This window comes from Halorubellus sp. JP-L1 (assembly GCF_011440375.1).
Lineage (GTDB): Archaea > Halobacteriota > Halobacteria > Halobacteriales > Natrialbaceae > Halorubellus.
This window is the reverse complement of the sequence record NZ_JAAOIR010000002.1, coordinates 1-113482: the sequence shown is the minus strand read 5'-3', so window position 1 is coordinate 113482 and position 113482 is coordinate 1. Positions and strand designations below refer to the sequence as shown.

104 protein-coding genes, 2 tRNA genes and 1 pseudogene (1 of these 107 cut by a window edge) are annotated in these 113482 nt (G+C 68.4%); 50 read left to right on the top strand and 57 right to left on the bottom strand.

Going from position 1 to position 113482, the window contains the following annotated elements:
- The 4 genes from G9C85_RS09210 to G9C85_RS09195 all read right to left on the bottom strand — a co-directional run.
- Positions 1 to 376 carry the 5' portion of a hypothetical protein gene (locus G9C85_RS09210; RefSeq protein WP_166039221.1) on the bottom strand. The gene continues 209 nt to the left of window position 1, outside the view, so only the first 376 of its 585 coding nucleotides appear in the window; the start codon lies at positions 374 to 376; its stop codon lies off the left edge, out of view.
- A gap of 27 nt (positions 377 to 403) precedes the next feature.
- A complete protein-coding gene (locus tag G9C85_RS09205; protein WP_166039219.1) occupies positions 404 to 931 on the bottom strand; it encodes a DUF1102 domain-containing protein in 528 nt (175 codons plus the stop codon).
- A gap of 512 nt (positions 932 to 1443) precedes the next feature.
- On the bottom strand, positions 1444 to 2043 hold the full coding sequence (locus G9C85_RS09200; RefSeq protein WP_166039022.1) for a hypothetical protein: 600 nt from the start codon (positions 2041 to 2043) through the stop codon (positions 1444 to 1446).
- A gap of 3 nt (positions 2044 to 2046) precedes the next feature.
- Complete coding sequence (locus G9C85_RS09195; RefSeq protein WP_166039217.1) at positions 2047 to 2640, bottom strand: hypothetical protein; 594 nt, start codon at positions 2638 to 2640, stop codon at positions 2047 to 2049.
- A gap of 468 nt (positions 2641 to 3108) precedes the next feature.
- On the opposite strand from G9C85_RS09195, the gene G9C85_RS09190 reads away from it, so the two are divergent.
- The gene (locus tag G9C85_RS09190) at positions 3109 to 3741 is read left to right on the top strand and encodes a helix-turn-helix transcriptional regulator (protein ID WP_166039215.1); all 633 of its coding nucleotides are present in this window, start codon (positions 3109 to 3111) and stop codon (positions 3739 to 3741) included.
- A gap of 127 nt (positions 3742 to 3868) precedes the next feature.
- On the opposite strand, the gene G9C85_RS09185 is transcribed toward G9C85_RS09190, so the two are convergent.
- Complete coding sequence (locus G9C85_RS09185) at positions 3869 to 5050, bottom strand: site-2 protease family protein (protein WP_166039213.1); 1182 nt, start codon at positions 5048 to 5050, stop codon at positions 3869 to 3871.
- 208 nt (positions 5051 to 5258) lie between these two features.
- Between G9C85_RS09185 and G9C85_RS09180 the strand changes: the two genes are divergently transcribed.
- Positions 5259 to 5657: a cupin domain-containing protein gene (locus G9C85_RS09180; protein ID WP_166039211.1), complete on the top strand. Its 399-nt coding sequence runs from the start codon at positions 5259 to 5261 to the stop codon at positions 5655 to 5657.
- 91 nt (positions 5658 to 5748) lie between these two features.
- On the opposite strand, the gene G9C85_RS09175 is transcribed toward G9C85_RS09180, so the two are convergent.
- On the bottom strand, positions 5749 to 6762 hold the full coding sequence (locus G9C85_RS09175) for a hypothetical protein (RefSeq protein ID WP_166039209.1): 1014 nt from the start codon (positions 6760 to 6762) through the stop codon (positions 5749 to 5751).
- A 145-nt stretch (positions 6763 to 6907) separates the two neighbouring features.
- Between G9C85_RS09175 and G9C85_RS09170 the strand changes: the two genes are divergently transcribed.
- From G9C85_RS09170 to G9C85_RS18670, 6 genes are all read left to right on the top strand, one after another.
- Positions 6908 to 8962, top strand: a complete 2055-nt coding sequence (locus tag G9C85_RS09170) for a DEAD/DEAH box helicase (RefSeq protein ID WP_166039207.1) — start codon at positions 6908 to 6910, stop codon at positions 8960 to 8962.
- Positions 8963 to 9099: 137 nt separating this feature from the next.
- Positions 9100 to 9840, top strand: coding sequence for a hypothetical protein (locus G9C85_RS09165; protein WP_166039205.1), 741 nt, complete (start codon positions 9100 to 9102; stop codon positions 9838 to 9840).
- A gap of 175 nt (positions 9841 to 10015) precedes the next feature.
- A complete protein-coding gene (locus tag G9C85_RS09160; RefSeq protein ID WP_166039203.1) occupies positions 10016 to 10723 on the top strand; it encodes a hypothetical protein in 708 nt (235 codons plus the stop codon).
- 126 nt (positions 10724 to 10849) lie between these two features.
- Positions 10850 to 12739 (top strand): SLC13 family permease, encoded by a 1890-nt coding sequence (locus G9C85_RS09155; RefSeq protein WP_166039201.1) that lies wholly within the window; start codon positions 10850 to 10852, stop codon positions 12737 to 12739.
- Positions 12740 to 12787: 48 nt separating this feature from the next.
- Positions 12788 to 12860 (top strand) — tRNA-Pro (locus tag G9C85_RS09150).
- A gap of 166 nt (positions 12861 to 13026) precedes the next feature.
- A complete protein-coding gene (locus G9C85_RS18670) occupies positions 13027 to 13164 on the top strand; it encodes a hypothetical protein (protein WP_205254338.1) in 138 nt (45 codons plus the stop codon).
- Between the two features lie 361 nt (positions 13165 to 13525).
- Here G9C85_RS18670 and G9C85_RS09145 read toward each other — a convergent pair whose 3' ends face one another.
- From G9C85_RS09145 to G9C85_RS09130, 4 genes and pseudogenes are all read right to left on the bottom strand, one after another.
- Positions 13526 to 15877 carry a PIN domain-containing protein gene (locus G9C85_RS09145; protein WP_166039199.1) on the bottom strand — a complete coding sequence of 784 codons (2352 nt, stop codon included), beginning with the start codon at positions 15875 to 15877 and terminating at the stop codon, positions 13526 to 13528.
- A gap of 181 nt (positions 15878 to 16058) precedes the next feature.
- Positions 16059 to 16558, bottom strand: a pseudogene (locus G9C85_RS09140) (IS6 family transposase).
- Between the two features lie 71 nt (positions 16559 to 16629).
- Complete coding sequence (locus tag G9C85_RS09135) at positions 16630 to 18021, bottom strand: PAS domain S-box protein (protein ID WP_166039197.1); 1392 nt, start codon at positions 18019 to 18021, stop codon at positions 16630 to 16632.
- Positions 18022 to 18119: 98 nt separating this feature from the next.
- A complete protein-coding gene (locus tag G9C85_RS09130) occupies positions 18120 to 18512 on the bottom strand; it encodes a hypothetical protein (RefSeq protein WP_166039195.1) in 393 nt (130 codons plus the stop codon).
- Positions 18513 to 18671: 159 nt separating this feature from the next.
- On the opposite strand from G9C85_RS09130, the gene G9C85_RS09125 reads away from it, so the two are divergent.
- From G9C85_RS09125 to G9C85_RS09095, 7 genes are all read left to right on the top strand, one after another.
- Entirely contained in the window at positions 18672 to 20435 is a 1764-nt protein-coding gene (locus G9C85_RS09125) for a VWA domain-containing protein (protein WP_166039193.1), read from the top strand.
- The gene (locus tag G9C85_RS09120) at positions 20435 to 24106 is read left to right on the top strand and encodes an LAGLIDADG family homing endonuclease (RefSeq protein ID WP_166039191.1); all 3672 of its coding nucleotides are present in this window, start codon (positions 20435 to 20437) and stop codon (positions 24104 to 24106) included. The genes G9C85_RS09125 and G9C85_RS09120 overlap by 1 nt, the downstream gene beginning before the upstream one ends.
- The gene (locus G9C85_RS09115) at positions 24107 to 24388 is read left to right on the top strand and encodes a hypothetical protein (protein WP_166039189.1); all 282 of its coding nucleotides are present in this window, start codon (positions 24107 to 24109) and stop codon (positions 24386 to 24388) included.
- Positions 24389 to 24422: 34 nt separating this feature from the next.
- Positions 24423 to 24761, top strand: coding sequence for a hypothetical protein (locus G9C85_RS09110; protein ID WP_166039185.1), 339 nt, complete (start codon positions 24423 to 24425; stop codon positions 24759 to 24761).
- On the top strand, positions 24758 to 25648 hold the full coding sequence (locus G9C85_RS09105) for a hypothetical protein (RefSeq protein ID WP_166039184.1): 891 nt from the start codon (positions 24758 to 24760) through the stop codon (positions 25646 to 25648). The genes G9C85_RS09110 and G9C85_RS09105 overlap by 4 nt, the downstream gene beginning before the upstream one ends.
- 90 nt (positions 25649 to 25738) lie before the next feature.
- Positions 25739 to 26191, top strand: a complete 453-nt coding sequence (locus G9C85_RS18870) for a hypothetical protein (protein WP_166039182.1) — start codon at positions 25739 to 25741, stop codon at positions 26189 to 26191.
- Complete coding sequence (locus G9C85_RS09095; protein WP_166039180.1) at positions 26188 to 26892, top strand: P-loop NTPase; 705 nt, start codon at positions 26188 to 26190, stop codon at positions 26890 to 26892. Before G9C85_RS18870 ends, G9C85_RS09095 begins: the two co-directional genes overlap by 4 nt.
- A gap of 102 nt (positions 26893 to 26994) precedes the next feature.
- Here the strand turns inward: G9C85_RS09095 and G9C85_RS09090 are convergent, their stop codons facing one another.
- Positions 26995 to 27864 (bottom strand): transcription initiation factor IIB family protein, encoded by an 870-nt coding sequence (locus G9C85_RS09090; protein ID WP_166039178.1) that lies wholly within the window; start codon positions 27862 to 27864, stop codon positions 26995 to 26997.
- Between the two features lie 170 nt (positions 27865 to 28034).
- Here G9C85_RS09090 and G9C85_RS09085 point away from each other — a divergent pair, with 170 nt between their 5' ends.
- A complete protein-coding gene (locus tag G9C85_RS09085; RefSeq protein ID WP_166039175.1) occupies positions 28035 to 28550 on the top strand; it encodes a hypothetical protein in 516 nt (171 codons plus the stop codon).
- Between the two features lie 31 nt (positions 28551 to 28581).
- Here G9C85_RS09085 and G9C85_RS09080 read toward each other — a convergent pair whose 3' ends face one another.
- The 3 genes from G9C85_RS09080 to G9C85_RS09070 form a co-directional block, all read right to left on the bottom strand.
- Entirely contained in the window at positions 28582 to 29298 is a 717-nt protein-coding gene (locus tag G9C85_RS09080) for a hypothetical protein (RefSeq protein WP_166039174.1), read from the bottom strand.
- A 39-nt stretch (positions 29299 to 29337) separates the two neighbouring features.
- Complete coding sequence (locus G9C85_RS09075) at positions 29338 to 30090, bottom strand: CpsD/CapB family tyrosine-protein kinase (protein WP_166039172.1); 753 nt, start codon at positions 30088 to 30090, stop codon at positions 29338 to 29340.
- 88 nt (positions 30091 to 30178) lie between these two features.
- Positions 30179 to 30607: an HIT family protein gene (locus G9C85_RS09070; RefSeq protein ID WP_166039170.1), complete on the bottom strand. Its 429-nt coding sequence runs from the start codon at positions 30605 to 30607 to the stop codon at positions 30179 to 30181.
- Positions 30608 to 30739: 132 nt separating this feature from the next.
- Between G9C85_RS09070 and G9C85_RS09065 the strand changes: the two genes are divergently transcribed.
- The 3 genes from G9C85_RS09065 (at position 30740) to G9C85_RS09055 (ending at position 36624) form a co-directional block, all read left to right on the top strand.
- Entirely contained in the window at positions 30740 to 30991 is a 252-nt protein-coding gene (locus G9C85_RS09065) for a hypothetical protein (RefSeq protein ID WP_166039168.1), read from the top strand.
- 136 nt (positions 30992 to 31127) lie between these two features.
- A complete protein-coding gene (gene ileS / locus G9C85_RS09060) occupies positions 31128 to 34310 on the top strand; it encodes an isoleucine--tRNA ligase (protein ID WP_166039166.1) in 3183 nt (1060 codons plus the stop codon).
- Between the two features lie 112 nt (positions 34311 to 34422).
- A complete protein-coding gene (locus tag G9C85_RS09055) occupies positions 34423 to 36624 on the top strand; it encodes a hypothetical protein (RefSeq protein ID WP_166039164.1) in 2202 nt (733 codons plus the stop codon).
- A gap of 11 nt (positions 36625 to 36635) precedes the next feature.
- Here G9C85_RS09055 and G9C85_RS09050 read toward each other — a convergent pair whose 3' ends face one another.
- The 3 genes from G9C85_RS09050 to G9C85_RS09040 form a co-directional block, all read right to left on the bottom strand.
- Entirely contained in the window at positions 36636 to 37172 is a 537-nt protein-coding gene (locus G9C85_RS09050) for a heme NO-binding domain-containing protein (RefSeq protein WP_166039162.1), read from the bottom strand.
- A gap of 161 nt (positions 37173 to 37333) precedes the next feature.
- Positions 37334 to 38182, bottom strand: a complete 849-nt coding sequence (gene prs / locus G9C85_RS09045; protein ID WP_166039160.1) for a ribose-phosphate diphosphokinase — start codon at positions 38180 to 38182, stop codon at positions 37334 to 37336.
- A 152-nt stretch (positions 38183 to 38334) separates the two neighbouring features.
- Positions 38335 to 39159, bottom strand: a complete 825-nt coding sequence (locus G9C85_RS09040; RefSeq protein ID WP_166039158.1) for a hypothetical protein — start codon at positions 39157 to 39159, stop codon at positions 38335 to 38337.
- 187 nt (positions 39160 to 39346) lie between these two features.
- Between G9C85_RS09040 and glmM the strand changes: the two genes are divergently transcribed.
- The gene (gene glmM / locus G9C85_RS09035) at positions 39347 to 40711 is read left to right on the top strand and encodes a phosphoglucosamine mutase (RefSeq protein WP_166039156.1); all 1365 of its coding nucleotides are present in this window, start codon (positions 39347 to 39349) and stop codon (positions 40709 to 40711) included.
- Between the two features lie 42 nt (positions 40712 to 40753).
- On the opposite strand, the gene G9C85_RS09030 is transcribed toward glmM, so the two are convergent.
- The 3 genes from G9C85_RS09030 to fer all read right to left on the bottom strand — a co-directional run bounded on the left by G9C85_RS09030 (position 40754) and on the right by fer (position 42757).
- Complete coding sequence (locus tag G9C85_RS09030) at positions 40754 to 41896, bottom strand: hypothetical protein (RefSeq protein ID WP_166039154.1); 1143 nt, start codon at positions 41894 to 41896, stop codon at positions 40754 to 40756.
- The gene (gene hisI / locus G9C85_RS09025) at positions 41889 to 42260 is read right to left on the bottom strand and encodes a phosphoribosyl-AMP cyclohydrolase (protein WP_166039151.1); all 372 of its coding nucleotides are present in this window, start codon (positions 42258 to 42260) and stop codon (positions 41889 to 41891) included. Before hisI ends, G9C85_RS09030 begins: the two co-directional genes overlap by 8 nt.
- Before the next feature lie 107 nt (positions 42261 to 42367).
- On the bottom strand, positions 42368 to 42757 hold the full coding sequence (gene fer, locus G9C85_RS09020; RefSeq protein ID WP_166039149.1) for a ferredoxin Fer: 390 nt from the start codon (positions 42755 to 42757) through the stop codon (positions 42368 to 42370).
- A gap of 218 nt (positions 42758 to 42975) precedes the next feature.
- Between fer and hisA the strand changes: the two genes are divergently transcribed.
- Complete coding sequence (hisA, locus tag G9C85_RS09015) at positions 42976 to 43719, top strand: 1-(5-phosphoribosyl)-5-[(5-phosphoribosylamino)methylideneamino]imidazole-4-carboxamide isomerase (RefSeq protein ID WP_166039147.1); 744 nt, start codon at positions 42976 to 42978, stop codon at positions 43717 to 43719.
- A 352-nt stretch (positions 43720 to 44071) separates the two neighbouring features.
- Here the strand turns inward: hisA and G9C85_RS09010 are convergent, their stop codons facing one another.
- Complete coding sequence (locus G9C85_RS09010) at positions 44072 to 44320, bottom strand: hypothetical protein (RefSeq protein WP_166039145.1); 249 nt, start codon at positions 44318 to 44320, stop codon at positions 44072 to 44074.
- A 397-nt stretch (positions 44321 to 44717) separates the two neighbouring features.
- Here G9C85_RS09010 and hisB point away from each other — a divergent pair, with 397 nt between their 5' ends.
- On the top strand, positions 44718 to 45305 hold the full coding sequence (gene hisB, locus G9C85_RS09005) for an imidazoleglycerol-phosphate dehydratase HisB (protein WP_166039143.1): 588 nt from the start codon (positions 44718 to 44720) through the stop codon (positions 45303 to 45305).
- Between the two features lie 13 nt (positions 45306 to 45318).
- Here hisB and G9C85_RS09000 read toward each other — a convergent pair whose 3' ends face one another.
- Positions 45319 to 46146 carry a hypothetical protein gene (locus tag G9C85_RS09000; protein WP_166039142.1) on the bottom strand — a complete coding sequence of 276 codons (828 nt, stop codon included), beginning with the start codon at positions 46144 to 46146 and terminating at the stop codon, positions 45319 to 45321.
- A 189-nt stretch (positions 46147 to 46335) separates the two neighbouring features.
- On the opposite strand from G9C85_RS09000, the gene G9C85_RS08995 reads away from it, so the two are divergent.
- From G9C85_RS08995 to G9C85_RS08980, 4 genes are all read left to right on the top strand, one after another.
- Positions 46336 to 46839: an amino acid-binding protein gene (locus G9C85_RS08995; protein WP_166039140.1), complete on the top strand. Its 504-nt coding sequence runs from the start codon at positions 46336 to 46338 to the stop codon at positions 46837 to 46839.
- A gap of 86 nt (positions 46840 to 46925) precedes the next feature.
- Entirely contained in the window at positions 46926 to 47456 is a 531-nt protein-coding gene (locus tag G9C85_RS08990) for a hypothetical protein (protein WP_166039138.1), read from the top strand.
- Positions 47453 to 48055, top strand: a complete 603-nt coding sequence (locus G9C85_RS08985) for a YigZ family protein (RefSeq protein WP_166039135.1) — start codon at positions 47453 to 47455, stop codon at positions 48053 to 48055. The genes G9C85_RS08990 and G9C85_RS08985 overlap by 4 nt, the downstream gene beginning before the upstream one ends.
- A 128-nt stretch (positions 48056 to 48183) precedes the next feature.
- A complete protein-coding gene (locus tag G9C85_RS08980; RefSeq protein WP_205254337.1) occupies positions 48184 to 50337 on the top strand; it encodes a S9 family peptidase in 2154 nt (717 codons plus the stop codon).
- A 138-nt stretch (positions 50338 to 50475) separates the two neighbouring features.
- Here the strand turns inward: G9C85_RS08980 and G9C85_RS08975 are convergent, their stop codons facing one another.
- Positions 50476 to 50883: a hypothetical protein gene (locus G9C85_RS08975; protein ID WP_166039020.1), complete on the bottom strand. Its 408-nt coding sequence runs from the start codon at positions 50881 to 50883 to the stop codon at positions 50476 to 50478.
- A 111-nt stretch (positions 50884 to 50994) separates the two neighbouring features.
- On the opposite strand from G9C85_RS08975, the gene G9C85_RS08970 reads away from it, so the two are divergent.
- The 4 genes from G9C85_RS08970 to G9C85_RS08955 all read left to right on the top strand — a co-directional run bounded on the left by G9C85_RS08970 (position 50995) and on the right by G9C85_RS08955 (position 54602).
- Positions 50995 to 51576, top strand: coding sequence for a magnesium transporter (locus G9C85_RS08970; protein WP_166040887.1), 582 nt, complete (start codon positions 50995 to 50997; stop codon positions 51574 to 51576).
- Positions 51577 to 52140, top strand: coding sequence for a magnesium transporter (locus G9C85_RS08965; protein WP_166039133.1), 564 nt, complete (start codon positions 51577 to 51579; stop codon positions 52138 to 52140).
- A 153-nt stretch (positions 52141 to 52293) separates the two neighbouring features.
- Positions 52294 to 53355: a hypothetical protein gene (locus G9C85_RS08960; RefSeq protein ID WP_166039018.1), complete on the top strand. Its 1062-nt coding sequence runs from the start codon at positions 52294 to 52296 to the stop codon at positions 53353 to 53355.
- Positions 53356 to 53519: 164 nt separating this feature from the next.
- On the top strand, positions 53520 to 54602 hold the full coding sequence (locus G9C85_RS08955; protein WP_240148852.1) for a nucleoside recognition protein: 1083 nt from the start codon (positions 53520 to 53522) through the stop codon (positions 54600 to 54602).
- Positions 54603 to 54641: 39 nt separating this feature from the next.
- Here the strand turns inward: G9C85_RS08955 and G9C85_RS08950 are convergent, their stop codons facing one another.
- Positions 54642 to 55553 carry a CBS domain-containing protein gene (locus G9C85_RS08950; RefSeq protein ID WP_166039131.1) on the bottom strand — a complete coding sequence of 304 codons (912 nt, stop codon included), beginning with the start codon at positions 55551 to 55553 and terminating at the stop codon, positions 54642 to 54644.
- A 118-nt stretch (positions 55554 to 55671) separates the two neighbouring features.
- Between G9C85_RS08950 and G9C85_RS08945 the strand changes: the two genes are divergently transcribed.
- Positions 55672 to 56745: a molybdopterin-dependent oxidoreductase gene (locus tag G9C85_RS08945; protein WP_166039129.1), complete on the top strand. Its 1074-nt coding sequence runs from the start codon at positions 55672 to 55674 to the stop codon at positions 56743 to 56745.
- A 45-nt stretch (positions 56746 to 56790) separates the two neighbouring features.
- On the opposite strand, the gene G9C85_RS08940 is transcribed toward G9C85_RS08945, so the two are convergent.
- From G9C85_RS08940 to G9C85_RS08925, 4 genes are all read right to left on the bottom strand, one after another.
- The gene (locus G9C85_RS08940; protein WP_166039127.1) at positions 56791 to 57465 is read right to left on the bottom strand and encodes an HAD family hydrolase; all 675 of its coding nucleotides are present in this window, start codon (positions 57463 to 57465) and stop codon (positions 56791 to 56793) included.
- Between the two features lie 68 nt (positions 57466 to 57533).
- On the bottom strand, positions 57534 to 57971 hold the full coding sequence (locus tag G9C85_RS08935) for a MaoC family dehydratase (protein ID WP_166039125.1): 438 nt from the start codon (positions 57969 to 57971) through the stop codon (positions 57534 to 57536).
- A 264-nt stretch (positions 57972 to 58235) separates the two neighbouring features.
- Positions 58236 to 58310 (bottom strand) — tRNA-Arg (locus tag G9C85_RS08930).
- A 61-nt stretch (positions 58311 to 58371) separates the two neighbouring features.
- Positions 58372 to 58749, bottom strand: a complete 378-nt coding sequence (locus G9C85_RS08925) for a YccF domain-containing protein (protein WP_166039123.1) — start codon at positions 58747 to 58749, stop codon at positions 58372 to 58374.
- An 88-nt stretch (positions 58750 to 58837) separates the two neighbouring features.
- Between G9C85_RS08925 and G9C85_RS08920 the strand changes: the two genes are divergently transcribed.
- From G9C85_RS08920 to G9C85_RS08910, 3 genes are all read left to right on the top strand, one after another.
- A complete protein-coding gene (locus G9C85_RS08920; RefSeq protein WP_166039121.1) occupies positions 58838 to 59416 on the top strand; it encodes an AAA family ATPase in 579 nt (192 codons plus the stop codon).
- Positions 59413 to 59847, top strand: a complete 435-nt coding sequence (locus tag G9C85_RS08915; protein WP_166039119.1) for an RNA-binding domain-containing protein — start codon at positions 59413 to 59415, stop codon at positions 59845 to 59847. The genes G9C85_RS08920 and G9C85_RS08915 overlap by 4 nt, the downstream gene beginning before the upstream one ends.
- A 209-nt stretch (positions 59848 to 60056) precedes the next feature.
- The gene (locus G9C85_RS08910) at positions 60057 to 62507 is read left to right on the top strand and encodes a PQQ-binding-like beta-propeller repeat protein (RefSeq protein ID WP_166039117.1); all 2451 of its coding nucleotides are present in this window, start codon (positions 60057 to 60059) and stop codon (positions 62505 to 62507) included.
- 15 nt (positions 62508 to 62522) lie between these two features.
- Here the strand turns inward: G9C85_RS08910 and G9C85_RS08905 are convergent, their stop codons facing one another.
- Complete coding sequence (locus G9C85_RS08905) at positions 62523 to 63626, bottom strand: aminopeptidase (RefSeq protein WP_166039115.1); 1104 nt, start codon at positions 63624 to 63626, stop codon at positions 62523 to 62525.
- 188 nt (positions 63627 to 63814) lie between these two features.
- Between G9C85_RS08905 and G9C85_RS08900 the strand changes: the two genes are divergently transcribed.
- Positions 63815 to 64975, top strand: a complete 1161-nt coding sequence (locus G9C85_RS08900; RefSeq protein ID WP_166039114.1) for a pyridoxal phosphate-dependent aminotransferase — start codon at positions 63815 to 63817, stop codon at positions 64973 to 64975.
- A 94-nt stretch (positions 64976 to 65069) separates the two neighbouring features.
- Here the strand turns inward: G9C85_RS08900 and G9C85_RS08895 are convergent, their stop codons facing one another.
- From G9C85_RS08895 to G9C85_RS08880, 4 genes are all read right to left on the bottom strand, one after another.
- Complete coding sequence (locus G9C85_RS08895; RefSeq protein ID WP_166039112.1) at positions 65070 to 66281, bottom strand: hypothetical protein; 1212 nt, start codon at positions 66279 to 66281, stop codon at positions 65070 to 65072.
- 332 nt (positions 66282 to 66613) lie between these two features.
- Positions 66614 to 68593, bottom strand: a complete 1980-nt coding sequence (locus G9C85_RS08890) for a phenylalanine--tRNA ligase beta subunit-related protein (protein ID WP_166039110.1) — start codon at positions 68591 to 68593, stop codon at positions 66614 to 66616.
- A complete protein-coding gene (locus G9C85_RS08885) occupies positions 68593 to 70095 on the bottom strand; it encodes a phenylalanine--tRNA ligase subunit alpha (protein WP_166039108.1) in 1503 nt (500 codons plus the stop codon). Before G9C85_RS08885 ends, G9C85_RS08890 begins: the two co-directional genes overlap by 1 nt.
- Before the next feature lie 347 nt (positions 70096 to 70442).
- Positions 70443 to 70949 carry a hypothetical protein gene (locus G9C85_RS08880; protein WP_166039105.1) on the bottom strand — a complete coding sequence of 169 codons (507 nt, stop codon included), beginning with the start codon at positions 70947 to 70949 and terminating at the stop codon, positions 70443 to 70445.
- 164 nt (positions 70950 to 71113) lie between these two features.
- Between G9C85_RS08880 and G9C85_RS08875 the strand changes: the two genes are divergently transcribed.
- Positions 71114 to 71785: a trans-aconitate 2-methyltransferase gene (locus G9C85_RS08875; RefSeq protein WP_166039103.1), complete on the top strand. Its 672-nt coding sequence runs from the start codon at positions 71114 to 71116 to the stop codon at positions 71783 to 71785.
- A gap of 81 nt (positions 71786 to 71866) precedes the next feature.
- Here G9C85_RS08875 and G9C85_RS08870 read toward each other — a convergent pair whose 3' ends face one another.
- The 3 genes from G9C85_RS08870 to G9C85_RS08860 all read right to left on the bottom strand — a co-directional run bounded on the left by G9C85_RS08870 (position 71867) and on the right by G9C85_RS08860 (position 75683).
- The gene (locus G9C85_RS08870) at positions 71867 to 73474 is read right to left on the bottom strand and encodes a tryptophan--tRNA ligase (protein ID WP_166039101.1); all 1608 of its coding nucleotides are present in this window, start codon (positions 73472 to 73474) and stop codon (positions 71867 to 71869) included.
- Between the two features lie 105 nt (positions 73475 to 73579).
- Positions 73580 to 74695 carry a tRNA-intron lyase gene (locus G9C85_RS08865; RefSeq protein WP_166039099.1) on the bottom strand — a complete coding sequence of 372 codons (1116 nt, stop codon included), beginning with the start codon at positions 74693 to 74695 and terminating at the stop codon, positions 73580 to 73582.
- A 247-nt stretch (positions 74696 to 74942) separates the two neighbouring features.
- A complete protein-coding gene (locus tag G9C85_RS08860) occupies positions 74943 to 75683 on the bottom strand; it encodes an endonuclease NucS domain-containing protein (RefSeq protein ID WP_166039097.1) in 741 nt (246 codons plus the stop codon).
- A 154-nt stretch (positions 75684 to 75837) separates the two neighbouring features.
- On the opposite strand from G9C85_RS08860, the gene G9C85_RS08855 reads away from it, so the two are divergent.
- Positions 75838 to 76854: a low specificity L-threonine aldolase gene (locus G9C85_RS08855; protein WP_166039095.1), complete on the top strand. Its 1017-nt coding sequence runs from the start codon at positions 75838 to 75840 to the stop codon at positions 76852 to 76854.
- A gap of 94 nt (positions 76855 to 76948) precedes the next feature.
- On the opposite strand, the gene G9C85_RS08850 is transcribed toward G9C85_RS08855, so the two are convergent.
- Entirely contained in the window at positions 76949 to 77092 is a 144-nt protein-coding gene (locus G9C85_RS08850; RefSeq protein ID WP_166039093.1) for a hypothetical protein, read from the bottom strand.
- Between the two features lie 340 nt (positions 77093 to 77432).
- On the opposite strand from G9C85_RS08850, the gene G9C85_RS08845 reads away from it, so the two are divergent.
- Positions 77433 to 78113 carry a helix-turn-helix domain-containing protein gene (locus G9C85_RS08845; RefSeq protein ID WP_166039091.1) on the top strand — a complete coding sequence of 227 codons (681 nt, stop codon included), beginning with the start codon at positions 77433 to 77435 and terminating at the stop codon, positions 78111 to 78113.
- Between the two features lie 427 nt (positions 78114 to 78540).
- Here the strand turns inward: G9C85_RS08845 and G9C85_RS08840 are convergent, their stop codons facing one another.
- Positions 78541 to 79077 (bottom strand): metallophosphoesterase, encoded by a 537-nt coding sequence (locus G9C85_RS08840; protein ID WP_166039089.1) that lies wholly within the window; start codon positions 79075 to 79077, stop codon positions 78541 to 78543.
- Positions 79078 to 79260: 183 nt separating this feature from the next.
- On the opposite strand from G9C85_RS08840, the gene G9C85_RS08835 reads away from it, so the two are divergent.
- Positions 79261 to 79914 (top strand): hypothetical protein, encoded by a 654-nt coding sequence (locus tag G9C85_RS08835; RefSeq protein WP_166039088.1) that lies wholly within the window; start codon positions 79261 to 79263, stop codon positions 79912 to 79914.
- Between the two features lie 148 nt (positions 79915 to 80062).
- Entirely contained in the window at positions 80063 to 81043 is a 981-nt protein-coding gene (locus tag G9C85_RS08830) for a cation diffusion facilitator family transporter (protein ID WP_166039086.1), read from the top strand.
- Positions 81044 to 81110: 67 nt separating this feature from the next.
- Here G9C85_RS08830 and G9C85_RS08825 read toward each other — a convergent pair whose 3' ends face one another.
- From G9C85_RS08825 to G9C85_RS08815, 3 genes are all read right to left on the bottom strand, one after another.
- On the bottom strand, positions 81111 to 81296 hold the full coding sequence (locus G9C85_RS08825) for a hypothetical protein (RefSeq protein WP_166039083.1): 186 nt from the start codon (positions 81294 to 81296) through the stop codon (positions 81111 to 81113).
- 144 nt (positions 81297 to 81440) lie between these two features.
- Positions 81441 to 82652, bottom strand: a complete 1212-nt coding sequence (locus G9C85_RS08820) for an ABC transporter permease (RefSeq protein WP_166039082.1) — start codon at positions 82650 to 82652, stop codon at positions 81441 to 81443.
- 67 nt (positions 82653 to 82719) lie between these two features.
- Positions 82720 to 83403: an ABC transporter ATP-binding protein gene (locus G9C85_RS08815; protein WP_369680818.1), complete on the bottom strand. Its 684-nt coding sequence runs from the start codon at positions 83401 to 83403 to the stop codon at positions 82720 to 82722.
- A gap of 241 nt (positions 83404 to 83644) precedes the next feature.
- Between G9C85_RS08815 and rpiA the strand changes: the two genes are divergently transcribed.
- A complete protein-coding gene (gene rpiA / locus G9C85_RS08810; protein WP_166039078.1) occupies positions 83645 to 84406 on the top strand; it encodes a ribose 5-phosphate isomerase A in 762 nt (253 codons plus the stop codon).
- Between the two features lie 153 nt (positions 84407 to 84559).
- Here rpiA and G9C85_RS08805 read toward each other — a convergent pair whose 3' ends face one another.
- Positions 84560 to 84727, bottom strand: a complete 168-nt coding sequence (locus G9C85_RS08805; RefSeq protein ID WP_166039076.1) for a DUF1931 family protein — start codon at positions 84725 to 84727, stop codon at positions 84560 to 84562.
- Between the two features lie 267 nt (positions 84728 to 84994).
- On the opposite strand from G9C85_RS08805, the gene larB reads away from it, so the two are divergent.
- The 4 genes from larB to G9C85_RS08785 all read left to right on the top strand — a co-directional run bounded on the left by larB (position 84995) and on the right by G9C85_RS08785 (position 88887).
- Positions 84995 to 85786, top strand: coding sequence for a nickel pincer cofactor biosynthesis protein LarB (gene larB / locus G9C85_RS08800; protein WP_166039074.1), 792 nt, complete (start codon positions 84995 to 84997; stop codon positions 85784 to 85786).
- A 397-nt stretch (positions 85787 to 86183) separates the two neighbouring features.
- Positions 86184 to 86462 (top strand): GIY-YIG nuclease family protein, encoded by a 279-nt coding sequence (locus tag G9C85_RS08795; protein WP_166039072.1) that lies wholly within the window; start codon positions 86184 to 86186, stop codon positions 86460 to 86462.
- Between the two features lie 89 nt (positions 86463 to 86551).
- A complete protein-coding gene (locus G9C85_RS08790) occupies positions 86552 to 86797 on the top strand; it encodes a ferredoxin (protein WP_166039070.1) in 246 nt (81 codons plus the stop codon).
- A 116-nt stretch (positions 86798 to 86913) separates the two neighbouring features.
- Positions 86914 to 88887, top strand: coding sequence for a bacterio-opsin activator domain-containing protein (locus G9C85_RS08785; RefSeq protein ID WP_166039068.1), 1974 nt, complete (start codon positions 86914 to 86916; stop codon positions 88885 to 88887).
- A 363-nt stretch (positions 88888 to 89250) separates the two neighbouring features.
- Here the strand turns inward: G9C85_RS08785 and mdh are convergent, their stop codons facing one another.
- A complete protein-coding gene (mdh, locus tag G9C85_RS08780) occupies positions 89251 to 90165 on the bottom strand; it encodes a malate dehydrogenase (RefSeq protein WP_166039066.1) in 915 nt (304 codons plus the stop codon).
- A gap of 192 nt (positions 90166 to 90357) precedes the next feature.
- Between mdh and G9C85_RS08775 the strand changes: the two genes are divergently transcribed.
- Positions 90358 to 91017: an Sjogren's syndrome/scleroderma autoantigen 1 family protein gene (locus tag G9C85_RS08775; protein WP_166039064.1), complete on the top strand. Its 660-nt coding sequence runs from the start codon at positions 90358 to 90360 to the stop codon at positions 91015 to 91017.
- Positions 91018 to 91043: 26 nt separating this feature from the next.
- On the opposite strand, the gene G9C85_RS08770 is transcribed toward G9C85_RS08775, so the two are convergent.
- The 11 genes from G9C85_RS08770 to G9C85_RS08720 all read right to left on the bottom strand — a co-directional run bounded on the left by G9C85_RS08770 (position 91044) and on the right by G9C85_RS08720 (position 106098).
- On the bottom strand, positions 91044 to 93629 hold the full coding sequence (locus tag G9C85_RS08770; protein WP_166039062.1) for a DEAD/DEAH box helicase: 2586 nt from the start codon (positions 93627 to 93629) through the stop codon (positions 91044 to 91046).
- 90 nt (positions 93630 to 93719) lie between these two features.
- Positions 93720 to 94346: a dolichol kinase gene (locus tag G9C85_RS08765; protein ID WP_369680787.1), complete on the bottom strand. Its 627-nt coding sequence runs from the start codon at positions 94344 to 94346 to the stop codon at positions 93720 to 93722.
- Positions 94343 to 96076 carry a glycine--tRNA ligase gene (gene glyS / locus G9C85_RS08760; protein WP_166039059.1) on the bottom strand — a complete coding sequence of 578 codons (1734 nt, stop codon included), beginning with the start codon at positions 96074 to 96076 and terminating at the stop codon, positions 94343 to 94345. The genes G9C85_RS08765 and glyS overlap by 4 nt, the downstream gene beginning before the upstream one ends.
- A complete protein-coding gene (locus G9C85_RS08755; protein ID WP_166039057.1) occupies positions 96069 to 96920 on the bottom strand; it encodes a CBS domain-containing protein in 852 nt (283 codons plus the stop codon). Before G9C85_RS08755 ends, glyS begins: the two co-directional genes overlap by 8 nt.
- Positions 96921 to 96996: 76 nt before the next feature.
- On the bottom strand, positions 96997 to 97629 hold the full coding sequence (locus G9C85_RS08750; protein WP_193570684.1) for a hypothetical protein: 633 nt from the start codon (positions 97627 to 97629) through the stop codon (positions 96997 to 96999).
- Positions 97630 to 97720: 91 nt separating this feature from the next.
- Positions 97721 to 98173, bottom strand: a complete 453-nt coding sequence (locus G9C85_RS08745) for a hypothetical protein (RefSeq protein ID WP_166039055.1) — start codon at positions 98171 to 98173, stop codon at positions 97721 to 97723.
- 7 nt (positions 98174 to 98180) lie between these two features.
- Complete coding sequence (locus tag G9C85_RS08740; RefSeq protein ID WP_394352739.1) at positions 98181 to 99821, bottom strand: oligopeptide/dipeptide ABC transporter ATP-binding protein; 1641 nt, start codon at positions 99819 to 99821, stop codon at positions 98181 to 98183.
- Positions 99822 to 99832: 11 nt separating this feature from the next.
- Positions 99833 to 101224, bottom strand: coding sequence for an ABC transporter ATP-binding protein (locus tag G9C85_RS08735; RefSeq protein WP_166039053.1), 1392 nt, complete (start codon positions 101222 to 101224; stop codon positions 99833 to 99835).
- Positions 101224 to 102963 (bottom strand): ABC transporter permease, encoded by a 1740-nt coding sequence (locus tag G9C85_RS08730; protein WP_166039051.1) that lies wholly within the window; start codon positions 102961 to 102963, stop codon positions 101224 to 101226. The genes G9C85_RS08735 and G9C85_RS08730 overlap by 1 nt, the downstream gene beginning before the upstream one ends.
- Positions 102960 to 104030 carry an ABC transporter permease gene (locus tag G9C85_RS08725; RefSeq protein WP_166039049.1) on the bottom strand — a complete coding sequence of 357 codons (1071 nt, stop codon included), beginning with the start codon at positions 104028 to 104030 and terminating at the stop codon, positions 102960 to 102962. Before G9C85_RS08725 ends, G9C85_RS08730 begins: the two co-directional genes overlap by 4 nt.
- 157 nt (positions 104031 to 104187) lie before the next feature.
- Positions 104188 to 106098 (bottom strand): ABC transporter substrate-binding protein, encoded by a 1911-nt coding sequence (locus G9C85_RS08720; RefSeq protein ID WP_166039047.1) that lies wholly within the window; start codon positions 106096 to 106098, stop codon positions 104188 to 104190.
- A gap of 443 nt (positions 106099 to 106541) precedes the next feature.
- Between G9C85_RS08720 and G9C85_RS08715 the strand changes: the two genes are divergently transcribed.
- The 3 genes from G9C85_RS08715 to G9C85_RS08705 all read left to right on the top strand — a co-directional run bounded on the left by G9C85_RS08715 (position 106542) and on the right by G9C85_RS08705 (position 111002).
- Positions 106542 to 106712, top strand: coding sequence for a hypothetical protein (locus G9C85_RS08715; protein ID WP_166039045.1), 171 nt, complete (start codon positions 106542 to 106544; stop codon positions 106710 to 106712).
- 156 nt (positions 106713 to 106868) lie between these two features.
- Positions 106869 to 107288 (top strand): PPC domain-containing DNA-binding protein, encoded by a 420-nt coding sequence (locus tag G9C85_RS08710; protein ID WP_166039043.1) that lies wholly within the window; start codon positions 106869 to 106871, stop codon positions 107286 to 107288.
- A complete protein-coding gene (locus G9C85_RS08705) occupies positions 107289 to 111002 on the top strand; it encodes a DNA polymerase II large subunit (protein WP_166039040.1) in 3714 nt (1237 codons plus the stop codon).
- A 52-nt stretch (positions 111003 to 111054) separates the two neighbouring features.
- On the opposite strand, the gene G9C85_RS08700 is transcribed toward G9C85_RS08705, so the two are convergent.
- Together G9C85_RS08700 and G9C85_RS08695 are read right to left on the bottom strand one after the other, a co-directional pair.
- On the bottom strand, positions 111055 to 111300 hold the full coding sequence (locus tag G9C85_RS08700) for a hypothetical protein (RefSeq protein WP_166039038.1): 246 nt from the start codon (positions 111298 to 111300) through the stop codon (positions 111055 to 111057).
- 79 nt (positions 111301 to 111379) lie between these two features.
- Positions 111380 to 112567 carry a hypothetical protein gene (locus tag G9C85_RS08695; RefSeq protein ID WP_166039036.1) on the bottom strand — a complete coding sequence of 396 codons (1188 nt, stop codon included), beginning with the start codon at positions 112565 to 112567 and terminating at the stop codon, positions 111380 to 111382.
- A gap of 435 nt (positions 112568 to 113002) precedes the next feature.
- On the opposite strand from G9C85_RS08695, the gene G9C85_RS08690 reads away from it, so the two are divergent.
- Positions 113003 to 113305, top strand: a complete 303-nt coding sequence (locus G9C85_RS08690; protein ID WP_166039034.1) for a hypothetical protein — start codon at positions 113003 to 113005, stop codon at positions 113303 to 113305.
- Here G9C85_RS08690 and G9C85_RS18660 read toward each other — a convergent pair.
- Positions 113287 to 113482, bottom strand: a 196-nt coding sequence (locus tag G9C85_RS18660; RefSeq protein WP_205254336.1) for a hypothetical protein, incomplete at its 5' end; no start/stop codon positions are given. The two genes, G9C85_RS08690 and G9C85_RS18660, sit on opposite strands and share 19 nt — an antisense overlap.

Here is a 113482-nt window from a genome sequence, read left to right as displayed (position 1 = left end):
GAGTGCTGTACACCTCGACGGGGTCGGTCCCCTGGTTGGTGACGCCGAACAGTCCGGTCTCGTCGTGGCCAGCGTCCTCGCCGAACCGGTAGATCGAGTCCTCGCCGAGGCCCTCGGGGTCGGTCGGGTTGCCGGACGGGTACTCGTCTTCGTCCTCGCCGGGGATGGCGAAGTCGATCGTGTCAGGGACGCCGTCGACGTCCGAGCGTTCGCCGCTCCCGCGCTGGGTGAGCTTCAGGAACGCGTTGCGGTCGTCCGCCACCGCGACGGAGACGCTCCGCTCGACGTTCGCGAAGTTGAACGCCCCGGAGCCGATCGCGAGGCTACTCGCGCCGGCAAGCGAGCCGAGAGCAGTTACGAAGCGACGCCGTCTCATTGTTGGAAGTGGTGGATGGTCCCGCGATCAGTTCCCTGCGGAGGCGTCGGCCACGACGTTGATCGTGTCCGGCAGGTCCGAGTAGTCGTTGTTCCGCAGGAGGATGACGACGTTGACGTAGACGGTCTCGCCGGGATCGATCGCGTACGCGTTCCCGGATCCTTCGATGGACGTGCTGAAGTCCGTATTGTTGCTGCTGCCAGCACCGTAGAACTCGACGGCGTCGCTCGAGTCGTTGTCGTTGATCCAGACGCCGACGGACTGCGAACCACGGTTCCGAATCCCGAAGACGCCGGTGAACGAGTAGTCCGAGTTCTCGTTGACACCCGTGCCGCCCACGCCCGCGTCGTCGTCGAACGTGAGCCCCAGCTGGTTCCCGGAGCCATCCGCGTAGGGGCTCGTGTCTTGAAGCGAGAGGAACGCGCTGCCGTCGTCCGTGACGTCGACGCTCATTCCGCGCTCGACGTTCGCGAAGTTGAACGCACCGGTTCCCATTGCAGCCGCAGAGCCTGCGGCGAGCGATCCGACACCGATCATGAACTTGCGTCGTTCCATGGTTGTGTCACCTGGTCGTCGCGCGTCGCCGACGTCCCCCCGGGTCCCCCGAGCGTCGAGTCGGTGACGCGCTTGCTATACCCCGGGACCCGTACCCACGTTTACATGAACCGACTGAGGGGTCCGCTGGGGGAGCCAGTGGACGTGCAGGGGGCGCATTTGGTCGCGGAATGGCGTCATTCGATGGCGTAGGCAGTATCTTCCGGCTGATTCTCGTAGACCGGTAGAGGCGTCGCGGGATTGGTCGAGGTGTGAACTGCGCGTCGACAGCGCGGTTGCCGATCGGTCGCTGTCCGCGCGTCCGGAGCGACGGGTCGCGGTGGGTGCAGCGACCGCGAACGGTGCAGCGAACGCTGCCGGTGCAGCGACCGCGGACGGTTCGGCGACCGCGGACGGTGCGACGAGAGTCGGTGCTGCGACTGACGAAGCCCGGTCGATGCGGGATCCAGACGTCCCGGGACCGACGGCGAGAACGAGTGTGGCAAGCGGGCGTGACCCTCGTACGCTGGACGCTACGGTACGCTCGATCGGGTGGCGTTCGTCGCCGTTGCGTTCCCCGAGGCCGTCGCGTTCCCCGAAGCAGTCGCGTTCCCCGAAGCAGTCGCGTTCCCCGAGGCGCTGGCGTCGCTCGGCTGGCCGGCGCAGACGACGCTCGCAGTGTAGTCGACGGTGCCGGCGACCGCGCCGTCCGCTGAGACCACGGTCAGTTCGAGCGGGACGGTGACGCGGCCCCGGACGCCGTTGCAGTCGACGGCAGTGGTGACGTCAACGACCGCTCCCGGTCGAACGTCGGCGACGCCCCCGCTGACGTCGACGGCGCTACCCGCGCGGTCGGTCAGGCGAACGTCGAGCGTGTGGTCGGGGAAGCGGTTCTGTACGACGAGGACGGTCACGTCGTCGTCCGCGGACCGGACGGGTTTCTCGCCGGGGTTCCGCGGCGGTTCCGCCGAGGGACCGCCGGGGTCCCAGATGGCGACGACGGCGTCCTCGTGGTCGGCGACCGAGATCGCGACCCCGCGGTCCATCGACGTCGAACTGAATCCGCCGGTCGGGACGAGAAGCGCCGACACCGAGACGGCGAGTAGCGCCGTCACGAGAATTCGGCGGTGCATCGATCACTCACCCCGCAGTTCCGGCGGTTTCTCCCGCTCGCCGAGGCGGTTCGCGCCCTGATAGTAGTAGTTCGCGCACGCGGACACGAGCATAGCGACCGCGAGGAACGCGGCCGCGCCGACGTCCGGAATCGCCGCGAACGGCCCGACGTTCAGCGCGGTGACGGCCGTGACGGCCGCGCCGAGCGCGCCCACGCCGAGGTAGTACTCGCTCCAGGGGATGTCCCGGCCGTCGACGAGCTCGAGGTAGACGTCGAGGTCCGCGGCGCGCTCGGTGAGTTCGACCTCGCGGCGCTCGGTCTCGACGAGGCCGGTGTCGTCCAGCTCGGGGACGTGCGTCTGCTGGAGTGCGTTGTACACGCGGCGGCGTTGCTTGGACGTGACGGCCTCCGTCGGGACGTCGTTCTCCCAGGCCGCGACCTGCGTCGCGAGGTCGCCGACGTCGACTGGCTCGTTCGCGCGCTTGAGGTGGTGGATCGCGTACCGACGGCGGCGGTTCCGGAGGACGTGGAACAGTTCGTCGCGTGTCGGCGCGTCGGCGTCGCTCGCGCCGAGCGGCGTCTGCGTCGTGGTGGTGCTGTCCTGTGTCGTGCTCATGCGTCGAGGTGGATGCGTTCGTCGTGGTCGTGGTCGTGGTCGTGGTCGTCGCGGTCGGCCGACCGCGTTCCCCGGCGCCGATCGGTCGGTGTCGTCGACACCCTCGATAGGTGGGGGTTCACGATCGACTACGGGTTCGTTCCACGTTGTTATGCACTGCAATCGGATGCGGGCGCGTCGACGGTCGCGACCGCAATGACGGCTCTCGAAACCACAGGCACCTCCTTCCAATCCGACGAGAGTGCACGTTGCGGGAAGCGCCGTGCGCCGCGAGTGCGTGGCGGTTCCGGTCGTTCACCGGAACGAGGACCGGTTTCGAAGTCGGGAATCGGACCAAAATCGTCGTTTACGCGTCGTCAAGCGACTGTATCTGAGTAGTATGCGAGTCATGACATATGCAACTTGCATGATAAAGTAGCACAACTAAGGGCGTGGGTCGTGGTTTCTATACTCGTCCGGGGGGACACGATGAGTAAAGCACAACCGAAGACGGGGGGAGTCGACTCCACCACGGCGTCTGACGCACGGCAGACGGACGTGGACGGAACCGAAGACGAGACACCCGAGGGACCGAGCGACGACGAACTGTTCGAGCTGCTCGCGAACCAGCGACGGCGCTTCGTCCTGCACCACCTCGCCCAGCAGCCCGGAGAGCCCGTGTCGCTGTCGACGCTCTCCGAGCACGTCGCGGGCTGGGAGCACGGCGTCGCGCCGACGGAACTGGACTACCGGGAGCGAAAGAGCGTCCGGAACTCCCTGCACCAGTTCCATCTGCCGAAGCTCGACGACGCAGGGATCGTCGCGTACGACGACCGCGGCGGCGAAGTGTCGCTCCGCGACGACGCCGTCGTGGACGCGTACCACGCGATCTCGCGCGAGGACGACGCGGCGCCGTGGGCGGCGTACGCCATCGGGGGCGTGGCCGGCGCGGTCGCGACCGCGGGTCTCGTCGCCGTCGGCCTGCTACCCGACACCGGCGTGGCGACGCTCGCGATAACGGTTCTCGCGGCGGCACTCGCCGCAGTCGCGCACTTCTCCGTCGACCGGTTCGGTGACGGAGACGCCGACCTCGAGGTGCCGCCGCCGGAGTGCGAGCGCTGACGACGCGACCCCGGCAATCGGCGCGCGTTCGACGGTCGAACGGACGCGTCGCCCGGCGGCCGGTGACGGCCGGAGCGCCTCGACAATCGACGCGCTCGGACGACGCCGCGCTCGGACGAGGCCTCGCTTAGACGAGGCCTCGCTCGGGGTCGTTCGCCGGTTCGGTACTGCCGCTCGCGAGCCGCCCGCTCTCCTGGATGACGTTGAACGCGGTGACGAGGTCGGTCCGCGAGACGAGTCCGACGAGGTCGTCGCCGTCGACGACGAGGAGCCGGCCGACGTCGTCGCCCTGGATCTGCTGGAGGGCGTCCATCGCGGCGGCCCTGGATTCGATCGTTTTCAGGTCGGTCGACATGACGTCCGCGACGGTGTACGCGTCGCGTTCGACGGGCTGGACGTCCTTCGCGTCGGCGAGCGTGACGATCCCGGCGAGGTGGCCGTCGTCGAGGACCGGGTAGCCCGTGTGTCGCTCCCGGAACATGCGTTCGACGAGGTCGGCGACGCTCGTCTCGGGCGTGACGGTGTGCAGGCGGTCGCGGGGCGTCATGACGTCCGCGACGGTGACGCCGTCGAACACCTCCTTCATGACGACCTGCTGGCTCTCGCCGCTCGCGCCGACGTAGATGAAGAACGCGATCCCGATCATGAGCCACTGCGTCGTGAGGAGGCCGAACAGGCCGAGCAGGACCGCGAACCCCTTGCCGACGGTCGCGGCGATCTGGGTGGCCTTCGCGTACGGCCGGGTGCGGGCGAGAAGTGCGCGGAGGACGCGCCCGCCGTCCATCGGGAACCCCGGCAGCATGTTGAACACCGCGAGGGCGACGTTCATGACGGCGAGGTACGCGACGACGAACGCGACCGCAGCGAGCGACTGCGGGACGACGAACGCGACGGCGACGTACGCGAGCGCGCCGAGCCCGAGCGAGACGATGGGGCCGGCGATGGCGACCGCGAGCTCTTGCTTCCAGTCCTCGGGCATCTCCGAGAGCGCTGCGATACCGCCGAAGATCCAGAGCGTGATCGAGTCGATCGTGTACCCGAACCGCATCGCGGTCAGCGAGTGCCCGAGTTCGTGGAGGACGACGCTCGCGAACAGGCCGACGGCTGCCGCCGTTCCGACGATCCAGCGGACGTTCTGGGTCTCGAGCGCGCCTGGGTCGATGGCGACCCGCGGGAGCTGGTTGACGAGTCCCACGGTCTCCCCGACCTGGCCCGCGATGAGGTACGCGAACAGCGGGAGGACGAGGAGGAAGGTCACGTCCAACTGTATCGGGATACCGAACAGCGACCCGATGCGGTAACTGCGCATACGAGGACGTAGCGGTGGAATCGCCTTAAATCGGTGGTCGAAGCGGTGGAATCGTCTCGAATCGGTGGTCGACGGTGCGTCCGACGGCGGGACGCCGTCTCGGGCGTTCGGACGCCGTCCCGAGCGTTCGGACGCCGTCCCGAGCGTTCGGTCGTCGCGCGTGCACGCGCCGGGCGGTTTGAAGTGCGGTCGCGGCGTACCGTCTCGCATGACCGAAGACGCAGCAGCGGCGGAGCCGACGGCGGCGACGCCGGTAGTTCGACGCGCCGAGGACGTGACCTACGAGCCCGTGGACGCGGCCGACGGCCTGGAGAAGGGCGTGCTCGTGGACGACTCGGACGGAGCACCGAACTTCGCGATGCGGCGGTTCACGCTCGCGCCCGGCAGCGAGGTCCCCAGGCACACGAACGCGGTCGAGCACGAGCAGTACGTGCTCGAGGGCGAGTACGTGGTCGGCATCGGGAGCGAAGAGTACGCGGTGTCGGCTGGGGATTCGCTCCTGATTCCGGCGGGCACCGAGCACTGGTATCGGAACGCGAGCGACGAGCAGGGGGCGTTCGTCTGCGTGGTCCCGAACGGCGACGACACCATCGAACTCGTCGACTAGCGCGCTCGCGGAGTCCGGGCGCGGTGGCGGACGACCGTGCGCAGTCGTGGTCGTCGTTCGCCGCGCTCGCGCAGGTCGCGCCAGTCTCGACTCAGGGGTCGACGTAGAGGTTGAACAGGTACCAGTCGCCGTCGTAGGACGCGACGGCGAACCGGAAGTCGACGCGCTCCTCGTACGCCTCGAACGGGCGGAGGTCGTCGCCGATGCCGAGTGCGTCGACGACCGTCGAGAGCCCCTCGGAGAGCGGCGGCTCCTCCTCGTACCGCTGGTGCTCCTCGTCGTCGACGGCCGCGTCGAGCACCTCGCGCGCGGCGTCGGACGGGTCCTCGAATCGCGCGTCGGGGACGGTGTCGTGGACGTACGATTCGAGTTCGTCGCGCGTCGACGCGACGCGCTCGACGGCGAACGTGCGCTCGGGGACCGTCACCGTCCGCTGCTCGGTGACGACGCGGTAGGTGTCCTCCGAGTACTCGACGTACTCGAACGGCGGCTCGGGGACGAGGTCGCTCTCCTCGACGGACACGTCCCGGTGGTACTCGACCGGGCGGAGCCCGTCGATGTCGGGTTCGCCGAGGAACCCGTCGTTGCCGGCGTAGACGGCGTCGAGTGCGGCCTGGAGCACCTCGCGGTCGCGGTCGGACAGCGAATCGAAGGGGTCGCGGCCGACGGTGGCGTCGCTCGGCGGGTCCTCGTCGGTGCGCTCGACCGCGAACAGCCAGCGGTCGCGCTCGACGTCGCGCGTCGACTCCGTGGTCACCTCGTGGTACGCGTCGTCGCGATGGAGGTAGGTTGGTCGTGGCCGGACGTCGTCGCCCCACGCGTCCGGTTCGACGAGCGGCCACTGGACCGCGGTGACGCTCCCGGTCTCGAACAGCTCCCCGACCCACTCGCGCTTCGTCTCGGTATCGTAGTCGATGCGCGTCTCCGCGCGGACCGCCGTCGGGTCGTCGACGAGGAACGGACTGGCGAGTCCGCCGTCGACGTCGTCGGTGTGGAGGACGAACCCCCTGGACGAACCGAACGTCAGGCAGCCGGCGCTGGCGGTCGCGGTACCGACAGCGAGGGCGCCCGTGGCGCGGAGGAGCGCTCTTCTGGAGGGCGGCATCGTTCGTACGCCATCGTTCCAACAAGTTCGGTAAACGTCTTGTGTTCCGCTACCCGGTTGCAGTGACCGGTCGAGGGAGCGCGGTCGTGGCGGGCGCTAGCGCGACTCCGAGAGCCTGAAATACCCCGGTCCAGTACACTCGGGCGTGTCAAAGCAGGTCCAGCGGGTCGACACGCTGTTCCTCCACGAGCGCGGCGACCGGTACGACGTCGTCGTCCAGTCCGGTGGAGAGCGCGCGCTCCGCGGGAAGCTCGACCCGAAGGAGACCAACGCCGGGCCGCGGCCCGGGAAGTTCCGGGTCGTCGACGGGTCCAGCGAGGAGCCGCGGTCGCCCGACGAGTTCGTGGACCTGGCGCGTCGCGCCGACCGCATCCGCATCAGCGAGCAGACCAGTCAGCGAGCGCGCGACGAGCTCCGCGAGCTCCTGGACGGCTACCAGCTCTCCGCGAAGGTCGTCCGGACGTGCCGGTACTGCGCGACCGACGGCCGGTACTCGCCGATCACGAGCGACACCGCGATCAAGGCCGGGCGGGACGAGATCTGTCCGGACTGCGCTCGCGCGGAACTCGAGCAGGAGCTGGCGTTCCACGGCGAGTTCACGCGCGACGCGAAGGACCGCCTCGAGGACCTCATGGTCGACGTCCGGGACCTCGGGCGCATCAAGAACCTCCTGGAGGGCGAGCTCGACCCGGACCTGACGAAGTTCGACGAGATATCCGCGACGACCGACGACATCGACCTCGTCGGCGTCGACACCCTCGACCTCCACCCGGGCATCCAGAACCACCTCGAGGGGCGGTTCGACACGCTCCTGCCCGTGCAGAGCCTCGCGGTCGAGAGCGGACTGTTCGAGGGGACGGACCAGCTCGTCGTGAGTGCGACCGCGACCGGGAAGACGCTCGTCGGCGAACTGACGGGACTGGACCGGGCGCTGAACGGGAAGGGGAAGATGCTGTTCCTCGTGCCGCTGGTCGCGCTCGCGAACCAGAAGCACGAGGACTTCGAGGACCGCTACGGTGACATGGTGGACGTCTCCATCCGCGTCGGCGCGAGCCGGATCAACGACGACGGGAACCGATTCGATCCGGGCGCGGACGTCATCGTCGGCACGTACGAGGGCATCGACCACGCACTACGGACGGGGAAGGACCTCGGGGACATCGGGACGGTCGTCATCGACGAGGTCCACACCCTCAAGGAGGAGGAGCGCGGGCATCGCCTCGACGGCCTCATCTCGCGGCTGAAGTACTACTGCGAGAACCGCGCTCGGGAGCGGTCGTCGTACGGGGGCGCGCAGTGGGTGTACCTGTCCGCGACCGTCGGGAACCCCCGCGAGCTCGCGACGGGGCTGCGCGCGAACCTCGTCGAGTTCGAGGAGCGACCGGTCCCGATCGAGCGCCACGTGACGTTCGCGAGCGGGAAGGAGAAGCCGCGGATCGAGAACCGGCTCGTAAAGCGCGAGTTCGACCGCGAGTCCTCGAAGGGCTATCGCGGGCAGACGATCATCTTCACGAACTCGCGGCGGCGCTGTCACGAGATCAGCCGGAAACTCGAGTACTCGTCGGCGCCCTATCACGCCGGGCTGGACTACGGGCGACGGAAGACCGTCGAGCGGAAGTTCGGGAACCAGGACCTCGCGGCGGTCGTGACGACCGCGGCGCTCGCGGCGGGCGTGGACTTCCCCGCGAACCAGGTGATCTTCGACACGCTCGCGATGGGGATCGAGTGGCTGTCGGTGCAGGAGTTCGAGCAGATGCTCGGGCGCGCGGGCCGACCGGACTACCACGACCGCGGGAAGGTGTACGTGCTCGTGGAGCCGGATACATCGTACCACAACTCGATGGAGATGACGGAGGACGAGGTCGCGTTCAAGCTCCTCAAGGGCGAGATGGAGGACGTCCTGACGACGTACGACGAGGACGGCGCGATCGAGGAGACGCTCGCGAACGTCACCGTCGGCGGCCGGGACGCGAAGAAGCTGAACGACCGCATGCTCGGGGACATCCCGACGAAGCACGCGCTCGGGAAGCTGCTGGAGTACGAGTTCGTCGAGGGGTTCTCGCCGACGGCGATCGGGCGCGTGATCTGCACGCACTTCCTGTCGCCGGGGGACGCGTTCACGATCCTCGACGGCGTCCGGAAGGACGCACACCCCTACGAGATCGTCGCGGACATCGAACTCGCCGACGCCGAACTCTGAAACCCCCAGCGGACATTGGGAACTGAACGGACCGTCGGTTCGAGCTTCGGGAATCTTCGTCGAGACGTGTTACTGGCCAGTAGTATCAAGTCAGCGCATCTCGATTCTCGTATCAACGCAGTCTGGGGGGCCGCATCATGAACGAAATCGAGATCGACGACGACAGTTGCAACGTGCTCGTCACGACGGACGACGCACGGACGTGCACGGGCTGCCTGGACCGCGGCGATCCGGGCCGGCGTGCGGAGCTGACGGTGTCCTATCCCGACGCGTCCGCCGAGCAACGCGGGTTCGGCGACCACGGCCGCACCCAGCCCGCGACGAAGGGCCTGATCTCCGTGGACGACACGATGCGGTCGGGGGCCGCCCCAGCGAGTAGCGGCCCGGAGTTCACGGGTGCGGTCGCGCAGGACGCCATCGCGGACCCGACGAACCTCCAGCGGCTCGGGACGAGCGTCAGCGAGTTCTGCCAGCGCTGGGACGGCGAAGATTACGACATCGTCGTCTGCTTCGACTCCCTCACCGCGCTGCTCGAGTACACCTCGCCCGAGGTCGTCTTTCAGTTCTGTCACGTTCTCACGAAGCGACTGGAGTCCGTGGACGCGGTCGCGCACTTCCACCTGGATCCGAGCGAGCACGACGACCAGACGGTCGCGACTTTCCAGTCGATCTTCGACGAGACCGTCGGCCGGGAGACGCAGGCGGAGACGATGGACGTCGACTACGTTGAGGCGACCGACGACGACATCGCCGCGCTCGCCGAGGGCTGGAGCGAGGAGGCGTCGTACTCGATCGTCGGCGGCACGTACGATCGCCCGGACGACGTCACGGAGGCGACCGACGACGACATCGAGCAGACTCTCGCCGACCGCCTCTAGGCGAACTCGACGCGACCCGACTCGATCCGCGGTCGCTATCGCCGACCGGCCGGATTCACGAACCCTCGAACACGCCGATAACCAACGGAAATTGCCGCATAGGGTTGCTCGAGGCCGGAAGGCCTTTACTTTCCTCGCACGTGTATCGATACCAACCGGTCACCCAGGGGCCACCATGACAGAACGTACCGTACCCGAGAAGGCCGTCCTGCTCGTCGACGAGACCCACGACGACGAGGACGGCGAACACTGCGACGGCCTCATGAACGTCGCCCCAGCGAGCGACCGCGCCGAACTGTTCGTCACGTTCCCCGCCGACCCCACCGAGCGCGTCGGCTTCACCGCCCTCGGCATGGGCCGCCAGCCCGCGAAACGCGGCGTCGTCGTCGTCGGCAACACCGTCGGCGCCCACGCCGGCGACCCCGACTACACCGACCCGCTCGCCGAAGCCCACGTCACCAGCACCGCCGACCTCCGCGGACTCGGCCAGCGCATCAGCGAGTTCTGTCAAGCCTGGCACGACCAGGGCCACCAGATCGGCGTCTGCATCGACGGCCTCGGCGACCTCCTCGCCGCCAACGACGACGAAGACGTCTTCCAGTTCTTCCACGTCCTCACGAACCGCCTCGCGGCCGTCGGCGCGACCACGCACGTCCACGTCGACCCCGACCGCGTCCCCCAACGCACCCGCCTCACGTTCGAACAACTGTTCGACGAGACCACGCACGAAGAGGTCGAACTCGACGCGCTCGTCCCCAGCGGGAGCGACCGCGCGAGCGACGCCGACGTCGCCGACGCCGTCGGCGACGACGGCACCGGTCACGAGCGCGAGGCCACGAGCGAAGCCAGTGACGACGACATCGCCGACGCCCTCCCCGACTGAGATCGATCCGAGCGACATCGCTTCTCGCCCGAAAGCCACCCGAGCGACGTCCCGCACCCGGTCGAATCCGCTCTCGTCCCCGTCGGCGTCCCTAGGTTTTAGGCGTCGACACCCCTCGAGACGCTCGTGGTCGCCCTCACGCCCGAGATCGCCGTCGTCTCCCTCGTCATCGCGGCGGCGCTCGTCCTCTTCGCGACCGAAGTCGTCCCCGTCGACGTCACCGCCCTCGGCGTCCTCGTCGCCCTCCTCGTCGTCTCCGAAGGCAGCCAGTACCTCGCGACCCTCGGCCTCCTCGCCGACCCCGTCGTCCTCGTCACGCCACAGGAAGGCATCAGCGGATTCGCGAGCACCGCCACGATCACCGTCCTCGCGATGTTCATCCTCTCCGACGGCGTCCAACGCACCGGGATCGTCGCCATCCTCGGGCGGAAGATGGCCGCGTTCACGCGCGACGACGAGAACCGCCAGCTCGGGGTCACCATGGGCGTCGTCGCCCCCATCAGCGGCTTCATCAACAACACCGCCGCCGTCGCCATCCTCCTCCCGATGGTCACCGACCTCGCACACAAGGGCAATACCTCCCCGAGCAAACTCCTCATCCCCCTCAGTTACGCGTCCATGTTCGGCGGCACCCTCACACTCATCGGGACCAGCACGAACATCCTCGCCAGCGAGATCGCCGCCACCCTCTACGTCCCCGACGACCCCGTGTTCGCCGGGCTCGAAGGCGGCTTCTCGATGTTCGAGTTCACCGCCCTCGGCGCGATCGTCACCGTCGTCGGCTTCGCGTACTTCTACACCGTCGGCACTCGCCTCCTCCCCGAACGCATCCCACCGAAAGCCGACCTCACCGAAGAGTTCCAGCTCGCGGACTACCTCACCGAAGTCGAGGTCCGCGAGGACTCCCCGATCGTCGGCCAGACCGTCCACGACGCCCTCGTCGAGACGGACTTCGACGTCGACCTCGTCCAACTCATCCGGAACGGCGAGACGTTCCTCGAACCCCTCGGCCCGAAGACCATCCAGGCGGGCGACGTGTTCGCCGTCCGCACCGACCGCGACACCCTCGTCGAACTCGTGGACGCCGACGGCCTCGACCTCGTCCCCGACGTCGTCGTCGACGACGACGAACTCGAGATCGCGAACGAACGCGAGAACCTCGTCGAGGTCGTCATCGCGCCCGGGAGCGCGCTCGTCAACGAATCACTCGCCTCCATCCGCTTCCGGCAGCGGTACGACGCCACCGTCCTCGCCTTGCGCCGCGGCGACGAACTCTTCCGGAACCGCATGGACCACGTCCGCCTCCGCGTCGGCGACACCCTCCTCGTCCAGGGCACGCCCGAGACCATCGAACGGATGGACGCCAACCGCGACTTCATCGTCGCCCAGGAGATCGAACGCAAGGACTGGCGGACCGCTCGGATCCCGGTCGCGCTCGCCATCGTCGCCGGCGTCGTCGGGTTCGCCGCCGCCGGCGTCCTCCCCATCGTCGTCAGCGCCCTCGCCGGCGCACTCGCCATGATCCTCACAGGTTGCCTCGAACCCGGCGAAGTCTACGACGCCGTCCAGTGGGACGTCATCGTCCTCCTCGCCGGCGTCATCCCCCTCGGCATCGCCATGGAATCCAGCGGGAGCGCCGCCCTCGTCGCCGACACCCTCGTCCAATCCGCCACCCTCATCCCACCCATCGCGCTCCTCGGCGCGTTCTACGTCGTCACCGCAGCCCTCACCAACGTCATCTCCAACAACGCCAGCGTCGTCCTCATGATCCCCGTCGCCGCCGAAACCGCCATCGCCCTCGACGCCTGGGCGTTCCCGTTCATCCTCGCCGTCACGTTCGCCGCCTCCACCGCGTTCATGACGCCCGTCGGCTACCAGACCAACCTCTTCGTGTACGGCCCCGGCGGCTACAAATTCACCGACTACCTCCGCGTCGGCACCCCACTCCAAGCCATCTTCGCCGTTGTGACGACACTCGGCATCTACCACCTCTGGGGCCTCACCCCACCCGCGTGAACCCACGAACGAAACCCTTACCACCAAACCCACCCAACCACAGAGCGAGGGCTGGTGGGTTAGCCTGGTATACTTCGGGCCCTGGGAGCCTGTGACGCCAGTTCAAATCTGGCCCAGCCCACTTCTTCCGGAATGAGTAATTGGATACTGTGACGTCCATTTTCGTGATATTGGAGGTCATCGCTGAGAAGGACACTACGGGCGAGTACCACAGCGGGAAACACCGCGAGACGTAGCTCCCACGCGAGCTGAAGGCACTGGTGAGCCGCTACTGCCAACAGCACAACGTGGACGATGACCCACTTGTCGACAAGGACAAGCAAATCGTCCAGTACTGGATCGAACAGGCCGCCGAGGGCGCGGTCAGCGAGACCGGCAACAAGGACTACCGACGAGTGAGTACGCATGATTTCCGCCGCTGCTGAGCGAACTACCTCCTCATCCAGAAGAACCTCAGTCCACGGATCGTCATGGCACTCGGCGGATGGAGCGCCAACAATGCGATTGAGCCATATTTAGCTGCACCAAGTGAGGAGAACATAAGTGACTCGATGTCAGAAGCAAAAATGCAGAAATCCCAGCTCATTCCAGCAAGAATTTTTAGAATCATCGTTCAATCCTATCGATTATCGATTTTGGTTGTGAGCCAAGGGATTTATGAAATACGCGACTATAATCACAGATATGGAAGCAAAAAGTCGGAGCAATCCAGAGCTCGACCCCCTCCCACCAGATTTTGAAGAAAGGGAATGGAACTTCACCAATAAAAACGGTAGCTGAGATTCTTTAATTATCGTATTCGCAAACGTTTACATTCAGTAGGCCACCAACTCGCTGAAGAGTATGGTCTAAACCGGTACATAGAACCGGGTATTCTTTTTCTCTTGCAACGAGAACTGCGTCGTGTATTTCTTCATCTCTCGTAGTGCTGTCTTCTACCTCAACTGTAGTATAGCTAGCATTTTCTAAGTTCCCCAATCTATAGAATTGTCGAGCTTCAGTACTAAGTCCACCCATACTAGTCGATTGAAACGCAATTACGTAAGATAAAGGAGCGTGAAAATTTAGATGCGCTAAGTCATAATTGGTGTCTCCGACTTTCTTAACAATCGAATGGATAATTTTCTCTGGCAGGTATTTATCACCACCCTCGTTTACGATATTATCGCTAATCTGTTTCGCTGCACTGGGCGTGACCACTACATCTACCTCGCCACATTGTTTATAAGTTAGTTCATCATTCGAAGCAGGGACTGGGAGGAGTTCTTTCTTATCTAGTAGTCTCGTGAGGTAGGCTTCTGGGTCTTCAAGTTGTTCATCTTTTACAGAGATTGTTGATTGCTGATCCTTAGATTGGATTGCTGACTCTACGATAGAGAGAATTTCTTGCTTGGTTGAACCGTGTTCCCCCAATTCAGAGAAAACACTATCCGAGATCTCCTCCATTTTGTCTGGAACTTGCGAAGCAGCAGAGTGGTTTTCAATCTCTAAGATACGCACTCCTGCCAGTTCAGCCAGTTTCCTAAGCCGTTTATCACCACTCACAAGAGTACCATCACACTCTTGAACAAATTGTAAGATATGCATATCCGCAACATCTGATTCTTTTATTTGGCTATCTATAGAGTTTGGTATATTTTCTACTTCAAATTCAAGAAATCCATGTTCCTGTAATAGTGAGAGCGTCTCCAGATTAACGAGACCTTGATCTTGAACTGTAGACGATGGGCCACCCGAGTCCTTATGCTTATTAATTTCATAAATTACCGTCCACGGGATTCTTACAGTCTGTCCAAAAAAGAAAGGATTGGGGAGGATAGTGTTGAGCAGATTACTAGATGGGATCTCACCCATATTATGGTAGATAGAATTAGTGTCAAAGACCCAATCACCATGAATACTCCGGGGTTCGATTTCTAATTGTGTCGTGTCCACTTCGGTTAAGTCGAATTCTTGATTGATGTCTTCAAATATTCCCTCCTTCAAATCAGCGCCCATCTGGGTATCTGGGTAATTGATGAAAACCCCATTTTCCCCCAGAGAAATATCAACAGTCACAGGTGCTAAATGGAGATTAATTTGTTCTGCAGAGTCATGTTTAGTCACATATGCGGTATATTCTTCACCCGTGGATTCTGAAATAGCTGTAAATCCATCCAAAACCTCATACAGTTCTTCAATGGAAATGTTTTCCTGTGATTTTGCTATTGTAGTTTTTACCGTTAAGAATTCAATCTCATCGGGATCGACCTCTATTAGATGGGAATCCGTCGAAGTTACTGCCGTTAATTCGACGCCTGTTTGGTATCCCAGATGATATCTTCTACCATGAGCGAAGTACTGAGTATTAGATATTTGTTCTTTTATTTCATCAATTTCGTTGCCTCTATGATTCGTTAGAGAACGACACATCGTGGCATACATTTCCGAGTCCGATTCAATCGAACCATCATATGAAGAAAGTTCACGGATCCAGAATGAATCAGCAGACAGAAACTCTTCTGCAGTATTCGACGACAGCAAGTATCGTTCAGTGTTGATGCTTTCACCATCAACCGATAAGTCAAAAACATGTTCAGCGATCTCAGCTCCGAGAATAGCATCTGCTTTTTCCAGTCTCGAGAGATACTCTTCACGAATATCTTCGAGATACTGTTCAAAATGTTCCTTATCAAATGCTGATTTATTCTTGTCAGCAGAAAAATAGGCCTGGAGGCTATTAGTACCAATTTCATAACCGTCTACACTGCCGAGCTGCGCAAACACAGAAGCAAGTTCCCTAAGCTCAGTTTCGGCTTCAAAGTCGGACTTCATTAAAGTCTTCGCGTAGTGTATAGCTGATTCAGTACCACCATTTTCCATTTGGAATTCTGTGACTTGAGTCTCTTCAAGATTGAGTTCTAGATCTTCAGACAAATCCTCGCTTATGAATAGTTTGTTTGGGTGATGTAGAGACAATCCAATTCGGTTGGGACCAATAGAATCAGCCTCTTCAATTAAGTCTTGATACTTGTTTTGGATATCGTAAACATATGAGATAGAACAATCGGCTTTATCAGCAATTCTGCTAGCTTCAAATTCCGGATTAGAATCGCTGATACTTACAATTTGACGTTGGAGCGTACTGCCGAATTCCATCGGTGAAATACAAAAAGAGCCGATAGAATCAAAAACTTGTTGCTCTACAAGGTTAGTCAGGAGCCTTCAAGAAGAGCGAAAAGTATTAGTCTTACAGTAGATAAATAGGATAGTATTAGGGGTACTATATAGTTCACACCTCGGCTGGCGTGTTGCCGTCGAGCGCTTGATTTGGGCGATGCTAGTTGTAATAGCGTTTGAACTGCTGGCACCATTCGGCGACGGCCGGCAGACTGCCAACCCAACTCGTGTGGAAGCAGGCAGTCCGCATTTTGAACGTGTGAAACCATTGTTTTTGCAGAAACCCGCTTCTGGATCGGTGCCGTGACGACTGAATACATCGACATCCAGCAGATACAGCGAATCAAGGTCGATCGCCGCAGACAGCTAGTACCATTCGGTGCCGATTTGGATAGCGGTCTCGTCGACGGTGACACGCGACGGCGTCGCCGTCGGCGGCTGTGGCTCGCTGTCGGCCAGCCGGTGTACCTACTGCCAGACCGCGTCATGAGAGCGTTGGACCTCCAGTAATTCCAGGATGGCAACCGTCTCCCTGATCGACAGCCCTGGCCCATGGAGACGCACCCCGAACCGCCGGACGGGAGTCGGCGTGCGCTCGTTCTCCCAAACGTCTTATTGGCTCTCGTCCAACGTTTCGCTGAGGAGGTCTGCGAGTTGCATGTATACCTCTCGCTATCACTTCCTCGCTTCTCAAAATCGCTCAACTAGACAGTGCCTTTCACGTCAAAGGTTTACTTGCTGACTTGATCGAACGTAACCTGAATACGATTCCCAGTCTCTCCTGAGTCGACAGTGATGCTCCCGTTCGATAGCTCGACGAGCCAGTAGACGAGCCAGAGGCCGAGGCCGCTGGAGTGGTAGACGTCGGTCATGTCGTGGTGGCCGGTGAGGACGTTCGCTTCGACGTCGGGGATGGGGGTGGCGTCGTCGGTGACGGTGACGGTGACGTCGTCAGCGCGCTCGGTGACGGCGACGTCGACGACTGGGTGGGGGTCGTCGTTGTGCTGGATGGCGTTCTCGAGGAGTTCGGTGACGGCGACGTCGATGCCGTCGATACAGCGCGCGGTGGCGGTCCCGGGGGCGTCGAAGTGGACGGTTGCGTCGGGGTGGCGGTCGGCGACGTCGGCAGCGCAACGCTCGACGAGCGCGGCGACGTCCACGGGGTGCTTGGTGGTGTCGGCGTCCATGCGTTCGACGATCCGCCGACCCTTCTCGGCGCTCTCGAGGAGGTCATTCGCGGTCGCTCGGATGACGTCGGTGCGGTCGGTCGCGGCGGGGTGCTCGCTCGCGATGCGGTCGGCTTCGCCGAGGACGACGGTGAGGTCGTTCCGGAGGTTGTGCCGGAGGAGCGTATCCATGACGTACAGTTGGCGTTCGCGCCGCCGGCGGTCGGTGACGTCGCGCGAGAAGCCCGTGATGCGGACGACGTCGCCGTCCTCGAGGATGGGTTCGGCCTGCACCCACACCCAGACGGTGTACGACTCGTGCTCGTTCACGCGGTACTCCATGTTCATGGATTCGCCGGCGGAGAGACGCGTCATCGCGTCCTCGACGCGCGGGACGTCCTCGGGGTGGATGGTGTCGAGGAACGACCCGGGGTTCGCGCGGAGCTCGTCGACGTCGCCGCCGTAGACGTCCTCGTACGCGGGATTGACGAAGAGGAGTTCGCTCCAGTCGGCGTTGAACATCCAGAGGACGTCGCTCGTGGTGGCGGCGAGCTCCTGGAGGCGCGCGCTGGTCTCGCGCTGGTCGCGTTCCGCGGCGATGCGGTCGGTGACGTCCCGCGAGCTCACGACGTACCCGTCGAGGTCGCCGTCGCGGCAGTTCGACATCCGGGATTCGAGCGCGACCCACGAGCCGTCCGCGGCCGCGAACCGGTACGTCGCCGTGGTCTCGGCGGGGTCGTCCGCGTCGACGAGCCGCCGGAACCCCTCGCGGACCTCGTCGACGTCCTCCGGGTGCATGTAGTCGAACGCGTTCGTCCCGACGACGTCCTCGGGTTCGTAGCCGAGGATGCGTCTGACCGCGTCGTTGGCGTACGTGACGACGCCGTCCTCGTCGACCAGCACGATCTTGTCCTGCGCGTGGTCGAGGAGGACGTCGAGCGACCCGGTCGGGGCCATCGACTAGAACCAATGCGGACGGAGTCGTAAAGGTTCGGTGGCAGGGGACGGTCGGAGGACCGTCGGGGCGGACCGGTCGGGCGTCGGAGCGGCTTTGGTCAGTCGTCCGCGACGTCGACGTCGCCGTCACGGTCCTCGCCGTCGTCTGCGTCGTCGTACGGTTCGACGTAGAGGTTGACGCCGAGGATGGTGATCTCCTGGTCGCTCGCGGGGTCGTCGGCGGGGAACTCGGGCGTGACGTACTGGTAGGAGCGTTCGCGGACGACGTAGGCCTGGTCGTCGACGTCGAGGTCGCCGCGTGCTTCGGCGTCGCCGTCGGAGCGGTCGATGGGGAGGCTCCCGAACTCGACGACTTCGCCGACCTCGGGGACGGGGAGCTGGCTGGCGAAGCGCGTCTGGAGGAGTTCTTCGGTGTCGTCGTCGCGGAAGTAGTGGTAGGTCTGGTTGGGCGCGTGCGGACCGGCGTCGACTTCGATGCTGGGGTCGGTCATGGGGTAGCGTTCTCCGGTTCGAGAGATAAGGGTTGGGTCGCTCGCGGGTGGAGAGTCCCCGCCGCGGCGGTCCTGTCCTCGCTCGAAGGTCGCGTTCGGTGAAAGAGTCGTTTCACTCATCCGACTGCTTAATGCTGTGCCAACGGTTACCATGGTCGTATGCGTCGAATCGCTCTCGCAACGACCCTCGCCGCCCTCGTCGTCCTCGCCGGCTGCATCGGTGGAAGCTCCAGCGAATCCATGGGGCTCGCCGCCGGCGGCGCCCAGGACGTCAACGACTTCCGGAACAACGTCGACGAAGGCTACGTCCCCCAGCCATCGAGCCTGACCGCCGAAGGCCTCTACCACGACCACTACTTCGACACCGGTCAGAACCGGCCGTGCAACGCCACGTTCTGTCCGTCCTACAGTCGCGCCGTCACGCGCGACCCGCTCTCGGGCGAACGCGAACGCTACGTGACCGTCGGCCTGAACTCCGGGATCGACGCCGACGAGTTCGAACGCAAGGCCCTGAACCTCGTCGTCGTCGTCGACACCTCCGGGTCGATGAGCGACGGCTTCGGCTCGTACTACTACGACGATGACGGCACGCGGAAGACGGTCGAGGACGACGACCGCTCGAAGATGGCGGCCGCCCGCGACGCCGTCGGGACGCTCACCACGCACCTCACCGACGACGACCGGATCGGCGTCGTCGGCTACGACGACGAGGCCCGGACCGTCGTCGAGATGGGTCGCGTCGGCGACCGCGACATGGGCGCCGTCCGGGAGCGGATCGACGGCCTGCGCGCCGGCGGGAGCACGAACCTCGACGACGCCATGCGCAGCGCCGAGTCCATGGTGGAGCCCTACCGGAACCCCGACCGGACCGAGCACGAGACCCGCGTCGTGTACGTCACCGACGCGATGCCGAACACGGGAACGACCGACGGCCAGACGCTCGGCGAACGCCTCTCGTCGAACGCCGACGCCGGCGTGTACTCGACGTTCGTCGGCGTCGGCGTCGACTTCAACGCGCGGTTCGTCGAGACCGTCAACGGCGTCGAGGGCGCGAACCACTACGTCGTCCGCTCGCCCGACCAGTTCGCCGAGCGCATGAACGAGGGCTTCGAGCACATGGTGACGCCACTCGTCTTCGACCTCTCCGTCGAACTGGAGTCGGACGCGTACCGGATCGAGCGCGTGTACGGCTCCCCGAACGCGAACGCCTCCAGCGGCGACCTCCTGCACGTGAACACGCTGTTCCCCTCGCGGACCGAGGACGGGAAGACCGAGGGCGGCGTCGTGCTCGTCGAACTGGAACGCGTCGAGAACGCGACCGCGAGCGACGACGGCCCGGCACTGACGGCGCGCTACGAGACCCGCGACGGAACGCGCCACGAGACCACGCGAACCGTCGAATTCGCGTCCAGAGACGCGCCGTACTACGAGAGCACGGGCGTCCGCAAGGCCGTACTCCTCGGCCAGTACGTCGACCTCCTCCGGAACTGGATGGCACACGAGCGCGCTCGCGCCACCGACGGCGAGGTCGACGCACCAGCAGCCGGCATCGAGCACCGCACCCTTGGCGAGTGGGAGCAGACCTCGATACCGCTCCGGGTGTCCGCGACGTACCGCGACCGTATCCGCGAGTTCCGCGCGCACTTCGTCGCCGAATCCGCAGCGCTCGGCGACGAGCGCCTCCAGCGCGAACGCGACGTCCTCGATACGCTCGCCACCCACGGCACGAACGAGACGAACGCGACCGCTACTGACGACATCCCCTCCACTGACGCGAACGCGACGACCGCCGCCGACGCGAATGCAACGACCAGTTCGGCCACGGCCGCACTCGGGACCCCCGGGTCCCCGATCGCGACTCCCGATCACTTCCACCCGGCTTTGCGAACCTTCTTGAAGCATCCCGTACCTAGGAGCGTGTAATGGCTGCAGGGGACAACTCCGAACTCGTCGACGCGTTCCTCGACTTCTACAGGACGTACTACCGCGACGAAATCGGGAAGCTCGCGCAGAACTACCCCACCGACCAGCGCTCGCTGTACATCGACTACGACGACCTCTACCGCTTCGACCCCGATCTCGCCGACGACTACGAGAACCAACCGGAGCAACTCCAGAAGTACGCCGAAGAAGCCCTCCGCCTCTACGACCTCCCCGTCGACGTCAAGCTCGGCCAGGCGCACGTCCGCATGGACCCCCTCCCGGACTCCACGGACATCCGGGAGATCCGCGCCCGCCACGTCAACACTCTCGTCACGGTCCGCGGCACCGTCAACAAGGCGACGGACGTCCGCCCGAAGATGCAGGAAGCGGCGTTCGAGTGCCAGCGCTGCGGTACCCTCACCCGCATCCCCCAGTCCGGCGGCGACTTCCAGGAACCCCACGAGTGCCAGGGCTGCGAACGCCAGGGTCCCTTCGGCCTCAACTACGACCAGTCCGAGTTCGTCGACTCCCAGAAACTCCGCGTTCAGGAATCCCCCGAAGGCCTCCGGGGCGGCGAGACACCGCAGGCGATCGACGTCCAGATCGAGGACGACATCACCGGGAACGTCACCCCCGGCGACCACGTCGCCGCCACCGGCATCCTCCGCCTCGAACAACAGGGCAGCGAACAGGACAAGTCCGCGGTGTTCGACGTCTACATGGACGGCGTCAGCGTCGTCATCGACGAAGAGGACTTCGAGGACATGGAGATCACGGACGCCGACAAGGAAGCCATCTACGAGCTCTCCAACAACCCAGACATCTACGACAAGATGGTCGCCTCCGTCGCCCCCAGCATCTACGGCTACGACGAGGAGAAACTCTCCATGATCCTCCAGCTCTTCTCCGGCGTCACCAAACACCTCCCCGACGGCTCCCGCATCCGCGGCGACCTCCACATGCTCCTCATCGGCGACCCGGGTACTGGTAAGTCGCAGCTCTTATCATACATCAAGAACGTCGCACCACGGTCCGTCTATACGTCCGGTAAAGGTTCCAGCTCTGCGGGTCTTTGCGTCACTGGAGACACAAGAATACAGACATCTTCCGGGCTGCAACGGGTTCGAGACCTCGCGATTGACGAGCACCCTAAGCCAGTCGACGAAGACACGAGCGCACCGAAGTCGGTGCCACTCCAGACGTTCGACTACACCACGACGGAGATGGTCGAGAGAGAGTCGTCGCACGTCTGGCGGATGCCCGAGAAGCCGTGTCGACGCGTCGAGACGGCGCACGGGAAGTCCCTAGAGGCCTCGGTGAACACGCCCGTTCTGACGTGCGGCCGCGATGGACTGGAGTGGACGCAGGTCTCCGATATCGAGGCAGGAGAGTACGTCGCCGTCCCGCGGTACGACGACCTCGACAGGAACGAGGTCCCAGTCCGAGCGTTCCTCGAACTGACCTCGGAGAAGGTGAAGCTCGCGGACGAATCCGTCGAGCGACTGCGGAGTGCACTCGCCGACGAGTTCGGTCACCTCCGCGCGGCAGCGGCCGAACTCGGACTCAGCGAGGACTTCGTCTACGACTCGGTCAGGAACCGTCATGTTCCGCTCGAGAAGCTCGAGACGATGCTCGACGCGGTCGAGATGGCGCGCGAGGACGTCGCGTTCGACCGACTCATGATCCGTCACGGCGACAGCGTCACCGTCCCGGCGACGTTCGACGAGGACCTCATGTACCTCCTCGGACTCGTGTTCGGCGACGGCGACATCTCGCTGGACCGTCGGGACGGGAACCGAGGGATGGTCCGCATCTCCAACAGCGACGAGGACCTATTGGAGCGTGCTGCAGACATCTTCGACGAGAAGTTCGACAAGCGCCCGGAGATCGAACGTCAAGACGACCGCGTTCCCTGCATCCGCGTGTGCAGTGCGACGATAGCGCGCCTCTTCGCGAACGCAGGGATGGAGACGCCGAAGGTCGACCTCGAACTCGCACCCGAGTTGACGACCGCGGCCCACGCCGACGCGTTCCTCCGCGGACTCATGGACGCCGACGGCTCGGTATCGGCTCGCGACGACGGCGGATCGAGCGTCCTCCTCTCCACCATCAGCAAGGCCCTCGCGGAACAGGTCCAGTTGATGCTAGAAACGTACGGCGTTCGCGCGCGACGCCGCGAACGCGACCGTCGCGGCACGTACGAACTCGCGGACGGGCAGACGATCGGGTCGAAGCACGTACAGCACTTCGTCGAACTGTATGGTTCGGACATCGAGCGCTACGCTGACGCCATCGGGTTCACCATCTCGGAGAAGAAGGCGGCGCTCGACGAGATCGTCGACGACGCGACGCGTCGGGGCGAAAAGATGCCGCTCGGTGACGTGCTCGTCGCTGCCGACGGCGGTTCGGTCGCGGGAGACTACCACATGAACGTCGAGCGCGGCGACAACCCGAGTCGAGAACGAGCGCGAGCGATGCTCGAAGACATCGACGTCGGCGACGCAGAGCGCGCAACCCGCGAAGCTGTCGAAGCCGACCTCCGGTGGGACCGCATCACGGACGTCGAGGACGTCGGCGAGAAGGAAGTGTTCGACCTCACCGTCCCCGACACGCACAACTTCGTCGGGAACGGCATCGTCACGCACAACACGGCCGCCGCCGTCCGCGACGATTTCGGGGACGGCCAGCAGTGGTCGCTGGAGGCCGGTGCACTCGTATTAGCTGACCGAGGGATTGCGGCGGTGGACGAGCTGGACAAGATGGCGCCGGACGACCGGTCGGCGATGCACCAGGCCTTAGAGCAGCAGGAGATCTCGGTGTCGAAGGCGGGGATCAACGCGACCCTCAAGTCGCGGTGTTCGCTGCTTGGTGCGGCGAACCCGAAGTACGGGCGGTTCGACCAGTACGAGCCGATCGGCGAGCAGATCGACCTCGAGCCCGCGCTGATTTCGCGCTTCGACCTGATCTTCACCGTGACGGACCAGCCGGACGAGGAGGAGGACCGGAACCTCGCCCAGCACATCCTGAACACGAACTACGCGGGCGAGCTGGAGACTCAGCGGACGGAGATGACGAACGTGGACGTGACGAGCGAGGAGATCGACGACGTGACGGCGGACGTCGACCCGGACATCGATCCGGAGCTGATGCGGAAGTATATCGCGTACGCGAAGCAGAACTGTCATCCGCGGATGACCGACGAGGCGCGGCAGGCGATCGAGGACTTCTACGTGGACTTGCGGTCGAAGGGACAGGACGAGGATTCGCCGGTGCCGGTGACGGCGCGCCAGCTGGAGGCGATCGTGCGGTTGGCGGAGGCGAGTGCGCGGGTGCGGTTGTCGGATACGGTCGACGAGGCGGACTCGGAGCGCGTGATCGACATCGTGCGGTCGTGCCTGCAGGACATCGGCGTGGACCCCGAGACCGGGGAGTTCGACGCGGACGTGGTGGAGACGGGGCAGTCGAAGACCCAGCGCGACCGCATCAAGAACCTCAAGCAGTTGATCGGCGACATCGAGGAGGAGTACGACGACGGGGCGCCCGTGGACGTGGTGATGGATCGGGCGGACGAGATCGGGATGGACGAGAGCAAGGCCGAGCACGAGATAGAGAAGTTGAAGCAGAAGGGCGAGCTGTACGAACCCAAGAAACAGCACTTGCGGACGACGTAGATGGATCGGATTTCGGCGCTCCGGAACGTGGAGACTGCGCTCCGGGAGTTCGAGGACGGCGAGTGTTCGTTCGCGGAGCTCGAGGGGCGCGTCGAGGGCGTGCTGCGGACGTACGTGTCGTCGTTCGAGGGCGAGGGTGTGGCGCCGTATCGGGTGGTCGACGGGCCGGAGACGGCGGTCGGGGTGGTCGTAGTGGCCGAGAATGCGGTGGTGGCGCGCGAGCGCGTTCGGGAACTCGTGGACGTCACCGGCGGGCAGTTGGACGTCGAGCGCGTGACGTAGGTCTTTTGTTCGGTCGGTTTTCTAGTGAATGGTAGTGATACTGGTCGTGACGTTCTCGCGTGCGGCGCGGCAGGCGTTGCGGAACGCGTGCCGGACGCACGAGGACGCGGTGGTGCGTCGGTTCGGGCGAGCGGCGCTGTTCGAGGCGACCGGGTTCGGTGCGTTCCTCGGGTTGCGGTTGCGGGAGCGCCACGGCGGTGACGTGCAGGTCGAGCGGACGCAGCCGTTGAACGAGTTCTCCGACGCGGTCGCGTCGGCTCGCGCGGCGGCGGAAGCCTACGAGCGTCGGAAGTCGGCGTCGACGCCGTACGCGAAGTTCGCGGCGGGTCGGGACCTGCCGTCGAAGGAGCGGTTGCGAGAGCAAAACGTGTGAGGGCGACGTTCGGGACCGGGGCCGTCGTCGAGGGGCGGGCGGTCGACTGTCGAGAGCGCGAGGTCTCGCCGGGGGCGCTGGCAGCGGCGATCCGGCGGTCGGACGCGGCCGGACTCGCGGGCAGTAACCGCGAGAACAACTGCGACAGTGACGGTGCCGTCAGCGTGTACTGCGAGGACCCACGTCCGGTGCACGAGCACGTCGGCCTTGTGGGGCCGTCGACGTCGGTGGACGTTCGGCCCGCGCTCGCGGCGGCAGCGCGGTCGCGGGACGTCTCGGTCGCGGCGGCGTCGTCGCTCGCAGCGGCGCGCGCGGACCTGGCGGCGGTCGAGGTGCCGGACGTCGACCTCGCTGCAGCGCGCGAGCGCGTGGCGGCGGCGCGCGAGGCGGCGGAGGCGGTGCAGGCTGACGTGGCGGCGGCGCGCGGCGCGGTGCAGGCCCGCGAGGACGTGGACGCGGACGTGGCGGTGGGGCGCGAGCGGTTGCGGGCGGCGGTGGCGACGGCGAGCGAGCGGGAGACGGAGCTGGTGGCGGCCGAGCAGGCTCTGGAGCGCGAGCGCGAGCGCGCTCGTCGAGCGCGGGACGCACGGAGTCGTCGCCTGGAGCTGGAGGATCGCGTCGGGCGCCTGGAGCGGACCGTCCGCGAGTCGCTCGTGCGATCGATGTGGGCGACGTTCGCGGACGCGGTCGCGACGGTCCCGGGCGGCGACCCGTCCGTGGTCGGCGCGGAGCCGGGGTCGTTCGCTGGCGGGGACGCGACGGCGGCGCTCGCGATAGCGCGCGTGGCGTCGATGCGTGCACCGGTCGTCGTGAGCGTGGACCGATTCGCGTCCGCGGAGCACGCCGCTGACGTGCTCGACGCGCCAGTGCTCCTCGCGTCGCCGTGAGGGCGACTCGACGCACGCAGCCGGTTCGTCGCTCCGTGAAACGACTCGACGCACGCGGCATTTATCCAGGAGGGAGCGGCGAAGGCGGGCATGGTGAACGCAACGCAGTGCTCGACGCGCCGCGGTGGCGTGACGTTCGTGCACGTGGTCGTCGAGAACGAGTCGACGGAGCGACGACGGGTTCGACTGGACGTCGACTGCGACGGTGCGGTGTGGCCGCCGCGGCGCCGGGGCGTCCCCGAGGCGGGCTGGGACGCCGACGGCGTCACCGTGACCGTCGCCGGCGGCAGGACTCGCGGGCTCGGGTTCGCGACCCCGGCGGCGACGGCGTCCGTCGCGCTCGTCGACGTCGAGGGGCGTGGTGGCATCGCCGAGAGCGACCCGCTCGTGGAATCAGCGGGGACCGATTCGGTCGACGTCGACGGCGTGGTCAGGGCGCTCGGGTCGTTCGCGCCGCCGCTCGCGGCGACGCCGCGCGAGAAAGGGGACGAATCGCGACTCGACTCGAACTCGGGCGACGGCGGGGGGAGGCGGGTGGAGTGATCCTCGCGGTCGCGGGCGGGAAGGGCGGCGTCGGCAAGTCGACGGTCGCGCTGAACGTCGCGGACGCGCTGTCGGCGGTGGTGGTGGACGCGGACCTGGCGATGGCGGACCTCCCCGGCGGCCGCGGCCCGGACCTCCACGACGTGCTCGCGGACCGGGCGAGCCCGCTCGAGGCGGTCCGCGACGTCGACGGCGTGCGCGTGCTGGCGTGCGGGCGAACGCTCGCCGGTGCGCGAGCGAGCGACGTCCGTGCGCTCGCGCCCGCCCTTGGGGTCGTCGAGCGCGAGTTCGGGCGCGTCGTCGTAGACTGTCCGGCGGGGATGGCGGCGGACGCCGGCGTGGCACTCGCGGTCGCCGACCGCGTCGGCCTCGTCGTCGAACCGTCCGCGTTCGCGCTCCCGGCAGCGGTCCGGACGCGTGCGCTCGCCCGGGAACTCTCCGCCGGCCTCGCGGGCGTCGTCGTCAACCGCGCACCGGCGGGGATGGACGCGAGCCGGTTCGCTCGCGCGCTCGGCGCCCCGGCGGTGACGGTGCCGGCGTCGGACGCGGTCGCGAACGCGCAGGCCCGCGGTCGCCCGGCCGCACGAGAGCACCCCGAAGCCGACGCAGTCGCAGCGTTCGCGAGAGCGGCTAGGGTGCTCGCCGCCGGCGCGAAAGACGGTGCGGCAGCCGAACCCGCGGCTCGTCGATCGAATCAGTAGGAACCAACCCGGTCGAGCTCGCGGGAAGTCAGTCGTCGAACGCGCAGGCGGTCAGTCGTTCGGCTCGCAGTATTTCGTCCCTTCTCGCAGTTAGCGTCTCGATCAGTTCGTCTCCGCGTCGAGCGCCTGGTAGGTGTGCCGGACCGTGACCGCGGAGACGTCGGCCGCCTCGGCCGCCTCGGCCTGCGTGCAGGGTGCGCCGGCTTCGCTCGCGGCGAGGTAGAGGCAGCCGGCGGCGACGCCGCTGGGGTTCCGGCCGGTCGCGTGCCCGGAGTCGACCGCGGCCGTCGCCAGGTCGTGCGCGCGACCCTCGATCGATTGGTCGAGGTCGAGTTCGTTCGCGTACCGCGGCAGGTACTCGCGCGGATCGACGGGACCCGTGGGGAGGCCGAGGTCGCGGTTCAGGGCGTCGTAGGCGACGCGAAGCTCGCGCTCGTCGGCGCGAGCGACGTCGACGAGCGCCTCGACGGTCCGCGAGAGCGACCGGACGCGACACGTCGCGTACACCGCGGCGGCCGCGAACCCCTCCAGGGTGCGGCCCTGGAGGAGGTCCTCCTCCTGAGCGGACTCGAAGATCGTGCACGCCTGATCGCGGATGGAGTCCGGGAGCGAGAGCGCGCCGACGAGCCGCCGGATCTCCGTGAATGCGTACACCTGATTCCGGTCGCGCTTCGTGGAGATGCGCGCCCTGGCGTGCTCGCGACGCATCCGCGCGACGCGGCGGCGCTTCCGACCCGTGAGTCGCGTCTCCGACCCGTGACCGATCGTCGTCGACAGACCGCGGTCGTGACGCGACCGCGTCAGCGGCGCGCCCGTCCGTTTGCCGTCGGCGGGGCCGTCGTCGAAGCTCCGCCAGTCGGGGCCGCGGTCGACGTGGTCGGTGTCGACGACGAGGCCGCAGTCCGTACAGACGGATTCGTCGCAGTCCGGTCGAACGGTGCCATCGCACTCGGGGCAGGCGGTCGTTGCCATACCTGAACGTTCGCCGCGAACCCTTACTTAACTACAGGAGGTATCGGTGTGAAACGCAGTACGGCGGTGCGTGGAACGTACCGGTCACCGGTACGTTCCCTCGCGGCGCGCATGTTTCATTCGAACCACCATCCCATGATTTAAACACCAGTGGGCGCGTAGGTCAGGTCATGGGACTGGCGGAGATCGCGGCGGGAGTGTCGACGACGACCGAGCAGGACGAGCGGGGCGTGGCGAGCGTCGACGCTACCGGTCGCGACCTCGCGGCGCGCCTCGAGGCGTTCGCGGACGACCTCCCCTGCGAGCCCGCCACCGCGGCCGCGGTCGCGGACGCGTACGTCGGCGGGGCCGCCGTCGACGCTGCCGGACACGCCGCCGACGTCGCGCCCGTCACGGCCGCGAAGGCACTCCACCGGCTCGGCTTCGAGGGACTGTCGCCCGTGACTGCGACCGGCGAACGCGTGCTCGAGGACTATCTCTCGGGTCGCGTGTCGCGAGCGGACGCCCGCGGGCTGCTCGGCGTCAGCGACGCGGCGTTCGCGCTCGCGACGTACCTCGCGACGCACGACCCCATCGACGGTGCCCGCGGCGTCGTTGAGGGCGCGCTGGAGAACGAGCGGACGGCGAGCGTCGCGAAGCGCGACGCGCTCGACGCGACGATGCCGGACGCCGACGAGTGGGCGTGACCGCCGCCACGGCCGGCGACCGCGGTCGGTTCTAGAACTCGGTCTCGGTCTCGAACTCGTCGGTCGCGTCCGCCCCGGGGTCGTCCACGAGGGGGTCGGCGAAGCTCCGGTACATCACCGTGTTCGCGGCGACGCCGAGCGCGCCGACCGTCGCCGCCTGCAGTGCCACGATCGCGAACAGCGGCGGGGAGGCGACCGCGAGCGGCTCCTGTGAGAACGCGAGCAGTGCATCGGTCGACTCCCAGGGCACGAAGACGTACGCGGTGGGGGCGAGGAGCACGGTGGAGAGGCCGAAGAGGACGAGGCCGACGAGGAAGATGGTGCCGAGGTGGCCGCTGGTCCGCGCCCAGCTCTCCGAGAGCGCCTCGATGGGGCCCATGTCGTCGAGCCAGACCGCGGGAATGGCGAGCGAGAACTTGAGGGAGAGGAAGATGCCGGGAATGACGAACAGCAGGAACCCGAAGAAGAGGGCGATGAAGAGGACGATACCGGTGAGGAACGCCATGATCGCTCTGACCGCGAGCGAGCTCTCGGGGTCGGGGTTGCCGAGCGTCTCGTCGGCGTACTGGATGGCGAGTCCGCTGACGACGAGCTGGAGGAGGCTGCCGAGGATGGGTATCATCGAGACGATCGCGCCCACGAGCTGGAGCGCGCTGATCCGGAGGTCGTCGGTGACGAGCGAGACGCCTGTCGAGAGGACGGCGCCGACGCCCATGTCGGGGTCGACGGTCGGGTCGCTTGCTGCCATGGTAGAGAAGGCTTGCGCACCGAGCCTTTAAATTACTGACTAGACGTCGCGGAATCGGGCGACGACGCCCGTCGGTTCCAGGTCGAGGTCGAGGTCGACGGTGAACGCGACTTCGGCGAGGTCGCGGACGGCGGCGGGGAACGCACCCGTCGCGGTGCCGTCGCAGACCGGGGCGTCGGCGACGGCGGTCGCGTCGCTCGCGGGGACGTCCACGTCGGCGTCGACGGGGTGTGCGTCGGGCGCTTGGTTCGCGACGACGAGGTCGCCGCCGGTGGCGGCGTCGACGTCCGCGAGGCGGTCGCGGAGTCGTGGGAGGGCGTCCGCGCCGCGCTGGGTGGCGGGCGCGACGAGCGCGGTCCGGTCGGCGGCGGCGACGGCGGCGACGCTCGGGTTGTCGGCGACGGGCGGGGTGTCGACGATGACGTGGTCGAACGCGCTCGCGCTCTCCCGGAGGACGTCCGCGAACCGCTCGGCGGCGGCGGGCGTCTTCGCCGCGGCGAGCGCGGCGAACGGTGCGCGAGCAGGGCAGGCGGCGACCCGGCCGTCGGCGTCGACGGGCAGGTCGACGAACCCGTCGCTCGGCGCGACGGCGTCGTCGGCGAGCAGTGCGGTGGCGTCGACGTCGACGCGACCGGGGACGTACTGGGCGAGCCCTTGCGTCCCGAACGCGGCGTCGAACACGGCGACGTCGCGACCGGCCCGGGCGAGCACGGCGGCGGTCTCGACGGCGAGCCGGGTCGTTCCCGCACCGCCGGTGACGCCGGCGACGGCGACGGCCTGTGGCGTGGACATACCCGACCCTCGTTCGTTTTCGCGGATAAATGACGTGGAACGAACCCGTGGCGACGCGGGTTCGGTCAGTCGACAGCGTCTACAGGAGTCAGTCGGCGGCGTTCGCGATGCGGTCGGCGATGGCGTCGAGTTCGTCGTCGTCGAGGTCCGGGCGAGCGCCAGCGACGGCGTGGACGGGGCCGCCGCCGTCGCCGTCGAAGCGCGGGATGATGTGCCCGTGGACGTGCCCGACCTCCTGGCCGGCGGCTTCGCCGTTGTTGAACGCGACCGTCGATGCGTCCGCGTCCACGGCGTCCTCGACGACGGGCGTCAGCCGGTGGAGGGCGGCGAACACCGCCGCACCGGCGTCCTCGGGGAGATCGGCGAGCGTCTCGTGGTGTTCTTTCGGGACGACGAGCGTGTGCCCGGGCGCCATCGGGTTCGCGTCGAGGAACGCGAACGCGTCGTCGTCCTCGTAGACGCTGCGACTCGGGATGTCTCCGGCGACGATCTGACAGAAGATGCAGTCCTCGCTCATGTTCGAGACGTCGCCCGGCGTCCGTATGAAGATTACCCGTGGCTGGGCGTTCGAGGGGGCGTCCGCGCGCTGGCCTTTGGTATTCAGCCAGAAGCCTTCTAACGGTGCCCCGAATCGTGTCGGTCAGCGGGAATGGGTTCGAGCATCTTCGCCGACGAGTCGGGGGACGCGTCGGCCGACGAACGGAGGACAGCCAGCGGCGAGCACAGCGTGTTCCGGCGACCCGAGGACGGCGATGAAGACGGGTCGGGCGCGGCCACGACGGCCGGTTCGGACGACGCGGAGGCCGACGGGAGCGAGGAGGCCGGCGGGAGCGAGCGGTCGACGATGACGGTGTTCAGTGACGGCACGCGCTACGAGTTCGCCGTCGAGGACGTGGACTGAGTCGCGTCGGCGTTCGCCGAACGGCCAGCGGCCGCGGCTCGTCGCCGAAATCGACGGACGCGAGCGCCGCCACCGGCTACTGCGGGCGTCTGCAGGACCGAACCCCCTTTAGTGACGGAGGGAGTTAGGACCGGATATGGAACGGTTCGAGGAGGTCGCGGACCAGTACGACCCCGACGCGGTCGAGGACCGCGTGTTCGAGCACTGGGACGCGGTCGACGCCTACGAGCAGACCCGACGGCACCGCGAGGGCGAGGAGACGTTCTTCTTCGTCGACGGCCCGCCGTACACGTCGGGTGCGGCGCACATGGGGACGACGTGGAACAAGACCCTGAAGGACGCGTTCATCCGGTACTATCGGATGCAGGGGTTCGACGTCACGGACCGCCCGGGCTACGACATGCACGGGCTCCCCATCGAGACGCGCGTCGAGGAGAACCTCGGGTTCGAGAACAAGAAGGACATCGAGGAGTTCGGCGTCGAGAACTTCATCGAGGAGTGCAAGGACTTCGCGGACGACCAGCTCGAGGGGCTCCAGTCGGACTTCCAGAGCTTCGGCGTCTGGATGGACTGGGAGAATCCCTACAAGACGGTGAATCCGGAGTACATGGAGGCGGCGTGGTTCGGGTTCGAGAAGGCTCACCAGCGCGGGCTCGTCGAGCAAGGACAGCGCTCCATCAACCAGTGTCCGCGCTGCGAGACCGCGATCGCGAACAACGAGGTCGAGCGGCACGACGTCCACAAGCCCGCGATCTACGTGCAGTTCCCGCTCGTGGGCGAGGAGGGGAGTCTCGTCATCTGGACGACGACGCCGTGGACGATCCCCGCGAACACGTTCGTCGCCGTGGAGGACGGCGCCGAGTACGCGAAGGTCCGCGCCGAGAAAGACGGGGAGAGCGACGTGCTCTGGGTGTCCGCGAGCCAGGTCGAGGAGGTCCTGAAGGCCGGGCGCTACGACGACTACGAGGTCCTGGAGACGGTCGAGAGCGACGACCTCGTCGGCAAGACCTACGAGTACCCGCTCCCCGAGGAGGTCCCCGAGCACGCCCAGGGCGAGGGCGCGGGCGAGGTGTACACCGCAGAGTACGCGGACGCCAGCGACAAGTCCGGGATGGTGCACTCCGCGCCCGGGCACGGCGAGGAGGACTTCGAGCGCGGCCGCGAACTCGACCTGGAGATCTTCTGTCCGGTCGAGAGCGACGGTCGTTTCGGCGACTCGGGCGGGAAGTACGCCGGCCAGTTCGTGCGGGACGCGAACGAGAACGTCATCACGGACCTCGACGCGAAGGGCCTCCTGCTCGCGCACGACGAGAACTACCTCGTCGAGGGCGAAGGGCAGTGCTGGCGCTGTGACACCGACATCGTCCGACTCGTCACCGACCAGTGGTTCATCACGGTCAGCGACATCAAGGACGAGCTCCTCGCGAACATCGAAGATTCGGAGTGGCATCCGAGCGACGCCCGGGACAACCGGTTCCGGGACTTCGTCGAGGGGTCGCCGGACTGGAACGTCTCCCGGCAGCGCTACTGGGGCATCCCCATCCCCATCTGGACGTGCGACAGCGACGACTGCGACCACCTGAACGTCGTCGACACGCGCGAGACGCTCGCCGACCGCGTCCACCAGGACGTCGACCCCGATTCGGTCGACCTCCACAAGCCGACCGTCGACGACCTGACGATGGACTGCGAGGGCTGCGGCGCGGAAGCGACCCGAGTGCCGGACGTGTTCGACGTCTGGCTGGACTCCTCGGTCGCCTCCTGGGGGACGCTCGACTACCCCGAGGACGACTCGCGGTTCGACGAACTCTGGCCCGCGGACCTCATCATGGAGGCCCACGACCAGACACGGGGCTGGTTCTGGAGCCAGCTCGGGATGGGGACCGCGGCGTTCGGCGAGATCCCCTACGAGGAGGTTCTCATGCACGGGTGGGCGCTTATGCCCGACGGCCGCACGATGAGCAAGTCCAAGGGCATCCTCGTCGACCCGCAGGAGGTCATCGACGAGTACGGCGTCGACCCCATGCGCGGGTTCCTCCTCTCCCAGAACCCGCAGGGGAGCGACATGAAGTTCTCGTGGGACGGCATGGACGAGATGCAGCGGGACCTCAACATCCTCTGGAACGTCTTCCGGTTCCCGCTGCCGTACATGGAGATGGACGGGTTCGTGCCGGGCGACGACGACCTCGTGAACCTCGACACGCGCCTCGTCGACGAGTGGGTGCTCGCGCGCCTCCAGTCCGTCGAACGGGAGATGACCGAGCACTGGGAGGACCGCCGTCCCGACAAGGCCCTGGACGCGCTCCTCTCCTTCGTCGTCGAGGACGTGTCGCGGTTCTACGTGCAGGCGATCCGCGAGCGCGTCTGGGAGGAGGACGCCTCCGAGAGCAAGCTGGCGGCGTACGCGACCGTCTACGAGGTCCTCCACGACGTCGTCGCGCTGCTGGCGCCGTTCGCGCCGTTCGTCGCGGACGAGATGTACGCGACGCTCACGGGCGACACCGGGTTCGATACCGTCCACATGCGGGACTGGCCCGCGGTCGACGAGACGTGGGTCGACGAGGAACTGGAGGCGGACGTCGAGTTGCTGCGCGCCATCGAGGAATCCGGGTCGAACGCGCGCCAGCAGGCCGACCGGAAGCTCCGCTGGCCGGTCGCGAGGGTCGTGGTCGCACCGAACGACGAGCGGACGTACGACGCCGTCGACCGCCACCGGAACCTCCTCGCCGAGCGCTTGAACGCGCGCGAGATCGAGCTCGTGGAGCCCGAGGAGCAGTGGGGCGAGCTCGCGTACTCGGCGCGCGCGGACATGAGCGAACTCGGGCCGGCGTTCGGCGACCGCGCCGGCGAGGTCATGGAGGCACTGAACGAGGTGCGCGTCGGGGAGACGGACCTCGACGCGCTCCGGGACGCCGTCGGCGAACCCGACGTCGCCGAGTCGATGGTCGAATTCGAGACGGAGACGCCCGATGGCGTCGCCGGGTCGACGTTCGACGTCGCTGGCGACACGAAGGGCGTCGTCTACGTCGACACGACGCTCACCGAGGACATCGAGAGCGAAGGCTACGCCAGAGAGGTCATCCGGCGCGTTCAGGAGATGCGCAAGGACCTCGAACTCGACGTCGACGAGCACGTCCACCTCTCCGTGGACGTCGCCGACGACCGCATCGCCGGTCTCGTCGACGAGCACCGCGATCTCGTCGCCGAGGAGACGCGCGGGACGTTCGCCGACGACGTCGACGGCCACACCCGCGAGTGGGACGTCGAGGGCGTCGCGGTGACCATCTCGGTCGAACCGGTCGCCGAAGCCGAAGCCTGAATCGAACCACTCGGTCCGTCGTCGCGTCGCGGTGACCAGGTGGTCGCTCGTTCCCGACGACGAGTGACCGGGTCGGGACAAGAGTCTTTTCGGGACCAGCCCAACTGGTGGTGTGCTTCGCCGGGTCACGCTCGTCCTGCTGGTCGTCGTGTCGCTCCCCGCGGTCGCGTCCGCGGGCGCACCCGTCCCGTCCGCGACCGCGTCGAGTCCAGCCGCCAGCGCCGGGAGTGCGGACGAGACCATCGAGCGGACCATCGAACTCCACCTGACGCCCGAGGAACCGGGGACGATCCGGGCGGTCGTGACCTACCGCATCCCGGAGTCGGTATCGCGCCTGGAGACCTCGATCGGGCCCCGGTCGACGGTGACGGCGACCGACGGGTTCGAGCGCGCTGGGACGAAAGCGTACGCGTGGACGGAGTCGACGGACGCGCCGTCGCTGACGCTTCGCGTGGACGCGAACGAGACCGCGAGCGGCCGTCGGAGCGTCGACGCCACCGCGGCGCCGTCGGGCATGGGGGCGTCATCGGACGCGCTGACGCCGCCGGACGCGCTGACGCCGCCGGACGCGCTGACGCCGCCGGACGCGCTGACGCCGCCGGACGCGCTGACGCCGCCGGACGCGCTGACGCCGCCGGACGCGCTGACGCCGTCGGCGTCGGCCGACGAGGGGTACGTGTTCCTCGATCCGGGGCCGTGGGCGCTCACGCGAGTCCCGCAGGTCGGGACGCGCTGGGAGTGGACGGGCGCGGGCGACGTGACCCTCTCGAAGGAGACGACGGTCGCCGGGGAGGGCGCGACCGGCGGCGAGATGGCGTACTTCGGGCCGGTCACGCGCCACGAGGCGACCGGGCGCGGCGAGCGCTTCGAGCTCGTCGTCCCCGACCGCGCGTCGCTCTCCGCGACGCCATCTAGCATCCTCGGGTCGCTCGTCGCCGCCAGCGAACGGGTGCGCGTCGGCGAGCGCAGCGAAGTCGTAACCGTCATCGCCGCACCCGCGTCCGCGGACTGGGGCGTCGGCGGTCTCCAGTTCGGCAACGACGACGCGTGGGTGGCCGCCGACGCACCCGTGAACTCGCCGGAGAACGTCTGGCTCCACGAGTACGTGCACACCAGACAGGGCTTCGAGACGACCGACAGCGGCCGATGGGTGACGGAGGCGAGCGCCGACTACTACGCCGCACTCCTCACCTACGTGCAGCGGAACGTCACCTACGAGCGGTTCCGCGACCACCTCGCGCGCGGCGAGCGCGACCGCTACGGCGACGACGTGCTCGCGTTCCCGGAGACGTGGAGCGGTGGCGCGAACTACCTGAAGGGCGCGCTCGCCGTCGGCGGGATCGACCGCCGCATGCGGGAGACGACCGACCGGACGGCGACGTTCCAGTCGGTGTTCCGAACGCTGAACGAGCACGACGGGTCGGTATCGAACGACGTCGTGCTCGCCGCGGTCGGGAACGCCGCCGGGGCGGATGCCCGCGACTACGCGGCGTCGCTCACGCGAACCGACCGGACGGCGGAGACGTGGATCGAGTCCACGCACGCGCGATCGTTCGGCGACCTCCCAGCGGTGTTCGAGTACCGGATCGACGAGGGCGGCGTGACGGCGTCGGGCGTCTACGGCGACCGCACGCTCGGCAACGAGACCGTGACGGTGGCCGCCGGCGAGACGCTCGCGGTCGACCTCCGGGTCGCGAACGTCGGCTGGGAGCGCGGCGACTACCGGACGTCACTCGCCGTCGACGGCGCGGTCGTCGAGGAGCGGAGCGGGACGCTCGACGCGGACGCGTCGACGACCGAGACGTTCGAGCGAACGTTCGCGGACCCGGGGTCGTACGAGGTCGTCGTCGGCGACCGCACGCTCGCCGTCGACGTCATCGAGCGGCCGACGCCGACGGTCGCGTCCGTCGACGCTCCCGAGACGGCCACGGTCGACGAAGGCGTCGAGTTCACGGTCTCGGTGCGAAACGACGCCAGCGTGCCGGGTCGCGTGACGCTCCCGATCGCGGTCGACGGCGAGGTGCTGTCGAACGAGACGGTCCTCGTCCCCGCCGAGTCGAGCGCGACGCGAACGTATTCGACGTCGTTCGCGGACGCCGGCGAGCACACCATCAGCGTCGGCGGCACGACGGTCACGGTTACGGTCACGGGCGGGGACGCGAGCGACGGCGACGCGACTGACGGTGGCGAAGCGACTGGCGACGGCGGGACGGGGACGGAGCCGCTCCCCGTTCCCGGGTTCGGTGCGGCACTCGCCCTCGGCGTGCTCGCGGTCGTCTTCGTCGTCGCCGCCGGTCGACGCGGACTGCAGTGAGAGTCGACGCCTCAGACCCGTTCGACGTGGAACTCGCAGTGCGCGTCGCCCTCGCGCACGCACGTCTCTTGCGTGACCTCGCAGGGGTCCTCGAGCACCTCGCCGACGCCGACGACGACGCCCTCGCCGAGCGTACAGAGGTCCCGCTCGGAGCGGAACTCGAGCACCATCTCGTCCGCGCCCAGGCGGTTCGTGGCGACGTCCGGCGTGTTCGTCTCCTCGTTCTGCGCCTCGATCTGGGCGTAGATGGTGGGGAGCGACTCGAGGAGGTCGAACGTCGACCAGTCGTCGCGGACGTGCGCCTTGAACGTCGACAGGAGGTCGTCCGCGAGGAACGACCCGAAGTCCCGCTCGACGGCGGGCTCGTCGTGCCCGCTCATCGCCGCGATCACCGACAGCGCGTCGGTCAGGTCCGAGTCCGGGTAGTGCGACACCGGCAGGTACAGCTTCGGGTCGATCTCCGCGCGGTCGAGGACGTCGTCCCAGACGTCCTCGCCCATGTTCTCGGCGACGTACGACTTGAGTGACTTGTGGAGGATTCCGTGCATGTTGCGTGCTCTACTGGTTGACTGTCGATACCGTACGGCGATGGCCTCATAAATCGTTGGGCCGCGTGACCGAATTGCACGTACCCAAACGCGCTCACAGGTGGCTCGCGGTCCCCGAAGCGACCCGCATCACAGGCGAATCGCGATCGCGGGCGTCCACCTCACAGGTGATTCGAAATGGCGGGCGCGACGCTGACGACGCTCTGGGGGCGCTCGAGGGTGTCAGTGCCGACGATGCGTTCGACACCGGCGCGCTCGAGTTTCGTGACGGCGTTCCTCGCGAACAGCGGGTGGACGGTCGCGACCGACACGGACGCCGCCGACCGCTCGCCCAGTACCGCGATCGACTCGCTCATCGTCGTGCCGGTGGCGACGATGTCGTCGACGACGACGACGTCCCGCCCCGCGACCGCGGCGTCGCTCGGCGTCACCTCCACGTCGTCGCCGCTAAAGCGCTGCTTCACGAAGTGGTCGACGGCGCCGCGACCGTACGCGTCCCGCACCGTCCCCGCGAGCCCGCGCGCGCCCTCGTCCGGCGCGAGGAAGAGTGGGTCAGCGAGGTCGTCGGGCAGTGGTTCGGCGAGCACGGCGGCGGCGTCGACCGCGGTCGCCGTCGGCTCGAAGAACTCGCAGACCGCCGTCTCGTGTGGGTTCACGGTCAGCACGCGGTCCGCGCCCGTCGAGATCGCGCGCGCCATCGCTCGCGCCGACACGGGGTCGCCGACCGCGAACGCCTCGTCCTGGCGCGCGTACCCCATGTACGGCAGGACCGTCACGACCTCGCTCGCGCCCGCCTCCCGGACCGCGTCCTGGAGCTGGAGGCACCGAACGTGCGCGTCGCTGTCGACCGTCGACCCCACGACGATCGCCCGCTCGGGGTCGACGTCGCCGACGTTCGTCTTCAACTCGCCGTCAGGGAACCGCTCGTAGTCGACGAGCGCCAGCTCGTCGTCGAGTTCGCTCGCCAACGCCGCCGCGAGCGACTGGGAGTTCGCCCCACCGAAGATCATGTTCGAGGGGTGACCGCGGGTGCGTAAATCCGTTTTCGTTACGCCCGGCGTCGCGATTCGAGAAGTCGCGACGCCCCGTCACTCGCTCGTCGTGCGGGCGGTCGCTGCAGCGGCCTCACTCGCTCGTGGTTCGTGCAGTCGCTGCGGCGGCCTCACTCGCTCGTGGTTCGTGCAGTCGCTGCGGCGACGTCCGTGACGCCGAGTTCCTGATGGCGCCAGCCGTCCGGTGCCTCCGCGGCGAACCGGCCGTCAGCCGAGACCGCGTACACCGTGTCGCCGTACGCGACGTCGACGATCGGTCGCTCCAGGTCCGTCGCGGCCGTCCACTCGCCGTGGTGGTGCGCGTACAGGACGTCCGCGGTCCCGGCGTGCGCTCGCCCGAGCGTCCCCGCCGACGCCCCCGGGTCGGACGCGACGAACGCGAACGCGCCCGACTGGACCTCGATCCAGCCGTTCCCGAGCTGGGAGAGCGCTTCGTCGGTCGCCGCCAGCGGCACGCCCGACGCGGCGACGTCGACCGCCGACGCCAGCCCCGAGTGCCGGAGCGAATCGTCGAGCGCGCGGTAGACGCCGTCGTCGGTCGCGAGCAAGTCGCCGTCCATGCCGTTGACCGCCGAGACCGCGCCAAGGTCCCGCCAGTCGCCGTCGACGCGTCGCGCGACCGACCCGTCCGGGGCCGCCGCGAGGACGTCCTCGCCGTGGACGGACACCGCCGACGCAGCCCCGAACCCAGTCGGCTCGAACCCGGCGCCGGCGTCGAGCAAGACCGCCTCCTCGGTCGCCGCCGCGACCCCCGCCGGGCCGCTCGCGACGTCCACCGCCGTCCCCTTCGCCGCGAGCTCGAACCCGCCGACGCGCTCCGCGACGACCGACACCGCGACCACGCCGGTCGACGCGGCGACGTACACGGTCGTCTCGCGCTCGTCGCCGTCGTACACGCGCTTCTCGTCGATCCCGATGTCCTTCTCCGCGCTCATCGTCGGGGCCTTGGCTCCGTCGCCGTATCAAACCCCGACCCCGTTCACGCCACCGCAGGGTCGCCGCGGACGGCGTGGCTCGCGACGCTCGTACGTGGTCGCCCGAACCCGTCTCCGCGTGCGAGTCGTTCACGGCCGCGTACAGTAACGGAATCCCTTAGTCGACCCCCGACGAGAGCGTACACGAATGAAGGTATTCGGTTCGAGCGGGACGCGAGGCGTCGCCAACGAGGAGCTGACGCCCGAGTTCGTCCTGCGCGTCGCGAAGGCCGCGGGCACGGCCGGGCGCGCGGACCGCGTCGCCATCGCGCGGGACACGCGAGCGACCGGTCGCATGCTCGCCGACGCCGCCGCCAGCGGCCTGGCGAGCGTCGGCGTCGACGTCGACCGCCTCGGCGTCGTCCCGACACCGGCCGCACAGGCGTACAGCGAACGCGAGGGCGTCCCCGTCGTCGTCGTCACCGCGAGCCACAACCCGCCGGAGTACAACGGCGTGAAGCTCGTCGGCGCCGACGGCGTCGAACTCGCGGTCGAGGACCTAGAGCGCGTCGAGGACGTCCTCATCGGGGAGTCGTTCGCGGACGCCACCTGGGACGAGGTCGGGGACGTCACGCGGGTCGCCGACGCCGGCGACCGGTACGTCGACGAGCTGCTCGCGGCCGTCGACCGCCAGCGAATCGCCGACGCCGACCTCACCGTCGCGCTCGACCCCGGGCACGGCGCGGGTGCGCTCACGAGCCCCGAGTTCTTCCGGGAACTGGGCTGCAGGGTCGTCACCGTCAACGCCCAGCCGGACGGGCACTTCCCCGGCCGGAACCCCGAGCCCGTCCCGGAGAACCTCGAGGACCTCGGGCGGCTCGTGCGGGCGACGGACGCCGACGTCGGCATCGCGCACGACGGCGACGCCGACCGCGCCATCTTCTACGACGAATCCGGAACCTACGTCGAGGGCGACGCCACGCTCGCCGCGCTCGCCGCCGCGACGCTCGACGCCGGCGACACCACCGTATCGGCCGTGAACGTCAGTCAGCGCCTCGTCGACGTCGCCGCCGAGACCGGCGCGACCCTCGAGCTGACGCCGATCGGGTCGACGAACATCATCACGCGCATCGAGGAGCTCATCGCGGACGGCGAGCACGTGCCCGTCGCCGGCGAGGGCAACGGCGGGATCTTCTTCCCCGACTACCGGCTGGCTCGCGACGGCGCGTACGTCGCCGCGCGCTTCCTCGAACTCGTCGCCGACCGCCCAGTCAGCGAGATCGTCGCGCCGTACGGCGACTACCACAACGTCCGCCGGAACCTCGAGTACGACACCGAGGACGAACGGAACGCGATGCTCGACGCCGCCGAAGCCGTCGCCGACGACGCCGACGCCGAACTGACGACGATCGACGGCTACCGACTCGACTACGGCGACGCGTGGGTGCTCGCGCGTCCCTCGGGCACGGAACCACTCGTGCGCGTCTACGCCGAAGCGCACAGCGCCGAGCGCGCGAACGAGCTCGTGGAGTTCGTCGTCTCCGCGCTCGCCGGCGCCCGCGACGACACCTGAGACCACGCAGACACCGCCCGCGACGAAGCCGCGACGCCTTCCTCACGCGAACTCGTCGGTGTCGTCGAGCGCCGCCCGGAGGTCCTCGCGTTCCTCGCGGAGCGCGTCGAGTTCGTCCTCGACGGCACCCGAGGCGAGTCGGTCGCGCTCCTCTGGGCCGAGTTCGTCGAGCGCCACCGCTGCGGTCCGCAGGCGCTCGTAGTCCTCGCGCCACGCGAGTTCGCGGACCGCCCGCAGGCGCTCGGCGACGGTCTCGTCCGCGAACGCCGTGACGACCGAGAGCAGTTCGCGAGTGACGTGCTTGAGCGTCTCCGCCGCCGGCGGCGGCCACCCGACCGCGAACCCCGAGCCGTCGAGGCGGTCGAGGTACGTCCGGCGCGTCCCGACCGCCGTCGCGAGCGCGCTCGGGTCGTCGACGTAGTGCTCGAGCTTCGACCGCGAGTAGTCCGCGTACTCCAGGAGTTCCGGAAGGGTGTGCTCGCCGGCGTCGCGCTCGCGGACGTACGACAGCAGTTCGCTCGGCGGCGAGCGCACGTCGACGAGCGGGTACTCCGACGCCGTCGCCAGTGCGTCCAGGACCTCGCGCGCCGGCCGCTCCCGCCGGTACCGCGCGAACGCGTCCGTCACCGCGTCGTCGTACGCCTCCACTGGCTGCCGGAGTTCGTCGACGGGCGCGTCCAGGTCCGCGTCGCCGAGCTCCAGGAGTCGCTCGCGCGCCGCGATGCCGTCCTCGACCGCGCTCAAGCGGTCGGTCGCCCGACGCCGCGCGTCCTCGAACGCCTCGCGCGCCTCCCGGAGCCGGTCGCGGATCGACGACAGCTCGCGTGCCGGCGACAACGCGTCTCTCGCCGCGTCGAAGTCCGATTCGCTCAACCGGCGCTTCTCCGTACACTCCAGGGCCGCCTCGAACGCCTCGCGCTCGGGCAGGTCGTCGTCGAGGCCCTCGACGAGCGTCGCGAACGCCTCCTGGAACTCCACGTACGCCTCGAAGTCGCCCGTGCCCGTCGCGCGGTCCTCGTACCCATCGAGCTTCCGTTCGGCCGCCCGCACCGCCTCCGCGACCGCCGCCAGCTGCCCGCGACCGCCGTGGTCCGCGACCGCAGCCTCGGCCGCCTCCAGGTCGCTCGCCGCCGCCCGCAGGGCCGCCGCCGCACCCGCGTCCGCGGGGTCCGCGCCGTCACTCATCGTACACGTCCTCGGGGTCGAACGCACGGTCGCCCACGACCTCACCCTCGAGCGTCCGATGGAAACAAGACTCGTAGCCCGTGTGACACGCCCCGCCCTCCTGCTCGACGAGGTAGAGCAGCGCGTCCGCGTCGCAGTCCACGCGCACGTCCGCGACGCGCTGAACGTGCCCGCTACTCCCGCCCTTCTGCCAGAGCTCGTCGCGCGACCGCGAATGATAGTGCGCCAGCCCCGTCTCGCGAGTCGCATCCAGCGCCTCCCGGTCGACGTACGCCAGCATCAGGACCTCGCCCGACTCCGCATCCTGCGCAACCGCCGGCACGAGACCATCCTCCCCGAAGTCGACATCGACGGCGTCGGTCATGGACGAACCTGACCGCGGACGCGCCATGGGTCTTTCCCTCGACCCCGCCACGCGATCGCGAAGTCGTTGCTGACGGCGCGCGAGAAGACGCAAAGAAGGGGCTGCCTTCAGATGACGCGGTTCTGGAGGTAGTCGAGGTGCTTGGCGTTGTAGACGATCTGGACCTCGTCTGTGGCCGGCGACCCGATGCAGGTCAGGCGAACCATCTTCTCTTCGACCTCTTCGTCGCTGAGGATCTGCTGCATGTCCATGTCGATCTCGCCCTCCGTGACGATGGCTGCGCAGTTCGCGCAGGCACCGGCGCGGCACGAGAACGGCCAGTCGTAGCCCTGGGCCTCGGCGGCCTCGAGGATGTACTCGCCCTGGTTGACTTCGAGGGAGCCGTAGTCCTCGTCGTCGAGTCCGGCCTCCTCGGCCTTCGCGAAGAGGTCGTCGTCGTCCATGTCCCAGCCCTGGTCGTCGAGAGTTTCGTAGTTGAGGTATTCTACCGTGGGCATCAACGCGAGGGTTCGCGTTCGGGGCCCTAAGACCTTGCTGTTTGCAAAGTCACGCGCGACGACGCGAATTCGCCGGTTCGAGGGTCGAGGACGCCGTCCGGTGGCGGTTCGCGACGTAGACGCGCGACTCGAGTGGGATCGACGAACACGGGCGTGCTCCCGGGTGCGATGGCGCGGATTCCGGTGGGTTCTTGCGCGACGCTCCCGGCCTGGAACGTATGCGACCGTTCAGCGAGTTCGAGGTGGTGCCGGCAGTCGACGTCCAGGACGGCGAGGTCGTCCAGCTCGTCCAGGGCGAGCGCGGCACGGAGACGACGTACGGCGACCCCGTCGACGCGGCTCGACGGTGGGTTGACGCGGGCGCGGAGACCCTCCATCTCGTCGACCTCGACGGCGCGTTCGAGGGCGAGCGCGCGAACGCGGACGCGGTCGAGCGCGTCGTCGACGCCGTGGACGTCCCCGTCCAGCTCGGCGGCGGCATCCGGACGGCGGCGGACGCGCGCGACCTCCTCGACCGCGGCGTCGACCGCGTCATCCTCGGGACGGCGGCCGTCCAGGACCCCGAGATAGTGGGCGAGATCAGCGAGACGCATCCCGAGTCGGTCGTGGTGAGTCTGGACGCGAAGGACGGCGAGGTCGTCGTCGAGGGCTGGACGGAGTCGACGGGCCTCGACCCGGCCGAGGCGGCGACGCGGTACGCCGACCTCGGCGCGTGCGCGATCCTCTTCACCGACGTCGACGTCGAGGGACGCCTGGAGGGCGTGGCGACGGAGCCGGTCCGCGAGCTCGCGGCCGCGGTCGACCTGCCGGTGATCGCGAGCGGCGGCGTGGCGTCCGTCGAGGACGTGCTCGCGCTCCGCGACGCTGGTGCGGCGGCGACGGTCGTCGGGAGCGCGCTCTACGAGGGCCGGTTCTCGCTCGCCGACGCCCGCGACGCACTCGCGACCGACCGCGAGGACTGACCGGACGGCTGACCGACGGCGTCGTCGGCGAAGAAGCGACGTTCGAAGGGACCGATGTTCGAACGGACGAGAGCGGCGTCCACGGTCACGTCCCGCCGAAGTGGGACTGGCGACGTTGGAGCGGTCGGCGGAAGGTACGAGACACGCGGCGCGAAGTTCTGGAGAATGAGCCGTCGGGGATCTGGGTGTGGGAGTACGGCGGGGGTGTAGGAATCTGGGGTGTGGGAGTACGGCGGGGGTGTAGGAATCTGGGGTGTGGGAGTACGGCGGGGGTGCAGGGATCTGGGGTGTGGGACTTCCGCCGGGTGGGAATCTGGGGTGTGAGAGTTCGGTGGGGGTGAGGGTTGGAGGGCTACTCGCCGGGTTGGTGTCCGTGTCCGAGCGCGAGTGCGAGGACGTGGAGACCGAGCAGGAGGAAGAAGTTGCCGGTCTGGGAGACCGTTTCCAGTCCGGACACGAGCAGAGGCACGTACGCGAGGGGGAGCGCGAGTGCCGCGTAGAAGCAGGTGGCGCGGACTGGTGCGGCGAGCGTTTCGAGGCCAACGCGGGAGCGAAGGCCGGTGTGGGACGCGTCGGGAGTGGAGGGGGTTGACGTGGACATGTTGGACACCTCGTCGGCAATCACTCGTTAAACCTGTACCATAATAAACCGGGTCGAGGGTTGGGTTGTTTTCGATACGTTTCACCCAGTATTCGCCGTTTTACCGGTTTCTTTTAGAGCTCTTAGATATCTTTAGACGTTTTAGAACCGCCCCAAAATCCGTTATCGAGTATTTTCTGATTGCTTCAGTAACTGATTTGTATTCTGGTACTTCGGGGGTAAGCCGAGGTTTCCGGAGGGGCTCTGGCGGCCGGCGCGTCGTTGCGCGCGCCGGACTACCTCTCGCCGCAGCCACCACACACCCGACCCCGCGTCCGACACGACGACCCCGATGCGGACGCGACCGGACCTCGCCGCTCCCGTCAGCGCTATGGGTCCGCCCCGTCAACGGCGAGGTATGACCGACCGAACCGCCGCCGTCGCCCGCGAGACCGCGGAGACGGACGTCGAAGTGACCGTCGCCGTCGACGGCGACGGCGACAGCGAGGTCGATACCGGCATCGCCTTCCTCGACCACATGCTCGCGTCGTTCGCCAAGCACGGCCTGTTCGACGTGACCGTGCGCTGCGACGGCGACCTCGAGGTCGACGATCACCACACCGTCGAGGACGTCGCAATCACCCTCGGGTCGGCGTTCGCGGACGCGCTCGACGACAAGCGCGGCATCCGCCGGTTCGCCGACCGCAAGGTCCCGCTCGACGAGGCCGTCGCCGGCGTCGTCGTCGACGTCTCCGGCCGACCGCTGTTCGAGTTCGACGGCGCGTTCAGCCAGGAGCGCGTCGGCGGCCTCACCAGTCACATGGCCGAGCACTTCCTGCGGTCGTTCGCAATGAACGCCGACCTCACGCTCCACGCCGACGTCGACGGCGAGAACGCGCACCACGAGATCGAGGCGCTGTTCAAGGCGCTCGCGCGGACGCTCGACGACGCCACCAGAATCGACGACCGCCGCAGCGACACGCCGAGCACGAAGGGCGAACTCTGAACCTCGACGCAACTCACGCCGAGCGAAGTCGTCGAATTCCGTACTCGACGCCGCCCGGGAGGAGGGCGATACCGAGGAAGACGAACCACGCGGCCAGGTAGAGGGCGTGCGGGTCGCCAGGCCCGCCGTACTGCTGGGAGTGGACGCTGTTGACGAAGAAGAGAGCGGCGACGACCGTCGGCGTCGCGAGGTCACGTCGAACCAGGAGGTACGCTGGCACGCCGAGCAGCAGGACGGCACCGACGCCCATCCAGAGCCACAACGGGAGGGACGCGTTGAGGCCCTGAACGAACCCGAACCCGAGCGAGGCGGCAGCGTGGACCGCCCCGGCCGCGCCGGCGACGAGGAGCGCGCTCCTGGTCGTCGCGGGCGGGTTCCACGCGCGCGCTGGCGCCTTCAGCCACGCGACCCGACTCCGGACGATCGACTCCCAGCCACCGACGAGCGCGGCACCCGCGGTCCAGACGTACCACGCGCTCAGGTACTTGACGAGGTGGAGGCCGTTCTCGACGACGGTGATCCCCGTCGGCTCGTCGATGCTCGGCTCCAGTTCCGCGACGTCCCGGAACACGGGCGCGGGCGGCGTGAGTTCGGCGTGGAGCGCGATGCCGGCGAGCGCGCCGACGAGCACGACGGGCGTGACGAGACGTGCGTCGAGCGCGAGCCACGCCGCGAACGTGCCGAGCGCGACGAGGCCGCCGTACCGCCAGAGGACGCCCGCGACGGGGTAGGCGGCGGGACCGACGTCGTAGCCGTACTCGAGCGCGACGCCGAGGACGACCGCGGCGTGAGCGATGCCGACGAGGAGGGCGACGACTGCACTGAGAACGGGGCGGCGCATGCGCGAGCATCGGCCAGAGACGTGTTAGAGGTTTGGTCTATCGGCGGCCGGCGTGGTCAGTCGGTGCTTGGACTGGCGGTAGAACACGGCTGTCGGTCGTCGAACGGCGAGAGACGAGCGCCACAGCAACAGCTCTGGTGGGGGCGTGAGACCCCAAGAGGGAAGCGGTCCGCCTGCGATGACTTCCGCATGTTCGACGAGATCATGGAGAAGTTCGAGGGAAGCCCGTCCCAGCAGGCCGTCATCCGCCTGCTCCTCGAGCGCGGGTTCTCCGTGAACGACGACGGGCGAGTGGTCTCGGGCGGCATCGAGATCCCGAACACGGGGATCGCACGCGAGATCGGCGTCGACCGCCGAGTCGTGGACTCGACGACCGGCGCCATCCTGGAGGACGAGGAGCTTCGCCGCATCTTCCAGAACATCTCGCAGGTCCCGAGTCTCATGGACCTCGCGCCCGTGCTCGACCTCACGGTACTCTCCATCGCGGTGCACGACGCCGACGACGTCGGCATCGTCGCCGAAGTCACCGGGTTGCTCGCCGAGCACGACGTCTCCATCCGCCAGACCATCAGCGAGGACCCCGAGTTCACGGACGAACCGAAACTCCACATCGTCACCGATCACGACCTCCCCGGGAGTCTCATCAACGAGCTCCGCGACCTCTCGTTCGTCCGCAAGCTCGAGTTCCAGTAATCGCCCGGCGGCGTTGGCGTGACCCGCTTCCGCCGCTCGATTACGGAACCGACGCGTTGAGGTAGCGCGAACGCCGACGTGGTCGTATGGACGAGAATGTGGACGCGGCGCTGCGGTTCGCCGCGCTCCAGCTGGCGCTCGTCACCGCGGCGATCCACCTCTGGATCGGCTGGCAGCGACTGTTCGTCTACCTGCAGGCGGGGACGCCGTTCATCGACCCGCTCCAGGTCCTGTTCGTGCTGTCGTCGCTCGCGGTGCTCGCGGGCGTCGGACTGGCGGCGTGGGGCGTGCGGCGCGAGTACGTGTACGCGCTCGGCATCGTCCTCATGCTCACCTACCTCCTCGGGTGGGTGTTCATGGGCGGGCATCGCACCGGCGGCGGCCTGATCGCGCCGGCGTGGGAGACCGCCGGACACGCGCACGGGTCGGCGCTCGCGACGCTGTTCGCGCACCTGTTCGAGGACTGGCGGCTCGTCGTGACGAAGGTCGTCGAGGCGACGGCGCTCGTCGTCCTCGTCGCGCTCCTGTACGGCGAACGGACGACCGAGGACGCAGCGTCGACTGACGGTGCCGACGCCGCGTCGGCGGAGGAGAGCGACGCGAGCCTGGAGTCGTGACCGACGACGCCTACGAGACGATAGCGGGCCGCGGCCGCGCGGCGTTCGAGGTGCAGGGCTCGGAGTTCGTCGGGCACGCGAAACCCGTCGAGAGCGTCGATGCCGCGGAGGCGTTCGTGGACGCGATCCGCGAGGAGTACGCGGACGCGACGCACAACGTTCCCGCGTATCGCGTGCGCGCGGACCCGCTCCGGGAGTACGCGAGCGACGACGGCGAACCGACGGGGAGCGCGGGGAAGCCGATGCTGAACGTCCTCGCCCAGCGCGACCTGGAGAACGTCGCGGTGGTCGTCACGCGCTATTACGGCGGGACGAACCTCGGCGTCGGCGGACTCGCGCGCTCGTACTCGAAGGCCGTGAAGGACGCCGTCGACGACGCCGGCGTGATCGAAGAACGCCCCCACGAGCGCGTGCGGGCGGTCGTCGACTACGACGACTCCGGGACGGTTCGGGGGATAATCGAGAGCGAGGGCGTCGAGTTCGACGCCGAGTACGGCGAGCGGGTTCGGATCGACGCGCGCGTCCCGGTCGCGGACGCCGACGCGCTCAGGGACCGACTGCGGAGCGCGACGAGCGGCCGCGTCGAGTTCGAGGACTGAATCGACTGCGCCAGATCGAGGACTGAATCGACTGCTCGAATTCGAGGACGGAAGCGACTGCGCCGGGTCGGTAGCTGTCGGTGTCGCGAGTCCGAACCGCCTTGTGGGTGCCGGGCGTTCGCCCGGGCATGCACACTGTCGAGGCCGAGGACTACCTGGCGCTGGCGACGCCGAGCGAACCGCGGGTGTCACCAGACGGCAACGCGGTCGCGTTCGTTCGGACGACGCCGCGCGCCGACGGGAGCGGGGGGAGTGGAGAGCACGAGATCGCATTCGCGGAGGACGAGGGAGAGGACGACACGACGGCGGTCGAGGACGTCGAGGCGTCGGTGTTCGTCGTGCCGCTCGGCGGCGAGGAACCGAGACGGTTCACGGCGGCGGGCGTGGACGCGTGCCCGCGCTGGTCGCCGAGCGGCGACCGGCTGGCGTTCGTCAGCGACCGCGGCGACGACGGCGCGCCGGACGTGTGGGTGCTCCCGACCGACGGCGGGGAGGCGCGGCGCGTGACGCGCGTCCCCGGCGGCGTATCCGCGCTCGCGTGGGGGCCCGGGGGCGACCGGATCGCGTTCCTGCAGTCGACGACCGGAGGCGAGCGCGAGCGCGGCGACGACCGCGGCGTCGGCGACGGGTACGAGCGCGAGTCGCCGGATCCGCGCGTGATCGATCGGACGGTCTACCGGGCCGCGCAGTCGTACCACGACGGCGCGCGCTCGCACGTCTACGTCGTCGACCTCGACGACGACCGGGCGAGCGACGGCGAGGGGGCCGTCGAGCGCGTCACCGACGGCGACGTCGACCACACCGCGCCGGCGTGGGGCGACGACGGCGCGCTCTACTACGGCGCTCGCGACCCTGAGGATCCCGACGCGGACCCGGACGACACCGTCGAATTCGCGCTCCGGCGACGCGCTCCCGACGGCGACGCGAGGACGCTCGTCCGCGACGACGCGTGGGCGCCGCGTATCGCGGTTGCGGCGGACGGCCGCGTCGCGTACGTCGCCTCGCCGGACGGCGGGAATACGCTCCGGCAGGCCGAGGTGCACGTCTACGACCCCGAGACCGACGCCGTCCGGGTGCCGACCGCCGGTCTCGACCGGACCGTCGACGCCGAGAGCCCGCTCCAGTTCGGGCCGAACGACGACTCGGTGTACGTGCTGACGCCGGAGACGGGGAGCGTCGTCGTCCGGCGCGTCCCGGTCGCACCCGCGGGCAGCGATTCGTCGCCGGACGCGGCACCGTCGGTGGTCGTCGGTACGGACGCGCACTGCAGCGGCTTCCACGTCGGCCGGGATGCGCTCGCGTACGCGGCCAGCGAGTGGGACCACCCCGGGGACGTCTTCGCCGCGACCCCGAGAGGCGCGGAGACCACGCGGCTCTCGACGCTGAACCACGGGTACCTCGACGAGCGCGCGGTCGTCCAGCCCGAACCCGTCGCCGTCCCCGCCGGCGACGAACGCGAGTTGCGCCTCGAACCCGAGGCAGACCGCGGCCGCGCACCGGCCGGCGACGCGACGATCGAGGGCTGGCTGTTCACGCCGCCCGAACTCGGCCCCGACGAGTCCGCGCCGCTGGTCGTCGAGGTCCACGGCGGCCCGCACGTCACGTGGACGCCGTCGGGAACGATGTGGCACGAGTTCCAGACGCTCGCCGCCGCCGGGTTCTGCGTGTTCGCGTGCAACCCGCGCGGCGCGACCGGCTACGGCCAGTCATTCCAGGCCGCGATCGAGCGCGACTGGGGGCCGGTGACGGCCGCGGACGTCCTCGCGGGCGTCGACGCCGTCCAGGAGCGGAGCGCGGTCGACGAGACGGAGACGTTCGTCGCCGGCGGTTCCTTCGGCGGATACATGACGGCGTGGTTGCTCGCGCACACCGACCGGTTCGACGCGGGCGTCCCGCAGCGCGGCGTCTACGACCTCGTGTCGTTCTACGGGTCGACGGACGCCGCGTACATGCTCGTCGAGGGCGACTACGGCACCACGCCGTTCGACGACCCCGAACTACTCTACCGGCACTCGCCGGCGCTCGCCGCCGACGACATAACGGCGCCGACGCTCGTCGTCCACAGCGACGACGACTACCGCGTCCCGACCGCGGGCGCGGAACTCCTCCACCGCGGCCTCCAAAAGGCCGGCACGCCCACGCGGTTCGTCCGCTATCCCCGCGAGGGCCACGAACTCTCGCGGTCGGGCGAACCCGGGCACGTCGTCGACCGCATCCAGCGCATCCGCGACTGGTTCCAGGGGTACTCCGCGGCGTTCGAGGACGTGGACGAACCAATGTAGGACACCGCCGCTATCGGAAGAAGTCGAGATACTGCGACCGCGCTATCGGAAGAAGTCGAGATACTGCGACCGCGCTATCGGAAGAAGTCGAGATACTGCGACCGCGCTATCGGAAGAAGTCGAGATACTGCGACCGCGCTATCGGAAGAAGTCGAGTACGACGAGGTTCGCGCCGGCGACGGCGACGACGATCCCGATCGTCGCACCGGTGAGGACGCCGCCGACGACGACCGAGCCGAAGCCGGCGACGACGCCGAAGCCGACGGCGAGTATCACGTGCCCGATCGCCCGGAGGTCGAGGCTGCGGTGTCGAGCCTTGCCGGCGGCGGCGAGCGCGCCGAGCGCGAGGAACAACGTGCCCGCATCGAACGACGACAGCGACCCGCCGGGGACCGCGACCGCCTGAGACCCGTCGAGCCAGAGCGCGAACGCGACCGTCGCCGTCACGACCGACGCCACCTCCACCGCGACCCACGCACCGTCGACACTATCGGCCGAACCAGTCGCCTCGTCCTCGCCGGTCGACTCGGTCGCCGTGTCAGTCATCGACGCCAACTCGGGGCGCGTGCTCGGAATACCTGTCGCTTCCGGGTCGCGATGACGAAGCGAATTGCGGCCTGGGGAAGCGTCAAGGGGCGCGGGCGTGTGCCGTCGCCTATGACAGTCCGCGAGGTCGCCGCGAGCGCGTACCGACAGGCGCTTCCGGCGATGTCCGCGAGCGTCGTCGGCGGCCTCTTCGCGGGCGCGGTGCTGGGCGGGATGCGGAGCGACCTCGCTGACGTTTCCGGCCTGCTCGTGCTCGTTCCCGCGCTCCTCGCGACGCGCGGGAACGTCTACGGGAGCCTCGGTGCGCGGCTCGCGACCGGGCTCCACCAGGGCCTGCTCGAACCGCGGTTCGACCTCGACGACGACCGGCTCCGGGGCGCCATCGCCGCGGCGCTCGCGAACGGCGTCCTCGTCTCCGTGCTCGCCGCCACCGCGACGTACGCGGCCCTCCGCCTGCTCGGGGACGATCCCGCGTCCCTGCTGGGGCTCGTCGCGATCGCGTTCGTCGCCGGCGTGCTCTCCGGGCTCGCGCTCACGTTCGCGGTCGTCTCCGTCGTCGTCGTCGGATTCCGGCGCGGCCTCGACCCCGACACGTTCGTCGGCCCGGTCGTCACCACCACCGGCGACTTCGTCGGCCTCGCCTTCCTCCTGATCGCCGTGCGAGTAGTCGAGTTCGTGCTCGGGGGCGTGTAGATGCCGGAGGACTGGACGGTGCGAGCGATCACGCGCGCCACCCTCCCGCTCCTGGTCGTGCTCTCGCTCGTCGAACTCGGGAGCGGCCTCGTCCTCGGGAGCGTCGAGGAGACCCTGCTCGCGTCACCGTCGCTGCTCGTGCTCGTCCCCGTCACCATCGGGACCGCCGGGAACCTCGGGAGCGTGCTCGCCGCCCGCCTCTCCACCGCCGTCCACCTCGGCACCGTCTCGTTCGAACCCGACGACGACGCGCTCGTCGGGAACGCGCTCGCGACGTTCGCGCTCGCCGCGACCGTGTTCCCCGCCGTCGGCCTCGGCGCGTGGGCGACCGCCGAACTCGTCGCCGGCACCACGCGACTCGGGCCGCTCCGCGTCGTCCTCGTCGCGACCGTCGCCGGCCTCGCGCTCGCCGTCCTCGCCGTCGCCGTGACGCTCGTCGCGACCTACGTCGCGTACGTTCGCGGTCTCGACCCGGACGACGTCGTCATCCCGGTCGTCACGAACACCTGCGACGTCCTCGGCGTCCTCGTCCTCGTCGCCGTCGCCGACGTCCTCGCCACCTGACCGCGACCCGGGTGCGACCACCGACCATCGGCGCACTCGCTCTTCGGTCGCCACCGGAAATTCCGGCGGCGTGAACGCTCTGAACGGTCCTGAATAGTGCGAACCTACTGGAACCGCCAACGCGTTCAAGGGGGCGTAGCTGCAGGTGGCCGTATGGAACGACGAGAACTACTCGGTACCGTCGCGACCGTCGGCGCCGCGGTCGTCGCGGGCTGCTCGAACGCGCCGTCGCCCGGCGGCGGTGGCGACGGCGGCGCAAACGACGGCGGTGACGGTGGCGGCGACGGTGACGGCGGCGAGAACACGAGCGACGGGGGCGACGGCGGTGGCGAGGAGTCCACGACCGACGGCGAGAACGACGCGGACCTGTACGTCGCGCAGGCGGTGAGTACGCTGAACGCCGTCGCGCTCCGCCTGAACAAGGTCCAGGACGAGCTCGACGCGCCCGAGGAGGTCGAACTCGACCAGGAGAAGCTCCTGTCCGGCATCGAGGAGGCTCGCGGGAACCTCGACGCGGCGAGCGAGACCGCGACCGACGAGCAGGCCGCGCAGATCGAGACGCTCCGGCACCTCGCGACGGTCCTCGAGGAACTGACGCGCGTCGTCGGCATCCTGCTCGCGGTCGACCCGGACGCGGTCGCCGAGAACGCGAAGACCGCGGTGGACGCGGAGAACTACGACGAGGCGCTGTCGGTCGTCCGGGACGCGAATTCGAAGGCGACGACGGCCCAGGAGCGGACGACGACCGCCGAGGACGCGCTCACTGGGGTCGACCCGGACCGGCTCGCGGCCGTCGACGGCGTCGAGTACGCGAAGGTCGAGAGCGCGGTGACGGAGACGGCGACGCTCGTCGACGGGTTCGAGACGCTCACCGGCGGGTACGAGGCGAGCATCCTCGGCGCGCAGGACCTCGAGTCCGGCCGGAGCCACAGCGAGGCCGAGGAGTTCGACGCGGCGAAGGCGGACTTCGAGAACGCCAGGGCGCACTTCGAGACCGCGAACGAGACGTTCGCGACCGCGGACGCGGACGCCGACGGCGACCTGTCGGCGCGCATCGACGTCGCGTCGTGCCAGACCACGCACCTCGAGCAGGCCGCGATCGCGTTCGAGGAGGGTGCCACGGACGCGAGCGACGGGAATCTCGTCGAGGCGCGACAGCACCGCGAGAACGGCGAGGAGCAGATGGAGCAGGTCGACGCCTGCGGCGGAAAGTGACTCGGCAAGCATCCGGCGGCCTCCAGGCCGCCGGTTCGGTCGGTTCCTGACGCGTCGAGCGCGTCCCTACCGACGCATCGAGCTTTCGGCGACCACCGGCTCGCTGGTCCTGTGCCCGTTTGCGTATCGAGACGACTTTACTGACGGCAGTCCGAGGCAGGGGTGTGAGCGACGCGTCCATCGTCGACGTCGTGCTCGGGCAGGTGCTCCCGCGGGTTGCGACCGTCACCGTCCTCATCGCGGTCGGCGTGACGCTCGCGAACCTCGCCGTCGCGTTCGGCGTCGTCGACCGCGTCCGCGGGCTCGCCGAACCCCTGACAGCTCGCGCGAACCTCCCCGCGGAGGCCGGCGTCGCCGTCGTCACCACCGCCGCCTCGCCGACGGCGGGCTACGGGATGCTCGCGACGCTCAGGGATTCGGGGACGCTCGACGACCGCGCGACGCTCGTCGCCGTCACGATCAACACGTTCTTCGGGTTCGTCCAGCACATCTTCACGTTCTACGTCCCCGTCCTCGTCCCGATCCTCGGCCTCGAGGTCGGCCTCCTGTACGTCGGCGCGCGCGCAGCCATCTCGCTCGCCATCACGCTCGTCGGCGTCGCCGGCGGCGCCGTCCTGCTCGGCCCCGAGAACGTGAACCCGGGCGCGACCCCCGACGACCTCGGCGGCGGCGCCGAGCGCGCGACCGACGGCGGCCGCGAGGACGCCGCCACCGGAACGGCCGATAGCGACGGCGACGCCAGCGGCGAGGACGCCACCGCTGGCGACGACGGAGCGGAGAGCGACGCGACGGCCCGCGACCGCGGGCGCGAGGCGCTCGCGTCGACGCGGTCGACGCTCCGCCGGGTCGTCCCGCGACTCCTGGTCGTGTACTCGCTCGTGCTCGTCGTCGTCGAGCGCTACCCCGCCGCGTTCGACGCCATCACGGGACTCGCCGACCCGCTTACGGGCCTCCTCGGCCTCCCGGGTGCGGCCGCCGGCGTCGTCGGCGTGTTCGCCGTCGACACCACGAGCGGCGCGTTCTTCGTCGCGCCACTCGTCGGCCCCGACGGTCCCTTCACCCCGCGGACCGCGGTCGCGACGATGCTCGTCGGCGGCATCGTCTCCTTCGCCGTCTCCACGTTCAAGCGCTCCATCCCCTTCCAGTACGGGATCTGGGGCGCCAGCTTCGGCTCGAAGGTCGTCGCACTCAACACCGCGCTCAAGGTCGTCTTCATCTCGATCGCGCTCGCCGTCCTCCTCGTCTGAGCGCACGCCGTCCTGCTCGTCCGAAGGCGTCGCGGCGGGCTACTCGGGGATGTCGTCGACGAGTATCGTGGAGCCGCCCGAGAGAACGTCCTCACCGTCCTCGTCCTGTACGGCGACGTCGAGGCGGTACTTGTCGTCGCCGAGGTCGTCGACGACCTCGCACGTCGCCATGCAGCGCTCGCCGACGTCGACCGGGCCGAGGTACGAACAGTCCTGACTGAGGTAGATGATGGCGCCGGGCATCCGCGCGAGCGCCGCGGAGACGAGCCCGAGCGAGAGGACGCCGTGGGCGATCCGGCGCCCGAAGCGCGTCCCCGCCGCGAACTCGTCGTCGAGGTGCAGGCGGTTCGTGTCCCCGGTCGCGTGCGCGAACTCCTCGACGTCGGCCTCCGTGACGTGCTTCGAGAACCGGGCGACGTTCCCGACGGCGATGCCGTCGCCGCCGTCCCACTCGAACGCCCAGTCGCCCTCCTCGTAGGCCGTGTCGACGCGACCGGGTTCTCGGACGTGCCCGTGCCGGTCGCGGTCGCCGGCGCGCTTCGGGTCGCCGGCGCCCGCCACGCCGTGGCGGTGCGCGAGCGCCGGGACGTAGTCGACGACGGTCGTCGCCGACAGCACGCCGACGACCGCGTCCGCGTCGTCGACGACGACCACCTGCCCGACGTCAGCCTCCCCGAGGACCACCGCCGCGTCCCCGAGGTCGTCGTCGACGTGCACCGAGTGCACCGGCGTCGACATCGCGCGCTCGACGGTGGCGTCCGTCCGACCGGCCGCGAGCGCCGCGACGAGGTCGGTCTTCGTGACGATGCCGACGGCGTCGCCGTCCTCCGTGACGACGAGCGAGCCGACGCCCTCGGCGAGTCGCGTCGCCGCCGTCTCCAGGGTCGCGTCGGGCGAAATCGTCTCGACGGGCGCGGTCATGACCGCCTCGACGGAGAGGTCCACGAGCATACCTCGCCCTGCGACCGGCACGTCCAAAACCGTCCGGGTGGCGACCGCCGTGGTGCGAGCGCGGCGAGCACCGCCGCCGCGACCGCCGTGTCGCGAACGCGGGCCGGTACCAGCACTCATGCCCGTCGAGCGCGTATTCGGGGGCGTGTCTCGGCTCTCGTCGTGGCTGCCCGGCCGGCTCGTCGACGCCCTCCTGCTCGCGGGCGTCGTCGTCGCGACCGCGACCGGGGTCGCGAGCATCCTCGCGGGCACGCCGAGCGACGCGTGGGTGCTCTGGCTGCACGGCGTCGCCGGCGTCGTCCTCGTCGGCGCACTCGCCGCGAAGCTCGCGCGCGTCGGCCACCGCCTCCGTGGGTCCTGGAACCGGACCGTCTGGGTGTCGGTCGCGCTCACCGCCATCGCGGTCCTCGCGCTCGCGTCCGGGCTCGCGTGGACGCTCGGCCTCCTCGAGCAAGTCGGGCCGTTCACGGGCCTCGTCCTGCACGCGTACGTCGGCCTCGCGCTCCTCCCCGTCCTCGTCGTCCACCTGTACTCGCGGTTCCGGACGCCCACGCGCCGGGACGCGAGCCGCCGGAACGCGCTCAAGCTCTCCGCGACGCTCGTCGCCGGCGCCGTCGCGTGGCGCGCGACGAAGCTCCTCGGTCCCGCGCGCCGATTCACGGGGTCGACCGAACGCGGGAGCGACGACGGGAACCGCTTCCCCGTCACGTCCTGGGTCGCCGACGACCCCGACCCCGTCGACCCCGCAGCGTGGACGCTCGCCGTCCACGGACTCGTCGACCGCCCGCTCGACCTCGACGAATCGGCGGTGCTCGGCGACGCCGCCGTCCCCGCGAGCAACCAGCGCTCGCTCCTCGACTGCACGAGCGGCTGGTACAGCGAGCACGACTGGCGGGGCGTCCGCGTCCGCGACCTGCTGGACGCCGCCGACGCCGACCCCGACGCCGACTGGGTTCGATTCACGTCGATCACGGGGTACCGGTGGAGCCTCCCGCGCACGGCGGCCGCGGACGCGCTGCTCGCGACGCACGTCGACGGCGACCGGCTCGCGCACGGCCACGGCTACCCGCTCCGACTCGTCGCGCCCGGCCGCAGGGGCTTCCAGTGGGTGAAGTGGGTCGAGTCGGTCGAGGTACGGGACAGCCCCGACCCCGCGCAGTGGCTCGTCACCCTGATATCGGGGTTCGACTGAGCGAGCGCGAGGCGCCCGCCGGTCATCCACCGGGACGCTCGCCGCTCAGTCGAAGCGGTCGAGCCGTTCGAGGAGGTCGTCGAACGACTCGAGCGGGTCGCTCGCCGGCGAGTCGCCGTCGGGCGCGTAGTGCACGCCCCGCCACCCCATCGCGCGAGCGCCCTCGACGTCCGCCCCGTAGGAGTCTCCGACCATCACGTACTCGTCGGCGGGCAGGCGCTCCGCGGCGAGCGCGAACGGGCGTTCGTCGGGCTTGTGCGCGCCCGCCTCGTAGGACACCACCGACGCGTCCACGTACGCGTCGAGGCCGTGCCCGCGGAGCTTCGCGAGCTGGAACTCCGGCACGCCGTTCGTGAGCACGCCCACGCCGACGTCGCGCTCGTCGAGCGCGTCCAGCACGCGCTCGATGCCGGGGGACGGCGCGACGCCGGCGACCTCGCGCTCGCGGAGCGTCTCCACGAGCCCGTCCACCGACACCGCGGGGTCGTCCGCGTAATCGTGCTCGTCGAGCGCGTGCTCGAACGCCCGCCGGTACGGCTCGTCGACGTGGTCGCCGAGGAGCTCCAGGAACCGGTCGCTGTACGTCACCTCGAACGCCTCGTCCCCCGCACCGAGGTGACGCTCGGTCACCTCGCGCAACACGTCCGCGTACTCCGTCTCGAAGGCGAGGAGCGTGTGGTCCAGATCGAAGAACACCGCACGCCGGAACGTCTCCGTCATGTCGTCGACGTCGACGGCACCCACCGAAAACGTTCCGCCATCGCGTCACCACACCCCACACCGACGGATCAGTCGCGCTTCTGGTAGAGGACGAGCCCGACGAACGAGCACACCTCGCTGTCGTCCTGGTTGAACGTCCGCGTCTGCGACCGCACCAGCCCGACGCCCGGCTGCCAGTCCTCCTTCGCGAGCACCGTCGTCTCCACGCGCAGCGAGTCACCCGGGAACACCGGCTGCTTCCACCGCAACTCGTCCACGCCGATCGCGCCCATCGCCTTCGTGTCCGCGAGCTCGTTCTCCACCAGCAACCGCATCGTCATCGCGCACGTATGCCAGCCCGACGCCACCAGGTCCCCGAACATCGACTCCTGAGCCGCCTCCGGGTCCGTGTGGAACACCTGCGGGTCGTACTGCTCGCCGAACTCCAGGATCTCCGCCTCGCCGACCTCGTACTCGCCGAACGCGTGCTCCTCGCCGACCTCGACGTCCTCGAAGTACTTCGACATACCCGACCGTTCGAGCACGCACGGCAAAACGACTCGGGTCGACCCGACCCAATCCCTCAGAGACTCGAACCAACACCTGCCACCGTGGCGCGCGCTGCGACGACGCGGCGAGCGACGGCGAGCCGCGTCGGCTCGACACCGCGCGAGGGACGCCGAACGAGCATCGCGAGCGAGGCGTCGGCTGGGGAGGACGAGGACGACTGCCTCCCCGCCATCGAACACAAAACGATGGAAGTCCCACAAGCGACGACCAGCCGATGAAAACGAGCACGAGGGGATTCGAACCCCTGACCGTCGGATTAGAAGTCCGACGCTCTATCCTGGCTGAGCTACGTGCCCTCGGTCGTGTTCTCGTCGGTCCGTGCAAAAAAGCGGTCCGGATTCGGTGTCGCGCTCAAGGTCAGGCGTCGAGGCGGTGGAGGCTGGTGACGTAGGGGAGGCGGTCGAACATCCAGACGCCGATGGGGATGCCGATGACGGTGACACAGAACGCCCACGCGACGTGCGCCCAGACGAGGCTCGCCCACCAGCCGACGAGCACGAAGTAGACCGCTCGCTTGAGGAACCCGGCCTGGGCGGTGCCGTCGCTGCGGACGTCGGCGTCGCGGCGTCTGAGCGTGAGGAGGTACGGGACGCGATTGATGATCGTGACGCCGATGGGGATGCCGACGACGGTGACGTTCAGGAGCCACGCGACCTCGATCGCGAACAGCGTGAGCCACCAGCCGACGAGGAGGAAGTACGCCGCGCGAACCGGGAGGGAGTGCTGGTCGGCCATACGAGAACTGTGGACGGCTGGCGGTATGGGTCTTCCCGTGGCCGCGAGAGCGGTGGGGTTAAGCCGCCGACTCGAGTAGTCGTCTCCAATGACTGTCATCGGTACCGTCGGCTTGCCCGGGAGCGGGAAAGGGGAAGCTGCGGCGGTCGCGCGCGACGCCGGAATCCCGGTGGTGACGATGGGAGACGTCATCCGCGAGGAGTGCCGAGACCGCGGACTCGACCCAGCGACCCACCACGGCGAGATCGCGCAAGCGCTCCGCGAGGAGAACGGCCCGGACGCGATCGCCGCGCGCTCGCTCCCCATCATCCGCGAGTACCTCGCGACCGACGACGTGGACACCGTTCTCGTCGACGGCCTGCGGTCGGGCGTCGAAGCGGACCGGTTCGAGGACGCGTTCGGCGACGACTGGCTGCTCGTGAGCATCGACGCGCCGTTCGAGGTCCGGAAGGACCGCATCACGGACCGCGGCCGGGACGAGACCGACGGCGACGTCGGCGAGACCCTGCGGGAGCGCGACGAGCGGGAGCGCGGGTTCGGGATGGACGACGCGATGGCGCGCGCCGACGTCCGAATCGAGAACACGGCCTCGCTCGAGGCGTTCCGCGAACGCATCCAGGCGCTGCTCGAGGACGGCCCGGACGCCGTCACGGAGGAGTCGATATGATCTACTCGGTAGACGTCGAGATCACGGCACCCGTGAACGATACGGAGGTGACGGACCGCGTGGTGGACGCGGTGACGAACCTGTTCCCGGAGGCCGACGTGAGCGAACAGCCGGGCGAGGTATTGGCGACCACGCACCAACTGGAGCACTTCTCGGAGCGCCTGCACGCCCAAGAGATCCTCGACACCGCCAGGGGCCAGTTCGAGGCCGGACGGGACGGGGACGCGTTCGCGTTCGCGCTGAAGAAGCAGGCGGCGTTCCAGGGCGTCGTGAACTTCGCGGTCGGGAACCCGGACGAACTCGGCGACCTCCACGTTCGCGTTCGCGTCGCGGATCCGAGCGTCGACGAGTTCGTGGACTACCTCGCGCCGCCGACCGAGGACGGCCGGCCCGTCACCAGTGACGCCGAGGATCGCGGCCCAGGGAACTGACGGGTTCGACGGTCGCGTTCGCGCCGCTCTGGCATCCGTATCGCGCCGGGTGCGTCGCAGTCGTCGGGTTCGCTGGTGGGCGTGTTCGACCGAAACTACCGTTTGGTAGTCTGTAACATGCCTATCGCTTCGAGTAGGTTCGTGGACACGACGCCGGAAGGCCGGAACTATCTGGTGTACCTATGTTCGCAGTCGTGGTGATGGTTGGCATGACCAGCGAAGGTTCTGGTTCGGGGAGCATCGAACGGCGGCTCCTCCTTCGGACGCTGGGCGCAGGTGCACTCGCCGCAGTCGGCGGCCACGCCGCCGCTGGCAGCGAGCGAGGAAAGTACGAGAACGACCAACGCCGGCGAGACGACGCACGGGCGCGCTGCGTCGTCGACGACTTCCAGGACGGCGACCTCTCGGAGTACGTCGCCAGGGACGGCCCGAAGGCCAACTGGCGGGTCGCGTCGTTCCGCAACGGCCGCGTCCTCCAGTTCCAGGGCGGCGACGGCGCCGACCTCCAGTCATACAGCGGTCTCGGAACGTATCCGCGCCGCGGCGACCGGTTCTCGTTCAACTTCTACCCGGTCGGCGGCTGGGAGGCCTACGCGATGTTCAGCTTCGGCATCGCCGACCCAGAGAACTTCCAGCGTCGCTACGAGCTCGAGTTCGAACCAGCCGCCAACGAGGTCCGCCTCCAGTACAGCCGCGCCCCCGGCGACGAGGAGACGATCGCCCGAGCGTCCCACGAATTCGAGCGCGGCGAACTGCAGGACGTCGAGGTGGACTGGGCGGCCTCGAGCGACGACCTCGTCGTCTCGGTCACCGACCAGAGCAACGGTCGGACGACGCTCCGCGCTCCCGAACCCGGCGGCGCGCCGACCGGTGGCGGCATCGGGTTCTACGGAACCGGCGACGCCGCGTGGGTGTTCGACTACGTGACGATACTCGATTGCGACGACCGCGGCGACGGCGGCGGCGGAAACGGCGGCAACGGTGGTAACGGCGATGAGGGGGTCGTCGACGACTTCGAGGACGGCGACCTCACCGAGTACGTCGCCAGAGACGGCCCAAAGGCCAACTGGGCGGCTGATGCGCAGGAGCTCCAGTTCCAGGGCGGCGACGGCGCGGACCTCCAGTCCCACGGTGGCCTCCCCAGGTACCCGCGCCGCGGCGACCGCTTCCGGCTCGAATTCGGAACGATGGGGAACTGGGACGGCTACGCGATGTTCAGCTTCGGCATCGCCGACCCAGAGGACTTCCAGCGTCGCTACGAACTCGAGTTCGAACCCGCCGACGACGAGGTCCGCCTCCAGTACAGCCGCAGTCCCGACGACGAGGAGACGATCGCGAGAACGAACGTGGACCTCAACCGCGACTGGTACTACGTGATGACCGTCGACTGGGCCGCGACCGGCGACGAGATCGTCGTCACCGTCGGCACACAGAACCCGTGGGTCGAACTCAGCGCGCCCGAACCAGACGGTGCGCCGACCGACGGCGGGATCGGCTTCTACGGCGCCGGCGACGCCGCCTGGGTGTTCGACGACGTCCGCATCCTCGACCGCACCGGAGGCGATGACGACCGCGACGGCACCGACGACGGCGACGGCGACTGGCCGACCGTCCAGTACGACTTCGCGAACTCGAGCTGGGCGCGAACCGAGACCGGGCCGGACGGAGGCGTGACCGAGGCGTGGTCGACAGGGGTGAGTTTCGAGGAGGCGAATGAACCCGCCGTCGTCGACGGGTCCGTGTACGCGACCGGGAACGGGAACGGTCACGGCCTGTACTCGCTGAACGCGTCGGATGGAACCGTCGAGTGGGTGTACCGCATCGACGACGGCTCCCAGTCCTCGCCCACCGTCGTCGACGGCACCGTCTACGTCGGCGGGAACGACCAGCACGCTCACGCCGTCGATGCCAATGACGGCACGCGCGTCTGGCGAACGGAACTGATCGACTCGTGCTGGGTCGCGCCCGCGGTGGCCCGCGGGGCCGCGTTCTTCGGGAACCTCTACGGTGAGGTTGCGATGCTCGACGCGTCGACGGGCGACGAACTCGGGAACGCGAGCGTCGGGATGATAGTTACGGTCGACCCAGCGGTCGTCGACGGCGTCCTCTACGCCGCGTCAGCCGCCGGTGTTCTCGGCGCGTACGACGTCGCCCCCGCGTACGACGTCGCCGTCGGCGCGAGCAACTGGACTCGGTTCGGCGACGTCGAGGGCGGCATCACCGCGCCGACGGTCGACGACGACACCGTCTACGTCGCGTTCTCCAACGGCGACGCCGCCAGCAGTCAACTGTACGCGCTCGACCGAACGGACGGGAGCGAACGGTGGCGGTTCGACGTCGACCTCCAGGCTTCGCCGGCGGTCACCGACGACAGCGTGTACCTGATGGCCGACGACGGTGTCGTGTACGCACTCGACCGGTCCGACGGGTCAGAGCGATGGAGGAGGACCACGAGCGAAACGACCAACGCCGCACCCACCGTCGCCGACGGCGTCGTATACCTCGGCGCCGACAGCCTCCACGCGTTCGACGCCGACACCGGCAGTGAGCTGTGGACGCACGACACCGACTACGCGGTGGTGGGGGCACCCACGGTCGTCGACGACGTCATCTACGTCGGCTGCACCGACCACATCGTCCGCGCGCTCGTCGCCGACTGAATCGACGGCGACGCCTCAGGCCTCGTCCTCGAACCCGTCTTCGAAACGGAACGTGCCGTTGCGCTGGACGACCTCGCCGTCGACCTCGATGCGCGAGTCCTCGCTCATGTCGACGATCATGTCGACGTGCACGGCGGAGTCGTTCTGTTCGTTCTCGTCGCCGACGGTGGCGTCGTACGCGCGCCCGACCGCCATGTGGACGGTGTCGCCCATCTTCTCGTCGAACAGCATGTTGTACGTGAACTCGGTGATGTCGCGGTTCATCCCGATGCCGAGTTCGCCGAGGTAGCGCGCGCCCTCGTCCGTGTTCAGGACGCCAGTGAGGACGGCCTCGTTCTTCGCCGCCTCGTGCTCGACCACTTGCCCGCCCTCGAAGACGAGGCGGACGTCCGTGATCTCGCGGCCCTGGTGGTAGAGCGGCTTGTCGAACAGTACCTCGCCCTCGACGGAGTCCTTGACCGGTGCGGTGAACACCTCGCCGCCGGGGAGGTTGCGTTCCGCGGTGTCGTTCAGGGTCTCGTTCCCCGCGACGCTCATCGTCACGTCGGTGCTGTCGCCGGAGACGATGCGGACCTCCTCGCCCGCGTCGAGTATCTCCACCATCTGCTGCTGGAACGCACCCTGCTCGTCCCAGTCCTTGTTCACGGCGTCCCAGACGAAGTTCTCGTAGCCCTCCGTGCTCATCTCCGCGAGCTGCGCGAACGAGTCAGTCGGGTACTGCGTGAGCACCCACGTCTTCCCCAGGCGCTCCTCCAGCAGCGGCCGACGCGCCTTGTCGTACGCCATCTGGACGTCGCTGTCGACGTCGCTCGTCTGCGTGACGTTCCCACCCGAGCGGATCGCGACGTAGACGTCCATCTCCTCGAACAGCGCCATCTCGTGACTCGGCAACTCGAAGTCCTCCGGGTCGGCGTTCCGAAGGTACGCGCGCCGGAACCGGTCGCCCATCCGCTGGGATATCGCGAGCGGATTCGCGCCGACGTCCGCGCACGCCTCGAACAGCGCCGTCACGAGGTCGCCCGCGGAGCCGTGCGCGTCGACGACGACGTTGTCCCCGGCTTCGATGCCAGCGGAGTGATTGGCGACGATCTGTGCGTGCTCGCGAACTCGCGGGTCCATGCCTCGGAATCCGAGAGCGTGCCGCAAACACCTTTCCATTCCCGGAACCCCCATCGCGACCGCGTCGAGGACGCCCGGACGAGGAGACAGCTCGCCGACGTACTTCACGAAAAATCACTATACTCCGGCGGGGTCGCTGCCGAACCAGGCCGGGGAACTATTACCCCATCCGCGTCAATTGCTACCGCATGACTACCGATCGACTGCAGGACGTCCCAGGCTTCGACATCGACGAGGTCGCCAACGCTGCGGGCGACGACCCGGAGGTACTGCGCCTCGAGAACCTCGACGTGAACCTCATGTCCGAGCTACTCCCCGAGGAGGTGAAGGAAGCCACGCGCGACGCCGTCGGCACGTTCGACGCGAACAGCTACCTCCCCTTCATCGGGAAGGAGGACCTCCGCGAGGCGGTCGCCGGCCAGACGAACGACCGCTCCGGTCAGGACTACGGGAAGGAGAACGTCGTCATCACCTGTAGCACGGGCGAGAGCGTGCTCGACTCGTTGCTCGCGATGATCGACCCCGGCGACGAGGTCGTCCTCACCGACCCCATCTACGCGGGGATGATAAACCGCACCCGGCTCGCCGGCGGCGAACCGTCGTTCGTCCCCTACGAGAACGCCGGCGACGAGTGGCGGCTCGACGTCGACGCGCTCGAGGAGACGGTGACGGACGACACCGAGGTCCTCCTCCTCGTCAACCCGTCGATGCCGTCCGGCGCGGTCCTGAACCGCGAGGAGTGGGAAACCATCAGCGACCTCTGCCAGAAGCACGACGTCTGGCTGCTGTACAACGCCATCTGGGAGTCCGTCCTCTTCGACGACCTCCCCCTCATCCACCCCGCCTCCCTCGACGGGATGGCCGAACGAACCGTCATCGCGGGCTCCGTCACGAAGTCCTACGGCATGATCGGCTGGCGCGTCGGCTGGATCGTCGGCCCCGAGGAGTTCATGAACGACGCCGCGCGAACCCACATCTACAACACGACGACGCCCGGCGGCATCGGGCAGGCGGGCGCGCTCGCCGCCATCGAGTCCGACTTCGAACCGAACGAGTACGTCCCCGAACTCCAGCGACGGCGCGACACCGTCACCGAACAGCTCCGGGACGTCGGCGTCACCACCGTCCCCTCGAAGGGCGGCTGGATGCAGCTCATGAACGTCGAAGAACTCGGGTACGACTCCTCGACTGCCTCCGACCGCCTGCTCGAGGAGAGCAAGGTCGCGGCCACCCCGATGCGCCACTGGGGCGACGAGAACAGCGACCAGTACGTCCGCATCGTCTTCAGCAACGAACCCGTCGAGAGACTCGAAGAGCTCGGCGAGCGAATCGAGAACGCGCTCCTCTGACCGTCGCGCATCCGCTACCGAGCGACCCCGACGCGGCGCGCTCGTCGTCCCGGGTCCGCCGGACGGACGGCCGACTTCAGTGGTGGCCCGGCCGTTACAGCGGGAGCATCGCTTCGACGTCGTCCGCTTCGACGTCGTCCACTTCGTCGTCGATCGTCTCCAGGTGCGGGCGGAGGAGCTGGGTGATCATCGTGACGAGCGTGTCGTGCTCGCCCTCGCCGACGATCGCCTGCTCCTCGTGGACGCCGTCGGTCTCCTCCTCCAGGAGCGTCCCGAGCATGACGGCTTCGCGGTCGGCCAGCACCAGTCGACCGACGCGGTCGCCGGCGACCGGGATGTTCAACCAGTCCGTGTTGGGCTCCCAGAGCACGACCTCGGGCGCGTTCTCGCGGACGTACGCCCTGATGTCGGGGTCGCGCGTCCCGAGGTAGACGTCGACGCCGCGGTCGGCGGCGTCCCTGATCCGCGTGAGACACCCCGCCTCGAGCAAGTCCGTGTCCGTGAACATGCAGAACAGCTCGTCGTCGGCGCGCTCGCACAGGGACTGCCCGAACGAGACGACCCCCTGGCGTCCCTCGATCTCGCCGATGCCGCTTGGCTCGACCTCGCCCGTGATCGACCCGCGGAACGCCGGTTCGAGGACGGAGTGCATCCACGGCACGGACAGCTCGGGGTGGCCCCGGTACTCGACCGTCCCCGCGTCGGCGTCGTACGCCACCAGTCCCGCGTCGGAGAGCGCCGGGAGGTCGACGTGATGGAGGCCTCCGAGCGCCTGCTCGACGGCCGCGCCAGGGACCTCGGACTCGCTCGTCTCCGCGTCGGCCAGGAGCTCGCGCGCGAGCGTCTCCACGTGAATCCGGCCGAACTGATGGCTGAGCACGTCGAGGACCGCTCGACGACGCGCGTCAGAGATCGCCGCGAGGAAGGTATCGAGCGACTCGGGACTGTCCTCGACGTCGCCCTCGACGACGCCGACGATTCTCGAGTCCTCGAACGCGGGATGATCCGCGAGCGCGAACGCGCCCGCGTCGGCGTCGTGCTCGAGCAGGCCGGCCGCGGATAGCTTCGGGAGGTGCGCGTGACGGAGCGCAGTCTTCGCCTCCCGCTCCGCCGACGCCGTCGCGTCGTCGTCGTCCGCCCGGGCAGCGAGCACGCTAACCGCCTCCTCGACGCCCACCGCGTCGGGCGCCCGATCGAGCGCGAGTTCGAGGACCCGACGGCGCTCGCCGCTCCCCAGGCAGGCGAAGACGTCGTCCAGCAACTCGCGGCGTCCGCCACCATCGTCAGCCTCAGTCAGTTCGTCCATACTGGGAGGAAGCCAGACCGAGGAAAGGGGGTGACGCCTAATCGTTACAACTGGAACGAACCCGTCCCTTCCCAGACGGAACCTGGTAAGCGAAGCGAAGGACTGCCGAGAACGAGGAACGTGTCAGGAGTCGACCGCCGATAGCGGCGGCTTACGGGGGACCGAAGAGAAATCCCCTCCCTTCAGGGCGGGGAGGATGTCAATCGAGCGCCCCGAGGTCGAACTCGAACCCGACCGCCGGTACCTCCAGATCGTACTACGACCATCTTTTACCGGGTCCCTCGCTCCGCTCGGGACCCGCAAAACATGGGTGAAAAAACGCCCCTTCAGGCTTACTCGAGCGCTCCGAGGTCGAACTCGAACCCGACCGCCGGCACCTCCAGATCGTGCTCGACGAGCACGCTCGGGTGGAGTTCGCCGACGACGCCAGCCTCCTCGCCGTCGAGGACGACGCTCGCGGTCCGGCCGTCGATGAACGACGGGTGTGCCGTCGGCGGCGTCTCCAGGTCCGCGTCGAAGTTCCGCGCGAGCGCCTGCAGGCGGCTCTTGGCGTCCTCGTAGGAGGCGTCGGCGCGAGCGAGCACCGCGGCGACGTGGCGTTCCTCGCGGACGCCCGTGGGTTCGTCTGGGTCGACGTGCGCGACCAGGCCGATCTCCGCGAGGTCCTGGGGGTACGCGCGGTGCGTGTTGTTCTCCAGGACCAGCGCGAGACTCGGGAGCGCCCACGACCGCAACTGCTCGTAGTCCTCGCTGTACGGCTCCGTGATCGTCACCGGCGGCGCCGCGCCGAGCGCGTCCGCGTCGGCGGCGCTGTCGGCGGCAGTCAGGTTCATGCGGTCGTAGTTCTCCTCGCTCGCGACCATGTGGAAGTTCAGCAAGTCCTGGAACCCGAGGCCGACGAGCTGGCTACGGACCGCGCGTTCCAGGCGCGAGCGCTCGTGCCGGCCGCCGTTCGTCGACACGTCCGGCGCCTTCGGGTCGAGTTCGTTGAAGCCGTACGCGCGACCGACGTCGTCCACGACGTCCAGCGCGTGGAGGACGTCCACGCGGTACGGCGGCACGTCGACGTCGTAGACGAGGTCGCCCTCGACGGTCGACCCCGCGGGTTCGGCGTCCCCACTCCCGCCGGCTCGGTCCGCGCTCGCCGTCGTCGCCCCCGACCCCTCGATTTCCCCCCGCGGGTCGTCGGGCAGGTCGCTTCCGGTCCCCGCGGCCGCTTCGGGATGCGCCCCGGTCGCCGTATCGACCGGTGCGGCGTCGAGCCCGGCGCGCTCCGCGAGGTCCGCGACCTCGCTCGCGTCCAGCGGGACGCCGAGCACGCGCTCGATGCGGTCGTGCGCGACCCGCTTCTCGTCGAGGGTCAGGTCCGGGCGGACGAGCGTCGCCCCCGGATTCGCGCGGTCGTCCGCGGCGTACACGCCGCTGTCCGGGTACTCGACCTGGACGTCCTCGATCGTCGCCCCACGTGCTTCGAGCGCATAACAGACGACGTTCAGCATCTTGTCGATCGTCCACTGGTCCGTGCCCGTCATCTCCACGAGGAGGTTCCGCGAGTCCGTCGACACCTCCGTCCGGCGACCGTTGATGACCGGCGGGAACGAGAACAGCCCGAGGTCGTCGTAGATCGCCGGATACCGCTCGTACTCGGCGACGAGGTCCGCGTACTCCCGGCCCGTCGCGTGCGATTCGAGGACCTCGGCGGGCGTCAGCTCGCTATCGGAGTCCAGCGGCACGAACGCGTCCTCGTCCGGCTCGACGCCGACGTACGAGATGGACTTGTTCGTCTCCACGACCCGCACGTCGTCGCCGACGTCACCGACGTCCTCCCCGTCGCCGGTCGCATCATCGTCCCGCTCGACTTGCGCTCCCTTCAGCATCGTCAGGTCGTGGATGCCGATGGCGCCCTTCGCGCGCTTGCGACCCATCGTCGCGTGCAGCTTCTCCTGGAGCTGGATGAGCGAATCCAGCGCGTCCTCATCGAGGTCCACGTCCCGAACGACGGCGCCCGTGACGTACGGGCGCTCGTCGGGCACGCTGTCGTCCACCTGGATCGTCCAGTCCGCGTCGTTCGTGTTCGGAACGTAGACGCCGCGGTCGTCGCCGTAGTGGTACCGGAGGCTCCGCGCGACGCCCTCGACGCTGAGACGGTCGAGGCGATCCGGCGCGAACTCGAGTTCGAACGCGCCGTCCTCGGTCTCGCCCTCGAACTCGAGGCCGAGCCCGAACAGGTCGTCCTTGAGCTCCTCGTCCGATTTCTCTTCGTGACCCGTCAGCTCCCGTAGCTCGTCGGGATGCACGTCGACGACGGGCATCAGTACACCACCTCCTCGTCGCGGAGGAACTCGAGGTCGACGAGCGTCCCGTGCACGTCACGGATGTCCTCGAACCCGTGCGTGAGCATCAGCAGGCGCTCCAGCGCGAGCCCCCACGCCATCACGTCACAGTCCACGCCCAGCGGCGACAGGACCTCCTCGCGGAACAGCCCCGAGTTCCCGATCTCGACGACCTCGCCGGTCTCCGGGTGCTCGCCGAACAGCTCGAAGCTCGGCTCCGTGTAGGGATTGTAGTGGGGCTTGAACTCGATGTCCGTGATGCCGAACTGCGCGTAGAACTCCTCGAACGTCCCCATGAGGTCGCGCACGCTGAGGTCTTCGGCCATCACCCAGCCCTCGATCTGGAAGAACTCCAGGAGGTGCGTCGCGTCCAGGGTATCGTTCCGGTACACCTTCTCCACGGAGAAGTACCGCTGGGGCGGTTCCAGGTCGCCGACCGCGTGCCCGGAGAGGTATCGCATGGACAGCGATGTGGTGTGCCCGCGCAGGTCGACGCCGCGCGCCATCTCCTCGCCCCACGGCGAGTGATAGCCGTCGCCGTCCTCGCCGACGCCGTTCCGGTGCGCGTCCTCGACGCGCGCCATGAGCTCTTCGGGGAGGTCCTGCATCGGCGGCACGTCGAGCGCGAACTGGTCCCAGTGCGTGCGAGCGGGATGGTCCTGGGGCATGAACAGGCAGTCGTTGATCCAGAACTCCGCGTCCGCGTGCGGGCCGTCCATCTCCTCGAAACCCATCCCGACGAGGACGTCCTTCACGCGCTCGGCGGTCTGGCGAAGCACGTGCTCCTTCCCGCCGTACTCGACGTCCGCGTCCGCCTCGACGTCGTACTCGGCGAACTCCGCTTCGCGCCACTCGCCCGAGGACAGCAGCTCCGGCGTCACCTGACCGACGGCGTCGGTCGCCTCCACGCCCTCCATGAGCGCGGTGACGCCGTCCTCGGTCAGTTCCACGAACCGGAGCGTGCGCTCTGTCACCTCGACGAGGTTCCGGCGCTCGAGGTTCTCGCGGACGTCGTCGTCGACGGCCTCGCCAGCAGCGACCGCGTCGAGCGCCGCCGCCTCCGGGTCCGCGTCCGGGGCCGCGTCCGCGTCGGCAGTGATCTCGCCGCTCTCGACGACGCCGTACCCCTTCCGGGCGTAGTTCGCGAGCGCGATGTCCACGGCGTCGCCGAGGTCGCTCGCGCCGATGACCTCGCCCATCGGCACCGCCTCGTCGCCGGTCGCACCGGCCGCCTTCGCCGCTCGGTACAATCGGACCTCCGGGAGGCCCGCGTCACGATACCTCTCGCCTTCCGCGGTCAGGGCCACCGACTCCTCGACGCGCTCGGTCACGTCGACGAGCCCGCGCTCGGCCAGGTCGAACGCCGCGCCGACGACGGACTCCGGCGGTTCCCCGGACTCGTCGGCGATCGCGTCGACCGACCGCGGCTCGGTCGCGTCCGCGGTCTCCAGGACCGCGACGTGTGTCGCTTTCAGTTCCATCGATCTTGTGTGCGTATCCGCTACTCGGTCAGTTATCAGTTCCTACTCGCGACGAGAGCGGTTTCGAGCCCGAAGACGACCGCAGGCGCGGTTCCCCGCGATGCGGTCGCACTCGAACGTCCACCGCGCTCACGCCGCTGCGAAGAAGAAGCCGACTCCCGGAGTCGTGGCGTGCTCGTCGACGCTCCCACCGGAGCCGGATGCGGCTACCATACGTCACCGTAGGCACCTGCCACAGATTAAACGTTCCGCTGAAACCCACGCGTTCCGATTCTCGTCCACGTCCACGTCCACGTCCGCTCTCACCGCTCGCTGCACCCGCCGCGTCGCGCTCGAACCGAACGTCGCTACCAGTCGACGTCGAGGTCCCAGTCCGGCGTCGGGTCCTCGGCCTCGGTCTCGAACGCGACCCACTCGAAGCGCGTGTTCGCCGGCGGAACCGCGTACAGCGTGTTCGCGAGGAACGCCGCCGCGTTCTCGTAGGGGATCGAGTCGACCTCCGTGTTCTCGGCGACCACGTCGAAGTCCGCGCGCTCGCGCGTCAACCCGCCCCGGTCGCTCGAGTCGCCCCGGTCGCTCGAGTCGCCCCGCTCGCCCGAGTCCGCCGTCGAACCGGCGTCGTCCCCGTCGTCGTCGGTTCCGGGGTCGTCGGCCGATGCGCCGACGGCCGCCGCGAGCTCCTCGAGCGCGGCGTCGAGCCCCGGGAGCACCGCGTCGTCGTCGTGCTCGCCCGCGACCCCGTCGTTCGATGCCTCGACGTCGACGTCCTCGAGCGCGGCGAGAACCGCGTCGACGTCCCCGGCCGGCGTGTACGATCCCTCCCTGTCGTCGTCTGCAACGGACGTGGTAGCCATTGAATCTACACTTGGCATCCATTCATTTAATGCTTCCAATCGTTTCGCGTGGTAGCCGTCGCCGAATATCCCGTATAGGCGGCAGACGCCGCCGTAGGGTCGGATTACGGCCAATTCCGCGACGGTTCACAAGCACTAAGCCGCGGCCCCTTCCTCCACCCGACATGGGGTTCTCCTGGGAATCGCACTACGAGGACGGCGACTGGGACCGCGGCGCGTACGTCGGCGGCGACGACATGGCCGACCACCTCGACGGGTTCCTCGACCACGCCGCACGCGGCGAGCGCGACCCAGTCGAGTCGCTCGCGAGCGTCGGCTGCGGCCCCGCCGCCGCCGAGTTCGCGGTCGCCGAACGCCGCCCGGACGTCGACGTCCACTGCTACGACGCCGCGCCCGCGGTCGTCGACGCGAACCGCGTGAAAGCCGACGAAGAGGGCCTCGAGAACGTCTCGTTCGACGTCGCTGCCCTCCCCGACACCGGGATCGACCGGACGTTCGACGTCGTCTACTGCATGGCCGTCCTCTACTTCGTCCGCGACGCCACGGCCACGCTCCGCGAACTCTGGCGACTCACCGCCCCCGGCGGCCACCTCGTCCTCACGTACCCGAACCGCAACATGCAATCGTGGGCCCAGGGGCTCGACGAGACCGACCACGACAAGCGCGACGCGTTCTCGCTCGTCGCCGCCGGCGAGAATCTCCTCTCCTACGACCGCATCCACGACGTCCTCGGCGCACACCCGCGGAACTACTGGACCGCCGTCGACGCCGACCCCGACGCCGAGTACGTCCAGCGAACCGGCTCGCCAGCCGTCTACCTCCGCAAGCCAGAGTGACGCTCCGCGAACGGATCGACGGCCGCCCACGGCGCTGGCGACGGGGCGTCCTCGCGCTCGAATCCCGAGTCGAGCGTGCGGCTAGCGCTGCCGGTCCGAATCCAGGTCGATATCGAGGTCCTCGAGGAGCGCCTCGGCCTCCTCGCGCTTCTCCTGGTGCTCCTCGAGGAACTCCTCCATGAGGACCGCGGCCTGCTCCTTGCAGTCCCCGCAGAGACGTTCGCCGCCGACGCACTCCTCGTACACCTCCGTCGCGAACTCGTCGTCGTCGCCCGCGAGCAAGTACGCGTAGAGCTCGTACACCGGGCACTCGTCGGCTCGCCCACCCTTCTCGCGCTGCTCCTCGGCGGTCTCGCGACCGCCGGTCGTCGCGGACTTCACCTTGTCGTAGCCCTCGGCGGGGTCGTCGAGCAGACTGATGTGACTCGCCGGCACCGACGACGACATCTTCCCACCGGTCAGCCCAGTCATGAACCGATGGTAGACCGACGACGGCGGTACGAACCCGTACCCGCCGTGGTCGAGCTCCACCTGGCGCGCGAGCTCCTCCGCCTCGGCGCGATCCAGCTCGAACGAGTCGACGTGGCCCTCGTACACGCGCTTCTCGCCGTCGACGGCCTCGACGAGCGCCTCGAACGCGTCGTCGGTCGCCTGCCGGTCGAAGAACCTGGTCCGGGGTCGCACCGGCTCCATCCCCGCCTCTTCGAGCTTCGCGACCACCGACTCTCGGGCGTCGACCGGCTCCGGTGCGTGCTCGCGCAACCAGTCAGCGGCGTCCTCGCAACGCACCGACTCGTCGCCGTTCCCGCCCTCCTCCACGTCGTCCGCGAGCGCCGCGTACGCCGCCGCGACCAGCTCGCGTTCCGCGTCGTCGCACTCGAAGCTCGCGTACGCCGCCGTGACCTTGAAGTAGCGCATCCGCGTCGCGAGGTCCCGCGCCAGCCTGACGTGCGGGTCCTGATCGGGCCCGACCGGGATCACGGTCGGCTTCGGCTCCTCTAACTGTGGGTAGAGGATGTCCGCCATCTGCGTGACGACGCTCTGCATGTGACTCACGTCCGTCTCGCCGTCGAACCCGTAGATCGCCTGGAACTCAGAGAAGTTCGCCTCCGCACCCAGCTCGAACGCGAGATCCTGGAGCTCGCGGTTGTCGCTCTGCCGGTAGAGCTCACCGTCCTCGGGGTCGAACCCGAGCGCGAGCAGGCTGAGGAGGTAGTCCCGCGAATGCTCGTCGATCTCCGCCCACGTCAACCCCCGGGCGGCGTGCGCCTCGAGGTCCGCGATGAGGCCGTACGCGTCCCCGCCCTGCTCCTGGTGCCAGATGATCTCGTCGAACACGAGCTTGTGCCCGATGTGGGGGTCGCCCGTCGGCATGAACCCAGAGAGCGCCGCGAACGGCTCGCCCTCGCGCATCGCCTCCGCGACCGGCCGATAGTCGCGATGACCGAAGATGACGCCGCGACGCATCAGGTAGTGCGGGTTCGGCACCGACTCGAGGAGCTCGTCGAACTCCTCGATGCCGAACTCCTCGAACAGTTTTCGATAGTCCGCGACCGTCGAGGACCCCCACGGGTCGAGCGCCACGTCGTCCGCACCCGCCGCGGCGGCGTCACCGCCGTCGGTTCGGACCGCTTCCTCCTCGTCCACGCCCGCAGCGGCGTCGGCCGTGGCGTCGGCGTCGTCTGTCATACCCCGCACTCGCCGCGGAACGCGCAAAAAGCGTTCGCTCTCGACACCCGCACTTCGCGGCACGACCGATCCCATGGATCGACGGCCCGCCGAGGCTCCGGACGGTCAGGGCGTGAGTCGCGAGATCGCGAGCCACTCGACGGTCGCACCGTCGTCGCCGGTCGCTGTCTCGTCGCCAGTCGCGGGGCCGTCGCCGGTCGCGTCGACGAGCGCGAACGTCATCGTCTTCTTCACGCCGTTGGCGAGGCGAACGTCGAGCGCGAGGTCCCGCGGCGCGAATGCGTGCTCGCTCGGGAGAACGCGGACGAGGCGTTCGCTGTGCCCGACGTCGTCCGGGCTCTCGAAGTCGGCGTACGTCCGGAAGTCCGCGCCGAACTTGAACCCGGTCTTGGGTGCGACGCCGGCCGCGCGGAGGTCGCGGTACGCCGCCAGGCGACGGTCGTATCGCTCGCCCTCGACGTCGCGGCCGCGGGCGACGACGACGTCCGCTGGCACGTCGAGCGCATCGTTCGCGGCGAGGTGCGCGGCCTCGACGAGCGACACCACGATCGCGCCCGTCCCCGTGTCCCGCCCGGAGAGCGGCGTCCCGTAGAACCCTCGCTCGTAGAGTGCGTCGCCCGCCGGCCCCCAGACGGTTACGCGGTCCGCGAGCAGGTCCGCGGACGCAGACTCGGGGAGCGACGGCGTCACCGTCCCCGAGACCTCGGGCGTCCGCGTCTCCAGGTACGTGATCTCGGACTCCTCGTCGACGACCGCGAGCACGCAGTCGCCGAGCGCGCGCGCCGGCACCGACGTCCGTTCGCCCGACACGCGGACGCGGTACGCGATCTCGCCGTCGCCCGGTCCGCTCCCGCGCGGGAAGACGACGAAGTCGTCGCCCCGCCGACCGCCAGCATCGTCCGCAGTGCCGTCAGTACGTGCGAACGCCGTCCAGTCGGGGTGGGCGGGCGCACAGTAGAACCCGCGCTCGCGGAGGTCCGCGTACACGAGGTACCGGACGGGCAGCGTCGGGTCGTCGCTCGCGCGGACGAACGCGCGGAAGTCCATGCCGTCGACGCTCGCGAGGTCGCCCCTGGCGAGCAAGTGCGCTGCCTCCACGGGCGCGAGCGCGACGTCGTTCCCCTCCAGTGGGTAGCCGTAGCCGCGAGAGTCGTGGAACCGCTGGCGGGCGTCGTGGCCGACGTGCACGACGTCGCCGTCGACGTGCCCCTCGATGTTCATGTTCGGAGGGAGTCGGTGACAGCCGAAAGCGGTGTCGATTGAACTGCCTGCCCAGCATACGGCGACCGCCAGGTCGCCGTTTCCCACGAACTGCCTGCCCAGCATACGGCGACCGCCAGGTCGCCGTTTCCCACGAACTGCCTGCCCAGCATACGGCGACCGCCAGGTCGCCGTTTCCCACGAACTGCCTGCCCAGCATACGCCTCGAGAGTCGGATTCCGCGGTCGGCGATGCCGGCCGCGTCGCGCTACGTTGCGTCGCAGGTGGCGTCCAGGCAGCGGCGGCCGTTCGCGACCGAGAACGCGGGGAGGCCGCAGTCGCAGGTGCCGTCGTGGACGCCGCTCGGGACGTAGAACGCGGTGTCGCAGTCGGGGCGGTGCTCGCACGCGAGGAAGAGCCCGCGTTCGCACTGGACGACGAGGTCGCCGTCGCAGTCCGGGCAGTCGAACGCACGCTCTACGTGTTCGCGGACGCGGTCGTCGAGGCGTTCGCAGTCGCGGTCGACGCAGCAGTCGATGGCCGCGCCGCGCTCGACGCGCATCCGCGGGAGGCCGCAGTCGCAGGTCGCGCCGTAGAGGGTGGCGTCGTCGGGGTAACCGTGGACGGCGTCGCAGTGCACGCACGCGACCGCGCCGCCGGTGTCGACGAGCGCGCCGTCGCACTCCGGACAGTCCCCGACCGGGTCGCCCGCGACCGACACCGGGTACCGGCCGGAGAGTCGCGCGTCGTGGCCGGTGACGCGCAGCCAGTCGTCCGCGCGCTCGTCGTGCGCCGTCACCCTGACCGCGTCCTCGTCGTCGGTCACCGTCACCGCGTCCGCTCGCGTCAGCCACGCGACCGGCTGGTAGCCGTCCTGATCGTGCACGAGCACCGTCCCGTCCGGTTTCGCGAGCACGACCACGCGCCCGCGGAACTCGCGGCGGTCGGTCGCGTCCTCGACGACGGTCGCGTCGCCGGCGTACAGCGTCGCAGTCTCCGTGTTCGCCATACCGCCGCTGGCCGCGGTCTCCTACTTGAACCCTCGCCACCCCTGACTGTGTCGTCCAGTCCAACCGGGCGGCGTCGCGCCGACCGCGACGCCTCGACGACGGAATCGGTCGGATTGGGGCAGGCTTTTGCGCGCACCGCGGGTACGTCCGGGCATGATAGACCTCCGGAGCGACACCGTCACGAAGCCGAGCGAGGAGATGCGGGCGGCGATGGCCGACGCCGATGTCGGCGACGACGTCTACGAGGAGGACCCGACGCTCGCCGAACTCGAATCCAGGGCCGCCGAGATGCTGGGGATGGACGCGGCGCTGTTCGTGCCGAGCGGAACGATGGGGAACCAGATCGCGGCGCGCGTCCACACGGAGCGCGGCCAGGAGGCCGTCGTCGACGTGCAGTCGCACGTCTACAAGTGGGAGCTCGCCGGGTTCGCCCAACACTCCGAGCTCCAGGTGCGGACGTTCGACGCCGAGCGCGGCGTGCCCACTCCCGAGCAAGTGGCGGACGCGCTCGTCGACGAGGACCTCCATCGCGCCGGCACGGGCCTGCTCTGTCTGGAGAACACGCACAACTCGCGGGGCGGACTCGCGATCGCGCCCGAGGAACTGGGCGCGGCCGCCGACGTCGCCCACGACCACGGCGTGCCCGTCCACCTCGACGGCGCGCGCCTGTTCAACGCCGCCGTCGCGCTCGACGAGCCCGCGAGCGCGTTCGCCGACGTTGTCGACTCCGTGATGTTCTGCCTCTCGAAGGGCCTGGGCGCGCCCGTCGGGTCGATGCTCGTCGGCGACGAGGAATTCGTTGCGGACGCGCGCCGCGTCCGCAAGCTCCTCGGTGGCGGGATGCGGCAGGCGGGCGTCCTCGGTGCCGCCGGCCTGCACGCCCTGGAGAACGTCGAGCGGCTTGCGACCGACCACGAACGCGCTCGGCTGCTCGCCGCCGGCCTCGACGACGTCGACGGCATCGCGGTCCAGGAGCCGGAGACGAACATCGTCGTCGCGGACGTCACCGGCACCGGGATGACCGAGGACGCGTTCGCGAGCGCGTGCGAGGACGCCGGCGTTCGCTGCTCCGGGTTCGGTGGCGGTCGCGTCCGCCTCTGCACGCACCTCGACGTCTCGCGGAACGACGTGGACGAAGCGATCGCCCGTATCGGGGACGTCGTCGCGTAACGACAGCGGTCACCCGTATCGGGGACGTCGTCGCCTGAAGGAAGCGACTGCTCGAATCACCGGCGTCGTCGGTCGGGGGACGCCGTCGGTCGCGTCAGTTGCCGCCCTTGCGCATGCCCTCGCTGAACTCCGTGACGGTCTTCCGGAGCATGAGGTACACGAAGAAGATGAGCGCGAGGACGAGGACGACGAAGACGAGCGCGACGGGATCCTCGGGGATGAAGCCTAACCACGCCATTGTTGGCTGCACGTTCCGGTAGCGCCATCATAGGCCTTTCGCAGGGCGCTCGGACGGCGGCGGTCGTCGCCGGGTCAGGTCGCGCGCCGTGGCGGCAGCGATTGCTCGCGATCGGCGGACCCGGGATCGTTGAAAGGTAACACGACCCACGCTACTTGATGCCAATACCAACGGTTATCTCCGAACCCACCACCCAAGTATTGCCGGTTCTGAAACCTCGACGGGCTGAATATTCAGATTCCGACATCGAACCGGGCGTCCAGTTCCGCGGTTCCCTCCCGTGGATTTCCGCGACGAAAATATACAAACATTCATGGGAATCGATGACTAGCGGTTCCACATGGCTGACTTGCTGCCCTCCACCCCCGACACGTCGGCCGTCGAGGACGCGGAACCCCGCGTCATCGGGCTCGACAGCGAGGACGCCGACGACCTCATCGGGGCGCTCTCCTCGGGCACTGCCAGGGAACTGCTGACGGCACTCCACGAGGACCCGGGGACACCGTCGAAGCTGGCCGACCGCGTCGACACGTCCCTCCAGAACACCCAGTACCACCTCGAGAAGCTGGAGGACGCGGACGTCATCGAAGTGATCGACACCGCGTACTCCGCGAAAGGCCGCGAGATGAATGTGTACGCGCCCGCGAACCAACCACTCGTCGTCTTCGCAGGCGGCGAGGAGAAGTCGACGGGGCTGAAGGCCGCACTCACGCGCCTCCTCGGTGCGTTCGCGGTGCTCGCCGGGCTCTCCGTGCTCGTGCAGGCACTCGCCGGCGACCTCGGCGGCCTGTTCGGCGGCGACCCCGCCATCGGCCGACCCGCACCCGGCCCGGGCGAACAGCCGGTCGCGGGGAACCCGAACAATACGACGACCGTCGAGACGACGACCGCGGCGACCGACGCGGCGACCGGCACCGTCGACGCCGCCGCCGCAGGCATCCCGCCCGGCGCGGCGTTCTTCGTCGGCGGCGCGCTCGTCCTCGCAGCCGGGTTCGCGTACTGGTACGCACGACACAACTGATTTCTTTCAAGTCCGTGACCGGCGAAATCCGAGCGTTCGCCCGCGAGCACTCTAGGTAAAACTCCGCTTTGAGTCTCCGGTATCCCTTTTGATACATACGCTGTACGTACAGGTGCGTCCAAGGTGCCCATCCCCGCCGCTCCCGCTGACGCCACCTGCCCTCCCCCAACGCCACCCCCACCCCCACGCAGTTCCCCTCCCCTGCCCCCACCCCCACGCAGTTCCCTTCCCCCATCGCCGGCCCTCACGCGGTTCCCCTCCCCGAACGCCGACGCCCCCTGCCACCGAGGCCGTTGCCCTCCACCGCGACGCCTCCACCCCCTACCCTTCCGCGACGATCCCTCGACACAGTCCACTCTCCATCCGCGACGATCCCCGCGACACAGCCTGGCGCGCAGCAGCGGTGGCGTTCTTCGAGTGCCAGCGGTCAGGAGTCGTCGACGTCGCCGATGTCGGCGGCTGGGACGTGGAACGTCTCCGCGACGGTGCCGTCGGGCGACACCAGACGGCCGTCGAGGCCGTCCGCGACTCGCTCCAGTTCCGCGTGCCCGCGGCGGTTCCCGCGCGGGTCCGCGTGACTCCCCGGGTTCAGGAGCGTCAGCGTCTCCGTCCGCGTGACGCGGGGGCGATGCGTGTGCCCGGAGACGACGACGTCCGCGTCCCGCTCGCGCCCGAACAGCTCCAGGCCCATCGCACCGCCCTGCTGGCGATGCGTCATCGCGACGGTCGCGCCCTCGTATACGAACGAGCGTGCCGTCGGCAGACGCTCGCGGACCGCGGGCCGGTCAGCGTTCCCGCAGACGGCGTACAGTCGCGACGCGGCGTCCTGGAACGCGTCCAGGGCGTCGGCGGTAACGAAGTCGCCGGCGTGAGCGACCACGTTCGCTTCCCTGACCGCGGCGAGCGTCCGTCCGTCCAGTCCGGTACCGGTCTCGCGATGCGAGTCCGAGACGACGACGAGCATACCCCGTCTTCGCGTCGCCGCCGGTCGAGTCTTTCGACGTGACGACGCAGCGACCCGACGACGCGGCGACGCGGCGATCCGACGACGCAGCGACCAGACGACAAGGCGACGCGACACCGTGTCACCGGCGGTGTCGGGCGAGCGTGGGAAAGGACCTTGGGGCCGGCCCGCCAAGTCCGGCGCATGTCCCAGGAGCGCGAACGAGACGAGGCGCCGGCCGTCGTCGACGGCGGCGACGCCGCCGGTGACGATGCCGACGCCACCGACGCCGACGCTACCGACGCCGACAGCGGCGGCGGCCGGCCAGCGGTCGTCGACCGCGACGCGGTCGCGGGGACGTTCGTCGACGCGGCCCCGCGAACGCTCCGGGAGGTCGTCGCCGAGACCGGACTCGAGCGCGAGCGCGCGGTCGACGCGCTCGACGCGCTCGTCGCCGACGGCGACCTCGCCGAGAAGACGCTTGCGTCCGAGAGCGCGTCCGTGCACGCGTGGTACCTGCCGGCGACCGCGCACGTCGAACGGCTCGCGTCCGGGTCGCCGGACGCCGACCGCACGGACGCCGTCGCGGACGCCATCGCCGAACTCGACGTTCCCGGCGTGAGCGAGATGATGCAGGACTGGCGGCGCGACGCCATCCGGAGCGCGTGGGAGTACCTCGTCGAGCAGGGCGCGGCGACCGACGCCGCCATCGTCGACGCGGTCTACCCCGGCCACAGCGCGGGCTACGACGACCGGGAGAACTGGTGGGAGTGCGTTCGACCGCGCCTTCGCACGCTCCCGGGCGTGGACGCGCCCGTCGACGGCGGCGACGGCGTCTGGACGTACGCGCCCGCCTGAGCGACTCTGCGGCGCGATCTGTACCTGGCGACCGGCGCTTGGCGAACGGCGCATGGCGACCGACGACTGGCGACCAGCGGTCCCGGGCGCGAGGTGAGCCGATACGGAAACAGCTTTTGTCGACGCGGGCCCGTGACAGAACGAATAGATGGCCTCCAGTACCAGCGTCGTCCTCGCGGCACTCGTCGCGAACGGCTCCATCGCGATCATGAAGTTCGTCGGCTACCTGCTGACGGGCAGTCCCGCGATGCTCTCGGAAGTGTATCACTCCATCTCGGACACCGGGAACCAGGTGTTCCTCCTCGTCGGAATCAAGTACGGTGGACGAGAAGCCTCCCGGAGTCACCCATTCGGGTACGGGAAGGCGCAGTTCTTCTACGCGCTCCTCGTGTCCGTGATGCTGTTCGGGATCGCGGGCTGGGAGTCCGCGAACCACGGCCTGCACGCACTCCAGCACCCCGAGCCCGTCTCCACGGGGACGGTGACGCTCCCGGTCGTCGCGGCGGAGATCCCGAACGTGTGGGTGAACTACACGGTCCTGATCGGCGCGATCGTCTTCGAGGCGTGGGCGTTCGCGAAGGCGTACAAGGCCATCAAGATACAGATGGACCGGAACGGCTGGACGTCCATCTGGGAGGCGTTCCGGAAGTCGAGCGACATCACGACGCTCACGGCGCTCACGGAGGACACGATCGCGGGGGCCGGCGCCGGCATCGCGCTCGCCGGCGTGTACGCCTCGCGCGTGACGGAGAACCCGGTCTACGACGCGGCGTCGGCGTTCGTCATCGGCCTGCTCCTGATGGGGTTCGCGATCTTGCTCGCGTGGGAGAACAAGCGCCTCATCCTCGGCGAGAGCCTCCCCGAGGACGCGGAGACGCCGCTCCGCGACGCCGTCGCGAACTGGGACGGCGTGGAGAACGTCGCTGACTTCCGGACGGTGTTCTTCGGGCCGCAGAAGCTCGTCGTCACCGCCGACGTCGCGTTCGACCCGAGCATGGACACCGAGGAGATCGACGACGCCATCACCGCGATCGAGTCGAAGCTGAAGACGATGGAGTCGTCCGTGAAGACGGTGTACATCGAACCGCGCGTCCTCGGCGGCGAGGAAGGCATGGCCGCGGGCGAGTAGCGACCCTCACGGCCGCAAACTCGTCCCGGGACTCCCGCGACCGCAGGGCGGCGCGTTCGGCGCGCGGTCAGTTCGATTCTTTCGGGGCGGTGACGCGGTCGATGTCCTCGTCGTCGAGGACGTCGAGTAGACTCTCGCCGGACTCGAGGCGAGCGCGGTCCTCGTCGTCGAGGACGTCGTCGAGTTTCTGTTCGTCGATGCGTTCGCGGAGGTTCTCGTCGAGGTCGTCGAGATCGTAGCCTGGAATGACCATGGTAGAGAATAGCACCCGAACCGTCTTATCTTTGGCCCAAGCGGTACGGGCGTCCCGGGCGCGACCCGCCACCGGCTCGTACCGCAGTCCGTCGATCGAATCGGCCGCTCACTCGTACCGCAGTCCGTCGATCGAACCGATTGCTCACTCGTACCGCAGTGCGTCTATTGGGTCGGTCTTGGAGGCGTTGTACGCGGGGTAGAGGCCGGCGAGGACGCCGACGGCGATGCCGACGACGACCGCGATCGCGCCCCACTCCCAGGGGACGACGAGCTGCTCGAGGCCGACGAGTTGGGCGACGCCGTACCCTGCGACGAGGCCGAGGACGAGGCCGAGGATGGAGCCGACGACGCCGAGGACGACCGCCTCCACGATGAACAGCTGGAGGATGTCCCGGCGCTGGGCGCCGACGGCCTTCATGATCCCGATCTCGCGGGTGCGTTCGGTGACGGAGACGAGCATGATGTTCGCGATCCCGATGGAGCCGACGAGTAGCGAGATGCCGGCGACGCCGACGACGAAGTTCTGGAGGACGTCGAACAGCTCCTGGAACTGGTCGAGCAGCTCCAGGCTCGTCTGGAAGTTGAATGCGAGATCCTCGTCGCCGAACCCGGCGGCGTCGCTCTCGGAGCTGTTCAGGTACGCGAGCGCCTGGTCTCGTGCGTCGTCGACGCTCCCCTGGTCGGTCGCCTCGACGACGACGAGCGAGAACCGCGTGCGGTCGGCTTGCGTGACGTCGGTCACGTACGGGTCCGTCGGCACGTACACGCGCGGTTCGGGATTGAATCCCTCGAACGGACTCCGCGACTCGGCGTCCTCGGTGATGCCGACGACGGTCGCGTTCACCGTCCCGACGACCGGCACCTGGATCGCGATCTCGTCCCCGATCGAGAGGTTCGGGTCGAACAGCGCCGCCGCCGCCGGGTTCAGGACCGCCTCGCGTTCGCCCGCGCGGAACTGCCGGCCCTGCGCGACGTCCTCGGCGTCGACATACGCCGGCCCGGTCGCGTACACGCCGCTCCCGCGCGGCACCGTCTCGTTGCGCGCGGACAGCGTCTGCGTCGGCACCGGCTGGAAGCCGTACGCCGCCTCGACCGCCGGCTCTTGCTCGATCCGCTCCAGGTCCCGCGGCGTGAACACCGGCTGTGCGCCCGCACCGGGGCCGCCGTTCGTATCCGGTGGTGCCGCCCACCCGTAGACGTTCTCGCGGTCGTCCGGGCTCACGTCGCCGATGACGCCCGCCTGCAGGCTCGCGCCGAGGATGACGAACGTCAAGACCGCCGCGACGCCGATGACCACGCCGAGCGTCGTCAGCGTCGACCTGAGCTTGTGCGCGCGGATCGCGCGCCACGACATCGCCACCGTCGTCCGGAACTTCACGACGACTCACCCGCCACTGGCTCCGACCTCGTCGCTCGGGACCTCACGCCGACTCACCCGGTAGTTCCTCGACGCGCTCGATCTGTCCGTCGAGCAGGTGGACGACGCGCTCGGCGCGCTCCGCGACGTGGCGCTCGTGGGTGACCATGACGATCGTGTTCCCCTCCGCGTGCAGCTCGTCGAAGAGGTCGAGGATGTTCGCGCCCGTCTCCGAGTCGAGGTTCCCCGTCGGTTCGTCCGCGAGCAGGATCGCGGGGTCGTTCACGAGCGCTCGCGCGATGGCGACGCGCTGGCGTTGCCCGCCCGAGAGCTCGTTGGGCGCGTGTTCGAGGCGGTCGCCGAGGCCGACGCGGTCGAGGATGTCGGCCGCGCGCGCCTGGCGCTCGTCGCGGTCGACGCCGCGGAACACGAGCGGCAGCGCGACGTTCTCCAGGGCCGTGAGTCGCGGCATGAGGTTGAACGTCTGGAACACGAATCCGACCTTCTCCCCGCGCAGACGCGTTCGCTCGCGGTCGCTCATCGCACCGACGTCCTCGCCGTCGACGAACACGCGCCCGGACGTCGCCGTGTCCAGACAGCCGACGAGGTTCATCAGCGTCGACTTCCCCGACCCCGACGGCCCCATGACCGCCGTGTACGACCCTCGCGGGACGTCGATGGTGACGCCGTCGAGCGCGTGGACGGGCTCGCCGAGCTGGTAGGTCTTCCGAGCGTCCGCGAGCGCCACGGCCGCGTCCGCCGCCCCGCTCGCGTCCGTCGTCTCCTTCGCGTCAGCGCTCGCGGCCGGCGCGTCGTCGACCGACGTGCTCGCTGCGTCCTCGCTGCTCGCTGCGTCCTCGCCGCTCGAACCGCTTGTCACGCGTTCACGTACGTCGTCGAGACGTATCAATGCCGTACCCGACGGTGCGCTCGCAGGGAGCCATTGGGGACCGAACGGCCTAACTTCTGGCCGGTCGAGCGTGTGGACGATGAAGCAGACCGGTGGCAGCGAGGACCAGAAGCGCCGCGCCGCCGAGAGCGCCGTCGAGCACGTCGCGGACGGCATGGTCGTCGGCCTCGGGACGGGATCGACGGCCGCGCACGCCATCCGCGAACTCGGCGAGCGCGTCGACGCCGGCCTGGACGTTCGCGGCGTCCCGACGTCGTTCGCGGCCCGCGAACTCGCTCGCGACGTCGGCGTCCCGCTCGTCGACCTCGCGGACGTCGACGGCGTGGACGTCGCCATCGACGGCGCGGACCAGGTCGTCGGCGTCGGCGGAGCCGGTGGCGTCGAGGCCGACGACGCACCGGACGCGGCGGATGCGACGGGCGCGGCCGACGTCGTCCTGGTGAAGGGCGGCGGGGCGGCGCACGCCCGCGAGAAGCTCGTCGACGCCGCGGCCGACGAGTTCCACGTCGTCGCCGACCCCTCGAAGGTCGCCGACGCCGTCTCCGTCCCGATCCCCGTCGAGGTGCTGCCGGCGGCGCGGACCGTCGTCGCGGCCGCCGTCCGCGACCGCGGCGGCGACCCCGAACTCCGGCGCGCCGACCGGAAGGACGGTCCGGTCGTCACCGACAACGGGAACCTCGTCCTCGACTGCGCGTTCGACGCCGTCGACGACCCCGCCGCGCTCGCCAGCGCGCTCTCCGCGACGCCCGGCGTCGTCGAGCACGGCCTGTTCGTCGACCTCGCCCACTCCGTCCACGTCGGCACCGACGACGGCGTCGACGTCCACGACGACGGGAGCTGAACCGACGCCGTCGCTCGCGACGTCCGCGGCGATTGCGGAGCCCCCACGACCCCGTCGTCGACGTCGACGGACGGGGCCGTGGCTGTCGGGTACTGAAAGCCGAGCGGTGACCACCGCGGTCACCCCTCGTCGAGAAGTCGGTTCGAACCGAGTTTAGAGGTCGCGCGGCTGGACCGTCTTCCGGTCGTTCGCTTCGGCGCGGCGGGCGGCGTCCTCGAGGAGCTCCTCGACTTCCTCGTCGAGTGCGTCGTAGAAGTCGGACGCAACGTTCTTACCCTCGAGCTGTTCCTTCACGGCTGCCTTGACGATGAGGTCTGCCATACAAGCGGCCATACCCATGCCCCCTTTATAATAGTTTCCAGTTAGCGCCGTCAGACGGGCGCGAGAGCGCGTCTCGGGGTGTGTCTGGTGCGTCCGAGACCGACAAGTTTTGGTGGGATCACGTTACTGGGGGCGGCGCCGTCGTCGAGACGGCGAGCGTCGGCGCCCGCGGCGACTCGCGCGCGACTCGCTCAGCGGCTGGCTCGCGAGCGCGACGCGGTGGACGGGAGCGACGGGTTGGTGTGCGTGCGGGACGGAGTCTCGTCCATGCGAGACGTCCTGGAACGCGTCGCCGCCGGCGATCTCTCCCCGGCGGCCGCCGAAGCGGAACTGCGCGGGTACGCCACGACCGACGACGGACGGTTCGACGCCGCACGCGAGCAACGCCGCGGCGTCCCCGAAGCCGTACTCGCCGACGAGAAGACGCCCACCGAGGTCGCGAACCTCGCGGCGACGGCCGTCGAGACCACCGGGCGCGCGCTCGTCACGCGAGCGAGCGACGCGGCCGCGAGCGCCGTCCGCGAGCGCGTCGCCGACGCCCACCCCGACGCCACCGTCGAGGTCGACGACCGAGCGCGGTTCGTCGTCGTGCACGCCGCCGACTACGACCCGCCGGAGGTCCCCGCGACGGTCGGCGTCGTCACCGGCGGCACCGGCGACGCCGAAGCCGCCGGCGAGGCCGCGGTCGTCGCCCGCGAGATGGGCGCGACCGTCGAGACGATCGCGGACGTCGGCGTCGCCAGCATCGCCCGCGTCCTCGACGCGCGCGACGCGCTCGACGCGGCGGACGCGCTCGTCGTCGCCGCCGGCCGCGAGGGCGCGCTCCCGACGGTCGTCGCCGGCCTCGTCGACGCGCCCGTCGTCGGCCTCCCCGTCTCCACCGGCTACGGGCACGGTGGCGAGGGCGAGGCGGCGCTCGACGGGATGCTCCAGTCCTGTACGGTACTCTCGGTCGTGAACGTCGACGCGGGCTTCGTCGCCGGCGCACAGGCCGCGCTCGTCGCTCGCGCCGTCGGCGCGGCCCGAGACGGTGACGCTCCTCGCACGGACGACGCGTGAGGACCCCGACCAGTTTCACGGCATCCGCAAAGAAACTTTTCCCGATTCCCAACGACGCCTCCTGGTTCCGGGCGTATTTATAGGAACATCACCAAGAGCGTGCTACCGGCTCCCGAACCACGCCGGTCCCCCCACTATGCCAGACTGTGACAACTGCGGCGCACACGTCTCCGAACGCTTCGCTCGCGTGTTCTCGGACGAACACGGCCGGATCCTGGCGTGCGTGAACTGCTCGGCGAACGCCGGCATTGCCGAGGAATCCAGACGCCGAGCGGCACCCGATTCCTGACCGCGCAGTGATTCACCACGCGAAGGCTCTTTGCATCCGCGCAAGACATCACGCCCCGTGAGCAGTCACTATCCATGAGCAGTCACTATCCATGAGCAGTCACTACCCATGAGCAGTCACTTCGTCTACGTCCTCGAGTGCGACGACGGGACGTACTACACCGGGTACACGACCGACGTCGACCGACGCGTCGACGAGCACGACGCCGGCGACGGCGCGAAGTACACGCGCGGGCGCACCCCCGTCTCGCTCGTCCACGTCGAGTCCTACGACACGCGCTCAGCAGCCATGTCCCGCGAGCACGAGATCAAGACGTTCTCGCGAGCGCGCAAAGAACGGCTCGTCGCCGACGGCGACGACGCGACTGTCCACGAAGCCACCGACTGACCGACCCACCCGACTCCCGCCCTCGCCGTCGGCTAACGCCGCCCGCCCGGGGCGTCAGGGTTTTCCACCGGTCGCGCGAACCTCGACGCATGCGCGTCGAGTACGACTACGACACCTGCATCGGAATGTTCCAGTGCGTCGCCGAGTGGGACGCCTTCGAACGCGACGAGGACGCCGGCAAGGCCGTGCTCGATGGGAGCGACGAGCGCGAGGACGGCGTGTTCGTGCGCGAGGTCCCAGAGGACGCCGAACTGGACGCGAAGTTCGCCGCGCGCGCCTGCCCCGTCGACGCCATCCGCGTCTACGACGACGACGGCGACCAACTCGTCCCCTGACCGGCGAGCGCACGCAACGGATCACAGGAGCAGCGTCGGACGACGGCGCGCGCCCGCGACGACCGGACGACCCGACGACGCATCACTCCTATACGGTTGCAGTCTGAGTATGAGATATGACGACACGTCCCCGGGTTCTCGTCGTCGACGCGGACTCGGACCGAGCCGGGGCGACCGTCGACGCCCTCGCGACGACCGGCCGCGACTCGACCGCCGTCGACGACGCCGACGCGGCGCTCGTCGAACTCGGCGATCACGCCGTCGACTGCGTCATCTGCGAGCGCGACCTCGGCGACCGGTCCGCGATCGACCTCCTGGAGACCGTCCGCGACGTCCACGGCGACGTCCCGTTCGTCGTCCTGACCGCGGACGGCGACGAGGCGCTCGCCGAACGTGCCGTCGCCCTCGACGTCACCGCGTACGTCCGCCGCGTCGACGACTGGCAGCGCCGCCTCGACGACGCCGTCTCGCGCGCCGTCGACGACGGCCGCGACCGCACGGGCGTCCTCACGCAACGCGCACTCGACGAAGCCCCCGTCGGCATCACGATCGCCGACGCCGACGCCGACGACATGCCGCTCGTGTACACGAACGACGCGTTCGTCGACCTCACCGGCTACGACCGCGCGGACGTCGTCGGCCGGAACTGTCGATTCCTCCAGGGCGAGGATTCAGACCCCGACGCCGTCGCGGAGATGCGCGCCGCCATCGAGGCCGAGACGAGCGTCACCACCGAACTCGCGAACTACACCGCCGACGGCGAGAAGTTCTGGAACCGCGTCGACATCGCACCAGTGAGGGACGCCGACGGCGACGTCACGCACTTCGTGGGCTTCCAGACCGACGTCAGCGAGCGCGTGAACGCCGAACGCGTCGCCGAACGCCGCGCCGCCGAACTCGCGACCGAACGCGAGAGCCTCCAGCACGTCCTCGAACGCATCGACGGCCTCGTCCAGGACGCCGGACAGGCGCTCGTCGAAGCCACCACGCGCGAGTCCGTCGAGACCGCGACGTGCGACCTCATCGTCGACAACGACCCGTACACGTGCGCGTGGGTCGGCGAACCCGACCTCGCCGAGAAGACCATCGCGCCGACCGCGATCGCCGGCGGCACGCCCGACGGCGACCCCCTCGACCTGCGCGCGAGCGACGGCCCCATCCAGACCGCGATCGAGACCGGCGAGACGCAAGTCGTCGACGTCGCCGACCTCCCCGACCGCGACTGGCACGAGGCCCGCGTCGACGACGCGTTCGCGACCGTCGCCGTCGTCCCGCTCTCGCACCGCGACGCGAAGTACGGCGTCCTCTGCGCGTACGTCGACGACGCCACCGCCGTCGACGACCGCGAAGTCGCCGTCCTGAACGCGCTCGGGCGGATGGCCGGCACCGCCATCTCCGCCGTCGAGACCCGGCGAACGCTCACCGCCGACGACGTCGTCTCCCTCGCCTTCACCGTCCGGAACCGCGACGCGTTCTTCGTCCGGATCGCCGAAGACGCGGACGTGTCGCTGTCCTACGCCGGCTCGATGCATCGCGACGACGACCGCCTCGGGATGTTCTTCACCGTCGAGACCGACGACCCGGACCGACTCGAAGCGGTCGCCGCCGACCTCCCGGACGTCGTCGACGTCACCGTCGTCACCGCGACCGAGGGCGCGTGCCTCGTCGAGTTCGAGGTCGAGAACGCCGGTCTGCTGTCGACGCTCGCCGACTACGGCGCCGACATCCGCGAGATCACGGCGTCGCCGACGAACGCCACCGTCGAAGTGGAACTCCCAAGGGACGCGAACGCGCGGTCGCTCGTCGACCACGTCGAGTCCGCGTTCGCCGACGTGGAACTGACCGCGTACCGCGAACGCGACCGCGCCGACGCCACGAAACAGGAGTTCGTCGCCGCCCTCGAAGCCGACCTCACCGACCGCCAGCTCACCGCCCTCCGCCGCGCGTACTTCGGCGAGTTCTTCGAATGGCCGCGGCCGACCAGCGGCGACGACCTCGCCGAATCCATGGGTATCGCCCGGTCGACGTACCACCAGCACCTCCGCGCCGCCGAACGCAAACTCGTCGGCGAGTTCTTCGACCGGCCCTGACCGAATCGGCGACCCCCAGACCGCGAGAGTCCAGCGCCCGCCCCCGACGGCGTCTGTTCAATCGCCCGAAACGTATACAATCGGCGTAAGAGTTATTCTCTCGGACGTTCACGATACCTACCGGCATGGGACACAGCGACCGACGCGCCCACATCGAGGAATGGGCGCGCCTCCTCGACGCGTCGGTGCCCGACGCCCTCCCCGACGAGGACCGCACCGACCGCGACCGACGCAGTTGGTGACAGCCACGCCGACGCCCGCGCGCGCCAGCGACTGACGACGCAACTTTCGACGTCGCAACTCGCGACGCCGCGATCGTCGACTCGAACCACCAATCCGACCGGAAAAGGAACGCGACTGCTTCTAGGCGATCTCGTCGTACTGCTCGCTGAGCTTGTCGACCGCCTCGCCGAGCTGCTCGCGCTCGTACGCCGACAGGTCCCACTCGACGACCTCCTCGACGCCGTTCGCGCCAAGCTTCACGGGAACGCCGAGTGCGACGTCCTCGTGCCCGAACTCGCCCTGGAGCTTCACGCTCGCAGGCAGCACCTCGCCGGTGTCGTTCAGGATCGCCTCGACCATGTGCGCGACGCCCGTCGCCGGCCCCCACTCCGTCGCGCCCTTGCGCTCGATGACGTTCATCGCGGACTGCTTGAGGTCGCCGAGGATCTCCTCCTTCTCGTCACCGCTGAAGGAGGGGTCGCGGCCGTCGACGCGGACCTTCGAGAACACCGGGACCTGCGCGTCCCCGTGCTCGCCGAGGATCGTCGCCTCCACGTTCTGGACTTGCGTGTCGAAGCGCTCGCTGAGGACGTACCGGAAGCGCGCGGAGTCCAGACGGCCGCCGAACCCGACGACCTTGTTCCGGTCGCGGTCGCCGGCCTCGTAGAGGTGGCGGTTCAGGAGGTCGACGGGGTTCGACGTCGTCACGGAGACGTAGTCGTCGTTGTGCTCGTCGAGACTCGACTGGATGTCCTCCATGATCGGCGCGTTGTCGCCCGCCAGGTCGATGCGCGTCTGGCCCGGCTGACGCGGGATGCCCGCCGTGATGACGACGACGTCCGACCCCGCGGTGTCCGCGTACGAGCCCTGTCGAACCGTCGTGTTCGAGTCGTACGCCACGCCGTGGTTCGCGTCGGCGGCCTGCCCGACGGTCTCGTCCTCCTTGTCCGGGATGTCCACGAAGACGAGCTCGTCCACGACGTCCCGAAGCGCGAGATTGTACCCTGCGGCGGCACCGACCGTACCGGCCGCGCCGACAACGCTGACTTTCGTCATAACACCAGAAACTGCCACCGCAGGGGAGTTAATCGTGTCGAAGTCGCAAGTCCTGCCCGCCGCCCCGCGACGCCGCTGGTGGGTACTCGTCGCCGTCTCCCTCCGGCGGTCACGAGGTCCAATTCGGTCTCCGCCGACGGTACGTGTCGCACGAACGCCACGCTTTTCGCCGCCGAGCGTCTCTCGTCGACCATGAGCGACTTCGACAAGGAAGCCGAGCGCGAGCGACTCAGGGAGAAGTACGAGGCCGAGCGCGAGGACCGCGAGGCGACCCAGCACATGAGCGAGTTGCTCCTGAAGGGTGCGACGATGACGAACAGTCACTGCGGGCGCTGTGGCGACCCGATCTTCCGGTACGACGGCCAGGAGTTCTGCCCGTCCTGCAACGGCGACGCCGATGCCGAGACCGACCAGCGAGGAACCGACCAGCAGACCGCCGACCAGCAGACGGCCAGTCGACAGAGCACCGACCAGCAGGAGGACGCCGGCGCGGACGCCATCGAGGTCCAGACCGAACCGACGCCGTCGCCCGACTCCGACGCCTCCACGAACGCACCCGCGGCCGACGCACCGACCGACCCGACTTCTGCGGCCGAACCTGCCTCTGCGACCGAATTGACGCCGGCGACCCCGAGCTCGGACGCTCGCGGCGACGCCCCCGACCGGAACGCAGACGCCGTGGACCGCGGTCACGACCCCGTCGCCACGGACGGGGACGCCGTCGGGAACGTCGAAGCGACGCTCGAGCGCTTCGCCGCCGCCGCCGCGCGTACCGACGACCCCGACCGCGCCCGCGAATACCTCGCCGTCGTCCGCGACGCCACCGACACCCTCGACGCGCTCGACCGATAATCCGTTCTATCTTCGAGAATCGAGCCCTACTCGTTCGTTCCGGGGTCGTACTCGCTCCCGACGACCTCGCGGATGCGTTCGGCGGTGACCGCGCCGACGCCATCGACTTCCTCGAGGTCGTCCTGACGAGCGGTCATGACGGCCTCGACCGTCGAGAAGTGCTCGAGGAGCGAGCGCGCCGTCACCGGGCCGACGTCCGCGATCGAGGAGACGACGTACTCCTGTTGCTCGACGAGCGTCTTCGAGGCCTTCTCGCCGTGCACGCTCACCTCGCGGTCCTCCGCCTCCTGCTCGCGTTCAGCGATCACGGACAGCAACTCCATCGTGTCCGCCTCGCTCTGCGTGCGCAGGACGCTCACGCCGAAGTCGACGGCGAGGGACGCGAGCGCGCCACGGATCGCGTTCGGGTGGACGTTCCGCCGCCCGTATAGACTCCCCTCGCCCTCGAGCACGACGACCGGCCGCGAGTAGTGCCGGCTCGCGTCCCCGAGTTGTTCGAACATCGACCGGTCGCCGCCCGTTAGCGTGTCGAGGAAGTCGTCGACGGACTTGCGTTCCGCGACCACGCGATCCGAGAGCACGTAGTCCCCGACCGACAGCGTCTCCAGCCGCGTCGTCACGCCCTCGCGCTTCGAGAGCTCGCGCGGGATCGACGAGTCCATCTCGCGCTGGTCGACCACCACCTCGACGCCGCCGTCGGCGTCCGGTTCCGCGCGCTCCACGGCGTCAGCGTCGACGGGCGCGTCGCCGTCCGCGCCAGCCTCGGCGGTATCCGGCTCGTCGTTCTCGCCGTCGCCGTCCGCGTCGCTCTCCGTGTCACCGGCCTCGCCACCATCGCTCTCGCCGCCAGTGAAGTCCTGGAGGCCGGGCTGAGGGCCGCCGTCGCTCGCCGTCTGTGCCGCGGTCGTCCCAGCCGTCTCCGACGACGACATCGACTCGTCGGCCGAACCGCCGCCGTCGGCACCGTCCCCGCCACCGGCGTCGTTGCCGTCCGCGCCGGCGGCGTCGTCCGCGTCCTCGAACGCCGACAGCGACGCCTGAGAGTCGTCCAGCTCCTCCGCGAGGTCGTCGACGCTCGCCTTCAGGTCGCGCAACTCCGACTCCATCTCGCGCTCCCGGCGCTTGCTGATCCAGAAGTACGCCTCGTCCCTGGTGTCCTCAGCCATCAGGACGACCACGCGCCCCTCGGCCTGCCGGCCCGTCCGGCCCTTCCGCTGGATCGAGCGGATCGCCGTCGGCACCGGCTCGTAGAACAACACGAGGTCGACCTCGGGGACGTCCAGGCCCTCCTCGGCGACGCTCGTCGACACCAGCACCTCGAACTCGCCCGCCCGGAAGTCGTCCAGGGTCTCCTGTTGCTGCTTCTGGGTCATCCCGTCGCTGCCCTCCTTGTCGCCCTGACCGACGAACCGGCGGACGTCGAAGCCATCGGAGAGGAAGTCCGTGAGCGCCTCCGCCGTGTCCCGGGACTCCGTGAACACGATGACGCGCTCCCCGCCCTCGAGCCCGAGCGTCTCCGCGAGCAGCCGGCGCGCCTGCGCGTACTTCGGGTGGAGGTCGTCGTACCGCCTCGCGCGCCGCATCGCCTCCTCGACCTTCGCCTCCGAGATCATCCGCTGGCTCGCCTTCGACGCACCGGACGAGCGCGCCGCGTTCTCCTGGCGCTCGAAGTACCGCCGGAGGCTCTCGACGCTCTGGGTCTCGACGTACGTCACCGCCGTCCGCAACTTGCGGATCTCCGCGAGGAAACTCATCCCCTGGTAGCCCTCGCTCTGGTCGTTGTCCATGAGGGTGCGAAGCTCCGAACTCATCCGGTTGACCTCCTTCTCCGAAAGGTCCGGCGACGTCTTCCTCGTCACACCCAGCTCCTTCAACTCCTCCAAGCGATCGCTGATGACGTCGTTCAGCGCGTCCCGTATCTCGAGGATCTCGTCGGGGAGGGTGACCTCGACCCACTCGACGTCCGTGTCGTGCGTGTACTCGTCGACGTCCGCGTCCTCCTCCGTCATCACCTCGACCTGCCGGATGCCGAGGTTCGCGCACACCGTCTCGATCTCCTCCTCGTCCCCACCCGGAGAGGCACTCATCCCCGTCACGAGCGGGTTCTCGGCGTCCTGGTGGTAGCGTTCCGCGATGTACGTGTACGCGTAGTCGCCGGTCGCGCGGTGGCACTCGTCGAACGTCACGTGCGTCACGTCCGACAGCGTGATCCGCGAGCCGACGAGGTCGTTCTCGACGACCTGCGGCGTCGCGATGACCACCCGTGCCTCGCCCCAGAGCGCCGCGCGGTCCTCGGGCTTGACCTCGCCCGTGAACACCACGATCTCGTCGTCCGGGACGGAGAGCGCCTCGCGGTAGAACTGCGCGTGCTGGTTCACGAGCGGCTTCGTCGGCGCGAGCAAGAGCGCGGTCCCCCCGACCTCGTGCAGTCGCCGCGCGGTCACCAGCAAGCTCACCGTCGTCTTCCCCAGCCCCGTCGGGAGGCAGACGAGCGTGTGCGCGTCCGCTGCCGCGCCCGCGAGCTGGAGCTGGTACAGGCGTCGCTCGATGAACCCGGGATTCAGGAGCGGGTGCTCGACGTACGCGACGTCGCCGTCGTCAGTCGTCGCCATCTACCCGACTCGTAGCGCGCCCGGCGGGTTAAGGGTTCGCCGAGCGCGGCGGAAGTGAAGCGCCCGGTCGTCGGCGACGACCGGTTGCCGTCACGCACCGAGTGGCGGGGCGAGCGAGGGCAAGTACCGCATGGCCGCCCACGCGGCCACGGCGACGACGATCGGGATCGAGAGGTTGTCGTCGACGATGACCCCACGGAACCGCGGTTTCACGCCGTCGGCGACCGTCGCGCCGACCGCGGCGACGAGCGCCGCCGACAGCGGCAAGAACGGCCACGCGAGTACGAGCGTCGTCGCGAACATCGCGAGCAGGACCCGCGGTCGCTTCACCGTCCGCAGTTCCCCGGACGCGAGCAGGCCGCTGATGGGGTCGCCCAGCGAGAGCGCGAGCATCGCCACCACCGCGATCCGGGGCTCGTGGCCGAACGCGAGGACGACCGCGGCGACGCTCCACATGTACAGCGCGTACCCCGCGGGGTTGTCCTGCTCGTACTCGCGAGTGAGCTTGTCGAACACCACCCACTCGAGGCCGACGAACAGGCGGACGGCTTCGAGGACGGCCGCGCCGACCGCCGCGACCACCATGAACGCCTGCACGAGCCACCACGGCGCACCCAGGAGCCACGCGACCGGGACGGCCGCACCGCTCGCGTGTACGAGGCGTCGCGCCACCTCGTCGCGGAGTCCCGCCAACTGATCGCTACCCGACTCCGTCACGCTTCCGGGAGGTCCTCGAACGCGAGTTCGCCCGCCCGCAACTCCGCGAGCGTCCCGACGAGGTCGTCCAGCTCGACGCGCGCCTGCGCGGTCGAGTCGCGTTCGCGGATCGTCGCCGTCCCCTCCGGGTCGGCGTCCAGCGTCACGCAGTACGGCGTCCCCACCTCGTCCTGGCGGCGGTACCGACGCCCGATGCTCCCCGAGTCGTCGTACGTGACGTCCAATCCGGCCGCGCGGAGCGTCTCCGCGACCTCGCGGGCCGTCTCGGGCAGGCCGTCCTGGTCAGTGAGCGGGAACACGCCGACGAACGTCGGCGCGACCGCCTGCGGGAGCCGGAGCACGTCCCGCTCCTCGCCCTCGACGACGTCCGACTCGTGCGCGTGCGCGAGCACCGAATACACGACGCGACCGACGCCGAACGCCGGCTCGACGACGTGCGGCGTGACGTGCTCGCCGTGCTCCGTGACCTCCTCGACCGCGAACCCCGTCTGCTCGACGGGGACCGCGTACTCGTCGCCGTCGACGGAGACGACGACCTCGTCGCCGTCGAACGCCGACCGGTCGCGCTCCGCGAGCGCCTGCAGGGCGTCGGCGACCTCGCCCGCGGCCCCACCGAACTCGGGGCCGAGGTAGCTCATGTCCGGGTCGACCGTCGCACGCTCGGTCGACACCGGCTCGTCGTACTCCTTGAAGATCGTGAACGAGTCGTCGGCGTACTTGGCGTGCTTCGAGAGGTCGTAGTCGCTCCGAGCCGCAATTCCCTCGATCTCGACCCAGTCGCCGTCGACGAGCGCCTCCGCGTCCCAGCAGTCGCTCGCGTAGTGCGCGAGCTCGCCCGGGAGGTGCTGGCGGAGCCGGAATCGCTCCAGGTCCACGCCGACGCGCTCGAACCACGCCGTCGACCGCCCGAGGAAGTACGCGATCCAGTCGCTCCCGACCACGCCCGCCTCGACGGCCTCCACGGGCGTCATGTGCAGGTACTCCTCGCCGTCGGCCTGCTGCGCGTCCACCGGATACAGCGGCAGGTCGACGTCCGCGACCGCGGCAAGGTCCGGCTCGTCTGCCTCGGGGTCGACGAACATCTCCAGCTCCGCCATCGTGAACTCGCGAGCGCGCAACAGCGCGTTGCGCGGCGAGATCTCGTTCCGGTAGCCCGTCCCGATCTGCGCGACGCCGAACGGCGTCTGGTTGCGCGCGTACTCCTTCAGACGCGGGAACTCCGTGAACATCCCCTGGGCCGTCTCCGGGCGCAGGAACCCCGCCTGGTCGCCGCCCGGCCCGATCTCGGTCTCGAACATCAGGTTGAACGTCTCCACGGGCTGGCCGGCGAGACTCGCCCCGCACTCCGGACACGGCAGGTCGTGCTCCGCGATCAGGTCCTCGACCTCGTCGGTCGGCAGGCTCTCGGCGTCCTCCACGTCCGTCGCGTCCTCGACCACGTGGTCCGCGCGATGACTCTCCCCGCACTCCGCGCACTCGACGAGCATGTCGTCGAATCCCTCGAGGTGACCCGAGGCCTCGAACACCGCCTCGGGCGTCACCGTCGGCGAATCGATCTCGAGGTTCCCCTCCTTCGTCACGAACCGGTCGCGCCACGCCTCCTCGACCTTCCGCTTCAACGCCGCCCCCTCGGGACCGTACGTGTAGAACCCAGCGACGCCGCCGTAGGACTCGTTCGCCTGGAAGAAGAACCCGCGACGGCGCGCGAGCTCGCTCAGGTCGCTACTCATACAGCGCCTCCAGGAGGTCCACGTCCCGGACGATGCCGACGAGCCGGTCGCCGGACACCATCGGCACCTGCTCGATGTCCTCGCTGATCATGCGCTGGGCGGCCTCCTCGACGGACGTCCGCGTCGAGATCGTCACCACGTCCGCCGTCATGAACTCCCGAACCGGTTCCGCGGGAATCTCGACGTTCCGCGTCGGCACGTACCGGCCACCGACCGCCTTGATCCCCTCCCACATCCACTCGTCGTCCTCGTTCGCGATCGAGTCGCCCGTGTCGTCCTCGCCCTCGACGATCCGCGCCACCTCGAGGATGTCGACCTCCGTCAACATCCCCGACACGTCCGCGTCGTCGTCGAGCACGACCGCGTACGGCACGTTCGCGTAGAACAGCTCGCGCTCCGCGACCGGAAGCGGCGTCCCCTCGTACGTCGTGTTCACGTCCCGGGACGCGTAGCCCTCGACGGTCGCATCCGTCGCCGCGTCGCCGCGTGCGATCGCGTGCACGACGTCCGTCACCGTCACGATACCCTCCAGCTGGCCGTCAACGACCGGCATGCGACGCGCGCCCTCCTCGACCATCACCCGGGCGACCGACTCCAGGCTCTCCCCGGCCGTCGTCGTCGGCACGTCCTCCATCAGGATCGCCAACTGGTCCTCGTCGGGGTGCTCGATGAGCGCGTCCCGAGACACCAGCCCGCGGTACTCCTCGCCCGCGTCGGTCCGCTTCACCACCGGCACCGACGAGAACTCGTACTCCTGGAGGTACTCCAGCACGTCGTCGCGCGTCCCGGGCAACTCGACCGTGACTAGCTCCGAGCGCGTCGTCATCGCGTCCGCGACATTCATACTCGCACTCTACAGCGAAAACGGAAATAAAGCCCCTGTTTCTGGCGAGCGACACTCACGACCGCCGACAGTACGCTCAGGCCTCGTCGACGTCCGCGTCCTCGACCGCCTCCGGCTCCACGTCGTCGAGCTTCTTCGCGACCTCCTGGGGGTCCGGCGTCTCCATCCGGTACTCCTCGATGCGGTCGATCTCCGGGACGAACTTGTCGACGCTATCGTGCTCGAACGCACCGATGCGCGTCCCGTCGACGAGCTGCGCGTACGTGTACATCGTCTCCTCGCGACGCGCCGCCGTCACCATCCCCGGCGCGAACCGGAGCTCGTACTGGCTCGCGACGAAGATCGCCGTCTCCGACTCCGGGTCGATGTACTCGACGACCAGGTACGCACGTCCCTCGTCCGCGGCCCGGTACACCTCGTACTGCGGGAACGCCTTCCCCTCGTAGGCCGCCTCGAACTCCTCGGCCATGTTGTTCGGGAGCACGAACACGAGCCCGAAGTCGTCGCGGTCGCCCGCGTCCGGGTTCGTCGGCGCCGTATCCACGGCCATGCACGTCACAGCCTCCCATCCATCTTCGCGTCGGGCCTCCGCCATCGCCTCCATGTCCTCGAGCGTCGCCTCCCACGCCTCCCGGATCGCGTCCGCGTTCGCCGCGATCCGGTCCGCGTGCGTGAAATCCTCCTCGTCGATATCGGGGGCTTCGGGCATGGGTCGCACAACACACCCGAGTCGGTTAAGGGTGTCTCTATCCGTCGACGACTCACCGAAGGAAACCCGTCACGACGCCTGCTCGCCCCGCCTACAGTCCGAGGCCGACGTCGAACACGACCTCCAGCAGCCACGCCGTCACGACGAACGCGACCGCCGCCGCGAACTGCTTCGTGTACGGCGAGAACCGCTCCGTCGGCGTCAACCCCGTCCACCGCGCCGGCGGCATCGCCGCCGCCACGCGCTGCAGGCGAGACACCTCCCGGCCACCGACCGTCGCACTGCTCGGACCAGCGTCGACCGCCGCCGCCCGACGCTCCGGCCCGGCCGGCCGCAACTGGAAGCTCGAGTACACGCCGAGGACGCCACCCACGACGAACAGCACCCACTTCGTGAACACGAGCCCGCCGAACGTCGACAGCTCGAACGCCGCGACCGGCACGAACACCACCGCAACCAGTACCACCACGTACGTCAGCAAGTCGACGACCTTCAACGCGACGACCTCGACCGCCTCGCGCGGCGTGGAATCCGTAGAAGACACGGCCGGCCTACAGCTGCTGGAAGACCGACTGGCTGTCCTCGTACTCGTCGAGGTGCCGATGGCAGTAACTCGTCCGGAGCGCCGTCACATCGTGATGCCGCGGTTTCTCCTTGTCGCAGACGCTCCCGAACTCCTCGAAGAGGTACTCCCGGGCCTGGTTGTCGTTGCCCGCCTCCACGTAACTCGCCGCCTCGCGGAGATGCTGCTGCGCGCCGTCCGGAACCTGCACGTCACCGAACAGCTCGTCCGTGATCTCCGTGATGTCCGAGAACCGCGTCTCCTTCCCGAGGAACTCCCGCACCCGGTCCGAGAACGACCGGTCCGCGCGCGTTCGCTCGCGGACGACCTCCCGGAACACCTCGATGCGCTCCCAGACGTCGTCGTCCATCTCTCGATACGCCTCCGGACGGATCTTCACCGGACACCGCGTACTGAACGGACAACCGACCGGCGGGTCGCGCGGACTCGGCGGCGTCCCACGGAGCGTCACGCGCTCCTTGTTCGAATCCGGATCCGGCTCCGGGATCGCGGACAGCAACGAGTGCGTGTACGGGTTCGCCGGTGCGTCGAACAGCTCCTCGGTCTCCCCGATCTCCATGATGTTCCCGAGGTACATCACGGCGACGCGGTCGCAGATGTGCCTGACGACGGAGAGGTCGTGCGCGATGAACAGGTACGTCAACCCGAACTCCGTCTGGAGGTCCTCTAGGAGGTTCAGGATCTTCGCCTGCACGGACACGTCCAGCGCCGACACCGGTTCGTCCAGCACGAGGAAGTCAGGCTCCAGCGCGAGCGCTCGCGCGATCCCAATGCGCTGGCGCTGCCCACCACTGAACTGGTGGGGGTATCGGAAGTAGTGCTCCGGCCGCAACCCGACCGTATCCAGGAGTTCGCGAACGCGCTCGCGGCGCTCGCGCTTGGTCCCCCAACCGTGCACGTCCAGGGGCTCCCGGACGATCTCCCCGACCGTCATCCGGTCGTTCAGGCTGGACTCGGGGTCCTGGAAGACGATCCCGAGTTGCTTCCCGCGGAGCTTCTTCAGCGCGTAATCCGGCGCCGACGTCACGTCGATGTAGCCCGACTCGACCGTGACGGTGTCGCCGTCCTTCGACCCGGACTCGACGAACACGAAGTCCTTCTCGCCGTACAGGCCCAGACGCTCCCCGAATCCGGCGTCGACGAGGGACTCCACCGTGACGTTCCCATCGTCCACGAGCGTCCCCGCGTTCACCTCGCCGGGCGACAGCGTCGCGAACCGCGGGACGTCAGTGATGTGCTTGGGAAGCACGCCGTCGTCGAGCAACTGCTCGACGAGCGACACCGCGTCGTGCTCGCCGTAGACGTCCGGCAGGAACACCGTCCGACGACGGTTCCCGTTCGCGAACTGCTGGACGACTTCCGGCTTCGAGAACCGACTCATCCCAGCGGTCGCGTCCTCCAGTTGCACGAGCGTCCGACCGAGCGTCGACTTCCCGCACCCGGACTCGCCGACGAGCCCGAGCGTCTCACCGCTCCGGATGTCGAAGTCCACCCCGTCAACCGCCTTCACGGGGTTGCTCGAGATCAGGCCGCCGCCCTCGTAGTACGTCTTGAGCTGGCGGACCTCGATCATCGCGTGCTCCTCGTCCGTCGACTGCGCCGTTGACATCGCTTGTTTGCTCATTCGTTCCGCCCTCCTTTCGCCTTGTGGAGTTCGATCGCCTCTGCCTGCGTCACGTCCTCCGGATACAGCAGGCACGCGGCGACGTGGTCGTCTTCCTCCGTCGACACCCCGACCTGCTCGGGATGCACCGCCTCACAGTCGTCGAACGCCTCCGGACACCGCGGCGCGAACCGACAGTACGTCGGATCCTCGTTCGGCGTCGGCACGTCGCCCTCGATCGTCTCCAGACGATCCCCGGCCTGCTGGCCCGGGATCGACCGCAGAAGCCCCTGCGTGTACGGATGCTTCGGGTCGTGGAAGATGTCCCTCACGTCACCCGTCTCGACGAGCTCGCCGGCGTACATCACGTTCACGCGATCGGAGATGTCCGCGATGACACCCATGTCGTGCGTGATGAACATGATCGAGAGGCCGCGTTCCTCCTGGAGGTTCTCGAGGAGTTCCAGGATCTGCGCCTGGATCGTCACGTCGAGTGCGGTCGTCGGCTCGTCACAGATCAAGAGTTCGGGATCGCACGCCAACGCCATCGCGATGACGGCACGCTGACGCATCCCACCACTGAACTGGTGAGGGTACTCGCGAACGCGCCGCCGCGAGTCCGGAATCCCGACCGCTTCCAGGAGGTTGATCGCCTCCTCCGTCGCCTCCGCACCCCGCAGGCCACGGTGGAGCTTCAGCGCCTCCTTGATCTGGTTTCCGACCGTGTACACGGGATTCAGGGACGTCAACGGGTCCTGGAACACCATCGCGATGTTCCCCCCGCGGAGCTTCCGGAGCCCGCGGTCGTGCGCGCGAGTGACGTCGATGTACCCCGACTCGACCGTCGCGCCACCCGACGTGATCTCGCCGGACTCGATGAACACGAAGTCGTTCTCGTCGACCAGTCCGAGTTCGTCCGCGTACCCGGACGTGATCAGGTCGTTCCAGGTGACGACGCCGTCGTCGACCATCTTCCGGACGTTCACGTCCTCCGCACGCTCGTCCGCGTACCGCGGGTCCTCCGTGACGTCGCTCGGTACCGCACTGAGCTGCGTGAACGCGTCCTGGAGTTCCGCCGTGAGATCGTTCTCGGCGGCGAGCTGCCCGAGGTCGACCGTCGAGCTCTCGAAGGTGTTCGCGAACTCCTCCACGGCACTCGCCACGCGGAACTGGACGCTACTCCCACGGAGTACGCTCCCCGGGCTCTCGACGAGCCCCATGATCGAGCGCGCCGTCACGGACTTGCCCGACCCGGACTCGCCGACGATACCGACCGTCTCGCCCTTCTCGATGTCGAAACTGATCTCGTCGACCGCACGGATCGTCTCCTTGTCCGTGAAGAACGACGTCTGCAGGTTCTTCACGCGGAGCACGGAGTCGTCAGTCGCGACCTGCTCGGGCGTGGACATCATCCACCACCCCCTGCAGCCGCGGCCTCGTCACCCGACGCCCCTTCGGACTGCGGGTCGATCGCGTCGCGGATGCCGTCACCGAACGCGTTGAAGCCCGTGACGACGAGCACGACCATCAGACCGGGGACGGTCGCGATGTGCCACGACGGCCCGGACACGTACGGCTGACCGGAGTTCACCATCCGACCCCACTCCGGGACCGGCGGCTCGATCCCCAGGCCGAGGAACGACAGCGCGGCGACGCTGATGATGATGCCGCCGAGCCGCAGCGACCCGTACACGAGCAGGTAGCCGAGGATGTACGGCGCCATGTGCTTCTTCATCGTGGTCGTCGGTCGCTGCCCGTAACTCCTGGCGGCGTCGATCCACTCCTGCTCGGACACCTGTAACGCGGGTCCACGGAGCGCGCGCCACATCCCCGCCCAGCCGATCGCGACGAAGATGAGGACGAACACGAGCGCGCCGTTGTACACGTTCGATATCGGATGGTCCGCGAGCACCGTCCCCAGGAGGATGAGCACGAGCAACGCCGGCATCGCCTGGATGCCGTCGGACGTCACCACGACGATGAGGTCAGTCAAGCCCTTGTAGTACGCCGTCACGAGCGCGAGCGCCGCACCGATGAACCCGCTCCCGACGACCGAGAGCAGCCCGATGAACAGGCTGACGCGGGACCCCATGGTCATGAACGTCCATAGGTCCTTCCCGCCGGTCGTCGTCCCGATCGGATGGAACCGACCGAAGTCGTCGTACTGGAGGATGCCGACGTTCCGGTCACCGCCCTGCGAGGTCGACCCGGAGTTCGCACTGCCGTGCGTGATGTTCAGCACCTCCCCGTCCTCCGTGTAGTTCACCGAGTAACTGTACGGTTCGTGGATGTTCTCCTGCGCGGTCACCGGACCGAGCGGTGGCGCGAAGATCGCCATGACGAGGAACATCGCGACGACGACGAACCCGAACTGGCCCCAGCGGTGCGTGCTGAAGCGATCGATCATGTCGTCGCGCGGCGTCCAGTCAGCGTACCGGTAGTGCCGGCGGAACGTCTTGTAGCCGAACCAGGCCCACGCGATCCAGACGAACGCGTACACGTACACGAGAACGACGCGGATCGCCCACGCGACGGCCGGTTCGAGGCCGAGGAACGTCCCGTGGTACGGACCGAGCGGTCCGGTCGAGTACTGGTCGGTCGCGCCTGACGGTGGCGCGAACCCCTGGTTCGGGATGACCTCGCGCGACAGGAGCGTCCACCGGTCGGCGAACACGGTCCCGACGTCCGCGACGATCGCGAACAGCGACTGGAGCGCGCTCCCGAGCGGCGAGAACACGAGCAGCAGTCCGGCCACCGCGACGATCGAGCCGACGATGACGCGCTCGAGGAGGTCGGTGCTGATCGGCCAGTCCTCCACGCCGAGACTCTCCACGATGGAGAACGGGATGAAGAACGCCTTGATGAGCACCGTCACGACCGCGATGGCGACGAATGCACCGATCGCGGTCAGGATGGTGCCACCGACCGTCCCACCCGTACTGTACATCGTGTCGACGTACCAGCTCATGATCTCGAGCGACCCCGTCGTGAACGGGTTCACCATGTCGCCCCAGAGGATGAGCGTCTCGAAGAACGCACTCGCCTGCGGGAGGAACAGCAGGAATGCCCCCGCGAGCCAGATCATCGCAGGTTCGGGGTGCGCGAGCACGCGCTCTCTGAACGTCGAGTCCTCGTTTCGTTCGCTCATTTGTCGTACCCCACTCTCGGATCGATGATCGTGTACAGGAAGTCCTGTAGGATGTTCAAGAACACGATTAGCAGGATGAAGATGTACATCAGCGACCCCGCGAGCGGCAGGTCGGCCTGCACGACCGCCTGGAAGAACAGGTAGCCGAGGCCGTTGATCCCGAAGATGGTCTCCAGGATGACGGACCCACCGATGAGGAGGAACGCTTCGTTCAGGATGATCGGGACGAGCGGGATCAGCGCGTTCCGGAAGACGTGCTTCCAGACGATCTTCCCGCTCGACAGCCCCTTCGCGCGCGCGGTCTCGACGTAGTTCGAGTTCACCGTCTCCAGGACCGCCGTCCGGCCGAGACGCATCTCGTTACCCATCGACGCCGACCCGAGCACGATCGCGGGCGGCAGGATGCGCTTGATCGCCGCGAGGAACGTCTCGAAGTTGAACTTGAACGGCAGCCGGAACAGCGTTGTCCCGAACAGGTCGATGCTCGTCACGCCCGCGACGTCGTAGAAGTTCAACGACGGTGCGCCGACGATACCGGTGTCGACGACGAACGTCTTCCAGTTGAACCCGAAGAGGACGTTGTCCTGACTCAGCCACGCCAACAGGATGACGCCGAGCCAGAAGTTCGGCATCGACCGCCAGACGATCCCGCCGAGGGACGCGAAGTAGTCCGACCACGTGTTCGGATTCAGTCCGGCGTAGAAGCCCAGCGGTATCCCGATGAACAGCGGGAGGAGCACCGACCAGAAGCCCAGCCAGAGCGTCCGCGGTGCGAAGCTCCCGATGAGTTCCATCGCCGAGGTGTCCGGTTGGATGACCCAGGAATCGCCGAGGTCGAACATCGCGAGGTTCGCGATGAAGTCGAGGTACTGCCCGAACAGCGGTTTGTTCAGCCCGAGCTGGGCCTCGATCTGTTCGTAGGCCTGTTGGTTTGATTGCGGGCCAAGGATGGCCGACACTGGGTCTATCGGGCCCAGGTAGATGATCATGAACGTGAGGGTCGTTCCGAAGAGCACGACCGGAACCGCCAGTACGAGCCGGCGAGCGAAGTACGACCACCGACTCATTTTTCGGCCCTCCGGTGAGCCACTTCCATCACCATTGTTCTACTGATAGTGTATTTCGCACCCATGGTTATGTCTTGCGTTCCACGGTTGATGATAACCGGCGCGTAGGCGTCGCTATGGCCGCGAAAAAACGGAAAACGCGAAGTCGTTCCGGGCGTTACTGGTCGCGCTCGTTGATGACGACCTTCCACTTCTTCTGGCGGGAGGGACCGCCACCGCCGAAGCGCGGAATGTCGACCCAGTCGTACCACAGACGCTCCTCTGCGACGTGGTACATCGGAAGGAGGACCATGTCATCCCACATGGCCTCCTCCATCTGGACGTACGCCGAGTCGCGCTCGCTCTGTGCGGAGTCGGTCGGCTCGGGGTTGCTCTGGATCGTCTCCCAGGCGCTCTGGGCCTGCTGTGCGGCACTGCTCATGCCACCCTCGTCGCCGTCCCAGTCCAGGTAGAAGCCCTGCGCGCCGCCTTCCTGGTCCGTGTTGGTGAGCTCCGGCACGACCTGCCCGAGGAAGTTGTTCGGGCGCGGCCAGTCCATGATCCAGCCCAGCGAGTACGCTTCGAGGTTCCCGTTCCGGCCACGCTGGAGGAGCGTCGAGAACGGCGCCTCCTCGAGCTGCATGTTGACGTGCGCGGACGCGAGCTTGTCGCGGAGGATCTTGCCGAGGCCCTGCCACGTCGACGACTGGTACGTCGTGAACGTGACCTCGTACTGGTTGTCGGGGCCGTAGCCGGCGTCCTCCATGACGCTCTTTGCCTGCTGGATCTGCGTCTGGTTGTACCCGTAGGGGTAGTTGTTCTCCGCGTGCGAGTCGTACTCGGGTGCGCCACCCGGGTAGATGTTCGGCGGCGTGAGGTGGTACGCGGCCTTGCCACGACCCTTGAACACCTGCTCGACGCCCTCCTGCTGGTTCATCGCGTACGCGATGGCCTGCCGGGCGGGCTTCTCGACGTTCTCGCAGTTGAAGCCGATGTAGTACGTGTTGATCGACGCGACCTGGAGGTAGTTGGCGGTGGCGCTGTTCTCCATCGGGCCGTACGTCCCGTACTTGCGGCCGAGGTCGTCGGTTCCCTCGACGTTGACCTTGCCGGGGTCGTACTTCGACGTCGGCATCGAGATCAGGTCGGAGTTCTTGTTCTGGGCGTACTGGTAGGCGGTCTCCGGCTTCGGGATAACCTTCCAGAAGACGCCGCCGTTCAGGACTTCGCCACCGTGGTAGTCGTCGTTTCGGACGATCTCGGCTTCCTGGCTAGTCTCCCAGTGGTCGAACACGTACGGACCCGCACCGACTGGGTTGTTGGTCGCGAACTCCTCGTGGGCCATCTCGCCGTCGCCGATGTCCTCGGTCTCGTCGGAGCCGAGGCTGCCACCGGACGGGACGACGTCGATGTCGCCGACGATCCCCTTCGGGATCACCGAGAACGACGTGTACGCGAGCATCTCGAGTGTGGGCGCGAACGGCTTCGCGAGCTGCATCTTGAACTCGTAGTCACCGGTCGCGGCCATGTTGAGCGAGCCGGGGACGTACGCGCCTTCGTCGTCCGTCTCGTGCTCGATGTTGAGCGCGTATGCGAGAATGAAGTACGTCCGTCGGGAGTTGTCCGAGGCCGCGAGGCGCTCGAAGGAGTACACGACGTCCTCGGCCGTGACCTCGCCCATGTCGTCGTGGTACTGGACGCCCTCTTTGAGCGTGAACGTGTAGGTCCGGAAGTCGTCGGAGACCGAGACCTCCTCCGCGAGGAGGTTCTCCACTGCGATCTCGCCGTTCGGGTAGTTCATCAGGGCGTCGAACACGTTCTGGATGATCGTGCCGGACGCGGTGTCCGTCGCCTTGATGGGGTCGAGCGTGGTGATCGTGGAGTTGATGAGCTGCAGGGTGCGGTCGTTGCCCTGGGGCTCCTCGTCTCCGCCAGTGGTCGTGTCGGTCCCGTCGCCACCGTCTTCGGTTTCGGGTTCGGTCTCGGTTTCGTCGCCGCCACCGAGGCAACCCGCGATTGCCGCTGCAGTTGCTGCGCCACCGGTCGCTTGCAGGAAGCGACGTCGGTCGACGCTGGTATTGTCTGTCATCCCACGCACTGCTTTGGAGACGATTCGGTTAAAATTACCGTTATGGTCTGCCGCCGTTTTACATACCCAAACATTCATAAGAGGGCGTTGGTTTTCGCAAGACTGCACCGACTTCGAGGTTCCCCGGATTGTTGCCGCTATCCGCAGCGGAATATACCAAGAAAGGGATAAGATACGCTCGCAGTCGTGCGGAACTATCGACCGGTCCCATCGAACGGACGACGGGGCGGCGATCCGGGACCGAGGTACGGGCTCGTTTCCGTGCGATTGCGCGCTGGAACGACCAGCATTCCGTGGTTGTCCTTCACACACCGAAACGGTCGCTTACGTGACCGACCGACCACCGATCCGGTCGCCCTCCCCGAGTTTGGAGCCGCAAGCGCGCCGATAAACCGTCCTGTTTTTTCGGAGCGTTTATACCCCTCCATGAGACATGGGCACACATGGCCGCATCCGAGTCTGGACCCACCGACGCGAACAGTGGGTACGATGTGGTATCGTCTGTCGACGGCGAGGGCTCCAGTAAGGAGTACGTAATCGCCGACATCACAGCAGACGGTGCGTGGCTCGCGATGCAGGCGGACGACGCCCCGGACCTCCCGGACTGGCGATAGAGGCAACGTCTCTCCCACCTCTACGGTCGTTCGACTCCGTAGCCGCAGCGCCATCCTCGAGCCACGTCGACCGGCGTCGCCGGGGTCCGTCGAGGGTCGCGGCGACCGGCGCGACCGTTGGTCAGATTTTTCCCCAGTGGCGTCGTGGGCGTTGGTATGCACTACCGGGAAGTCGAGACCGTCGGGGAGTACCTCGGACGGCTCGAGACGGGGCGGGACTGGCGCGCCCAGCTGGAGGAACTCGCCGTCGAGGAGGAGATCGACGCCGGGTGGTTCGTGGGGCTCGGCGCGGTCCAGGACGCGACCGTCTGGTACTATCACCAGGACGAGGGCGAGTACGAGCCCGTCGAGTTCGACGAGCACCTGGAGGTCGCGGCGTGCGTCGGGAACCTGAGCGAGCTCGACGGGGAGCCGTTCGCGCACACGCACGTCGTCCTCTCCCGGCCCGACGGCGAGTCGGTGGCGGGCCACCTCGACGAGGCGACGGTGTTCGCCGGCGAGGTGTACGTCGCCGCGTTCGACACCGAGCTCGTGCGCGAGCACGACGCGACCACCGACCTCGACCTCTGGCTATAGATGCGGGAGGCAGACGAGCGGTACTTCGAGCGGCTCGAAGCCAACCTCGACGAAGCGTTCGACGTCGCCGAGCGCGCGAAGCGGATCGGCGACGACCCGAAGCCGGAGGTCGAGATCCCGACGGCGCGAGACATGGCGGACCGCGTGGAGAACATCCTCGGGATCGACGGCGTCGCCGAGCGCGTTCGCGAGCTCGAGGGCGAGATGAGTCGCGAGGAGGCGGCGCTCGCGCTCGTCGAGGACTTCGTCGAGGGGTCGGTCGGCGACTACGACTCCCGCGAGGGGAAGGTCGAAGGGGCGGTGCGGACCGCGGTCGCGCTCCTCACTGAGGGCGTGGTCGCAGCGCCCATCGAGGGCATCGACCGCGTGGAGCTCCTGACGAACGACGACGGGACGGAGTTCATCAACATCTACTACGCCGGCCCGATCCGCTCGGCGGGCGGGACCGCGCAGGCGCTCTCGGTGCTCGTCGCGGACTACGCGCGGACGCTACTGGACGTCGACGAGTTCAAGGCTCGCGACGAGGAGGTCGAGCGGTACGCCGAGGAGGTCGATCTCTACGACTCGGAGACGGGCCTCCAGTACTCGCCGAAGGACGAGGAGACGAAGTTCATCGCCGAGCACATGCCGATCATGCTGGACGGCGAGGCGACGGGCGACGAGGAAGTTCAGGGCGGCCGGGACCTCGAGCGCGTCGACACGAACGCCGCCAGGGGCGGGATGTGCCTCGTGCTCGCGGAAGGAATCGCGCTGAAGGCGCCGAAGATCCAGCGGTACACGCGGACGCTCGACGACGTCGACTGGCCGTGGCTCCAGGACCTCATCGACGGCACCATCGGCAAGGACGACGGCGACGACGCCGAGAGCGAGGCCGAGGCGGCCGCCAGCGACGGCGAGGACGCCGACGCGAACGCCGACGACGCCGAGGGTGCGGACGACGCCGCGCCGACGGGACCGCTCCGGCCCGAGAAGTCCAAGAAGTACCTGCGGGACCTCATCGCGGGCCGCCCCGTCTTCGGGCACCCCTCCGAGTCCGGTGGGTTCCGGCTCCGGTACGGTCGCGCCCGCAACCACGGGTTCGCGACCGCTGGCGTCCACCCGGCGACGATGCACCTCGTCGACGACTTCCTCGCGACCGGCACGCAGATCAAGACCGAACGGCCGGGGAAGGCCGCGGGCGTGGTGCCCGTGGACTCCATCGACGGCCCGACGGTCCGCCTGGCGAACGGCGACGTCCGCCGCATCGACGACCCCGCGGAGGCGAAGGAGGTCCGCAACGGCGTCGAGTCCATCCTCGACCTCGGCGAGTACCTCGTGAACTACGGCGAGTTCGTCGAGAACAACCACCCGCTCGCACCGGCCTCGTACACCGTCGAGTGGTGGCGCCAGGACCTCGAAGCGGCGGGCTGCGACGTGCAAGCGCTACAGGATTCCCCCAGGGTCGACCTCGCCGACCCGGACGCGAGCACCGCCCTCGACTGGGCGAGCGCGTACGACGCCCCCCTGCACCCGCAGTACACGTACATGTTCCACGACGTGAGCGTCGACGACTTCGAGACGCTCGCCGACGCGGTCGCCGACGCCGCCGTCGAACCCGCCGTCGCCGACGGCGGCGCGCTCGCACGCGACGACGACCGGAACGACCGCAAAGGGGGCGACCAATCGTCGTCCGCCGACGCGGCTGGTGAGGGAGCCGACGACGACGACCGAGAGCCGATCGACCCGGACGCCCCCGGCGTGCTCGTCCTCGAACGCACCGAGACCACGCGCCGCGTCCTCGAACGCCTCCTCGTCACGCACCGCCAGACCGACGACGAACTCCGCGTCGACGACTGGGTGCCGCTCGCTCGCTCCCTCGGCGTCGAAGCGACCCGCGACCCCGACGCCGACGGCCCGACCGTCCACCTCGAGCGGACGTGGACCGCCGACGACCTCTCCGAGCGCGCTCGCGAGTACGCCGACGGCGAGAACGCCATCGAAGCCGCGAACGAGGTCGCACCCTTCGAACTCGTGGAGCGCGCTCCGACCCGCATCGGGAACCGCATGGGGCGCCCCGAGAAGTCCGAATCCCGCGACCTCTCCCCGGCCGTCCACACGCTCTTCCCGATCGGCGAAGCCGGCGGCAGCCAGCGCTCGGTCGGCGAAGCCGCCAAGCACGCCCCCGACATGCAGTCCACGCCCGGCCTCGTCGAATCCGACGTCGGCCGCCGCCGCTGCCCCGCCTGCGACACCGAGACGTGGCGCGCACGCTGCCCCGAGTGCGACGCCCGCACCGACCCCGAGTACTGGTGTCCGTTCTGCGAGCAAGACCTCGAACCCGACGACGCCGGCCGCGTCCACTGCGACCGCTGTGACGCCGACGGCACCAGCGTCGAACCCACCGAGATCGACGTCGACGCGGTCTACCACGACGCCATGCGCGCCGTCGGCGAACGCGAGAACGCGTTCGAGATCCTCAAGGGCGTCCAGGGACTGATGTCCGCGAACAAGACGCCCGAACCGATGGAGAAGGGCATCCTCCGCGCGAAACACGACGTCTCGTCGTTCAAGGACGGCACCGTCCGCTACGACATGACGGACCTCCCCGTCACCGCCGTCCGCCCGAGCGAACTCGACGCCACCGCCGACCAGTTCAAGGGCCTCGGCTACGAGGAAGACGTCCACGGCGAACCCCTCCGGCACGACGACCAACTCGTCGAACTCAAAGTCCAGGACGTCGTCCTCTCGAACGGCGCCGCAGAACACATGCTGAAGACCGCGGCGTTCGTCGACGACCTCCTCGACCAGTACTACGGCCTCGACCGCTTCTACGAGTTCGACGACCGCGACGACCTCATCGGCGAACTCGTCTTCGGCATGGCCCCCCACACCAGCGCCGCCACCGTCGGCCGCGTCGTCGGCTTCACGAGCGCCGCCGTCGGCTACGCGCACCCCTACTTCCACGCAGCAAAGCGCCGTAACTGCGACGGGGATGAAGATTGTGTGATGCTCCTTTTAGATGGACTTTTGAATTTTAGCAAATCGTACCTGCCGAACAAGCGAGGTGGTCGAATGGACGCGCCGCTGGTCATGTCTTCCAGAATCGATCCGTCGGAGATCGACGACGAGGCGCACAACATGGACGTGATGTGGGAGTATCCGCGGGAGTTCTACGAGGCGACCCGGGAGATGGCGGACCCGGAGGACGTCGAGGAGATCATGACGATCGCGGAGGAGAACCTGGGGAGCGACCGGGAGTACACGGACTTCTTCCACACGCACGATACGAGCGATCTGGCGCTGGGGCCGGACCTGTCGGCGTACAAGACGCTGGGGTCGATGGAGGAGAAGATGGACGCGCAGTTGCATCTCTCGCGGAACTTGCGTGCGGTGGACGAGACGGACGTGGCGGAGCGCATCATCGAGGGGCACTTCCTACCGGACCTCATCGGGAACCTGCGGGCGTTCGCGCGCCAGGAGACGCGGTGTCTGGACTGCGGGGAGAAGTACCGGCGGATGCCGTTGACCGGCGAGTGCCGCGAGTGCGGCGGGCGCGTGAACCTCACGGTCCACGAGGGGTCCGTGAACAAGTACATGCAGACGGCGATCGACGTCGCGGACGACTTCGGCTGTCGAACGTACACGAAGCAGCGCTTGGAGAAGCTAGAGCGGGCGCTCGAGTCGATCTTCGAGAACGACCACAACAAGCAGTCCGGCATCGCGGATTTCATGTGAAAGTCCGCCGGGCGACTCACGGTTCGCGGTGGCGCGTCGGTCGGCCGTGCCGTCACTCTTCCCCGGGCCCCGTCAGCGGTTCTCGAGCGAGCGTGTAGGTGACGATGCCGCCGACCAGGAGGCTGTAGAACAGCCAGCGTGGACCGCCGAGCGCGCCGAAGGCCAGGACGAGTATCGCGGCCCAGGCGACGACGGCGGCCGCGTCCGCGAGGAGGTGGCGCCGGTTCGCTTCGATGACCGCTCGAGCGGTCGCGAGCAGCGAGTGCACTCGGCGCGGCGTCGAGCGGTCTTCGGTCATCGTCGGACGACTCGACTGGCGTGGTCGTGGTAGCTGTCCCGCTCGTGTGGACGGGTACGGTTGCGGGTTCTCATTGTGTTCAGAAGTGATAGCCGTGGGTCTGTCGGACGTGATGGGCGGCGGTTCCCCAGCTGAAGTCGCCGACCGGCCACCACGCGTGGGCGTTGTTGAATCCCGCGACGAGCTGCTGCCGGTCCGGGTTCTCCGGGTCGGGGTGGTACGCGACAGAGCCGCTGTCGCCGCTCTGGACCGTCCGCTGGCCGCCCCACTTCAGTTGGCCGCGCCGGCACGGCGTCCCGTAGTAACACGTCACGCCGTTCACGCCCTTGATCTGGCCGCTCGTGTGGCCGGTTCGGGCACCCATCTTCTGGAGGGGTTCGTCCCTGGCGGCGAGGTCCGCGAGACCGAACTTCGTGAACTGGCCGCCGACGCGCGAGGGCGAGGCGCCGTGGATCCGGCTCGCCGGCTCGTACCCGTTCGCGGGGTCGACGCGGACGACGTCGTCGTCCGGGAAGCCGCGTCGAACGTGCCCGAGGACGGCCGACGAGTCCATGGCGAGGGCCGTCAGCGATTCGCCGCGGTGGGCGGTCTCGAGTTCGCCCTGTTCGCCGTAGACGTGGTTCGCCGTCGTGAAGAACCGCCGTTTGGTCGACGGGTCGTACATCGCCGGTGCGAGCGTGCCCTCTCCGGCGTCCGTGGCGCACGTGACGCTCCCGGGAATGCGCTCGTCGGGGATTTCGTCGACGAGCCGGAGTTCGACGGAGTCGCGCCGGCGTTGCGGGACGGGCGACACCGACTCGAGGTAGTTGATCGTGTAGCCGACGTCGCGAGCCAGTTCGCCGACGTCCGGGAGGTCCGATTCGGTGGTCGCGTCGAGGAGCAGCGAGGTGTCGCGGTCGGAGTAGTCGCCGGGCTGGACGAAGACGCCGGCGAGGCCGGGGATGCCGCTCTCGACGAGCACCTCCTGCACGTCGAACGCCCGCTGGAGGTCGTTGTACCACTCGCGCGGGACGGGTTTCGTCCGCGGTTCGACCCGCCACGGGTCCTCGCTCCGCGTGAACCCGTAGACCATCGGGACCTCGTCGGGGCGCGTGGCGAACAGGTCGTCGGGGGCGAGGAGCGACGCGGCGGCGGCTCCGAACCCGGCGTTGACGAGCGTCCTGACGAACCGTCGTCGACGCATCGACGACAGGTCGGCGTCGCGGAGCCGCTGGAGCGCTCGCGGCCCGATCCCGGAGTCGTCGGTGTCTGCGGGTCCCTCTGTCATCGCACGTCACTCGAAAGCGCGTCCCGTCGCGGCGGCCCGAGGGGGCAGCGGCGGCGTTCTCCGGGGCGCTTCGGGCAGGCGTGGTTGCGAGTGGGGCGGCGTCAAGATAGCGAAGTGTAGCGGACTGAGTGAAATAAGCCCGGGCTTCGTTCAACGCCGTAACCTCGGGTTTCGCCGCGTGAACGGACGCGCCGGTGGACGCAGTCGGAGCGTACCCGCTCCAAGAACCTGATACGGCGTGAGGGAGCGAACGGTCACGACGCGCGTGCCGCCCCGGGATTTCTTCGACGGATGCTCGCCTTACCGACCCGGTTCCACGTGACTCCGCCGCGCCGCGGCGACAGTCGTCGTCGATTGCCGATCGCGACCGCCGCCGATACTGCGAGGAAGACATCGAGACGGACGCTTATGTTCCATGGTAACGTTGGGCACTATATGAGCGAGATGGAGGAAGCGACTGGTGACGTTCGGTTCGGGACGAAGGTGTACGACGATGACGGCGAACTGCTCGGGCACGTCCGCGGGTTCGACGAGCACGGGTTCTACGTGACGGCCGACGACGGCGTCGAGGGATGGAGCATAGAGCACTCGCGCGCCGGCCACGACTTCGGCGAGGCCGAGTTGATGTGGCGGTGCTGGGAGTGCGGCGAGATGGGCGAGATCGACGGCGCGCTCCCGGAGGCGTGCCCGAACTGCGGGACGGAGCGGGAGGACATCTACTACTGGACGGAGGATTGAGGGGCGTCGCGGAGCGTCGCGAAGCGCCGTAGGCGCGAGCGACGTTGCTCGCGGTCGTCTCCGTTCTCGGCGGTGGTGTCGCGGAGCGTCGCGAAGCGCCGTAGGCGCGAGCGACGTTGCTCGCGGTCGTCTCCGTTCTCGGCGGTGGTGTCGCGGAGCGTCGCGAAGCGCCGTAGG

Excerpts from the sequence above, each read along its gene's own strand:
- G9C85_RS08945 (WP_166039129.1), top strand. The coding sequence starts at position 55,672 with ATGCCCGTCGAGCGCGTATTCGGGGGCGTGTCTCGGCTCTCGTCGTGG.
- G9C85_RS08785 (WP_166039068.1), top strand. The coding sequence starts at position 86,914 with ATGACGACACGTCCCCGGGTTCTCGTCGTCGACGCGGACTCGGACCGA.
- G9C85_RS08795 (WP_166039072.1), top strand. The coding sequence starts at position 86,184 with ATGAGCAGTCACTTCGTCTACGTCCTCGAGTGCGACGACGGGACGTAC.
- G9C85_RS08720 (WP_166039047.1), bottom strand. The coding sequence starts at position 106,098 with ATGACAGACAATACCAGCGTCGACCGACGTCGCTTCCTGCAAGCGACC.
- G9C85_RS08925 (WP_166039123.1), bottom strand. The coding sequence starts at position 58,749 with ATGGCCGACCAGCACTCCCTCCCGGTTCGCGCGGCGTACTTCCTCCTC.
- glmM (WP_166039156.1), top strand. The coding sequence starts at position 39,347 with ATGAAGGTATTCGGTTCGAGCGGGACGCGAGGCGTCGCCAACGAGGAG.
- hisB (WP_166039143.1), top strand. The coding sequence starts at position 44,718 with ATGACCGACCGAACCGCCGCCGTCGCCCGCGAGACCGCGGAGACGGAC.
- G9C85_RS09175 (WP_166039209.1), bottom strand. The coding sequence starts at position 6,762 with ATGCCGCCCTCCAGAAGAGCGCTCCTCCGCGCCACGGGCGCCCTCGCT.
- G9C85_RS09115 (WP_166039189.1), top strand. The coding sequence starts at position 24,107 with ATGGATCGGATTTCGGCGCTCCGGAACGTGGAGACTGCGCTCCGGGAG.
- G9C85_RS08905 (WP_166039115.1), bottom strand. The coding sequence starts at position 63,626 with ATGGACCCGCGAGTTCGCGAGCACGCACAGATCGTCGCCAATCACTCC.
- G9C85_RS08980 (WP_205254337.1), top strand. The coding sequence starts at position 48,184 with ATGCACACTGTCGAGGCCGAGGACTACCTGGCGCTGGCGACGCCGAGC.
- G9C85_RS09010 (WP_166039145.1), bottom strand. The coding sequence starts at position 44,320 with ATGTCCACGTCAACCCCCTCCACTCCCGACGCGTCCCACACCGGCCTT.
- mdh (WP_166039066.1), bottom strand. The coding sequence starts at position 90,165 with ATGACGAAAGTCAGCGTTGTCGGCGCGGCCGGTACGGTCGGTGCCGCC.
- G9C85_RS08715 (WP_166039045.1), top strand. The coding sequence starts at position 106,542 with ATGGCCGCATCCGAGTCTGGACCCACCGACGCGAACAGTGGGTACGAT.
- G9C85_RS08700 (WP_166039038.1), bottom strand. The coding sequence starts at position 111,300 with ATGACCGAAGACCGCTCGACGCCGCGCCGAGTGCACTCGCTGCTCGCG.
- fer (WP_166039149.1), bottom strand. The coding sequence starts at position 42,757 with ATGCCCACGGTAGAATACCTCAACTACGAAACTCTCGACGACCAGGGC.
- G9C85_RS08790 (WP_166039070.1), top strand. The coding sequence starts at position 86,552 with ATGCGCGTCGAGTACGACTACGACACCTGCATCGGAATGTTCCAGTGC.
- G9C85_RS08855 (WP_166039095.1), top strand. The coding sequence starts at position 75,838 with ATGATAGACCTCCGGAGCGACACCGTCACGAAGCCGAGCGAGGAGATG.
- G9C85_RS08865 (WP_166039099.1), bottom strand. The coding sequence starts at position 74,695 with ATGAACATCGAGGGGCACGTCGACGGCGACGTCGTGCACGTCGGCCAC.
- G9C85_RS08840 (WP_166039089.1), bottom strand. The coding sequence starts at position 79,077 with ATGCTCGTCGTCGTCTCGGACTCGCATCGCGAGACCGGTACCGGACTG.
- G9C85_RS08935 (WP_166039125.1), bottom strand. The coding sequence starts at position 57,971 with ATGTCGAAGTACTTCGAGGACGTCGAGGTCGGCGAGGAGCACGCGTTC.
- G9C85_RS09190 (WP_166039215.1), top strand. The coding sequence starts at position 3,109 with ATGAGTAAAGCACAACCGAAGACGGGGGGAGTCGACTCCACCACGGCG.
- G9C85_RS08695 (WP_166039036.1), bottom strand. The coding sequence starts at position 112,567 with ATGACAGAGGGACCCGCAGACACCGACGACTCCGGGATCGGGCCGCGA.
- G9C85_RS09050 (WP_166039162.1), bottom strand. The coding sequence starts at position 37,172 with ATGCACGGAATCCTCCACAAGTCACTCAAGTCGTACGTCGCCGAGAAC.
- G9C85_RS09125 (WP_166039193.1), top strand. The coding sequence starts at position 18,672 with ATGCGTCGAATCGCTCTCGCAACGACCCTCGCCGCCCTCGTCGTCCTC.
- G9C85_RS08995 (WP_166039140.1), top strand. The coding sequence starts at position 46,336 with ATGTTCGACGAGATCATGGAGAAGTTCGAGGGAAGCCCGTCCCAGCAG.
- glyS (WP_166039059.1), bottom strand. The coding sequence starts at position 96,076 with ATGAGTAGCGACCTGAGCGAGCTCGCGCGCCGTCGCGGGTTCTTCTTC.
- G9C85_RS08725 (WP_166039049.1), bottom strand. The coding sequence starts at position 104,030 with ATGAGTCGGTGGTCGTACTTCGCTCGCCGGCTCGTACTGGCGGTTCCG.
- G9C85_RS09040 (WP_166039158.1), bottom strand. The coding sequence starts at position 39,159 with ATGAGCGCGGAGAAGGACATCGGGATCGACGAGAAGCGCGTGTACGAC.
- G9C85_RS09135 (WP_166039197.1), bottom strand. The coding sequence starts at position 18,021 with ATGGCCCCGACCGGGTCGCTCGACGTCCTCCTCGACCACGCGCAGGAC.
- G9C85_RS08860 (WP_166039097.1), bottom strand. The coding sequence starts at position 75,683 with ATGGCGAACACGGAGACTGCGACGCTGTACGCCGGCGACGCGACCGTC.
- G9C85_RS09165 (WP_166039205.1), top strand. The coding sequence starts at position 9,100 with ATGAACGAAATCGAGATCGACGACGACAGTTGCAACGTGCTCGTCACG.
- G9C85_RS08900 (WP_166039114.1), top strand. The coding sequence starts at position 63,815 with ATGACTACCGATCGACTGCAGGACGTCCCAGGCTTCGACATCGACGAG.
- G9C85_RS08960 (WP_166039018.1), top strand. The coding sequence starts at position 52,294 with ATGGAACGACGAGAACTACTCGGTACCGTCGCGACCGTCGGCGCCGCG.
- ileS (WP_166039166.1), top strand. The coding sequence starts at position 31,128 with ATGGAACGGTTCGAGGAGGTCGCGGACCAGTACGACCCCGACGCGGTC.
- G9C85_RS08880 (WP_166039105.1), bottom strand. The coding sequence starts at position 70,949 with ATGGCTACCACGTCCGTTGCAGACGACGACAGGGAGGGATCGTACACG.
- G9C85_RS09085 (WP_166039175.1), top strand. The coding sequence starts at position 28,035 with ATGGGACTGGCGGAGATCGCGGCGGGAGTGTCGACGACGACCGAGCAG.
- G9C85_RS08775 (WP_166039064.1), top strand. The coding sequence starts at position 90,358 with ATGAGCGACTTCGACAAGGAAGCCGAGCGCGAGCGACTCAGGGAGAAG.
- G9C85_RS09090 (WP_166039178.1), bottom strand. The coding sequence starts at position 27,864 with ATGGCAACGACCGCCTGCCCCGAGTGCGATGGCACCGTTCGACCGGAC.
- G9C85_RS09180 (WP_166039211.1), top strand. The coding sequence starts at position 5,259 with ATGACCGAAGACGCAGCAGCGGCGGAGCCGACGGCGGCGACGCCGGTA.
- G9C85_RS09080 (WP_166039174.1), bottom strand. The coding sequence starts at position 29,298 with ATGGCAGCAAGCGACCCGACCGTCGACCCCGACATGGGCGTCGGCGCC.
- G9C85_RS09200 (WP_166039022.1), bottom strand. The coding sequence starts at position 2,043 with ATGCACCGCCGAATTCTCGTGACGGCGCTACTCGCCGTCTCGGTGTCG.
- prs (WP_166039160.1), bottom strand. The coding sequence starts at position 38,182 with ATGATCTTCGGTGGGGCGAACTCCCAGTCGCTCGCGGCGGCGTTGGCG.
- G9C85_RS09130 (WP_166039195.1), bottom strand. The coding sequence starts at position 18,512 with ATGACCGACCCCAGCATCGAAGTCGACGCCGGTCCGCACGCGCCCAAC.
- G9C85_RS08965 (WP_166039133.1), top strand. The coding sequence starts at position 51,577 with ATGCCGGAGGACTGGACGGTGCGAGCGATCACGCGCGCCACCCTCCCG.
- G9C85_RS08885 (WP_166039108.1), bottom strand. The coding sequence starts at position 70,095 with ATGGAACTGAAAGCGACACACGTCGCGGTCCTGGAGACCGCGGACGCG.
- G9C85_RS08975 (WP_166039020.1), bottom strand. The coding sequence starts at position 50,883 with ATGACTGACACGGCGACCGAGTCGACCGGCGAGGACGAGGCGACTGGT.
- G9C85_RS08910 (WP_166039117.1), top strand. The coding sequence starts at position 60,057 with ATGACCAGCGAAGGTTCTGGTTCGGGGAGCATCGAACGGCGGCTCCTC.
- G9C85_RS09195 (WP_166039217.1), bottom strand. The coding sequence starts at position 2,640 with ATGAGCACGACACAGGACAGCACCACCACGACGCAGACGCCGCTCGGC.
- G9C85_RS08710 (WP_166039043.1), top strand. The coding sequence starts at position 106,869 with ATGCACTACCGGGAAGTCGAGACCGTCGGGGAGTACCTCGGACGGCTC.
- G9C85_RS08820 (WP_166039082.1), bottom strand. The coding sequence starts at position 82,652 with ATGTCGTGGCGCGCGATCCGCGCGCACAAGCTCAGGTCGACGCTGACG.
- G9C85_RS08805 (WP_166039076.1), bottom strand. The coding sequence starts at position 84,727 with ATGGCAGACCTCATCGTCAAGGCAGCCGTGAAGGAACAGCTCGAGGGT.
- G9C85_RS08705 (WP_166039040.1), top strand. The coding sequence starts at position 107,289 with ATGCGGGAGGCAGACGAGCGGTACTTCGAGCGGCTCGAAGCCAACCTC.
- larB (WP_166039074.1), top strand. The coding sequence starts at position 84,995 with ATGCGAGACGTCCTGGAACGCGTCGCCGCCGGCGATCTCTCCCCGGCG.
- G9C85_RS08755 (WP_166039057.1), bottom strand. The coding sequence starts at position 96,920 with ATGAATGTCGCGGACGCGATGACGACGCGCTCGGAGCTAGTCACGGTC.
- G9C85_RS08770 (WP_166039062.1), bottom strand. The coding sequence starts at position 93,629 with ATGGCGACGACTGACGACGGCGACGTCGCGTACGTCGAGCACCCGCTC.
- G9C85_RS08920 (WP_166039121.1), top strand. The coding sequence starts at position 58,838 with ATGACTGTCATCGGTACCGTCGGCTTGCCCGGGAGCGGGAAAGGGGAA.
- G9C85_RS09185 (WP_166039213.1), bottom strand. The coding sequence starts at position 5,050 with ATGCGCAGTTACCGCATCGGGTCGCTGTTCGGTATCCCGATACAGTTG.
- G9C85_RS08870 (WP_166039101.1), bottom strand. The coding sequence starts at position 73,474 with ATGACAGACGACGCCGACGCCACGGCCGACGCCGCTGCGGGCGTGGAC.
- G9C85_RS09120 (WP_166039191.1), top strand. The coding sequence starts at position 20,435 with ATGGCTGCAGGGGACAACTCCGAACTCGTCGACGCGTTCCTCGACTTC.
- G9C85_RS08950 (WP_166039131.1), bottom strand. The coding sequence starts at position 55,553 with ATGCTCGTGGACCTCTCCGTCGAGGCGGTCATGACCGCGCCCGTCGAG.
- G9C85_RS08875 (WP_166039103.1), top strand. The coding sequence starts at position 71,114 with ATGGGGTTCTCCTGGGAATCGCACTACGAGGACGGCGACTGGGACCGC.
- G9C85_RS08915 (WP_166039119.1), top strand. The coding sequence starts at position 59,413 with ATGATCTACTCGGTAGACGTCGAGATCACGGCACCCGTGAACGATACG.
- G9C85_RS08850 (WP_166039093.1), bottom strand. The coding sequence starts at position 77,092 with ATGGCGTGGTTAGGCTTCATCCCCGAGGATCCCGTCGCGCTCGTCTTC.
- G9C85_RS08830 (WP_166039086.1), top strand. The coding sequence starts at position 80,063 with ATGGCCTCCAGTACCAGCGTCGTCCTCGCGGCACTCGTCGCGAACGGC.
- G9C85_RS08990 (WP_166039138.1), top strand. The coding sequence starts at position 46,926 with ATGGACGAGAATGTGGACGCGGCGCTGCGGTTCGCCGCGCTCCAGCTG.
- G9C85_RS09000 (WP_166039142.1), bottom strand. The coding sequence starts at position 46,146 with ATGCGCCGCCCCGTTCTCAGTGCAGTCGTCGCCCTCCTCGTCGGCATC.
- G9C85_RS09160 (WP_166039203.1), top strand. The coding sequence starts at position 10,016 with ATGACAGAACGTACCGTACCCGAGAAGGCCGTCCTGCTCGTCGACGAG.
- G9C85_RS09145 (WP_166039199.1), bottom strand. The coding sequence starts at position 15,877 with ATGGAATTCGGCAGTACGCTCCAACGTCAAATTGTAAGTATCAGCGAT.
- G9C85_RS08895 (WP_166039112.1), bottom strand. The coding sequence starts at position 66,281 with ATGGACGAACTGACTGAGGCTGACGATGGTGGCGGACGCCGCGAGTTG.
- G9C85_RS08735 (WP_166039053.1), bottom strand. The coding sequence starts at position 101,224 with ATGTCCACGCCCGAGCAGGTCGCGACTGACGACTCCGTGCTCCGCGTG.
- G9C85_RS08690 (WP_166039034.1), top strand. The coding sequence starts at position 113,003 with ATGAGCGAGATGGAGGAAGCGACTGGTGACGTTCGGTTCGGGACGAAG.
- rpiA (WP_166039078.1), top strand. The coding sequence starts at position 83,645 with ATGAAGCAGACCGGTGGCAGCGAGGACCAGAAGCGCCGCGCCGCCGAG.
- G9C85_RS09030 (WP_166039154.1), bottom strand. The coding sequence starts at position 41,896 with ATGAGTGACGGCGCGGACCCCGCGGACGCGGGTGCGGCGGCGGCCCTG.
- G9C85_RS09065 (WP_166039168.1), top strand. The coding sequence starts at position 30,740 with ATGGGTTCGAGCATCTTCGCCGACGAGTCGGGGGACGCGTCGGCCGAC.
- G9C85_RS08750 (WP_193570684.1), bottom strand. The coding sequence starts at position 97,629 with ATGCCCGAAGCCCCCGATATCGACGAGGAGGATTTCACGCACGCGGAC.
- G9C85_RS08970 (WP_166040887.1), top strand. The coding sequence starts at position 50,995 with ATGACAGTCCGCGAGGTCGCCGCGAGCGCGTACCGACAGGCGCTTCCG.
- G9C85_RS08740 (WP_394352739.1), bottom strand. The coding sequence starts at position 99,821 with ATGTCAACGGCGCAGTCGACGGACGAGGAGCACGCGATGATCGAGGTC.
- G9C85_RS08940 (WP_166039127.1), bottom strand. The coding sequence starts at position 57,465 with ATGACGGAGACGTTCCGGCGTGCGGTGTTCTTCGATCTGGACCACACG.
- G9C85_RS09205 (WP_166039219.1), bottom strand. The coding sequence starts at position 931 with ATGGAACGACGCAAGTTCATGATCGGTGTCGGATCGCTCGCCGCAGGC.
- hisA (WP_166039147.1), top strand. The coding sequence starts at position 42,976 with ATGCGACCGTTCAGCGAGTTCGAGGTGGTGCCGGCAGTCGACGTCCAG.
- G9C85_RS09070 (WP_166039170.1), bottom strand. The coding sequence starts at position 30,607 with ATGAGCGAGGACTGCATCTTCTGTCAGATCGTCGCCGGAGACATCCCG.
- G9C85_RS18870 (WP_166039182.1), top strand. The coding sequence starts at position 25,739 with ATGGTGAACGCAACGCAGTGCTCGACGCGCCGCGGTGGCGTGACGTTC.
- G9C85_RS09075 (WP_166039172.1), bottom strand. The coding sequence starts at position 30,090 with ATGTCCACGCCACAGGCCGTCGCCGTCGCCGGCGTCACCGGCGGTGCG.
- G9C85_RS08835 (WP_166039088.1), top strand. The coding sequence starts at position 79,261 with ATGTCCCAGGAGCGCGAACGAGACGAGGCGCCGGCCGTCGTCGACGGC.
- G9C85_RS08825 (WP_166039083.1), bottom strand. The coding sequence starts at position 81,296 with ATGGTCATTCCAGGCTACGATCTCGACGACCTCGACGAGAACCTCCGC.
- G9C85_RS08730 (WP_166039051.1), bottom strand. The coding sequence starts at position 102,963 with ATGAGCGAACGAAACGAGGACTCGACGTTCAGAGAGCGCGTGCTCGCG.
- G9C85_RS08845 (WP_166039091.1), top strand. The coding sequence starts at position 77,433 with ATGGCTGACTTGCTGCCCTCCACCCCCGACACGTCGGCCGTCGAGGAC.
- G9C85_RS08890 (WP_166039110.1), bottom strand. The coding sequence starts at position 68,593 with ATGCCCGTCGTCGACGTGCATCCCGACGAGCTACGGGAGCTGACGGGT.
- hisI (WP_166039151.1), bottom strand. The coding sequence starts at position 42,260 with ATGACCGACGCCGTCGATGTCGACTTCGGGGAGGATGGTCTCGTGCCG.